The organism is Streptomyces narbonensis (assembly GCF_014649015.1).
In the GTDB taxonomy this organism is placed as follows: Bacteria; Actinomycetota; Actinomycetes; order Streptomycetales; family Streptomycetaceae; genus Streptomyces; species Streptomyces narbonensis.
Genome location: NZ_BMSF01000003.1, coordinates 452,941 through 542,521, shown reverse-complemented (window position 1 = coordinate 542,521; position 89,581 = coordinate 452,941). Strand labels below are relative to the sequence as shown.

Genomic DNA, 89,581 nt, shown 5'->3' with positions numbered 1-89,581 from the left:
GGCGAGCTCGGCTCCAAGTTCCTCGCGGACATCGCCGCGGTCCTGGAGCAGCCGAAGCGCCTCGTCACCTGGGCCTGACCTGACCGGGGGGCCGTCGGGGCCCTCGCCCGAGTCGTCTCAGGCGAGGACCTCGATCCTCCACTGCGGGTCGCGGTCGTCCGTCCGGACGAACACCCGCTTGGGGAGCTGCGAGCGGTCCTCGAAGAGGTCCCGCCCGAGCGCGAAGCCGTTCTGGTCGATGACGTAGACCCCGTCCCGGAGGTCGTCGAGGCCGGCGACCGTCCTGACGCCTTCCTCGGTGACCCGCTGGAGGCGCCAGACGGAGGCGGGGGAGTCGTCGGGCCGGACGGCGACGGGGGCGCGCTCGACGCCCTCCGCGACGACGGTCTCCTCCGTGCCCTTCACGGTGAGCCGGAACCCGCCGGCCTCGGGGCTCACCGCCCATTCCGCGTACTGCTCCGGCTGCGCGAGCAGGCCCACCATCCGTCCGTCCAGGACCCCGACCGGAGCCTCCTTCGCGTACAGCCTGACGACCTTCACGATGTCCGACATCGTGCCTCCTGTGCTGAGTGCGGCAGTTGCCCCGATCCTGCCCGCACGGACCTGGCGCGGGCCAGCGAACACGCAGGTGCGTACGAGCGATCCGCGGCCCGCGTACGGCCGTGGTCACCGGGCCGGACGCGCCGACGGGTGTACGGCTAGGGCATGACGATTCCCGTGAACCAGCTCACCGACCCCGCCGTGCGTGCCTTCGTCACGGCCCTCAACGCCAACGACGAGACCGCCTTCGCCGCAGCCCTGGCGCCCGGCGCGACCATGTCCGACGACGGCTCGGAGCGCGACCTGGGCCAGTGGACCGACAAGGAGATCTTCTCCTCGCGGGGGCACATGAACGTCGAGTCCGAGGCGGACGGCGGACGCGTCCTCGTCGCCCGCTACCGCAACGACACCTGGGGCGAGATGCGGACCAAGTGGCAGTTCACCGTCGAGGGAGGAAAGGTCGCCCGCTTCGAGACGGGCCAGGCGTAACCCCCGCCCCACCGTCGGCCGGGGCCCCCACCACGTGTCCAGGGCCTGTCCTGCGGATCAGGGTCGGACAGGCCCTAGCCCCGGCCGATGTACGGCATCGACGTCGCCATGACCGTCGCGAACTGCACGTTCGCCTCCAGCGGCAGTGCCGCCATGTGCACCACCGTCGCCGCCACGTCCGCCGCGTCCATGACCGGCTCCGCCGCCAGCTGTCCGTTGGCCTGGAGGATCCCGCTCTGCATGCGGGCCGTCATCTCGGTCGCCGCGTTGCCGATGTCGAGCTGACCGCAGGCGATCCGGTACGGGCGCCCGTCGAGCGACAGCGACTTCGTGAGGCCCGTCATGGCGTGCTTCGTCGCCGTGTACGCGATCGAGTGCGGGCGCGGCACGTGAGCGGAGATCGAACCGTTGTTGATGATGCGCCCGCCCTGCGGCTGCTGCTCCTTCATGGCCCGGAAGGCCGCCTGCGCGCAGAGGAACGCGCCCGTCAGGTTGACGTCGACGACCGCGCGCCAGGTCTCCGGGTCCAGGTCCTCGACGGGGACGCCGCCGCCGGCGAACGTACCGGCGTTGTTGAAGAGCAGGTCGACCCGGCCGTAGCGGTCGCTCACCGCCGAGAAGAGGGCCGCCACCTCGTCCGCCGAGGTGACGTCCGTGGGGACGACCAGAAAGTCCCCGGCCGGCGCTGCCGCCGCCGTCTCCTCCAGGGTGGCCGCCCGGCGGCCCGCCAGGGCCACCGACCAGCCGGCCGCCGCCAGGGCGAGGGCCACACTCCGGCCGATGCCCGAACCCGCTCCCGTCACCACTGCGATGCTCATGGGCGCGCAGCGTACGCGAGACGCGTGCCCTGTGAACTCATCCGTCCGACACGTGGATGCCCCGTCCTCCTACCGGGTCAGTGCGCGCCCCGCTCGGAGGGATAGCGAACGCCGACGCGCTCCCGTACGGCGTCGAGCGTCCGCATGACCGCGAGCGAGCCGTCCAGCGGCACGAGCGGCGACTCCGTCGCGCCCGCCCGCAGGCAGCGCATCACCTCGGCGGCCTCGTGCCGGAAGGAGTGCGGGTCGTCGCCCGCCAGGAACTCCTCCGGCTCCCGGCCGTCGCGGTGCAGCGTGAACCGCTCGGGGAAGAAGAAGCCGCGCGGCACCTCGATCCGGCCGAGCGTGCCGGTCACGGCCGCCGTCAGCGGGGTGTCCGCGACGAGCGAGCAGGACAGCAGCGCCGAGGCGCCCGAGTCCCAGCCCAGCAGCATCCCCGTGTTGAGGTCGACGCCCTCCGGCGAGATCAGCGCGTGTGCCTGGACGGAGTCCGGCTCGCCGAGCAGCAGCTGCGCGAACGACACCGGGTACACCCCGAGGTCGAGCAGCGCCCCGCCGCCCACCGCCGGGTCCCGCAGCCGGTGGTCGGCGGCGAAGGGGCCCGCGAGCCCGAAGTCCGCCTGGACGGTCCTGACCTCGCCGACCGCCCCGTCCCGCACGAGTTCCGCGAGCCGCCGGACGAGCGGGTTGCAGTACATCCACATGGCCTCCATCAGGAAGAGGCCGCGGTCCCGGGCGAGGGTGACCAATTCCTCCGCCTCGCGGGCGTTGAGCGTGAGAGCCTTCTCGCAGAGCACCGGCTTTCCCGCCTCCAGGGCGAGCCCGGCCGCCTCCCGGTGGGCGTGGTGCGGCGTCGCCACGTACACGACGTCGACGTCCTCGTCGGCGAAGAGCCCGGCCCATTCTCCGTACGCGCGCGGGATCCCGAAGCGGTCCGCGAAGGTCTTCGCGGACGCCTCCGTGCGGGACGCCACCGCCACGACCTCGGCGCCGTCGAGCGTCAGGAGGTCCGTCGTGAACCGCTCCGCTATGCCGCCCGTCGCCAGGATTCCCCAGCGCACCGTTCTGCTCATGTTTCCCCACCCGTCCCACAGAGGTCTCGACCATGCCGATCGAGCTGAGAGCATAAGCAAGGATTCAACGAAATGGAGCAGTCGATGCCGGAGAGCGGTCAGAAAACAACACAAGGGAACATATCCGAGAGCGCCTCGGTCGCCCCGGCAGGTCCCGTCACCGCCGCCCGGCGCGTGGGGCTGCTCGTCACCCTCGTCCTGGGCGGACTCACCGCCCTGCCCCCGCTCTCCATGGACATGTACCTCCCGGCGCTTCCGGAAGTCACCGGCGCCCTCCACGCACCGGCCGCCACCATCCAGCTCACGCTCACCGCCTGCCTCGCCGGCATGGCGCTCGGCCAGCTCGTCGTCGGCCCCATGAGCGACAAGTGGGGCCGCCGCCGGCCGCTCCTCGCCGGCATGGTCGTGTACGTCCTCGCCACCGCCGTCTGCGCCCTCGCGCCCACCGCCGAACTCCTCATCGGCTTCCGGCTGCTCCAGGGCCTCGCGGGCGCCGCCGGCATCGTCATCGCCCGCGCCGTCGTCCGCGACCTCTACGACGGCGTCGAGATGGCCCGCTTCTTCTCCACCCTGATGCTGATCTCCGGCGTCGCCCCGATCGTCGCGCCCCTCATCGGAGGCCAGATCCTGCGCGTCACCGACTGGCGGGGCGTCTTCCACGTCCTCACCGTGATCGGCATCCTGCTCACCCTCGTCGTCTGGCGCTTCCTCGGCGAGACCCTGCCCCCCGAGCGGCGCCACGAGGGCGGTGTCGGCCACGCCCTGCGCACCATGCGCGGACTCCTCGCCGACCGGGTCTTCGCCGGCTACATGCTGACCGGCGGCCTCGCCTTCGCGGCCCTCTTCGCCTACATCTCGGCCTCGCCGTACGTCGTCCAGGAGATCTACGGCGCCTCACCGCAGACCTTCAGCCTCCTCTTCGGCCTCAACTCGATCGGCCTCGTCGTCGTCGGCCAGATCAACGGCAAGCTCCTCGTCGGCCGCGTCAGCCTCGACAAGGTCCTCGGCTGGGGCATCGGCACCATCCTGCTCGCCTCCCTCGCCCTGGTCCTCATGACGACCGGCGTCTTCGGCGAGGTCGGACTCGTGCCCGTCGCCGCCGGACTGTTCGTCCTCATGTCCGCGATGGGCCTGGCCCTGCCGAACACCAACGCCCAGGCGCTGATGCGCACCCCGCACGCGGCCGGCTCCGCCTCCGCGCTCCTCGGCACCTCCTCCTTCCTCGTCGGCGCGATCGCCTCCCCGCTCGTCGGCATCGCGGGCGAGCACACGGCCGTCCCGATGGCCGTCGTCCAGCTCGCCTGCGCCGCCCTGTCCCTCACCTGCTTCCTGGGCCTGTGCCGCCCCTGGCGCGCTGCCGCCCCCACGTCCTAGCGCCGGTGTGGCACCGGGCCGGGCCCCATCCGCAATGTGACGATCAGCCCCATGTGCCACTACTGCGGATGCCGTGAGATCCCCCTGATCAAGGAGTTCATCGCCGAGCACGAGGCGATCACCGACCTCGCCGGGGACGCGGTCCGCGCGCTCGACGCGGGGGACCGGGAGGGCGCGCGGACCCTCGTGGAGCGGATGGCCGTGCTGCTCCTCGCCCACTGGTCGGGCGAGGAGCGCGGCCTCTTCGCCGTCATGCGCGAGAACGAGGAGTACACGGCCTACGTCGACGCCCTCGCCGCCGAGCACCGGGAGCTCGCCGCCTTCCTCGCCCGCCTCGATCTCGGCTCGGACGCCCAGCGGGCCGAGTTCGTCCGCGCCGTCGACGAACTCCACGACCACATCGCCAAGGAGGAGGACGGCCTCTTCCCGGCCTCCCTGACCGAACTCACCGGCGAGCAGTGGAACCGCTCCTTCGACGCCTGGCGGGCCGTCCACGCCCGCTGACCACCGGGCTGCCCCGGGCCCCCCGTGAGCGGTCGCCCCGCCGCCTAGACTGTCTCGGTGAACGTCTCCCCTCCCTCCGCCGAGTCCCTGCGCGCCGCCCTCGCCGGGCTCCTCGACGGGCTGCCGCCCACCCAGGCGGCCCGCGCCGTCGAGCGGCTGATCGCCAACTACCGGGGCACCACCCCGACGGACGCCCCCGTGCTGCGCGACCGCTCCGACGTCGCCGCGTACGCCGCGTACCGCATGCCGGCGACCTTCGAGGCGGTACGGGGCGTCCTCGACGCCCTACGGGAGGCGGCGCCCGACTGGGCGCCGGCCACGCACACCGACGTCGGCGGCGGCACCGGCGCGGCGAGCTGGGCCGTCGCCGAGGCCTGGGAGGAGGCGCCGCCCCGGACCACCGTCCTCGACTGGGCCGAACCCGCCCTCGCGCTCGGCCGCGAGCTGGCCGCCGGCGCCCTCGACGCCGAGTGGCGGCGCGAGCGGATCGGCACCGCGCTGCGGCTCGCGGACACGGACCTCGTCACCGTCTCGTACGTCCTCAAGGAGCTCACCGAGGCCGACCGCACGGCGCTCGTGACCGAGGCGGCGCGCGCCGCGCAGGCGGTCGTGGTCGTCGAACCCGGCACCCCCGACGGCTACGAGCGGATCATCGCCGCCCGCACGCTGCTGATCGACGCCGGATTCACCGTCGCCGCACCCTGCCCCCACAGCGGGGCCTGCCCCATCGCGCCCGGCACCGACTGGTGCCACTTCTCGGCCCGGGTGAGCCGCTCCTCGCTGCACCGCCAGGTGAAGGGCGGCTCCCTGCCGTACGAGGACGAGAAGTACAGCTACGTCGCCGCCACCCGCTTCCCGGTGACCCCCACACCCGCCCGCATCACCCGCAGGCCGCAGATCCGCAAGGGCCTGGTCCAGCTCGAACTCTGCGGCCCCGACGGGCTCGCCCGGGAGACGGTCACCAAGCGTCGCGGGCCCCTGTACAAGCAGGCCCGCGACGCCGACTGGGGCGACTCCTGGCCGCCGGAGCAGGACGCCTAGGGGGTGTCGTCACATTCCCTAGGGCCTGAGCTCCTGCGTGCAGCACTTCACGCTGCCGCCGCCCTTCAGGAGCTCGCTCAGGTCCATCCCGACGGGCTCGAAGCCACGCTGCCGCAGCGGCTCGAAGAGGCCCACCGCCGCCTGCGGCAGCAGCACGTGCTGACCGTCGCTCACCGCGTTGAGACCGAGCGCCGCCGCGTCCTCCTCCGTCGCGATCAGCGCGTCCGGGAAGAGCCGGGCCAGCACCGCGCGACTGCCCGGGGAGAAGGCGGCCGGGTAGTACATGACCTCGTCCCGGGCGTCGTCCAGGACGCACAGCGCCGTGTCCAGGTGGTAGTAGCGCGGGTCCACCAGCTCCAGACCGATCACCGGCCGGCCGAAGAACTCCTGCGCCTCCCCGTGGGCGAGCGGGCTGGAGCGGAAACCGCGCCCCGCCAGGATCCACGAGGCGGTGACGGCGAAGTCGCCCTCGCCCTCGTTCACATGCTCCGGAAGCCGGACCGCTTCCTCAGGCCAACCGTTCCTGCGGAACCAGGACAGGTGGGCGGCGGCCTCGTCGGACCGCTCGGCATGGGCGAACCTCGCGCCGAGGACCCGGCCGCCGACGACCGTGGCGCCGTTCGCCGCGAAGACCATGTCCGGCAGCGCCGGGTCGGGCGTCAGGAGCTCCACGGTGTGGCCGAGCGCGCGGTACCGGTCGCGCAGGTCCTCCCACTGGGCCAGGGCCAGCGGCAGGTCGACCGGTTTCGTGGGGTCCATCCAGGGATTGATCGAGTACGTCACCGAGAAGTGCGCGGGTGGGCACATCAGGTAACGGCGGGGCGAGGACGTGCGCGGAGTGGGGCGCAAAGAGGGCTCCTCACGAACGGGCGGACGGAAGAACCGAAGATCGGTGGACCCATGGTCCGCCCTCGGCGCGCCCCGCGCTGTGGACCGTTCGGGTGGTTCCTCGCACCACCCCCTCCGGCGCGCCCCGCGCCCCGTTTCCGCACCCCGCTTTCACACTCCGGTCACCCGGGGCGCAGGATGGTGGGACCATGGGCAGAGCCGAACGGGCGAGCATGAGCTGTGAGGGGATAGATGGGCGACGGTATCGGCCGCTACCGCGGCACGGAGAGCAAACTCGCACAGTGGCTGCGCAGGCGCCCGAAACGCACCGCGGCCGACGCGGAGAACGACCGCGAGAAGCTGCTCCTGGCCACCGCCGCCGCCGGGCTGCCCCTGGCCCCCGCCGCGTATCCCGTCGGCTACAGCTGTTCGTGTGAGCGGATCGGCTGTCCCACCCCCGCCCGGCACCCCGTCTCCTTCGCGTGGCAGACCCAGTCGACCACCGACCGCGCCCAGATCGAGCGCTGGGCGCGGAACGAGCCCGAGGCCAACTTCGTCACCGCCACCGGAATGGTCCACGACGTCCTCGACGTCCCGCTGGCCGCAGGCCGCGCCGCCCTGGAGCGTCTGCTCGCGGAGGGCGTCGAGGTGGGACCCGTCGCCGAGTCCGCCGACGTCGACCCGGTCGGCGGGCGCATGCTCTTCTTCACCGCCACCCGCGGCACCCCCGAGGACGAGGACGAGTGGTGGCCCTGTGAGCTCGACTGCCACCCGGAGACCATGGACGAGCATCCGGGGCTGCGCTGGCACTGCCGCGGCAGCTACGTCCTCGTACCGCCGGCCCGGCTGCCCGGGGACGAGGACGCCCACCCGGTCGTCGCCTGGGTCCGCGGCCCCGAGCACCCGCTGCCGGACCCGCTGAACCTCCTGGAGACCCTCACCGACGCCTGCGCGCGCCACGCGGCCGCTCGGGAGGCCGAGGGCGACGGGGAGCACACGGCCCACGAGATCGCCTGGCCGCTGACCCGCTGAGGCGGGCGGGGGACCAGGCCTCGCGCGTTCCTACGAGCCCACCGCGCCGACCACGCCCTGGAGCCGGCCCGCGATCGTGACCCCGTCCCGGTCCGTGCCCGCCGGCTTCACGAGGACCACCTGGTTCGACACCCACTCCTTGGTGACGGTGTTCTTCACCGTGCCGGTCAGCAGCGCCTTGACGTCCGGGCCGACCTTCGGCCGGTAGCCCTGCGCCGCCGTCTGCCGCTCGAAGTACCGGGTCGCGAAGAAGACGAACGCGCCGCCGTCCTTCGTCCGCAGCCCCAGCGGGGCGAAGTCCCCCTGGTCCGCGACGCGGTCGATGTACTGCGTGGCGAGCCCCGGCCGCTTCGCGCCCTTCTGCCGCTCCTCGCGCCACAGCGAGGTGTGCGGGCCCGCCGCGTACGGCCCCGGCTTCCCGTCCTGCAGACAGGCCACGTACTGCGCCCCGAGGTCCTCGGGCGCGACCGCGACGGCGTCGCTGTCCGCGGCGACCGGCACCGCGTACCCCTCCTCCTCGGCGAACTCGGGCACCACCTCCGGGCTGACGACCACCAGGTGCGCGACCTCCCACAGCTGCTCGGGCCCGTTGCGCACGAAGGCGAGGAGCCAGCGCTGGTCGGCGCGGCCCTGGTCGACGTCGCGGTTCGAGTCGGCATCCGCGACGAACCAGCGCGGCCAGCCCGCCTTGCGGGGCACGACGAACCGCGCGTCGGTCAGTTCGAGGGGCTGGTGGTTCGGGTTGCCGCCGGGGCTCGTGACCGCCCGCGAGCGTAGCCCCGCCTGGTTGATGGCCCCGAGCGGACCGGTCACGCGGCCCGCGTCCAGGGCGGGGTCGTGGGCCTTGTCGGCCCGGTTGTAGGCGGCGGTGAAGTCGGCGAGGGCCTGCGCGGCCTCGTCCTTCGTCACCGCCGGAAGCAGCGCCGTCTCGCCGTGGACCGTCACGCAGCCGCTCGCGGTCAGCGCCAGCACGGTCGCCGCGGCGGTGGCCGCCAGCGCCCTCACCGGTCGTGCCGCGAGACGCTCAGCCGTTCGTCTCGGCGCTCGCCTCAGCCTCAGCCTGCTCATCGATCGCCTTCTGCTTCTCCACCCGCACGGACGGACCCGACCCTATCGGGGCCAGGAACAGTGCGAGCGTCGGGACCAGATACAGCGCCCACACCGTGACCTGAAGGACCGTCGGGTCCGGCTGGAAGTTGAAGACGCCCTTGAGGAGCGTGCCGTACCAGCTGTCCGGAGGGATCGTCGCCGAGACGTCGAAGGCCTTGTCCGCGAGCCCGTCGAGGAAGCGCGCTTCCTGGAGGTCGTGCACGCCGTACGCGAGAACGCCCGCCGCCACGACGACCAGCATCCCGCCGGTCCAGGTGAAGAACTTCGCCAGGTTGATCCTCAGCGCGCCCCGGTAGAACAGCCAGCCCAGCAGTACCGCCGTGAGGAGGCCGAGGACGACCCCCGCCAGCGGCGCGTACGAGCCGTCCGACGACGCCCGTACCGAGGCCCACACGAAGAGCGCCGTCTCCAGGCCCTCGCGCCCCACCGCCAGGAACGCGGTCGCGACCAGCGCGCCCGTCCCCATCCGGAGCGCCGCGTCCAGCCTCCCGTGCAGCTCGGCCTTCAGGTGCCGGGCGGTGCGCCGCATCCAGAAGACCATCCAGGTCACCAGGACGACCGCGACGATCGACAGCGTGCCGCCGAGCAGCTCCTGCGCCTCGAAGGTCAGCTCCTGGGAGCCGAACTCCAGGCCCGCGCCGAAGGCCAGGGCCACCCCCACGGCCACGCCGATGCCGATCCAGATCGGCTTCAGCGCGTCCCGCCGGTCCGTCTTCACCAGATAGGCGATGAGGATGCAGACGACGAGGCTGGCTTCGAGGCCCTCGCGCAGGCCGATCAGATAGTTACCGAACACGTCGGTGCTCCTTCTCCGTCAGCTCCGTCAGGAGAACAGCGCCCGGCCCCACCAGTCGTCCCTGTCCCGGACGCCCGGCGGGACGGCGAACAGTGCCGAACCCACGTGCTGGATGTATTCGTTGAGGGCGTCGGCGCGGCCGAGCGAGGTCTGCACCGGGATGAAGCCGGTCCGGACGTCCTTCTGGTAGGCAAGGAAGAACAGGCCCGCGTCCAGCCGGCCGAGGCCGTCCGTGCCGTCCGTGAAGGAGTAGCCGCGCCGCAGGATCGTCGCCCCGCCGTTGGTGTCCGGGTGCGCGAGGCGGACGTGCGAGTCCGGCTTCATCGCCTTCAGGAACGGCTCGTCGTGCTCCTTGGCCTTGCCGACCGGGGCGCCCTCGCGCTTGTCGCGGCCGAAGATGTCCTCCTGCTCGCCCAGCGGGGTGCGGTCCCAGGTCTCGACGTTCATGCGGATGCGGCGGGCGACGAGGTACGAACCGCCGTCCATCCAGGCCGCGGAGCCCTCGGCGTCCTTGCCGGAGACCCACACGTGCTTCGCGAGCCGCTCGGTCTCGGTGCCCGCGATGTTGCGGGTGCCGTCCTTGAAGCCGAAGAGGTTGCGCGGGGTCTGGGCGTCCGGGGTCGTCGAGGACGTCTTGCCGAAGCCCAGCTGCGACCAGCGGACCGCGACCTTGCCGAAGCCGATCCGTGCGAGGTTCCGGATGGCGTGCACGGCGACCTGCGGGTCGTCCGCGCAGGCCTGCACGCACAGGTCGCCGCCGCTGCGCGCCGGATCCAGGTTGTCGCCCGGGAACTTGGGCAGCTCCACCAACGCCCCGGGCCGCTTGCCCTCCAGCCCGAAACGCCCGTCGAAGAGCGTGGGGCCGAAGCCGATCGTGAGGGTGAGACGGGAGGGCTTGAGGCCGAGGGCCTCGCCGGTGTCGTCCGGCGGCGCCTCCGGCAGCCCGCCGTACGCGCCCTCGCCGACCTCGGCGCCGGCCGTCATCCGCTCGGCGGCCCGCGTCCAGTCCTTGAGGAGCTGGACCAGCTCCGCGCGGTCCTTCGTCTTCACGTCGAAGGCGGCGAAGTGCAGCCGGTCCTGGACGGCGGTGGCGATGCCGGCCTGGTGCGGGCCGTGGAAGGGCACGGCCCCGCCGGTGTCGGCGACGGGCGCGGTGCCCCCGCCGTCCCGGGCCAGTGCCACGGCGCCGCCCGCCGCGGCGGCGCCGAGCGCGAGCCCGGCCCCGCCCCAGCCGATGACCGTACGGCGCGAGGGCGCGGCCCCCGCCGTCGACTGCTCCTGGGCCTGTTCCGACATGCTCCCCGTCCCCGCTCTCTCGACCGTGCGTTCCCGACCCTTACTTGACGACCGCGGCGGCGAGCTTCGAGAGCGGCTCGGCCAGCGCGTTGACGCCGTCCGAGAGCTCCTTGCGCTCGGGCTCGCCGACCTTCTCGTACGAGGTGAAGACGTAGCTCGTCTTGTCCGTGCGGTACTTGTCGAGCAGCGCGTTCAGCGCGGCGAACTGCTTGTCCAGCTCGGCGACCAGCTTCGGGTCGTTCTTCGTGGCGACCGGCTTGAGCAGGTCGAAGGACTTCTGCGCGCCCTCGACGTTCGCCTTGAAGTCGACGAGGTCGGTGTGGGAGTAGCGCTCCTCCTCGCCGGTGACCTTGCCGGTGGCGACCTCGTCCAGGAGCTCCTTGGCGCCGTTGGCCATCGAGGTCGGGGTGATCTCGGCCTTGCCGACCCGCTTCACCCAGTCCGCGAGGTCCTTCTCCAGGGTGTCCGCGAGCTGCTTCTCGGCGGCGCCGAGCTTCTTGTCCTTCCAGAGCGCCTTCTCCAGGCGGTGCCAGCCGGTCCAGTCCTTCGCCGGGTCCTGGCCCTCCTCCAGACCGTCCTCGCGGACGTCGACCTTGGGGTCGATGTCACCGAAGGACTCGGCGACGGGCTCGGTGCGCTCCCAGCCGATGCGGGACTCGGCGTAGGCCTTCTTCGCGGCCTCGATGTTCCCGGCGCGGACGGCGTCGGTGAAGACCTTCACCTTGGGGAGGGTCGCGTCGGCCTGCGCCTGGACGTACTGGCGGTAGGCGGCGACGGCGGCGTCCATCTCCGGGGAACGCTTGGCGCTCGCGGCGCCGGCGCCGGTGAGCTTGACCTCCTGGCGGATGCCGTCGCCGACCATGCCGGGCTTGCAGGCGATCGTGTAGTCGCCGGCCTTGATCTCGGCGGTGATGGTGGCCTTGGTGCCGGGGCCGATGTTCTCGCGCTCGGTGACGATCCGGTCGTCCGGGTGGAGGACGTAGACCTCGGTGACCTTGGAGCCGCGGTTCTCGACGGCGAGCGTCACGTGGCCGGCCGGGAACTCCTTCTTCGACACCTCGCAGGAGTCGTCCTTGGCGATCACGGTGACCGCGCCGTCCGCTCCCTTGGCGTCGCTCTTCTCGGCGCAGCCCGTGACGGCGGTCAGGGCTGCCGCGGTCGCGGCGGCGGTGACGACGGAGAGGCGGACGGCTCGCATGGGGACTCCAGGAAAGCGGGGGACAGGGGTGAGGCGGACCTAACTTAACCGAGGCTTACCTCAGTCATACCCGCCCGTTCCGTGATTCAGCTCTCAGCTCCGCGGGGCCGGACACGGGCGGGTCACAGGCTCTCCATGGGGTCCTCATGGCGGGGTCAAGGGCCGGTCAAGGAGGCCGAATTGTCCGGGTCGTGGAGGTGTGGCGACGCCGGATCCCGGTGCGGACCCGACCGCACCGGTACGACGAGGGGGACCCCGGTCCGCGGGTGCGGGAAGACCTCCACCGGCTGCCGGTAGACCCGGCTCAGCACCTCCGCGTCCAGCACCTCCGAGGGCGCCCCGGCCGCCTCGATCCGGCCGCCGTGCAGGACCGCTACCCGGTCCGCGTGGGCGGCGGCGAGCCCGAGGTCGTGCAGCACGACCACCACCGCGTCCCCGGCCGCCGCGCGCTCCCGGCAGACCCGGAGCACCAGTTCCTGGTGGCGCAGGTCGAGCGCCGCGGTCGGCTCGTCGAGCAACAGGAGCCCGGTCCGCTGGGCCAGGACCCGGGCCAGCGCGACCCGGGCCCGCTCACCGCCCGACAGCGCGGAGAACGGCCGCCCGGCGAAGGCCTCGACCTCGGTCGCCGCCATCGCGAGCGCGACGGCCGCCTCGTCCTCGTCCTCCCGCTCGGTACCGGCCCAGGGCGCCCGCCCCATCCGGACGACCTCGGCGACGGGGAAGGGGAAGGTGAGCGCGGCGGCCTGCGGCAGCACCGCCCGGCGCAGGGCGAGTTCACCCGCCGTCCAGCCGCCGGCGGGCCGCCCCCCGATCCGTACCTCCCCGGCGCCCGGGGCGAGATCGGCGGCGAGCGCGGCCAGCAGCGTCGACTTCCCGGCGCCGTTCGGCCCCACCAGGGCCAGCACCTCCCCGGCCCGCACCCCGATCCCGACGCCGTCGAGCACCGCCTGCCCGCCGAGCGCGACCCGCAGCCCGACCGCCTCGGCGACGAGCTCGCCGCGCGCGGCGGGGGAGGGGAGGGCGCGGGTGCGCCGGCCCGGGAGCAGTGCCTTCCAGCGTGCGGATCCCATGGAAGTCATGCCCAACCACCTTGCCTGCGACGGGTCCTGCGCAGCAGCCAGAAGAAGAACGGGCTGCCGAGGAGGGCGGTGAGGACGCCCAGGGGGAGTTCGGCCGGGGCCGCGACCGTGCGGGCCGCCAGATCGCCGGCCGCCAGGACGACCGCGCCGCCCAGCGCGCTGCCCGGCACCAGGAAGCGGTGCCCGGGGCCGTTCGCCATCCGCAGCAGGTGCGGGACGAGCAGCCCGACGAAAGTGATGATCCCGGCGACCGCCACCGCCGCCGCGGTGAGCAGTGCCACCACCAGGACCAGCGCGATCCGCAGCCGCTCCACGTCCACGCCCAGGTGCCGGGCGGGCCGTTCGCCGAGCGCGAGCAGGTCGAGCCGGCGGGAGTGGAAGGGGGCGACGGCCAGACCGAGGAGCGCGCAGGGCAGCACGGCGAGGACCTTGGGCCAGGTCGCCTGGGCGAGCGAGCCGAGCTGCCAGAAGGTGATCTGGGTGATCTGCGCGTTGTCGGCGAAGAAGAGGAAGAGGCCGATCAGCGCGCCCGCGAAGGCGTTCACCGCGATCCCGGTGAGGATCAGGGTCACGACCTCCGTCCGGCCCCCCGAGCGGGACATCGCGTACACGAGCAGCACGGTCGCCAGGCCGGCGACGAAGGCGCAGACGGTCACCGTCCAGTTCCCGAGGAAGGTGAGCCCGAGCGCGATGGCGCCGACCGCGCCGACGGCCGCACCGGCCGAGATGCCGATGACGCCCGGCTCCGCGAGCGGGTTGCCGAACACGCCCTGCATGAGGGCGCCCGCGCAGCCGAGCGAGGCGCCGACGAGGACGGCGAGGACGACCCGGGGGAGCCGGATGTTCCACAGGACGCTCTCGGCCGTGCGGTCCAGCGCGTGCCCGCCGAGCCCGGTCCGGTGCTGGACGGAGGCGAGGACGTCGCCGAGCGGGATCTCGTACGCGCCGATCCCGGCGGAGAGGAGGGAGAGGAGGAGCAGGGCGGCGAGGAGCGAGACGGTCAGGACGGTGGACCGCCCGCGGCGCCGGGCGGGAGGCCGCGCCGCCGGGGGTTCCGGCGTGGCGGGGGCCTCCACGAGCGCCGTCACTTCTGCTTCCCGTACAACTGGCCGACCAGGGACTTCAGGACCTGGTCGGTGCGCGGGCCGTAGTTGAGGAGGACGCCGTCGTCGACGGCGACGACCCGCTTGCCGGCGCCCGCCGGGGTCTGGGCGACGCCAGGGAGCTCCACCAGGCCCTCGACCCCGCCGACCGATTCGAGTCCCTTGCGCATGACGAGGATCGCGTCGGGCGCGGCCTGCGCGAGGGCCTCGCTGGTGAGCGGGGTGAAGTCCTTCGTCAGTCCGGACTCCTTGCCCGCGTCGACCGCTCCGGCCGCTTCGAGCAGGGAGCTCGCGCCGGACTCGGCGCCGCCCAGCAGATAGACGGCGGCGGAGCCGCGGACGTAGAGGAAGGCGACCCGGGGCTTCTCCTCGCGGGCCGGGATCCCCTTCCGTACGGCGTCGATGCGCTGCCGGGTGCGCTCCCTGAGCGTGGTGCCGGAGTCGCGTACGCCGAGGGCGGCGGCGACCGCGTCGATCCGGGTGCCGACGTCCGCGAGCTCCTTGGCGGGCTTCACCACGACCAGGGGGATGCCCGCGTCCCGGATCTGGGCGACGGCCTCGGCCGGGCCGGTGGTGGACTCGGCGAGGACGACGGTGGGGCGCAGCGAGAGCACGCTCTCGGCGGAGACGTCGTGGGCGCGGGTCACCACCGGGAGGTCCGCGGCCTGTTCGAAGGTGGCGGTGATGTCGCGGGCGACGACCTTCCCGCCGAGGCCGAGGGTGAAGACGATCTCGTTGAGGGAGCCGCTGAGCGGGACGATCCGGTCGGCCGAGGTGACGGTGACGGTACGCCCGTCCGCCGAAGGGACGGTGACGGGCAGTCGGGGCCCGGCCGGGTCGGCGAGCGGCTCGACCCGGTCGGGAGTCGTGGCGGTCCTGGCGGAGGCCGGGGCGCCCGGACCGCCGCTTCCGTGGCCGCTGCCGTCACCGCAGCCGGTCGCCGTGAGGGCGAGGGCGAGCACTGCTGTCAGCGCTCCCGCGAGGCGAGTTCTGCGCACCGGGCACCGTCCTGTCAGTCGATCTGTGGCGTTCTGCCACGTTCTGCCGTGCTCTCGGGCCGGAGAGGTTCCGGCCGAGGCTCGATGTAGCTTAGGTTAGCCTTACCTCACTTGCTAGCCCGCGATGCCCCCTGGAAGGGATCCCATGCCGCTGTCCAGACCCGCCCGCGCGCTCGCCGTGAGCCTCCTCACGGCCCTGCTCTCGGCCCTGATCCCGGCCTCAGCCGCCCACGCGGAGAGCCGCACGGTGCAGGGCGGCCGGCTCGACTGGGGCATCAGGTCCTCCTTCCAGAGCTACGTCACCGGGCCCATCGCGCAGGGCAGTTGGGGCCTCACCGGCGGCGCCGCGACGGTCGGCGGCAGCCAGTTCCGCTTCCACTCCGCGCAGGGCTCGTACGACCCCGCGACCGGCGCCTTCGAAGCCGCCTTCGCCGGCGGCGTCCGCTTCACGGGCCACCGGAGGGCGGACGGCACGAACGAACTCGACCTCACCGTCAGCCGCCCCCGGGTCGTCGTCCAGGGCGGCCGCGGCACCCTCTACGCCGACATGGCGAGCAAGGCCAAGGGCAGCGGACGCATGAGCGTCAGAGCGCAGGTGCCGCTGGCCGACCTGAACCTCGGCGGCATCGACATGCGCGGCGGCGGCAGCCCCGTCGCCCTCAGCGGCGTGCCCGCCACGCTCACCGCGCAGGGCGCCGCGGCCTTCGCCGGCTACTACCCGGCCGGCACCCAGCTCGACCCGGTCAGCCTCACGGTCGACGTCCGGTCCCCGAAGCCCACCGCGCAGAGCACCGCACAGACCCCCCGCCCGACGGCCGAAGCGACCGCCAGGCCCTCCACGAGCCCGACGCCCACGGCGAGTTCACCCGGCAGCGCGGCGAGCCCCGGCGCCCTGAGGACCGCCGCCGTCGACTGGGGCGTCCGCCGGACCTTCCGCGAGTACGTCACCGGGGCCATCGCCCAGGGGAAGTGGACCCTCGCCGGCGGCGCCCAGGACGGCGGCGCGCTCTTCCGCTTCCCGGACGGCAAGGGCACGTACGACGCGCGGAAGCAGACCCTGGACGCGGCCTTCGCGGGCAGCGTCCGCTTCACCGGCGCCCACCTCGACCTCACGCTCGCCAAGGTCACCGCGAAGGTGACCGGCGGCAAGGGCACGCTCAGCGCCGACGTCACCAGCGCCGGGACCACCACGAAGGCCGTGCCCCTCGTCACCTTCACCGCCCCCGACTTCGCCCCGAGGAACGGCCTCGCCGCCGTCACCGAGGCCCCCGCCACCCTCACCGAGGGCGGCGCCAGGGCCTTCGGCGGGATGTACCAGGCGGGGACCGCGATGGACCCCGTGTCGCTCGCCGTCACGTTCGACGCCACGGCGAAGCTGCCCGCGCTCCCGGACCTCGGCAGTGACGCGAAGCCCGAGCCGAGCGCCTCCGCGACCACCGTCGCCCCGTCGGCACCGGCCGCTCCGGCCTCCGCCACGGCCGCCACCGACTCCACCGGCACGTACGTCGCGATCGGCGCTGGTGTGTTCCTCGCCGCCGCGCTCGCGGTCCTCGTCGCCGTACGCCGTCGCCGTACCGGTACCCGCACGGACTGACCCCATGGGCTTACCCCTGCCGCGTACCGCCCTCTCTCCCGTACCGCCCCCACGCCCCGCCCCGCGCGCACCCCCTGCGCCGCCCCCGAGCACCAGCTAGGAGAACCCCGACATGGCCACCCCCCTGCGCCGATCCGTCACCCTGGCAGCCGCCGTCGCCACGGCCGCCGCCCTCGGCACGGGCGCCGTCGCCCTGGCCCTGCCCGCCTCGGCGGCCGACGCCCCGCCTCCGATGACACTGAGCGACGGCACCCTGGACTGGGGCATCAAGCAGTCCTTCCGCACGTACCTGGCGCAGCCCTTCGCGCACGGGAAGACCACACTCGAAGGCGGCGCCGAGCAGGCGGCGAACAACGGCGTCTTCACCTTCGTCGACGGCACCGGCACCTACGACACGTCCACGCACGCCACCGCCAACTCCTTCAAGGGCGGTGTCCGCTTCGAGGCCCACTCGGGCGCCCTCGACATCCGGATCTCCGACGTCCGGCTGACGACCAAGGGCTCGGCCGCGCCGACCGGCGAGATCCTCGCGGACGTCGTCACCAAGGAGAAGGACGGCAGCGTCAGCACCCGCGACGACATCGCCTTCGCGGCGCTCGACATGAGCCGCGTCCGGCCGGCCCAGGGCGCGGGCGGCGCCATGGTGTTCAAGGACATACCGGCGAAGCTCACGAAGGACGGCGCCGCCGCGTTCGGCGGCTTCTACAAGGAGGGCGACGAACTCGACGCCGCCACGCTCACCGTGAAGGCGGGCGCCCGGCCGACGACCACGCCCCCGACCACCGAGCCGACGACGCCGCCGCCGACCACCACGCCCCCGACGACCCCGCCCGTCACGCCGACGACGACGGCGCCGACGTCCCCCGCGCCCACCACCACGGCACCGACGTCCCCGGCCCCCACCACGACGGCCCCGACGCCCCCGGCCCCGACGACCACCGCCCCCACCACCGCCCCCACGACGCAGCCGCCGACCGACCCCGCCGCCGGCGTCGTCGACGGCCGGCTCACCTGGGGCGTCAAGCAGAGCTGGCAGCGGTACGTCGGCGAGATGTGCGGCGGCACCGTCACCGCCTCCGGCGGCGCCGTGAAGCGGGGCACCGCCTACGACTTCGGCTTCGTCAAGGCCGACCTGGACGCCGACGCCCGCAAGGCCGAGGCCGCCTTCTCCGGCAAGGTCGCCTTCGTCTGCGCCGCGCACGGCATCGAATGGACCGTCTCCGACCTGGAGGTCAGGGCGGAGGGCACCACCGGCACCCTCACCGCCGACGTCACCAGCGCCACCGGCGAGAAGAACGACGACGTCGCCCTGGTCGACCTGGACCTGTCCAAGGCCGACTGGACCGTGACCAAGGGGCTCGTCACCCTCGCCGACCTCCCGGCGAAGCTCACCGCGGCCGGCTCCGCCACGTTCAGCGCCCCGGGTGCCCGGGGCGGCTACCCCGCGGGCACCGAGATGGACCCGGTGACCGTGACCCTCGCCGCGGACAAGGACGCCGCACTGCCCGGGACTTCCGGCGGCTCCTCCACGACGGACGGCACCGGCACCACCGGCACCACCGGCGGCTCGGGTTCGGCCGGCGGTTCGTCCACCACGGGCGGCGCCGGGACCGTAGGAGGCGGGGGCACGGTAGGCGGCTCCGGTTCGGTCGGCGGCGGCTCCGGCGCCCTCGCGGCCACCGGCTCGGGCACCCCGACCGGCCTCCTCCTCGCCGCCTCCGGCCTGATCGCCGGCGCGGGCGCGGCCGTCGTCATCGCGGTCCGCCGCCGTGCCCTGGAGTCCTGAGCGGCACCCCCTCTACCGCCACCCCCCAACAGGCAGGGCCGCACCCGATGATCGGGTGCGGCCCTGCCGCCCGCTAGCGGGCGCCCCAGCCCAGATCGACGGGCTTGGAGGCGCCCAGGCCGTCGGGGCGGCCCGCGTAGAGCCGGGCCGTGCCGTCCTCCCGGACGGTGGTCGCCGCCGCTGCCTCTGCGGCAGCAGACCGACGAGCAGCAGCCCCGCCGCCGGCGCTCCCGTGACGTGACCGCCACGTCCCCACCTGGGCATGAGCAGCCCCCCTCCCTGGTGCTCCCCGACGGAACACACGCGGAGCGGCACACCAGCCCCGCTTCGGATGTTTCAATTCCGTCATGAACACGACCGCCACTGACATCGACGTCCTCCGGGTCTTCTGTGCGGGCGACGGCCGCCACGGCAACGCCCTCGGAGTCGTACGGGACCCCCGACACCACCCCGACGAGGCCTCCCGGCAGGCGCTCGCCAAGGAACTCGGCTTCAGCGAGACGGTGTTCGTGGACGACCCGGAGCGCGGGCACGTCGACATCTACACCCCCGGCGTGCGGCTGCCGTTCGCCGGATACCCGCTCGTCGGCGCCGCCTGGCTGCTCGACCTGGAGGTCATCTGCCCACCGGCGGGCGAGGTGTGGGTGCGCGGAGACGGGGAGTTCACCTGGATCGAGGCGCGCGCCGAGTGGGCGCCGCCGCGGACCCTGCGCCAGTACGGCTCCGCCGCCGAGGTGGACGCCCTGGAGATCCCCGAGCCCGGCGAGTGGATCTACGCCTGGGCCTGGCAGGAGGAGGCCGCGGGCCGGGTCAGGGCGCGCGGCTTCCCGGGGCGCGGCGACGGCATCGACGAGGACGAGGCGACGGGCGCGGCGGCGCTGCTCCTGACGGCCGAGCTGGGACGGGCCCTGAACATCACGCAGGGCCGGGGGTCGCAGCTGCTGACCGCCCCCGGCCCTGACGGCATCGTGGAGTTGGGCGGACGCGTCCGCCTGGAGAGGACCTTCACGATCTGAGGGTCCGTGCGCTCACGCGCTCAGCGGGAACTCGCCCCCCAGCTGGTGGAAGACCGCGCTGTTGAAGGCGAAGGCGCGCTTGCACTCGTCGACGATCCGCTGCTTCTCCAGGTCGTCGGCGTTCACCCCGTCGAGCAGCTCCCGGTAGGTCCGCTTGAAGGCGGCGGGGTTGCCGATCTCCTCGAAGACGTAGAACCGCACGCCGTCGCCCTTGCGCGTGAAGCCCCAGGTCCGCTCCGCCTTGTCGCGGATGATCTGGCCGCCCGACAGGTCGCCCAGGTAGCGCGTGTAGTGGTGGGCCACGTAACCCGCGGGCCAGTCACGCGCGCACTCCGCGACCCGCTCGGCGTACGCGACGGTGGCGGGCAGCGGGGAGACCCCGGCGCGCCAGTCGGCGCCCCGCAGGTGGGCGAGGTCCTGCTCCAGGGCGGCCGTGCGGAACAGCTCGGCCTGTATGAACGGCCCGGCGACCGGGTCCTCGCGCAGCGCCTCCGCTCCCTCCTCCAGAGCGCGGTACACGAACCACAGCTGCTCCGTGTAGCGGGCGTAGGCGTCGACGGCCAGGCGTCCGCCCAGGAGGTCGCCCATGAAGGACGACGTCTCCGCCTCCGTGTGCTGCTCGTGCGAGGCGGTACGGATGAGCGTGGAGAAGGGCGTGTCCAAGGCGTGCCTCCGAGACCGATGGGACGGGAACCAGTGACGATCCTGCCAAGTTAGGCTTACCTAAGTCAACTGGTTCCCGACGTCCTGTCGGTAAAGACGTACCCGTTCGAGGGGTCAGGGCAACGTCAGGATCTCGGCTCCGTCGTCGGTCACGACGAGCGTGTGCTCGAACTGCGCGGTCCGCTTGCGGTCCTTGGTCACCACGGTCCAGCCGTCGTCCCACATGTCGTAGTCGTGGGTGCCCAGCGTCAGCATCGGCTCGATCGTGAACGTCATGCCGGTCTTGATCTCGGTGGTGTGGTGGGGGGAGTCGTAGTGCGGGACGATCAGGCCGGAGTGGAACGACGAGTTGATGCCGTGCCCGGTGAAGTCGCGCACGACCCCGTAGCCGAAGCGCTTGGCGTACGACTCGATGACCCGCCCGATGATGTTGATCTGACGGCCCGGCCGGACGGCCTTGATGGCCCGGTTCAGGGACTCCCGGGTCCGCTCGACGAGCAGCCTCGACTCCTCGTCGACGTCGCCGCAGAGGTAGGTGGCGTTGTTGTCGCCGTGGACGCCGTTGATGTACGCCGTGACGTCCAGGTTCACGATGTCGCCGTCCCGCAGCACCGTGGAGTCCGGGATGCCGTGGCAGATGACCTCGTTGATCGAGGCGCACAGCGACTTCGGGAAGCCGCGGTAGCCGAGGGTCGAGGGATAGGCGCCGTGGTCGCACATGTACTCGTGCGCGACCCGGTCGAGCTCGTCGGTGGTGACACCCGGAGCGATGTGCTTGGCGGCCTCCTCCATCGCCTGCGCGGCGATGCGGCCGGCGATCCGCATCCGCTCGATGGTGTCGGAATCCTGCACCTCGGGCCCGCTGTACGGGGCCGGGGCGGGCTTCCCGACGTACTCGGGGCGGCGGATGGAGCCCGGGACGGAGCGGTGGGGGGAGAGCTCCCCCGGAACGAGAAGCGACTGGCCAGACATGTCAGCGAGTCTAACGACCGCGTCTGGGGCAGCATGGTCTCGGCGGAAGGAGCCGACGACGATGGCCCTGTTCAAGAAGCGCACCACGGGCAAACCGGGCGAGTGGTACTACTGCCTGGAGCACAAGAAGGTCGAGGAGGGGCCGGAGTGCCCCGCGAAGAACCGATTCGGCCCGTACGCCAGCCGTGAGGAGGCCTCCCACGCCATGGAGACCGCCCGCGAGCGGAACCTGGAATGGGAGACGGACCCGCGCTGGCACGAGGGCAAGAGCCCGGACGGGAACCCCGAGGCGTGACCCCAGGGGCCGGCCGGGACCGGTTCAGACCGTACCGGCCGACCCCTGGGGCTCGCCCCGGGGCTCCTCCTGCCGGGCGACGGCCTCCTGCTGGGCCTTGCGGCGCAGCGAGTCCTCGTCCGTCTCGGAGTCGTACGTGAGCAGCTTCGGCAGCGCGAGGCAGAGCAGCCCCACCGAGGCGACACAGGCCACGCCGCCCGACCAGACGGCCGCCCTGGTGCCGGTCCACCCGGCCATCACGCCCGCCCGGACCTGGCCCAGCTGCGGGCCGACGCTGTAGGACAGCACCTCGATGCCGGCGAGCCGCCCGCGCAGCTCCTCCGGGATCGTCTGGTTCCAGATCGTCGCCCGCCCGAGACCGCTCAGCATGTCGCCGGCGCCCGCGAAGGCCAGACAGAGCAGGACCAGCCAGATGTTCCCGAACCAGCCGGCCGCCGCGATCGCCAGTCCCCAGCCGGCCGCGCCCCCCACCACGAGCAGCCCGTGCCGCCGCACCTTCGACGTCCAGCCGCTGGTCAGCCCGAGCACGAGCGAACCGACCGAGCCCGCCGCGTACATCAGGCCGAGCGACCAGTCGGCGTCCAGCTCGTCCGCGAGGAACGGGAAGATCGTGTTCGGGAAGGCGAAGAACATCGCCGCGAGGTCGATCGCGTACGTGCCGAGCAGCACCGGCCGCGACCAGGCGTACCGCGCGCCCTCCGCGATGCCCCGCAGCGAGGGCTTCTCCGCGTCGTGCGCGGGCGGCGCGGGGGAGAGGCGGCGGCACATCAGCACCGAGGCGGCGAAGCCGGCGATCGTCACCGCGTACGCCGGGGCGTGACCCGCGAAGGCGACGACGAGCCCCGCGACCGACGGGCCCGCGATCGAGCCGATCTGCCAGCGCAGCGAGTTGAGGGCCGCGGCGGCGGTCTGGTGCTCGTGCGGCACGATCCGGGCGAGCAGCGAGTCGAGCGCGGGACGCTGGAGCCCGGCGAGGGCCGAGACACCGGCCGCGACCACGTACAGCGGCCACAGCATCGGCTCCGGCAGCAGCGAGTTGAGCAGCAGGAGCAGCGCGAGCACGCCGAGCCCCGCCTCCGTCCCCACGATCACCTTCCGCCGGTCCACGGCGTCGGCGAGCGCGCCGCCGTACAGCCCGAAGACGACCAGCGGCACCAGCTCGACCGCGCCCATCGCACCGACCGCGAGCGGCGAGTTCGTGAGCTCCTTGATCTGGAGCGGCAGGGCGATCATCGCCATCGCGCCGGCGAAGTAGGTCACGAGCCCCTGGCTCCACAGGAGCCGGAAGTCACGGGACGCACGCCAGGGCGCCAGATCGGGGAGGAGGGCGGAGAGCCTGGAAGAACGGGACACGAGGGGCCATGCTCCGGCCGGAAGGCGCCCGGGGCAACCGAATAACCGACCGGTCAGCGGGGATGCGGGCCCCTACCAGCGAGCCGGCGGCGGGGCCGTCAGGCGGTCCGCGAGATCCGAGAGGCGGTCCCGGAAGCGGCGGCTCCCGCGCGGTGACGGCAGGCTGTTCTCCCCGGCCGCCGCGCTCACCAGATGCTGCACCGTGTCCAGGTCCACCCCCGCCTCCTCCGCGACCGTGAGCGCCTCGTGGGCGAGCCCCCGCAGCTCCCTGTCGCCGCCGTCGAGCGAGAGCACCGTCGCCCCGGCCCGCCGGGCGTCGTGGACCCGCTGGAGCAGCCCCGCGTCCGGCCGCTCCGGCGCCACCATCAGGAGCGTCGCCCCGCGCCCCGCCGCCTCCAGCCGGCCGAGCCCGACCGCGAGATGTGCCGGAGCGTCCGGCCGCACCCGGTGCCGCACGAGCGTGGGCGCCAGCTCCGGAAGCCCCGACCAGGCCGCCTCGTCGACGAGGTGCGCGGCCAGGTGCCAGGGCTCGTACGCCTCCGTGCCCACGAGCAGCAGCCCGCCCCGGTGCGGCACGACCGAGGACCGGAGCGCCCCCGCGAAACGACGGGCCGCCCCCGGCCACTCCGTCCCGGCCAGCACTTCCCGCAGCAACGCGACCCGTACGGCATCCATGGGGTGGCATCCTGCCCCAGCGGCGCGAGGCGCGTGGCCGGTTGTGGTCGGTTCCACCCGTACGGGACGGGCCCCGGCGGCCCGACCGGTCGGTAATGTCGGGGCCATGACTTCCTCGACTGCCAGCACCGACTCCACCGGCTCCACCGCCGCGCCCAAGGCGGCCCCCAAGGACCCGTGGGACCTCCCCGACGTCTCCGGGCTCGTCGTCGGCGTCCTCGGCGGTACCGGCGAGCAGGGCCGCGGCCTCGCCTACCGGCTCGCCAAGGCCGGACAGAAGGTGATCCTCGGCTCCCGCGCCGCCGACCGCGCCCAGGCCGTCGCCGAGGAGCTCGGCCACGGCGTCGAGGGCGCCGACAACGCCGAGTGCGCCCGCCGCAGCGACATCGTGATCGTCGCGGTGCCGTGGGACGGGCACGCCAAGACCCTGGAGTCCCTGCGCGAGGAGCTCACGGGCAAGCTCGTCGTGGACTGCGTCAACCCGCTCGGCTTCGACAAGAAGGGCGCCTACGCCCTGAAGCCCGAGGAGGGCTCCGCCGCCGAGCAGGCCGCCGCGCTCCTCCCGGACTCCCGGGTGGCCGCCGCCTTCCACCACCTCTCGGCCGTGCTCCTCCAGGACGCGTCCATCGAGGAGATCGACACGGACGTGATGGTCCTCGGCGAGGAGCGCGCCGACGTCGAGCTCGTCCAGGCCCTCGCGGGCCGCATCCCGGGCATGCGCGGGGTCTTCGCCGGCCGTCTGCGCAACGCCCACCAGGTCGAGTCGCTCGTCGCGAACCTGATCTCGGTCAACCGCCGGTACAAGGCCCACGCGGGCCTCCGGGTCACCGACGTCTGAGCCCCGGCGGCGGCCCCTCGGGAGGGAGGGCCGCCGGGCATGGGGGACACTGGACGGGCACCAGCAGCCGTACCCGGACAGGAGCCGTCCCCCATGCCCCGCCTCGCCCTCTACGCCCTCGTGGTCTGCGCCCTGGCCGTCGCCGCGGCCGTCGTCTCCTTCGTCCAGGGCAGCTTCCTGGGCGTGATCTGGGTCCTCCTGGCGGGCCTCTCCTCCAACATGGCCTGGTACTACCTCCGCCGCGCGAAGGCGGAGAAGCAGGCCGCGGCCCAGGGCTAGGGCCTGTCCGGCGGATCATGGCCGGGGCCACGGGCCTGCCTTCGGACAAGGCCCGGTATCAGACCTGGCAGAACTCCGGCGTCTCCTGCCAGAACCGGTAGAGCTGCGAGCCGCAGTACCTGCTCTCCTCCGCCACCCCGAGGGCCCGCATCAGCGCGTCGATCGCGTCGAAGAAGGCGCCGTTGACCGCCGGCACGAACAGCAGCGCGATCACGATGAAGAAGCCGTACGGCGCGTACGGCTCGATCTGCCGCTTCAGCCTGTACGAGAGCCAGGGCTCCACGATCCCGTAGCCGTCGAGGCCCGGGACCGGCAGGAGGTTCAGGAGCGCGGCCGTGACCTGGAGGAACGCCAGGAACCCCAGCGCGTACTGGAAGCCCGACGGCACGCCGTCCAGCGCGTCCAGCCAGAACGGCGCCGTGCAGACCAGCGCGAACAGGACGTTCGCCAGGGGGCCCGCCGCCGAGATCAGGCTGTGCTTCCAGCGCCCCTTGACCCGGCCCTGCTCGATGAAGACCGCCCCGCCCGGCAGACCGATCCCGCCCATGATCACGAACAGCACCGGCAGGATGATGCTCAGCCAGGCGTGCGTGTACGCGAGCGGGTTCAGGGTCAGATAGCCCTTGGCTCCGACCGTGATGTCCCCGCCGTGCAGCGCGGTGCGGGCGTGCGCGTACTCGTGGAGACAGAGCGACACGACCCACGCCGAGGTCACGAAGAGGAACACCGCCAGACCGGGCGTGGCGGCGAAGTCCGTCCACACCGCCCAGCCCGTGACGGCCATGACGGCGAGGATCGCCAGGAAGACGGGGCTGATCCGCCGTTCGTGACGCCGAGTGGTGGCCGTGCTCATCGCGGGGACTCCCGAGTGCCGGAGGACTGATGTGCGGGAAACGTACCGGGTGACGGCCGGGTTCCGGACCGGGAGGTCGGGTCCAGGCCGACGGGGAGGGGCGCCGGGTCCGTGTCGGTGCCGTCCCGGGGTGTGGGGTCGGGTCCGTGTCGGTGCTGTCCCGGGGTGTGGGGTCGGGTCCGTGTCGGTGCTGTCCCGGGTGCGGGGTCGGTCTGTGTCGGTGCCGCGCCGGACGCCGGCCCCGGGTCCGTGCAGGTCTTCGCCCCGTGCGCCCTGGTACTCCGTCCGGTCCGTGCTGATCTCCGCCCCGCGCCGCCCTGGTACCGGGCTCGGCGGGCTTCTCGCGGAGAATGGGCGGGTGCGTTACTCCCTGCTCGGCCCGACCCTCGCCCGTACGCCCGACGGCGCCGACGTCACCGTCGGCGGTCCGCGCGTGCGCGCGCTGCTGACCGTCCTCGCCCTGCGGGCCGGGCGGACCGTGCCCGTGCCGGACCTCGTCGACGAGGTCTGGTACGGCGACGAGCCGCCCGCCGACGCCGTCGCCGCGCTCCAGGCCCTCGTCGGGCGGCTGCGCCGGGCCCTCGGCCGTACCGCCGTGATCTCGGCCGACGGCGGCTACCGGCTCGACGCCCGGCCCCAGGACGTCGACGCCCACCGCTTCGAACGGCTCGCCGCCGAGGGAGTGGCCGCCCTGTCGGACGGGGACGCCGTCCGGGCCGCCGCGCTCCTCGACGAGGCCCTCGGCCTCTGGCGCGGGCCCGCGCTCGCCGACCTGCCGGACCGGGAGGCGGAGGCCGCCCGTTGGGAGGCCCGCCGTCTCGACGCCCGCAGGGCCCGGCTCGGCGCCGCCCTGGACCTGGGCGAGGCCGCCGCGGTCCTCCCCGAAATGACCGCCCTCAGCGCCGCCCACCCGCTCGACGAACCCCTCCAGGCCCTCCGCATCCGGGCCCTGCGGGACACCGGCCGCGCGGCCGAGGCGCTCGCCGCGTACGAGTCGGTCCGCCGCGCGCTCGCCAACCGCCTCGGCACGGACCCCTCCCCGGCCCTGCGCGCCCTCCACGCCGAGCTGCTCGCCCCGGCCCTGCCGCCCGCTCGGCCGGCGGAGCCCGGGCCGGCCCTGCGCGGGAACCTCCGGGCCCGGCTCACCAGCTTCGTCGGGCGGGACGAGGACATCGCCGCGCTCCAGGAGTCCCTGCGGACGGCCCGGCTCGTCACCCTGCTCGGGCCCGGCGGCGCCGGAAAGACCCGACTCTCGCAGGAGGCCGCCGAGCGCGGGGCCGAGGCCTGGCCCGACGGCGTGTGGGTGGCCGAGCTCGCCGCCGTCACCGACCCGGAAGCCGTCCCCGAGGCCGTCCTCGCGGCCGTCGGCGCCCGGGAGACCGTGCTGCGCGGCGCGGGAGCCGAGGAGCTGCGCGGGGGGAGCGACCCGATCGCCCGGCTCGTCGAGCACGTCACCGGGCGGCGGATGCTGCTCCTCCTCGACAACTGCGAGCATCTCGTCGCGTCCGCCGCCGAGCTGGCCGAGGCCCTCCTCGCCCGCTGCCCCGGGCTGCGCGTCCTGGCGACGAGCCGGGAACCGCTGGGCGTGCCGGGGGAGGTGCTGCGTCCGCTGGGGCCGCTGCCGGCGGAGACGGCGCTGCGTCTCCTCGGGGACCGGGGCGCGGCGGCCCGCCCCGGGTTCCGGACGGACGAGGACCCGGAGGCCGCGGCCGAGATCGTCCGACGTCTGGACGGGCTGCCGCTGGCGATCGAACTGGCCGCGGCCCGGCTGCGGATGCTGACCCTGGGCCAGATCGCGGACCGGCTCGACGACCGCTTCCGGCTGCTCACCTCGGGCGCCCGGACCGTCCTGCCCCGCCAGCAGACCCTGCGCGCGGTCGTCGACTGGTCCTGGGACCTCCTCGACGCCGCCGAACGGGCCGTCCTGCGGCGCCTGTCGGTGTTCACCGGCGGCAGCGACCTGGAAGCGGCGGAGTCGGTCTGCGCCGACCCCGGCCCTGACGCCGACGCCCCCGCCGTCCTCGACGTGCTCGGCTCCCTCGTCGACAAGTCGCTCGTCGTCTCGGCCCCGGGCGACACCGGCATGCGCTACCGGCTCCTGGAGACGGTGGCCGAGTACGCCGCGGAGCGCCTCGACGAGGCGGGCGAGCGGGCCGTGACCGAGCGGCGCCACCTCACCTACTACCGCGAGCTCGCCCGCCGTACCGACCCCGAGCTCCGCGGCTCGGGGCAGGTCGCCGCCATCGCCCGGTTCGGGACCGAGTACGGCAACCTCCGCACCGCCCTGCGCCGGGCCGTCGCCGCCCGCGACGAGGACGAGGCGCTCGTCCTCGTCCACTCCCTGCTCTGGTACTGGCAGATGCGTGACCTGCGCACCGACGCCCTGCACTGGGCCCTGTCCGCCGCCGAGCTCGGGCCCGATCCGTTCACGCCGCCCGCCGCCCCGGTCGTCCCCCTGTACGAGCCGTGCACGGCCACGCCGCCGCCGCTCTCCGAGGAGCAGCGCTGGGAGGCCCGGCGCGGGGTGCGGCTCGTCGAGCTGCTCAGCATGGACCACGAGACCGGACGGTGGACCAGCCCGGAGGGCGTGCGGCGGCTCCGCGAGATGACCGCCGTGTACGAGCCGGGTCTGCCGCAGACCTGCCGCCTGCCCGGCTCCTTCGCGGTCTTCGCGGTCCTCATCATCGGAGAGGCCGGCCGGCTCCGCGAGATCCTGGACACCACCGTCGAGGCCTGCCGCCGCCACGGCTACGACTGGGAGCTCGCCAACGCCCTCCAGATGCGCGCCAACATGTACGCCAACCGGGCCGACTGGGCCGTCGAGGCGACCGGGGACGCAGACGAGAGCCTGGAGATCTTCGTCCGCCTCGGGGACGCATGGGGCGCGGCGGAGGCGCTCTCCTCCCGGGCCGAGGCCCGCGAGCGGCGCCTCGAATTCGAGGGCGCCGCCGAGGATTTCGCCGCCGCCATCGGCTACGCGGAGCGGATCGGCGCCCAGTCGCAGATGGCCCTGTTGCGCGCCCGGTACGCCGACATCCTCGTCGAGACCGGCCGGATCGAGGAGGGGGAGGCGATCCTGCGGGAGATCGTCGACGGCAGGCACGGCTGGGGTCATGAACCGATGTTCGGCGCCCGGCTCTTCCTCGCCCTGGCTCTCGGCCGCACGGGACGGATCGCCGAGGCCCGGGAGCATCTGCACGTGCTGCGGCGGGAGTTCCGCTCGGAGACCCTGTCGATCTTCGAGGGCTTCGCCCTCGGCAGCCTGGGCTGGCTGGACGCACTGGAGAAGCGGTACGGCTCGGCCTTCGCCTTCGCCGCGCAGGCGTACGAGCGCTCCCTCGACCCGCTGTCGATGATGATCGCGCCGCAGATGCCGGCGTACCACGTCGTCATGGCGGCCTGGGCGCTCGCCGGCGTCGGCGGCCCCTCGGCGCGGATCGCGGCCACGCTCCTCGGGGCCGGGGCGGGTCTCCTCCCGCCCGGTCACCTGGCGCCGCCGCTGGAGCGGGAGAACCTGGCCACGGCCACGGAGCTCGCGCGGTCCGCCCTCGGCGAGGACGCGTTCGCCGCGGCGTACGCCGAAGGCGACGGCCTCTCCTTGGAAGAGACCGCCGCCCTGCTCGGCAGCGCCGCCGACGCGATCAGTGAGCGCGCCGAGTCCTGACCCCCGTGGTCCTGACCCCTGTGGTCCTGGCCCCCGTCGTCCTGACCTCCGTGGTACTGACCCCCGTGGTCCTGCCCCCGTCGTTTCGACCGGAGTCCGGTCAGGTCTTCTTGCGGAACTTGGCCACCGCGAGCGGCGCCGTGACGACCGTGATCACCAGCGCCCAGCCGAGCGTCATCCACACCGAGTGGGCGACCGGACCGCCGTTGATCAGGTTGCGGGCGGCGTCGGCGAGGTTCGACAGCGGGTTGTAGTCGGTGAAGGTCTCCAGCCAGCCCGGCATCGAGGTCGTCGGGGCGAAGATCGAGGAGCCGAACTGGAGCGGCATCAGGACGAGCATGGCCATGCCCTGGACGGCCTGGGCCGTCTTGAGGCTGAGCCCGAGCAGGATGAAGATCCACATCAGCGAGGCTCCGAAGACCATCGACAGACCGATGGCGGCGAGGAGGTGGAGGAAGGAGGTGTGGATCTCCAGGCCGAGCAGGAAGCCCATGCCGAGCAGGATCGCGGTCGCGATCAGCATCCGGCCGACCTCGACGACGATCTTGGCGATCAGGACGGAGGACCGGGCGATCGGCATCGTCCGGAACCGGTCCATGACCCCCTTCTTGAAGTCGTCGTTGATGCCCACACCGACGGCCATGGCGATGTTCATGCCCATCATCGCCATCAGTCCCGGCGTCACGTAGTTGACGTAGATGTCGTTGTTGCCCTTGCCGGAGATCGCGCCGCCGAAGACGTACACGAACAGCAGGATGAAGATGATCGGCATCAGGACGGCGTCGAACATCGACTCCGGGTCCTGCTTGATCTGGAGGGCGTTGCGGCGGGCCAGCGCGCCGATGTGGCGGAGGTTGGCCCGGAGGCCGATGCGGCCCTCGGCGGTCGGCGCGGGACGAGCGGGCGCCGTCCTCGGCGCGCCGGCGGGGGACTTGGTGACAGTGGTCGTGCTCATGCGGCGGCGACCTCCTCGCTGATCGCGTCGGACTCGGCGGTCTTCTGGCCGGTGATCGCCAGGAACACCTCGTCCAGGCTGGGCAGATGGGTACCGATGTGCGCGATGCCGAAGCCGCGCGCGCCGAGCAGCGCCACAACGGCGGTCAGCTGCTGGTCGGTGAGGATCGGCACGTACAGCGCGCCCTCGTCGGGTACGACGCTCGATCCGGCGACGCCGTCCAGACCGGTCTCGCGGAGCGCGGCGGCCATGGCGGGCAGCTGGTCCGGGTCGACCGGGCGGACCTTCAGGGTCCGGCCGCCGACCTTCGCCTTGAGCTCGTCGACCCCGCCCTTGGCGATGACCTTGCCCTTGTCGACGACGGTCAGCTCGCTCGCGAGCTGCTCCGCCTCCTCCATGTACTGGGTGGTGAGGAGGACGGTGACGCCCTCGGAGACCATCCGGTGGACCTCGTCCCACACCTCGTTGCGGGTGCGCGGGTCGAGTCCGGTCGTCGGCTCGTCCAGGTAGAGGACGGAGGGCTGCCCGATCATCGAGGCGGCGAGGTCGAGCCGGCGGCGCATACCGCCCGAGTAGTTCATCGCGGGGCGCTTGGCCGCGTCGGTGAGCGAGAAGCGCTCCAGCATCTCGTCGGACCGGCGGCGCGCGTCGGCGCGGGAGAGGTCGAGCAGCCGCCCGATCATGTAGAGGTTCTCCCAGCCGGAGAGCTTCTCGTCGACCGAGGCGTACTGGCCGGTGAGGCCGATGGTGCGGCGCAGCTGGCGGGGGTGCTTCACCACGTCGTAGCCGGCGACGGTGGCGGTCCCGGCGTCCGGGACGAGGAGGGTGGACAGGCAGCGGACGAGGGTGGTCTTCCCGGCGCCGTTCGGCCCGAGGACCCCGAGGACGGTGCCCTCCCGGACGTCCAGGTCGACCCCGTCGAGGGCCTTGGTGGCGCCGAAGTGCTTCACGAGGCCCCGGACCTCGACGGCGTTGGTGTGTGATCGCGTCATGGCAGCCACTACACCAGCCGCCACCGACAATCCCCCGACAGACGACCGACAGCCCGCCGATGGGGGATGTCGGCGGGCTGTCGGTGTCGTGCCGCGGTGGTCAGGGCGTGCTCACCGGGGTCAGGGCGTGCTCACCGGGGTCAGGGCGTGCTCACCGGGGTCAGGGCGTGCTCACTGGAGTCAGGGCGTGCTCACCCAGGTCAGGTCGTGCTCACCCGGGCCGGGGCGTGCTCACCGGGGTCAGTGGAAGGTGTGCTCCTCGGCGGGGAACTCCCCGCCCGAGACGTCCTCCGCGAAGGCGCGCGCGGCGTCGCCGAGCGTCTCGCGGAGGTTGGCGTACTGCTTGGTGAAGCGCGGCACCTTGCCGCCGGTCAGGCCGGCCATGTCGGTCCAGACGAGGACCTGCGCGTCGGTGCCGGCGCCCGCGCCGATGCCGATGGTCGGGATGTGCAGCGAGCGGGTGACCTCGGCGGCCAGCTCGGCCGGTACGAGTTCGAGGACGACCGCGAAGGCGCCCGCGTCCTGCGCCGCCTTGGCGTCGCTGAGCAGCCGGTGGGCGGCCTCGTCGGTACGGCCCTGCACCCGGTAGCCCATGGTGTTGACGGACTGCGGCGTGAGGCCGAGGTGGGACATGACGGGGATGCCGGCCTGGACCAGCAGCTCGGTCTGGGCCAGGGAGCGCTCGCCGCCCTCCAGCTTGACCGCGTGGACCCCGGCGTCCTTGATCAGCCGGGTGGCGTTGCGCAGGGCCTGGACGGGCCCTTCCTGGTACGAGCCGAAGGGCAGGTCGCCGACGACGAGGGCGCGCTGCGTGCCCCGGACGACGGCGGCGGAGAGGAAGGTCATCTCGTCCATCGTGACCGGCACGGTGGTCTCGTAGCCGAGGTGACAGTTGCCCATCGAGTCGCCGACGAGGATCACGGGGATGCCGGCCTCGTCGAAGACGGAGGCGGTCATCGCGTCGTAGGCGGTGAGCATGGGCCACTTCTCGCCGCGGGCCTTGGCGGCGGCGATGTCGTGGACGGTGATGCGGCGTGTGCCCTTGCCGCCGTACAGCGCCTTGCTGCTGTCGGCGGACGGTTTCGGGGCAGCCTGAAGCGTCATGGGAAACGGCTCCTTCGTCATCTCGAGGCGCCCTGACGGCGTCCCCGGACCACATCCATGGTGGCACTTCGCCGGGCGGGCGGGGAAGTGGGCCGGAGTGTCGCTGTTCACACCAGCGCGAGGGGAGCCGCGTAAAGCCTCGGTCAGTTTTTTCGATACGAGACGGTCTCGTATCGAAATGGGTCTAGGGTGGTCGGCATGTCGCAGCCGTTCCCTGCCTCCGCCTCCACCTCCGCCCCAGCCCCGCCCCGGGTCCCCGAGGCCGTCCACCGCCGCCGCTGGGCCGTCCTCGCCGTCCTGATGCTCAGCCTGCTGATCGTCGTCCTCGACAACTCGATCCTGAACGTCGCGGTCAGGACGATCGCCGCCCCCGCGCCCACCGGCATCGGCGCCACCCAGAGCGAGCTGGAGTGGTCGATCAACTCCTACACGCTCGTCTTCGCCGGCCTCCTCTTCACCTCGGGCCTGCTCGGCGACCGCCTCGGCCGGAAGAAGGTGCTGCTCTTCGGCATCACCGTCTTCGGCATCGGCTCCGCCCTCGCAGCCTTCTCCGGCTCCCCGGGTGAGCTGATCGCCTACCGGGCCGTCATGGGCCTCGGCGCCGCGTTCGTCATGCCCGCGACCCTCGCCGTCCTCATGAACGTCTTCGAGCGCGACGAGCAGCCCAAGGCCATCGGCATCTGGGCCGGCAGCGTCGGCCTCGCCATCGCGATCGGCCCCATCACCGGCGGCGTCCTGCTCGAACACTTCTGGTGGGGATCGATCTTCCTCGTCAACGTCCCCGTCGTGCTCCTCGCCCTCGCCCTCATGATCTGGCTGGTCCCCGACTCCCGGGACCCGAAGCCGGGCCGCGTCGACATACCCGGCGTGCTGCTCTCCGTCCTCGGACTCGTCCTCCTCGTGTACGGGATCATCCGCGGCGGCGAACTGGCGAGCTTCACCGACGTCACCGTCCTCGCCCCGGTCCTCGGCGGCCTCGCGGTCCTCGTCGTCTTCGTCCTGCACGAGCGGCGCAGCGACCACCCGGCCATCGACATGGCGTACTTCCGGAAGCCGGCGTTCGCCGCGGCCGTCGCCGCCATCGCGCTCGTCTTCTTCGCGCTCATGGGCGTGACCTTCTTCTCCGCCTTCTACCTGCAGAGCGTCCGCGGCTTCAGCGCGCTGGAGTCCGGGCTGCTCATCCTGCCGCTCGCCGTCGCCCAGATGGTGTTCGCGCCCCGGGCGCGGCTCGTCGTGGACCGCTTCGGCGCGAAGGCCGTGTGCACCGCCGGCATGCTGCTCGTCGCCGCGGGCCTCGCCGCCTTCGCCCTCTTCGACGCCTCGACGCCGGTCTGGGCGATGGAGGTCGTCTTCTTCCTCCAGGGCGCCGGGATGGCGCACATCATGCCGCCGGTCACGGTCGCGGTCATGCAGGCGCTGCCCCGCGAGAAGGCGGGCTCCGGCTCGGCGATCAACAACACCTTCCGGCAGGTCGGCGGCGCGATGGGCGTGGCCGTCCTCGGCTCCCTGCTCTCCTCCACGTACCGCGGGGAGGTCGAGGGGCACCTCGGCGGCGTCCCGGCGGCCCTGCGCGATACGGCGGGCGAGTCCATCGAGGCCACACTCGCGGTCGCTTCGAAGCTCGGCCCGGCCGGCCGGAACCTCGTGGCCCCCGCGTACGACGCCTTCCTGGACGCCATGCACGTCACGGCGATCGCCTCCGCGGTGATCGCCCTGATCGGCGCGGCCGTGGTCGCCGCCTTCCTCCCGGGCCGTACGCCGCGGGGCGCGGAGCAGACCGCGAGCGCCGCTCCCGGCGCGGACGTCACGGCGGACGGTCCCGCTCCCGATGGCCCCGCCCGGCGGGCCTCCGTACCCGCGCCCGGCGCCGAGGCGGGAGAATCGGCCCGTCGGTAGGCCGACAGGCCGACAGGCCGACAGGCCGGTAGGCCGACTGGCCGGACGGCCGGCAGTCGGCCACGAGGAGAGGCGGAGCGTACGTGTCGCTGCAGGACGGCGGGATCCCGGAACCCCACGACGAGGCGGCCGGTCCCGCGCCCGCGGGCGGGCCCGCCCCGGCGCGGCGTGGCCGGCCCCGGAGCGAGGCCGCCGAGCAGGCGATCTTCGACGCGGCCATCGAGCTCCTGGAGGGCGGCACCCCGCTCGCCGAGCTGTCCATCGAGAAGCTCGCCCGCACCGCCGGCGTCGGCAAGGCCACCATCTACCGGCGCTGGCCCGGCAAGGAGGAGCTCTTCGTCGACCTGCTCCGCTCCGTGGAGCTCCCGGACCCGGTGCTGCCCGGCACCTCGGTCCGGGACGACTTCGTCACGCTCCTGGAGTCGATCCGGCAGCGGGGCCTCGCCAAGCGGACCTCCGCCCTCCTCCACAACGTGTTCTCGCAGATGCAGCTCTATCCGAAGCTGTGGGACGCGTACCACCACACGGTGATCGAGCCGCGCCGACGCCTCGGCCTGGACGCGGTGCGGCGCGGGATGGAGCGGGGGGAGATCCGCGACGACCTCGACGTCGAGCTCGTCGGCGACCTCTTCACCGGCCCCCTGCTCATCCGTACCGTCATCCGCCCCGGCGCCACCCTGGAGCCCGGACTCGCCGAGCGGATCGTCGACACGGTCCTCGAAGGCCTGCGCCCCCGCACCTGACTCGGACCGTCTCCGGACCGCACTCACCCCACGACCGGCCCCCACGCACTCGCGGCCCACACTCGCCCCACCACCGAACCCGCCCCCGACCCGCACCTGATCCGCACGAATGTGCGCGTTCTGTCACAGGCCCACCGCCTGCGTCACCTGCAGGAACCCGCCACGCGTCCGCACTCGTCCCTGGGGGAGTACGACGGACCCGGGATCGCCTAGTGTCGGCACCGGGTCACGCAAGACGGCAAGGCAGAGTTAAGGACAGTGCGATGGCGCGGGTGGACATGACGGAGACCGAGTACGGCGGCGGCGGGAACGGGCGCCCCGGTTCCGGATCCCGGTTCCGGGCCGCCCTCGACGGCCTGCGGCGCGACCGGGGCATCTGGCGCCGGGGCATCCTGATCGCCGCCGCGGCGGTGGCGCTGACCCTCCTCATGGTGTTCCACGCCGAGATCCCCAACACGATCGGCAACCTCGGCAGCCTGACCGAGACGTTCCTGCCGTGGCTGGGCCTCTTCGTCCCCGTGTTCCTCGTCCTCGCCCTGCTGCGCCGCTCCGCCACCGCCCTGATCGCCCTGCTCCTGCCGGCCGTGGTCTGGCTCAACCTCTTCGGCGGCCTCGTCGCCGACAAGTCCTCCGCCGGCGGCGACCTCACCGTCGCCACGCACAACGTGAACGCCGACAACCCGGACCCCGAGGGCACCGCCCGCGGGCTCGCCGCGTCCGGCGCCGACGTGCTGGCCCTGGAGGAGCTCAAGGGCGACATGGTCCCGACCTACGAGCGCGGCCTCGCGGAGACGTACCCGTACCACTCCGTCCAGGGCACGGTCGGCCTCTGGAGCAAGCTGCCCCTGCGCGCCGCGCAGCCCGTGGACATCCAGATGGGCTGGACCCGCGCCATGCGCGCCGACGTCGTGACCCCCAAGGGCGAGGTCGCGGTGTACGTCGCCCACCTGCCGTCCGTCCGGGTCAAGCTGAACGCCGGCTTCACCGCCAACCAGCGCGACAACAGCGCCAACGCCCTCGGCGAGGCCATCTCCCGCGACCGGCACGAGCGGATCGTCCTCCTCGGCGACCTCAACGGAACCATGAACGACCGCTCGCTCAACGCCGTCACCTCGCAGCTGCGCTCCACCCAGGGCGCGGCGGGCGACGGCTTCGGCTTCAGCTGGCCGGCCTCGTTCCCGATGGCCCGGATCGACCAGATCATGGTGAAGGGCGTCGAGCCCGTGTCGTCCTGGGCGCTGTCGGAGACGAAGAGCGACCACCTCCCGATCGCGGCCCGCGTGAAGCTCTGACGGCAGGGCGAAACCGTCCCTTCGTCCCCCGGAAGCCGCGGGGAAGAATCCACCTGAGAGTCTTTGTTCCGACGAAGAACTATCTTCGGGACATTCCGGAAAGGCTCTCCCCATGCCCCTGGCGCTGTTCGCGCTCGCCGTCTCCGCCTTCGGCATCGGCACGACCGAGTTCGTGATGATGGGCCTCCTGCCCAACGTCGCCGACGACTTCGGCACCTCGGTCCCCACCGCCGGGTACCTCGTCTCGGCGTACGCGATCGGCGTCGTCGTCGGCGCCCCGCTGCTCACCGCCCTCGGCTCCCGGATCCCGCGCAAGCGGATGCTGCTCCTGCTGATGGCGCTGTTCGTCGTCGGCAACCTCGCCTCCGCGCTCGCCCCCGGCTTCGGCTGGCTCGTCGCCGGCCGGGTCCTCGCAGGGCTCCCGCACGGGGCCTTCTTCGGCGTCGGCGCGGTCGTCGCCGCCCGGCTCGTGCGGGAGGACCGGCAGGCTCGGGCGGTGGCCACGATGTTCCTCGGTCTCACCGTCGCCAACATCCTCGGCGTACCGGCCGCGACGCTGCTCGGCCAGCAACTCGGCTGGCGGGCCACCTTCGTCGTCGTCACCGTCATCGGCCTGCTCGCCATGGCCGCGCTCGCCCGCCTCGTCCCGCACGTGCCCCTCGACGAGCGGCAGGGCCTCGGCCGCGAAGTGCGCGCCCTCGGCCGCCCGCAGGTCCTGCTCGGCCTGCTGACCGCCGTCTTCGGCTTCGCGGGCGTCTTCGCGGTCTACTCGTACCTCGCCTCGATGACCACGGAGGTGATGGGCTTCGGCGAGTCCACCGTCACCGTGGTCCTCGCGCTCTTCGGCCTCGGCATGACGGGCGGGGCGCTCGCCGCCGGCCCGCTGACGGACCGCGCGCTCCGCCCCACGCTCTACGGCTCCCTCGCAGCCCTCGTCCTCGCCCTGGTCGCCTTCCGCTTCACGATCCACGTGCCCTGGCTGGCGCTCGTCACGGTCGTGGTGCTCGGCGCGGTCGGCTTCATGACCACCACCCCGCTCCAGATGCTCGTGATGCGCAAGGCCAAGGACGCCCCGACGCTCGCCTCCGCCTCCAACCACTCCGCCTTCAACCTCGCCAACGCCGGCGGAGCCTGGGCGGGCGGCGCCGCCGTCGCCGCCGGCTGGGGCTGGACCTCCCCGACCCTCGTCGGCGCGGTCCTCACGGCCGTCGGCCTCGCGATCGCCGCGGTCGCGGGCCTGCTCGACCGCGCCGCTCCGGCGAAGGGAACCCGCGCGGATACGGCGAAGGGGGCCTCCCGCGTCGTGGCGGGAAGCCCCCAGGAGTCCACCGGCGCGGACCGGCCGGTTCCGGAGGTCAGGGGGACGGCGTCTCCCGCCAGCGGTTCGTGATCGGCAGGCGGCGGTCCTTGCCGAAGCCCTTCGCCGAGATCTTGGTGCCCGGCGGGTACTGGCGCCGCTTGTACTCCGCCGCGTCCACCATCCGCAGCGTCCGCGCGACGACCTCCTCGTCGAAGCCGGCCGCCACGATCTCGTCCTTGCCGCGGTCCGTGTCCACGTACAGCGCGAGGATCCCGTCGAGGACGTCGTAGTCCGGCAGCGAGTCCGTGTCGACCTGGCCGGGCCGCAGCTCGGCGCTGGGCGGCTTGGTGATCGAGCTCTCCGGGATCGGCGGGATCATGCCCCTCTCCTCGGCGGCCCGGTTGCGCCAGCGCGCGAGCCGGAAGACGGTCGACTTGTAGACGTCCTTGATGGGCCCGAAGGCCCCGACGGAGTCGCCGTACAGCGTCGAGTAGCCCACCGCCAGCTCGGACTTGTTGCCCGGCGCGAGGACGATGTGCCCCTCCTGGTTGGAGAGGGCCATCAGCGTCGTGCCGCGCAGCCGGGACTGCAGGTTCTCCTCGGCGAGACCGGTGAGGCCCAGCGAGCCCATGTACGCGTCGAACATCGGCTCGATCGACACCGTGCGGTAGTTGAGGCCGGTGCGGCGGGCCAGTTCGGCGGCGTCGCCGCGCGAGTGGTCGGAGGAGTACTTGGAGGGCATCGACACCCCGTAGACGTTCCCCGCGCCGACCGCGTCGCAGGCGATCGACGCGACGAGCGCCGAGTCGATGCCGCCGGAAAGGCCGATGAGGACCGAGCGGAAACCGTTCTTCGCGACGTACGCGCGCAGCCCCACGACCAGGGCCGAGTAGATCTCCTCGTCGTCTTCGAGCCGGTGCGCGTACCCGCCCGCGAGCTCCGCCTCGTAGGCGGGCAGCGGCTTCTCGGAGAGCACCACCCGGTCGATCCGCAAACCGTCGACCGCGCCGACGACGCCGTCCGGAGCGTCGGCCTCGGCCGCCGGCAGCTCCAGGTCCACGATCACACTGCCCTCGACGAACTGCGGGGCGCGCGCGACCACTTCGCCCTCCGCGTCCACGACGATCGAGTCGCCGTCGAAGACGAGCTCGTCCTGACCGCCCGTCGACGCCAGGTACGCGGTGACGCAGCCGGCCTCGCGGGCCCGCCTGCGGACCAGTTCGAGCCGCGTGTCGTCCTTGTCCCGCTCGTACGGCGAGGCGTTGACCGACAGGAGCAGCCCGGCCCGCGCCGCGCGCGCCGCCGGGACGCGGCCGCCCTCCTGCCAGAGGTCCTCGCAGATCGCGAGGGCCACGTCCACGCCGTGGACCCGGACGATCGGCAGCGTGTCGCCCTGGACGAAGTAGCGGTACTCGTCGAAGACGCCGTAGTTGGGCAGGTGGTGCTTGGCGAAGCGCAGCGCCACCTCGCCGCGGTACAGCACGGCGGCGGCGTTCTCCGGCGACCCGGCGGGCCTGCCCAGCCGCGGCTCGGCCTGCTCGGAGCGGTCGAGGTAGCCGACGACGACCGGCAGCTCGCCGAAGCCCTCGTCCGCGAGCCGCCGGGCGAGAGCGCGCAGGGCGTCCCGGGAGGCCTCGACGAAGGAGGGCCGCAGGGCCAGGTCCTCGACGGGGTAGCCGGTCAGCGCCATCTCGGGGAACGCGACGAGATGCGCACCCTGTCCGGCGGCGTGCCGGGTCCAGTGGACGATCGCCTCGGAGTTCCCGGCGAGGTCTCCGACGGTCGAGTCGATCTGATTCAGGGCGAGGCGTAGTTGAGGCACCCGGCCAGTGTAATCGTCACACCGACGCGATGTCCCGGAAAACTCCCCGGAGCAACCGAACGAACTCCCGGGCGCATGGCGCGTCCCCTCCGGGCGCAACCGCGCGTCCCCTCCGGGCGCATCGGCGCGTCCCCTCCGGGCGCAACCGCACGCCCCCCGGCGCAGCCGAACGAACCCCTCCTGCAACCGGTGCATCCGCACGCCCTCCGGCGCAGCCGAACGAACCCCAGGTCGCCCCCGCGCTCGACATGGGCCCCGCCCGGGCCCCGCTGATCATGGGCGCATGACGACCACTGACCCACCGGCGGATCCGGCACGCCCCGCCGGCGGCGGCGGGGCGTGCCGGATCGTCATCGGATTCGTCATCCCGGTCGCGCTCCTCAAGCACCGCAAACCGAGCCGGGTCCACCCCGACCACAGGGAACCTTCCGGCATGCCCTGACGTTCGAACGATCATGCCCGGAAAGGTGACGAAAGCCGCAGCGGCCCTCCTCGGCCTCGGCGCGCTCGCGTACACCTCCTGGGTCCTCGAAGTCCTCGTCCGGACCGGTCTCGACCCGGTCCGGACATACGTCTCCGAGCTCGCCGCCGCGGACCAGCCCCTCGGCGGCCTCTTCCGCGCCACCGACCTGGTCGCCGGCCTCCTCGTCCTCGCGGGCGCCCTGACCGGGCTCGCCGCGAGCGGGAGACGGGGGCGCTGGGCACTCGGCGGCTGGATCGCCCTCGCCGTCTTCGGCGCCGCCACCGCAGTCGACTCACGGCTCCCGCTCAGCTGCGCCCCCACCGCCGACCCGGAGTGCGCGGCGCGCGAGGACGCCGGCCTGGTGCCCGCCACCCATATGGCCCACGCCGTCAGTTCGAGCCTCGCCGTGACCGGTGCGATCGCCGCGATGATCGCCCTGACCGTGGCCGCCCGCCGCTACGGCCACTGGCGCCCCCTGGCCCGCCACGGCCCGGCCCTCGTCGTCCTGGAGCTCGCCGCCACGGCCTGGACCCTGGCGGCCGTCGCCGCCTTCGAGGCCGGGAAGGGCACGTGGGCGCTGGGCGCGGGACAGCGGCTCCAGGTCCTCCTGGTGGCCGTCTGGCTCGCCGTCCTCGCCGCCTCCCTCGTCCGGGGGCGGCCGCGATGACCTTCGTACGGATCGGGGGAGTCGCCCACCACGTGACCGTCGAGGGCACGGGGCCCGTGTGCGTCCTGAGCGCCGGGCTGGGCCTCAGCTGGTTCGACTGGGACCCGGTCGTCCCCCTGCTCGCCCCGCACCGCACGGTCGTCCGCTTCGACCGCCCCGGCCACGGCCTCTCCGCCCCCGCGGCCGCCCCGCCGACGGCGGCGGGCGAGGCGGACAGGATCGCGGCGCTCCTGGACGCGCTGGGCGCGGACCACCAGGACCCCGTCACCGTCGTCGGACACTCCCTCGCCGGCTTCCACGCGGAGGCCTTCGCGCGCCTCCACCCCGCCCGGACCGCGGGGCTCGTCCTCGTCGACTCCTCGGTCGAGGAACACCCCCGGCCCGCCCGTACGGACGCCGTCTCCCGCGCCCTCGGCCGGGCGCTCTGCGCCGCGGGGCTCCCGGCCGCGCTCGGCCCGGCCGTCCGCCGGGCTGCCGTGCGGAGCGACCCGGAGTCCAAGGCCCTGGTCCGCCGCGTCTACCGCACCTCACGCGTCCTGCGCGGCGCCCTCCACGAGAACGCCCACTACGGCGCGGTCGCCGCCGAACTCCTCGACCTCCGGGACCGCTTCCCCCTCCCGCCCGGCCTGCCCGTCACCGTCCTCGCCGCCCCCGACGGCTCCGCCCGCTGGGAGCGCCGCCAACGCGCGCTGGCCCGACGGCTCGGCGCCTCCTACGAGGCGGCCGTGCCGTCGGGCCATCTGGTCATGCTGGACCGCCCGGACGCGGTGGCCCGGGCGGTACTGAGCACGATCCGGTCCTGAGAGGGGGTCCGGCTCCCGCCGCGTCCGCCCGGATCGCGTCGGCCCGGGTCCGCCCGGCCAGGGTCCGCCCGGCTCGGGCCCGACCGCGTCCGCCCGGCTCGGGCCCGACCGGGTCAGGTCCCACCGGCTTCCGCCGTCTCCCGCCGGTTCAGGAAGCGGCGTACACGCTCGCGCAGAACGCCTTGATCTGTTCGTCCGACAGATGCTGGGCCAGATCGGCCTCGCTGATCATGCCGACGAGCTTCTTGCCCTCGATGACGGGGAGGCGCCGGATCTGGTGGCTCTGCATCTCCTCCAGGACCGCGCCCACGTCCGCGCCCGCCTCGACCCAGCGCGGGGTGCCCTTCGCCATCTCGCCGCAGGTGACCTTCGCCGGATCGTGGCCCATGGCCACACAGCCGATGACGATGTCACGGTCCGTGAGGATGCCGCAGAGCCGCTCGTTCTCGTCCGCGATGGGCAGCGCGCCCACGTTGAGGTCGCGCATCATCTGGGCCGCGCGGTCGAGCGTCTCGTGTGCCGGGATCCACTGGGCCCCGGGGTGCATGATGTCCTTCGCCGTGGTCATGAGCCGCGTACCTTTCGTCGAACGTCGTCGTACGAACGTCCCCGAGCCCACTCATTGTCGGCGCACGGCACGGCCCCCGCGACCGCAGCGGGTCACGGGGGCCGGACGGCCTGGGGCCGGGTGATCAGGCCCCGCGCTTCCGCAGCATGTCCGCCATCAGCAGGATCTCGGACTGCTGCGCCTCGACCATGCCCTGCGCGAGATCGCGCTCGACACCGGGGGCGCACTTGCCGACGCAGCCCTCGGCCATGTGGACCCCGCCCTTGTGATGCTCGGTCATGAGCTTCAGGTACAGGACCTCGGCCTCCCGGCCACTGGCCTTGCGCAGGGCGTCCAGCTGCGCGTTGGTCGCCATGCCGGGCATCAGCGCGCCGTCCGAGGGACCGCTGTCGCCGGATCCGCCCATGCCCATCCAGGCCATCGGCTCGACACCGGACTGGAGCTTGGGCAGCCCCCACAGGTCCAGCCAGCCGAGCATCATGCCCCGCTGGTTGGCCTGGGTGTTGGCGATGTCGTACGCGAGACGGCGCACCGACTCGTCCTCGGTCCGGTCCCGGACGATGAACGACATCTCTACGGCCTGCTGGTGGTGGACGGCCATGTCCCGGGCGAAGCCGGCGTCCGCGGAGTCGGTGGCGGGGGTACGCGGCGCCTCGTCGCGCTCGGCCGAGGCGACCGTGACGGCGCCCCCGGCGAAGAGCAGCGCGAGCGCGACGGCGGTGACCGCCGCCCACCGCGTCCGCGTGCCCCGGCGCCGCACGCCGGCCTCGAACTCGGCCTCCTCGCGGGCGAAGGAGTCCTCGCTCAGCCCGGTCACTGACCGACCCCGCCGGTGCAGGCGGCGCCCGGCTCGGGGGTCTGCGGGCCCTGGACGTACTTCGTGAAGAAGGCGTCGACGCGCGGGTCGGAGGCGCCGTCCACGGTGACCTGCTTGCCCCAGGCGGACAGCATGATCGCCCCGGACTGGTCGTCCACGGGGCTCATCAGCGTGTACTTGGTCTTGCCGACCTTCTCGGCCAGCTTCTCCACGTCGGCCTTGTCGGCCTTCTTGCTGTACGTCACCCAGACGGCGCCGTGCTCCAGCGAGTGCACGGCGTTCACGTCGCTGATCGCCTTGTCGTAGACCACGCCGTCGCAGTTCATCCAGACCGGGTGGTGGTCACCGCCGACCGGCGGCTTCATGTCGTACTTCACGGCGGTCTCGACGTGGTTGCGGCCGAGCTTCTTCGCGTCCCAGGTCTGCTCGGACTTGATGGGCGCCTTGGCGGCGGCCTCCTTCGCGTCCTGCTCGTCGGACTTCTTCATCAGCACGAAGGTGCCGAAGCCGACGAGACCCAGGACGACGACCCCGGAGACGCCGATGGTGATCAGACGGTTGCGGCGCTCACGGGACTGCTCGGCGCGGCGCATCTCCTCTATTCGGGCGCGGCGGTCGGCGTTGGCGGAGCGGTTGGCGGCCATGGTGATGTCGTCCTTCTTCAGGGATGGGGGGTTGAGTTCGGTGCGGGACAAGCGGGGGCGGGCGGGAGGCCCGCCGCCGCTATGTCCGGAGAACTTGAAGGACGTGCAGGTCCGGCGCGCGCGGCCGGATGCCGGAGTCGCCGGCCGGGCCCTCACCGGGGGGCGGGTCGAGGCGCGGGAGCCGGCCCTCCGCGTGGAGCGGGGGGTCGAGCGGGGGCGCGCTGAGCACCGCGGGGGAGAGGGAGGGGACGAGGGAGCAGCCGCCGCGGTCGTACGGGCAGATGTACTCGGCCACGACCGCCGACACCCGCGGGCCCTCGGCCTTCGGCGCCGCCGGGTGATGGGGATCCGTTCCGGGGCCGGGCCCCAGGCAGACGAAGAGCGCGGCGAGGAGCGTCGCCACGGCACTCACCAGTGCCATGGGACGCGCGTGTCGGAACAGGCGTACGAGCCGCGTGGCCCCCATGGGCGGAGATCGTAGTGGGCGCGGACCGTCTGTGGGCCGAACGGGGTACCACTCGCTGCCGCCGAACGCCCGAACGTCCGCCATGCCCGCCGTCCCGTTACCTGCGTCACACCCGAGCAGGCACTATGGGTGTGCAACGTGCGCGAAACCATGTGGTGGGATGCTCAGGTGCCCCCCGATGTATCGGAGGCGGTGGGAGCAGGCGGCCTGACCAGCAAGGATGGGTGTGGAAATGGACAAGCAGCAGGAATTTGTGCTCCGTACGCTGGAGGAGCGCGACATCCGCTTCGTGCGCCTGTGGTTCACCGATGTGCTGGGCTTCCTGAAGTCGGTGGCCGTGGCGCCGGCCGAGCTGGAGCAGGCCTTCGACGAGGGCATCGGCTTCGACGGCTCGGCGATCGAGGGCTTCGCCCGCGTATACGAGTCGGACATGATCGCCAAGCCGGACCCGGGCACCTTCCAGATCCTGCCGTGGCGCGCCGAGGCCCCGGGCACGGCGCGGATGTTCTGCGACATCCTCATGCCCGACGGCTCGCCGTCCTTCGCCGACCCGCGCTACGTCCTCAAGCGGGCCCTCGCGAAGACCTCCGACCTGGGCTTCACCTTCTACACCCACCCCGAGATCGAGTTCTTCCTCCTGAAGGACAAGCCGCTCGACGGCACCCGTCCGACCCCGGCCGACAACTCGGGCTACTTCGACCACACCCCGCAGAACGTCGGCATGGACTTCCGCCGCCAGGCGATCACGATGCTCGAATCGATGGGCATCTCGGTGGAGTTCTCCCACCACGAGGGCGCGCCGGGCCAGCAGGAGATCGACCTCCGCTACGCGGACGCCCTCTCCACGGCCGACAACATCATGACGTTCCGCCTCGTCATGAAGCAGGTCGCGCTCGAACAGGGCGTCCAGGCCACCTTCATGCCGAAGCCGTTCTCCGACTACCCGGGCTCGGGCATGCACACCCACCTGTCGCTCTTCGAGGGCGACCGGAACGCCTTCTACGAGTCGGGCGCGGAGTACCAGCTCTCCAAGGTGGGCCGCTCCTTCATCGCGGGCCTCCTGAAGCACGCGGGTGAGATCTCCGCGGTCACCAACCAGTGGGTCAACTCGTACAAGCGCATCTGGGGCGGCTCCTCCCGCACGGCCGGCTCGGGCGGCGAGGCCCCCTCGTACATCTGCTGGGGCCACAACAACCGCTCGGCCCTCATCCGCGTCCCCATGTACAAGCCGGGCAAGACGGGCTCGTCCCGCGTGGAGGTCCGCTCCATCGACTCGGGCGCCAACCCCTACCTGACGTACGCGGTCCTCCTCGCCGCCGGCCTCAAGGGCATCGAAGAGGGTTACGAACTCCCGGCCGGCGCCGACGACGACGTCTGGGCCCTCTCCGACGCGGAACGCCGAGCGATGGGCATCGAACCGCTCCCGCAGAACCTGGGCGAGGCGATCGCCCTGATGGAGAAGAGCGAACTGGTCGCGGAGACCCTCGGCGAGCACGTCTTCGACTTCTTCCTCCGCAACAAGAAGCAGGAGTGGGAGGAGTACCGGAGCGAGGTCACCGCCTTCGAACTCCGCAAGAACCTGCCGGTGCTGTAACCGCAGGTCAGGGCAGACAAAGCCCGGAACCACCACGCAGGGCCGACGGTCGTGAACCGTCGGCCCTGCGTCGTCTCACCCGCCCTGGGCCGTCTGCGGGAGGCCGCACCCGCAGCCTGTACGAAATGCGTTGCCGCGGGGGTGGGGAGCGGATCACACTGCCCCGGTGAAGATCAGTTCTGTCGCCACCGAGCGGCTTGTGTTGTTTCCGATGACCGTGGACGTCGCCGAGCGCGTCGTCGCCCGGGAGCCCGGGGACGGGGACCTGTGGGCCGAGGGATATCCCGGGGCCGGGGACGTCCGGGCCCTCACCGGGCTTCTGCGGGGGGTCGCCGAGCGCGGTGATCCGGGGGTGTTCCGGCACTACCAGATACGGCTCGACGGGGTCGCCGTCGGCGGGATCGGTTTCCACGGGCCGCCGGACGAGCTGGGGGTCGTGACCGTCGGGTACGGGCTCGTGCCCGGGGCGCGCGGGAAGGGGTACGCCTCCGAGGCCCTGCGCGCGCTCGTCGAGGTGGCCCGGCAGGGCGGTGCCTCCGGGGTGAAGGGGGACGCCGACCTCGGCAACCCCGCCTCCCACCGCGTGATGGAGGCCGCCGGGATGCCCTGCGTCGCGGAAAGCGACACGCTGCGCCACTTCTACCTCGGGTTCTAGGGGTGACTCCACCTAGGGTCTGACGGTGTGTCGGATCGTCGTCCCTCCCGTGTCTGGTACGCCGCCTACGGCGCCAACATGCATGCCGCGCGCCTCGGTTGCTACCTGACGGGCGGCCGGCCGCCCGGAGTCGCGCGGATGTATCCCGGGTGCCGGGATCCGCGCGGGCCCGCGGCCTCGGTGGGCGTCCTGCTGCCGGGGCGGGTGTACTTCGCGACCGAGTCACCCGTGTGGGGCGGCGGCCGGGCCTTCTACGACCCGGCGGCCGCCGGCACCGCCTGGGGCGTCGCGCACCTGCTGACCGCAGGGCAGTTCTCCGACATCGCCGCGCAGGAGATGTACCGGCAGCCCGGCACCGACCTCGACCTCACCGAGGTGCTCGCCACCGGGCGCTCCTCGCTCGGGCCGGGGCGGTACGAGACCCTCGTCCGCTGCGGGTTCCTCGACGACGCCGGGGGCGACCGGGACGGCGGACTGCCCGTACTCACCTTCACCGCGCCGCCGGGAGGCGGCAGCGGTGAACTGCGGGCGCCCTCCGCCGGATACCTCCGGCACCTCGCCGCCGGGCTCCACGCCACCGGGGCGTGGCGGCCCGGCGAGGTCGCCGCCTATCTCGCGGGCTGCCCCGGTGCCGCCGGGCACTGGACCCCGGCGGCCGTTGCAGGCCTCAGCGTTCCGACAGCTCCGACGGGGCCTCCTGGACGACCCAGCCGTTGCCGTCCGGGTCCTCGAAGTTCATGAACGAGTTCCAGGTCTCGCCCTTCCCCTCTTCCCAGCCGGTCGCGCCGACGTGCATCACCGGCGAGACGTCGACGCCCCGGTCGACCAGTTCCTTCCGCGCCGCCTCGATGTCCGTGACGCAGAGCTGGAGACCGTGCAGGGTGCCGGGGGCCGTCTCCTTCGCACCGGGCATCGCCGGCATTCCGCTCAGCAGGGCGATCGAGCAGCGCGAGCCCGGCGGCGTCGCCTGGATGATCCGCATCCCCGGCGCCACCTCGTCGTCCAGGTCGATCTTGAAGCCGCACTTGTCGCCGTAGAACTCCTTGGCCCGGTCCATGTCCGTCACGGGGACGGGGACGACTTCCAGGGTCCAGTTCACGCGAACTCCTCCGTACTCCTCAGAAACGCCAGCGGGTCTGGCCGAACGGATCGCCCTTGGCGAAGCCGAAGACCGTACGAGGCGCGACCGCGAACACCACGGCCGTACCACCGTCGCCCACGAACGCCCCCTCCCGCACGTCGAACCGCCAATCCGGGCCGTACTTCTCCACGTACGCCTGCGCGAGCGCCCGCAGCCGCTCCTCGTCCCTCACCGGCGCCGCCGCGCCCTCGACGACCAGGTCGAGGCCCTCGTCGAGGACACCGGAGCCGGTGGTGAGGACCACCGACGGGTTCTCCGCGAGGTTGCGGGCCTTGCGCTCGTCGGGGCCGGTGCAGAAGTGCAGCGCCCCCTCCGACCAGACCGCGATGAGCGGCGTGACGTGCGGGCGGCCGTCCGGGCGGACCGTCGTCAGCCAGAAGACCTCGGCCGCCGCGAGCCGGTCCGCCGCGTCGGACCAGGGCAGCGCGGTCGCCTTCGGGTCGCTGTAGCGAGGATCGAGCGAGGTGCGAGGGGTGGTTGACGTGTGCGGGTCCATGGCCGGCCGTCCTCTCTGTGTGGCCCCACGGCGGGTGCCACACAGAGGAGACCGGTCCGGCCGCCCGAACTCATCGGTCGGCGGGCGTCCAGTGCAGCCTGCCGTCCAGACCGATCGCCGCGACCCCGTCCGTGCCCGCGTCGGGCGCCCCGGAGAAGAGGAACCGCTCCAGCCGCCACGTCGGCCGCGTCGCGCCCCGGGCCAGCGGGGCCGTCGCCAGAACGCCCGTCCGGGAGCGGACCGCGAGCATGCCGTCGCCGCCCACCGAGGCACTTCCCCTGGATCCGCCCACCGAACCGCCGGTGGACCCGCCCATCGCCCCGCTGACCGGGCCGAAGCCCGCGACGCCGCCCGCCAGTTCCCGCATCGGGGACATCAGGCCCGGGCCCGAGAAGTCGGCGGTCCGCAGGTCGTTGGAGGCCGGCTTGCGGAACCAGAGCCGTACGCCCTCGCCGCCCGGCGCCGCGCTCGCGCTCAGCGCCAGCGTCGTCGGAGGCAGACCCGTGCGCACCGGACCCGCAGGCGGGCCGCCGGGGCTCAGCGCCGCCCAGGCCAGGACGGTGGTCGGGGTGCTCGCGAAGACATAGCCGCGGCCCGTCGCGTCGGTCGCCGCCACGGGGTCGCCGTGCACGTCGGCGCCGCCCAGCGTCCGCCACGGACCCCACAGGCCGTCCGTGCCCTGCTCACGCGACACGAGCCGGTGGGCGCTGTCCCGCAGGACCAGGGTCGCCCGGCCGTCGGGGCCCACGGTCACGGCGGGCGCGCTGATGTCGGAGGTGCCCTCGGCGTCGTCCCGCTCGGGTGTGCCGAGCGAGCGCCACGGGCCGAAGCCGCCGCCCGCCGCGGTCTGCTCGGCCGTCACCACCTCGCGCCGGTAGTCCCCCGGGAGGGCGCCGAGCGTCGTCCGGGTCCCGAAGACGGCCAGGCGGCCGTCGGGCAGCAGCGCGGAGGTGACGCCGCTGTCCAGTCCGCCGCCGGGCAGCAGCACCGGCCCCCGCCACGCCGCCGTGTCCGTCGCCTTCCGCCAGGTCGCGAGGCGCCCGTCGAGGACGGAGAAGGCGTGCAGCCCGCCGTCCCGGTCGCGCTGCACCCAGGAGGTGGAGGTGCCCCGGGCGTACCGGATGGTCTGCGCCCAGCCCCGCCCGGCGGGCCGCGCGGCCACCTTCAGGTCGCCGCAGCCCGCGAGCGTCCCGCAGTCGTTGACCCCGTCCATCCACGCGTACGTCTTCAGCGTCTTCAGCTTCGCGTGTGCCGTCTCGGGGTCGAGGGTGTGCGGCAGGACGCTGGTCGGGTAGCCGAGGTAGTTCTGCACGCCGACGCGCGGGTGCCCGGGGAGCTCCGCGTACCGGGCGAGCGCGGCCTGCACGAACCGCGCCCCGAACAGGTGGTCCTGATGGTCCTGGTAGCGGTCCGTGCCGGCGACCTTGCCGGAGGTCGGGTCCTGCATCCGTACGAAGGTGGGCCGGAAGCGCTCCAGGATCCCGGTCACCGTCGCGACGACCTGTTCCTTCGTGTACGAGAAGTCCGCCGCGACCGGCGTGCCGGAGGCGCGCTGCGAGGCGAGCGCGGATATCCGGCCGTGCCACAGACCGTTGAGGCTCTCGGGGCGGTCGCCGTTGGTCGCCCCGGCCTCGCGCAGCTGCAGCCACACCAGCTTCACGTGCGGCTTCGCCCGCAGGATGTCCAGTTCGGCCGTCGCCCCGCCGGCCGTGGGTATCGCCACCCGGTCCCAGAGGCTGGTGCGGCTGCCCGTGGCCATCTCGGCGTACGCGGCGCGGATGCCGTTCTGCCGCGCCTCGGCGTACCCCGCCTTGTCGGGCTGCGCCCCGGCGGCGTCGCGCGGACGCGCGTTGACGCCGTCCGACTCGCCGGAGGTCAGGTAGACGGAGGTCAGGGGGTTGCCGGAGTGGATGGACTGGGAGGTGTCCGGGTTCATGAAGAACAGGTCGTCGTCGGGGTGCGCCACGATCTGCACCACGGACGCGCCGTCGGCGCCGGCCGGCGCCTCGACCCCGCGCACCTTCACCGGGGTCTCCGCCGGCGCCCGCGAGGGCAGCGGAACCGACGCGGCCGCCGAGGAGTCCGGCGCGGTCGTGACCGACAGCAGACCGGCGAAGGTGCCGCCCACCAGGACGGTCGTCACGGCCGTCGTGAAGACCCTGCGGCGGGAGGTCCCGCGGCGGGAGAGGACGGCGGGACGGCGGGGGAGACGGACGGGCATCGGTGGCGGCGCGCTTTCACAGGAGGGCGGGCGGAGAGGACGGCCGGAAGGGTGGCCGGCGGGGACGGGCATACGTGCGGGTGCGCACGGACAACAAGACGGACTTTCAAGGAATACGGTTCATCGGGCCCGAATAGCGACCAATGTGCGAGATGTCACGTGTGATCCGCTTCGATCCGAAGGCCTGGGCGCCCGCGCCCCCCGATCCGGATAGGCTCGATCTCCCGGACCCGACCGTGGGAGACCCGGGTCGGGCGTGCTTGGAGGGAGCGGTCGGATGACGGTGCCGGGGCGCAGGAGCAGTACATTCTCTCGTCTGCTGCGACACGGATTCACCGATCCCTCGGGGGCCGAACGCCTCCTGGACGTCCCGGAGCTGGCCGCCCTCCGCGGCGACGCCGTCCTCCTCGACGCCCTCGGCGCCACCGCCGACCCCGACCTCGCCCTCCGCGGCCTGGTCCGGCTCGTCGAGGCCCAGCCCGAGACCGAGCGGCAGACCCTCACCTCCACCCTCCTCTCCGCCAAGCCCTTCCGGGACCGGCTCCTCGGGGTCCTCGGCGCATCCGAGGCGCTCGCCGACCACCTGGCCCGCCACCCCCGCGACTGGGAGTCCCTCGTCACCTACGAGGCGGCCGACCTGCACCCGGGCGTCGCCGAGTTCGAGCGGGGCCTCGCCGAGGCCACCGACGCCGTCTCCCTGCGGGTCGCCTACCGCCGCTGCCTGATCGCCATCGCGGCCCGGGACGTGTGCGGCACCACCGACGTCGCCCAGGCGGCCGCCGAGCTCGCCGACCTGGCGACGGCGACCCTGCGCGCCGCGCTCGCCATCGCCCGCACCGCCGCGCCCGCCGACGCCGCCCAGTGCCGGCTCGCCGTCATCGCGATGGGCAAGTGCGGCGGCCACGAGCTCAACTACGTCTCCGACGTGGACGTGATCTTCGTGGGGGAGCCCACCGAGGGCGCCGACGAGGCCAAGGCGATCCAGGCCGCGACCCGGCTCGCCTCCCACCTCATGCGGATCTGCTCCGAGACCACGGTCGAGGGCACCATCTGGCCGGTCGACGCCAACCTCCGCCCCGAAGGCCGCAACGGCCCCCTCGTCCGCACCCTCTCCTCCCACCTCGCCTACTACCAGCGCTGGGCGAAGACCTGGGAGTTCCAGGCCCTCCTGAAGGCGCGCGCGGTCGCCGGCGACCCGGACCTCGGCGCCCAGTACATCGACGCCGTCTCCCCGCTCGTCTGGCAGGCCGCCGAGCGCGAGAACTTCGTCCCCGACGTGCAGAAGATGCGCCGCCGGGTCGTCGACAACATCCCCGCCGCCCAGGTCGAGCGCGAGCTCAAGCTCGGCCCCGGCGGCCTGCGGGACGTCGAGTTCGCCGTCCAGCTCCTCCAGCTCGTGCACGGCCGCAGCGACGCCACGCTGCACAGCGGCAAGACCCTGGACGCGCTCGCCGCGCTCGCCTCCGGCGGCTACATCGGCCGGGCGGACTCGGCCCAGCTCGACGAGGCGTACCGCTTCCTGCGGGCCATGGAGCACCGCATCCAGCTCTACCGGCTGCGCCGCACCCACCTCGTCCCCGAGGACGAGGAGGACCTGCGCCGCCTCGGCCGCTCCCTGGGCCTGCGCACCGACCCGGTCGCCGAGCTCAACAAGGAGTGGAAGCGGCACGCGTCCGTCGTCCGCCGCCTCCACGAGAAGCTCTTCTACCGGCCGCTGCTCGACGCGGTCGCCCAGCTCGCCCCCGGCGAGATCCGGCTCAGCCCGAAGGCGGCCGGACAGCGCCTCGAAGCCCTCGGCTACCAGGACCCGGCCGCCGCCCTGCGCCACCTGGAGGCGCTCGCCTCAGGGGTGAGCCGCAAGGCCGCGATCCAGCGGACGCTGCTGCCCGTGCTGCTCGGCTGGTTCGCCGACTCGGCCGACCCGGACGCCGGCCTCCTCGGCTTCCGCAAGGTCTCGGACGCCCTCGGCAAGACCCCCTGGTACCTCCGACTCCTCCGCGACGAGGGCGCCGCCGCGGAGAACCTCGCCCGGGTGCTCTCCGCCGGCCGCCTCGCTCCCGACCTGCTGCTCCGCGCCCCCGAGGCGGTCGCCATCCTCGGCGACCCCGAGGGGCTGAAGCCGCGCGGCCGGGACCACCTGGAGCAGGAGGTCCTGGCGGCGGTCGGCCGCGCGGGCGACGCCGAGCAGGCCGTCGCGGCGGCCCGCGGGGTCCGCCGCCGGGAGCTGTTCCGCACGGCCGCGGCCGACCTCATCGGCTCGTACGGCACCGAGGACAACCCCCGCGAACCCGACCCCGGCGCCCTGGTCGACCGGGTGGGCGAGGCCGTCACCGACCTCAACGCGGCGACGATCGCCGGCGCCCTGCGGGCCGCCGTCCGCGCCGAGTGGGGCGACGAGCTGCCGACCCGCTTCGCGGTCATCGGCATGGGCCGCTTCGGCGGCCACGAGCTGGGATACGGCTCCGACGCCGACGTGCTGTTCGTGCACGAGCCGCGCGAGGGCGTCGACGACCAGGAGGCGGCCCGGGCCGCGAACCGCGTGGTCGCCGAGATGCGGAGGCTGCTCCAGCTCCCTACGGCCGACCCACCTCTGCTCATTGACGCGGACCTGCGGCCCGAGGGCAAGAGCGGCCCCCTGGTCCGCACCCTGAAGTCGTACGAGGCCTACTACCGCCGCTGGTCGCTCGTCTGGGAGAGCCAGGCCCTGCTGCGCGCCGAGCCCATGGCCGGCGACCAGGACCTGGCCGACCGGTTCATCGAGCTCGTCGACCCGCTGCGCTACCCCGCCGAGGGCCTCGGCGAGGACGCGGTCCGCGAGATCCGCCGCCTCAAGGCCCGGATGGAGTCCGAGCGGCTGCCGCGCGGCGCCGACCCGACGCTCCACGCCAAGCTGGGGCGCGGCGGTCTGAGCGACGTCGAGTGGACGGTCCAGCTGATCCAGATGCGGCACGGCTGGGCGGAACCGGGGCTGCGGACGCCCCGTACCCGCGAGGCGCTGCGGGCCGCGCACGCGGCGGGCCTGATCCCGACGGACGAGGCGCAGACCCTCGACGAGGCCTGGGTCCTCGCGACCCGCGTCCGCAACGCGGTGATGCTGGTCCGCGGCCGCCCTGGGGACACCTTCCCCTCGGACCCGCGCGAGCTCGCGGCGGTGGGCCGGTACCTGGGGTACGAATCCGGCCACGTCGGCGAGATGGTCGACGACTACCGACGCATCACGCGCCGCGCCCGGGCCATCGTCGAGGAGCTCTTCTACGGGGCCTGACCGGCAAGCCACCCCCAGGTCCTGCCGGGAGCCTCACTTCAGGTAGGGGGCGAGCAGGGTGCTCCACGCCTTCTGCATCTGCGCGTACTCGCCGGGGCAGCCGACGGCGCGGGACTCCGGCAGGAAGCCCTCGGGGTTGGCCTCGGTGAGGACCACGAAGTCGTAGGTCTGCGGGTCGGAGCCGTACAGCCAGCAGATGGCGTTGTAGTAACGCTGCGAGTCCAGGGCGTGCACGTCGGAGACCTTGTCGCTCAGGTCGCCCTGCTCGGAGAGTTCGGCGAGGGCGCCCCACGCCTCGATGTCGCTGATCGCGTACTCCCGGTGGAGCGAGTCCTCGGAGAGCAGCAGCGTGGCGAGCTGGTCGGCCGAGTCCTCCTCCCGGCCTGTGGCGGGAAGATCGTAGACCTGGATGAGGGCGTGCGCGAGCTCATGGAAGACCGCGCTGTTGGCGACGCCGATGACGTCCTCGTCGGTGGCCCGTGCCTGCTCGGCGGGGCTGCCCTCGGTGTTCCGCTCCGAGAAGATCCCGCGGAACAGAGCGGCGTACTCGTAGCAGAAGAGAATGGCCTGGGATTCCGGATCCCAGTAGGCGTTGGGAGGGTCGCAGCTCACCGCCACCAGGGGGATGTCCCGGGGCAGTCCGATCAGGGCGTTCGCGTGGGCGGCGGCGCTCTCAAGGACCTCGTTCTGCTGGAGGAACTGCTGCTCGGCCAAGCCCGCTTCGGTCTCGGCGGGCTCGTAGCTCACGACGAGCCCTCCGGGACCGGGTACGGCGGGCACGGCGGTCGCGCTGGTCGCACTGGTCGCGCCGAAGGTCAGGAGAGCGGCTGCGGCGAGGGCGGCGGCCCATCTGCGGTGGAAGCGCATTCTCTGCCTCCTGCCACTGGACCACCGCGCACGATGGCCACGTCGGGGGAGTCGGAGCGGCCCGGACCCCGAGGGCCGTACAACGTCAGGATAAGGCCGCCGACATACGCGGGCATGTGCGCGGGCGGCCTGATGGCCCTGGTGACCTCGCACGCGGCGGTCGCGGCGGGGGAGGAGACGGTCGCCGGCCGGATCGCCCCGGGCTTCCGGGCCGACCTCACGGCCTTCGTCGCGGACCCGGGCGGACGAGGTCGCAACGACAGCGATCCGGCTCACCGTCACCGGTGGCCGGATCGCGTACAGGCAGGACTGAGCGGCGGGACCCGCTACCTCCGGGAACCGACCGGGCGCTCCGCCGCCCCGTGGTCCGCGTCCTCCGTGCTCTCCGGCGGGCGCGGACCGCCCTGGGGCACGTTCGCGGCGGGTTCCACCAGCTTGGGCAGCCGGTGCGGCCGGGAGCCGTACCAGAAGTACGAGACGAGGAAGCCGAAGGCCAGGCAGATCACGCCGCCGACCGCGTCCAGCCAGAAGTGGTTGGCGGTCGCGACGATCACGACGAGCGTGACCGTCGGGTAGAGCAGGCCGAGGATCTTCGCCCAGGGCGCCTTCGCGAGGAGGAAGATCGTCACACCGCACCAGAGCGACCAGCCGATGTGCATCGACGGCATGGCCGCGTACTGGTTCGACACGTGCTTCAGGTTGCCCGAGGCCATCGAGCCCCAGGTCTCGTGGACGAGGACCGTGTCGATGAAGTTCTGGCCGGTCATGAGCCGCGGGGGCGCGAGCGGGTACAGGTAGTAACCGACCAGGGCCACACCGGTGGTGGCGAACAGGACCGTGCGGAACGCCGCGTAACGGCCCGGCTGCCATCGGTACAGCCACACGAGCACACCGATGGTCACGACGAAGTGCAGCGTCGCGTAGTAGTAGTTCATCGAGACGATCAGCCAGGTCACCGAGTTCACGGCGTGGTTGACGGCGTGCTCGAAGGCGAGGCCGAGGGACTCCTCGGCCCGCAGGATCCAGTCGGCGTTCTCGAGGGCCTGGGCCTTCTGCTCCGGCACCGCGTTGCGGATGAGCGAGTACGTCCAGTAACTCACCGCGATGAGCAGGATCTCGAACCAGATCGTGGGGCGCCGCGGCACACGGGCACGCAGGCGTGCGAACCTGCCGTCGGCCACGATGGGTGGCGACGGGGTCGTCCGGTCGTCCAAACTCTTCACGGTCGTTTCACCCATAGGCAGAGAGTTTGCCAGATCCCGCCCCCTCGACCGATCATCCCCCGGTCTGGTTCCGGTCGCACCCGGTCCCTCTCAGGAATGACCCCGGCCCTGAGGCGTGTCCGTCAGGAGGGGGACGGGGCCGAGGCGGTCGAACCGCGAACGACCAGCTCAGGCATGAAGACGAACTCGGAGTGCGGTGCCGGGGTGCCCCCGACCTCTTCGAGCAGCGCGCGGACCGCGGCCTGTCCCATCGCCTGCACGGGCTGGCGGATGGTGGTCAGCGGCGGATCCGTGAAGGCTATGAGGGGGGAGTCGTCGAAGCCGACGACGGAGACGTCCCGGGGGACGTCGAGCCCCTGCTGCCGGGCCGCCCGGATCGCGCCGAGCGCCATCATGTCGCTCGCGCACACGACCGCCGTGCAGCCGCGGGAGATCAGCGCCCCGGCCGCCGCCTGGCCGCCCTCCAGGGTGTAGAGGGAGTGCTGGATCAGCTCCTCGGACTCCTCGGGGGCGAGGCCGAGCCGCTCCTCCATGCCCTTCTGGAAGCCCTCGATCTTGCGCAGCACCGGGACGAACCGCTTGGGGCCGACGGCGAGCCCGATCCGGGTGTGGCCGAGCGCGGCCAGGTGCGTCACCGCGAGCCGCATCGCCGCCCGGTCGTCGGGCGACACGAAGGGCGCCTGGACCTTGGGGGAGAAGCCGTTGAGGAGGACGTACGGGACGCCCTTGCCGCGCAGCTGGTCGTAGCGCGTCATGTCGGCGGTGGTGTCGGCGTGCAGCCCGGAGACGAAGATGATGCCGGCGACACCGCGCTCCACCAGCATGTCGGTGAGCTCGTCCTCCGTGGACCCGCCGGGGGTCTGGGTGGCGAGGACCGGCGTGTACCCCTGCCGGGTCAGGGCCTGCCCGATGACCTGCGCGAGCGCGGGGAAGATCGGGTTGTCCAGCTCGGGGGTGATGAGGCCGACGAGCCCGGCGCTGCGCTGACGCAGTCGTACGGGCCGCTCGTAGCCGAGCACGTCCAGTGCGGCAAGCACGGATTCGCGGGTGGCGGTGGCCACACCGGGCTTGCCGTTGAGCACGCGGCTGACTGTGGCTTCACTGACCCCCGCCTGGGTTGCGATGTCGGCAAGCCGCGCGGTCATGAGGATGGACTGTACCGGTCACAGCGCGTATTGCCCACCGAACGCCCGTAGGAGCGGATTCGGCGAGCTTCCATGAGATTCCGCTCGATTTCGCAAGGTCTTGCAGAGCTTGCGAGGGGAGCCGTGTGGGGCGGCTGAGCACTCCTGAGGTCGTTCTGTCCGGAAGTGGCCCGCTCCGGGCACTGTCAACAGGCCCTTCGGACACCTTAGGGACACGCGGATGTAACGATCCCCGGGTCTTGCAGAAATTTCACGCAAGCTCTTTCGGCTCGTTTTCATCCCTGTTACGTTCCTGCCAACCCGGAGCGCCGCGAGGGAGCGGTCGCATGAGGAAGGTTCCAGCCCCTCGTCTCCCCGGGATCACTGAAGGAGTTCACATGCGGCGTGGCATAGCGGCCACCGCGCTGGTCGCAGCCCTGGGCGTGACCCTGGCGGCGTGCGGTAGTGACAGCGGTTCGAACGACGGCGGCTCGAAGAGCTCCGGCGAGCTTTCCGGCACCGTGACCTGGTGGGACACGTCCACGGTCGGCTCCGAGGACAAGGTCTTCAAGAAGGTCGCCGAGGACTTCAAGAAGAAGCACCCCAAGGTCACCGTCAAGTATGTGAACGTGCCCTTCGGTGAGGCGCAGAACAAGTTCAAGAACGCGGCCCAGTCCGGCTCCGGCGCGCCCGACGTCATCCGCTCCGAGGTCGCCTGGACCCCCGAGTTCGCGGACCTCGGCTACCTCGCCCCGCTGGACGGCACCCCGGCCCTCAAGAACTCCGAGGACTTCCTCAAGCAGGCCGCCGCCTCGACCCAGTACAAGGGCAAGACCTACGGCGTCCCGCAGGTCATCGACTCCATGGGCATCTTCTACAACAAGAAGATCTTCAAGGAGGCCGGCGTCGAGGTCCCCAAGACGATCGCCGAGCTGAAGACCGCCTCCGCCAAGATCAAGCAGAAGACCGGCAAGCCCGGCCTCTACCTGCGCGGCGACGACGCCTACTGGTTCCTCTCCTTCCTCTACGGCGAGGGCGGCGACCTCGTCGACGCCGAGAAGAAGACGGTCACCGTCGACAACGCGGCCGGCGTGAAGGGCTTCAAGGTCGTCAAGGACCTGGTCGACTCCGGCGCCGCCAAGACCGACGCCACCGACGGCTGGAACAACATGCAGACGGCCTTCAAGGACGGCAAGGTCGCCATGATGATCAACGGCCCGTGGGCCGTCGCCGACACCTACGCCGGCAAGGAGTTCAAGGACAAGACCAACCTGGGCATCGCCCCGGTCCCGGCCGGCTCCGCCGGCCAGGGCGCCCCGCAGGGTGGTCACAACCTCGCCGTCTACGCGGGCTCCAAGAACCTCGACGCGTCCTACGCCTTCGCCGAGTACATGACCTCGGTCGAGACCCAGGCCACCGTCGCCAAGGAGCTCAGCCTGCTCCCGACCCGTGAGTCCGTCTACATCAAGCCGGACGTCGCGACCAACGAGATGATCGGCTTCTTCAAGCCGGTCGTCGAGAAGGCCGTCGAGCGCCCCTGGATCCCGGAGACCGGCAGCCTCTTCGCGCCGCTCGTCACCGAGTACACCAAGGTCCTCACCGGCCAGACCTCCCCGGACGCGGGCGCCAAGGCGACGGGTGACGCCTACCGCAAGCTCCTGAAGGACTGGAAGTAGCAGGGAAACGCAGGAAAGACGCAGGAAGAGGAAGGAAGGCAGGCCGGCTGATGGCTGTGGACACCCCCAGCCAGTCGGTGGCGAAGGCCGCGGGCGACAGTGTCGCCCGCGGCCGGAGCCGCGGGACTGGTAAGCCGCGGGGCGCGGCGAAGCGCTCACTCTCCACCCACTGGTACGCCTGGGCGATGGTCGCCCCGGTGATCCTGGTGATCGCCGTGATCATCGGCTACCCCCTGATCCGCGGCATCTACCTGTCGCTGACGGACGCCAACGAGCGCAACGTCGCACGGTCGATCGGTGTCAACGAGATCCCGGCCACCTACGAGTTCGTCGGCCTGGACAACTACACCGAGGCGCTGACGGGCAACCAGTTCCTCGCCACCCTGGGCTGGACGCTGGTGTGGACGGTGTCGTGTGTCGCGCTGACCTTCGCCCTCGGTCTCGCGCTCGCCAACATCCTCAACCGCAAGATCGCCGGCCGCTCCGCGTACCGCCTGCTGCTGATCCTGCCCTGGGCCGTGCCCGGCTTCGTCTCCGTCTTCGCCTGGCGCTTCCTCTACAACCAGGACAACGGCCTGCTCAACAAGCTCCTCGCGGGCGGCGGCATCGACGCCGTCCCGTGGCTGAACGACCCGACCTGGGCCAAGTTCTCGGTCATCCTCGTCAACGTCTGGCTCGGCGTCCCGTTCATGATGGTCGCCCTCCTCGGTGGGCTCCAGTCCATCCCGGGCGAGATGTACGAGGCCGCCGAGATGGACGGTGCCAACGCATGGCAGCGTTTCCGGCACATCACCATGCCCGGGCTCCGCTCGGTGTCGACGACGGTGATCCTGCTCTCCACCATCTGGACCTTCAACATGTTCCCGGTGATCTTCCTGCTCACCCGGGGCGGTCCCGGCGAGGCCACCCAGATCCTCGTCACCCAGGCGTACAAGTTCTCCTTCGAGGTCAGCCCGCGGGACTTCGCCCAGTCGTCCACCTGGGGCGTCCTGATCCTGGTCCTCCTGATGCTCTTCGCCGCGGTCTACCGGCGAGTCCTCCGCAAGCAGGGAGAAGTCTGGTGACCACCACGACCCCCACCCACCGGGCCAACACCCCGGTCCGAGGCCGCCGCTCGCCCCTGGCATCGGTCGCCCTGCACCTCACGCTGATCGTGGCCTCCGTGATCGCCGTCTTCCCGGTGCTGTGGGTGCTCCTGACGTCCCTGAAGCCCGCCGAGTTCGCGATCACGACGGACTTCTTCAAGGAGACGACGCTCGAGAACTACACGAACCTCCTGAGGGACACCCCGTTCCTCACCTGGTTCGGCAACTCGCTGCTCGTCGCCGCGCTCACCACCGTCGTCGGCGTCTTCATCTCCGCCACCACGGGCTACGCGGTCAGCCGCTTCCGCTTCCCCGGCAAGCGCGGACTCATGTGGACCCTGCTCATCACGCAGATGTTCCCGGTCGCCGTCCTCATCGTGCCGATCTACAACATCATGTCGTCGATGGGCCTGCTCAACCAGCCGGCCGGCCTGGTCATCACGTACCTGACCATCGCCGTCCCGTTCTGCGCCTGGATGATGAAGGGCTTCTTCGACACCATCCCGCGCGAGATAGACGAGTCCGGCTACGTCGACGGACTCACCCCCTTCGGCACCTTCTGGCGGCTCATCCTGCCGCTCGCCAAGCCGGGCATCGCGGTGACCGCGTTCTACTCCTTCATCACCGCCTGGGGCGAGGTCGCCTACGCCTCCGCGTTCATGGTCGGCGACGAGAACCTCACGCTCGCCGGCGGACTCCAGAAGTTCGTCAACCAGTACGGCGCCCAGTGGGGCCCGATGGCCGCGGCCTCCGTGCTCATCGCCGTCCCCGCGGCCCTGGTGTTCCTCTTCGCCCAGCGGCACCTCGTCACCGGCATGTCCGCCGGCGCCGTCAAGGGCTAGGGCGTGCCCAGCCCGATCACCGCCTCTGTACGCCCCTCCTTACCTCACAGGGAAGACATGACCCAGCATCTCGCCACCCCGGCCGACGCCCCCACCACCGGCACGCACACGGGCTGGTGGAGAGAAGCGGTGATCTACCAGGTCTACCCGCGCAGCTTCGCCGACGGCAACGGCGACGGCATGGGCGACCTGGAGGGTGTCCGCAGCCGGCTGCCGTACCTCAGGGACCTCGGCGTCGACGCCGTCTGGCTCTCCCCGTTCTACGCGTCGCCGCAGGCCGACGCCGGGTACGACGTCGCCGACTACCGGGCCATCGACCCGATGTTCGGCTCCCTCCTCGACGCCGACGCCCTGATCCGCGAGGCCCACGACCTGGGGCTCCGGATCATCGTCGACCTCGTCCCGAACCACTCCTCGGACCAGCACGAGTGGTTCCAGCGGGCGCTGCGCGAGGGCCCCGAGTCGCCGCTGCGCGAGCGCTACCACTTCCGCCCCGGCAAGGGCGAGAGCGGCGAACTGCCGCCCAACGACTGGGAGTCCATCTTCGGCGGCCCCGCCTGGACCCGTACGGAGAACCCCGACGGCACCCCCGGCGAGTGGTACCTCCACCTCTTCGCCCCGGAGCAGCCCGACTTCAACTGGGAACACCCGGCCGTACGCGACGAGTTCCGCTCCATCCTGCGCTTCTGGCTCGACATGGGCGTCGACGGCTTCCGCGTCGACGTCGCCCACGGCCTCGTCAAGGCCTCCGGGCTGCCCGACATCGGCGCCCACGACCAGCTGAAGCTGCTCGGCAACGACGTCATGCCCTTCTTCGACCAGGACGGCGTCCACGAGATCTACCGCACCTGGCGGCAGATCCTCGCCGAGTACGACGGGGAGCGCATCCTCGTCGCCGAGGCCTGGACCCCGACCGTCGACCGCACCGCGAACTACGTGCGCCCCGACGAGATGCACCAGGCCTTCAACTTCCAGTACCTGGGCACCCACTGGGACGCGGCGGAGCTCCGCTCGGTCATCGACGCCTCGCTCGACGCGATGCGCCCGGTCGGCGCCCCCACCACCTGGGTGCTCTCCAACCACGACGTCACCCGGCACGCCACCCGCTTCGCCAACCCGGCGGGCCTCGGCACCCAGCTCCGCGAGGCCGGCGACCGCGAGCTCGGCCTGCGCCGGGCCCGCGCCGCGACCCTGCTGATGCTGGCGCTGCCCGGCTCGGCCTACGTCTACCAGGGCGAGGAGCTCGGCCTGCCGGACGTCACCGACCTGCCCGACGAGGTCCGCCAGGACCCGTCCTTCTGGCGGGCCAGCGGCCAGGACGGCTTCCGCGACGGCTGCCGCGTGCCGATCCCGTGGACCGCCGAGGGCTCCTCGTACGGCTTCGGCGACGGCGGCTCCTGGCTGCCGCAGCCCGCGACCTGGGGCGCGCTGAGCGTCGAGGCGCAGACCGGCGACCCCGGCTCCACCCTGGAGCTCTACCGCAGCGCGCTCGCCGTGCGCCGTGAGCGTCCCGAACTCGGTGCGGGCGAGGCCGTCGAGTGGCTGGAGGCACCCGAGGGTGTGCTCTCCTTCCGCCGCGACGGCTTCGTCTGCACCGCCAACACCACCGGCCGGGCCATCTCCGTCCCGCTGCCCGGCCGGTTCCTCCTTTCCAACGAGGAGATCCGCGTCGTCGCCGTCGACGACGAGGACACGGTGGAGATTCCCGCCGACACCACCGTCTGGTGGGCGGTGTGACGATCCCCCTGCCGCGGGGCGCCGGAAACGGCGGCCCGCGGCTCGCGGACATCGCGGCCCAGTCCGGCGTCAGCGAGGCCACCGTCAGCCGCGTCCTCAACGGCAAGGCGGGGGTGGCCGGAGCGACCCGGCACAAGGTGCTCGCCGCGCTCGACGTGCTCGGCTACGAGCGCCCCGTACGGCTCAAACGCCGCAGCGCGGGCCTCGTCGGGCTCGTCGTGCCCGAGCTGACCAACCCGATCTTCCCGGCGTTCGCACAGGTCGTCGAGCAGGTCCTCGCCGGCCACGGCTACACCCCGGTGCTCTGCACGCAGATGCCCGGCGGCGCCACCGAGGACGAGCTCGTCGACCAGCTCGTGGAGCGCGGGGTGGCCGGCATCGTCTTCCTCTCCGGGCTGCACGCGGACGCCTCCGCCGACCCCGCGCGGTACGCCCGGCTGAGCGACCGGGGCGTGCCGTACGTCCTCATCAACGGCTACAACGAGCACATCGACGCCAACTTCGTCTCCCCGGACGACCGGGCCGCCGCCCGCATCGCCGTGCGGCACCTGGTCGAGCTGGGCCACGAGCGGATCGGGCTCGCCATCGGCCCCACCCGGTACGTGCCCTCGCGCCGCAAGGCCGAGGGCTTCACCGCCGAGCTGTACGAGCTCCTCGGCATCGAGCGGGCCGAGGCCGAACGTTTCATCAGGCCCACGCTGTTCGGCGTCGAGGGCGGGCACGCCGCGGCCGACATCCTGCTCCGCGAGGGCTGCACCGGCATCGTCTGCGGCTCCGACCTGATGGCGCTCGGCGTCATCCGCGCGGTCCGCGCCAAGGGCCTCGACGTGCCCGGGGACGTCTCCGTCGTCGGCTTCGACGACTCGCCGCTCATCGCCTTCACGAGCCCGCCGCTGTCCACCGTGCGCCAGCCGGTGCAGGCGATGGCGACGGCGGCGGTCGGCGCGCTCCTGGAGGAGATCGAGGGAAACCCCGTGCAGCGCACGGAGTTCGTCTTCCAGCCGGAGCTGGTGGTCCGCGGCTCGACCGCGCAGCCGCCCGGCAGGGCGCCGCAAGTCCTTTCGTAACAACTTGCGTTGTGGGGTCCGCGGGGGCGTCCGGAGGGTTGACCGGGCGTCGGGGCACTCGTACGGTCACGGCTGAAAACAGTTGCTGACATTTTCAGCAACTTCTTGCGACAGTGAAGTCAGCAGGAGGAATCATGGCCAGAAAGACCGTGGCAGCTGCACTCGCCCTTGTGGCGGGAGCCGCTGTGGCCGTCACGGGCAACGCCCCGGCGCAGGCCGTCCCGCCCGGCGAGAAGGACGTCACCGCGGTGATGTTCGAGTGGAACTTCGCCTCGGTGGCCCGGGAGTGCACCGACCGCCTCGGCCCCGCCGGATACGGATACGTCCAGGTCTCCCCGCCCCAGGAGCACCTCCAGGGCGGCCAGTGGTGGACCTCGTACCAGCCGGTCAGCTACAAGATCGCCGGACGTCTCGGCGACCGTACCGCCTTCAAGAACATGATCGACACCTGCCACGCGGCCGGCGTCAAGGTCGTGGCCGACTCCGTCATCAACCACATGGCGAACGGCTCCGGCACGGGAACGGGCGGGACCTCGTTCTCCAAGTACGACTACCCGGGCCTCTACTCCGGCTCCGACATGGACGACTGCCGCGCCACGATCTCCAACTACCAGGATCGCGCCAACGTCCAGAACTGCGAGCTCGTGCAGCTGCCGGACCTCGACACGGGCGAGGACCACGTCCGCGGGAAGATAGCCGGCTACCTCAACGACCTGGCGTCGCTGGGCGTCGACGGCTTCCGGATCGACGCCGCCAAGCACATGCCGGCCGCCGACCTCGCGAACATCAAGTCCCGGCTGACGAACCCGAACGTCTTCTGGAAGCTGGAGGCCATCCACGGCGCCGGCGAGGCCGTCTCCCCGAGCGAGTACCTCGGCACCGGAGACGTCCAGGAGTTCCGCTACGCCCGCGACCTCAAGCGCGTCCTCCAGGGCGAGAAGCTCTCCTACCTGAAGAACTTCGGCGAGGCCTGGGGCCACATGCCCTCCGGCCAGTCCGGCGTCTTCGTCGACAACCACGACACCGAGCGCGGCGGCGACACCCTGTCCTACAAGGACGGCGCGAACTACACCCTCGCCTCCGTCTTCATGCTCGCCTGGCCCTACGGCTCCCCGGACGTCCACTCCGGCTACGAGTGGACCGACAAGGACGCCGGACCGCCCAACAACGGCCAGGTCAACGCCTGCTACACCGACGGCTGGAAGTGCCAGCACGCCTGGCGCGAGATCTCCTCCATGGTCGGCTTCCGCAACGCGGCCCGCGGCCAGTCCGTCACCGGCTGGTGGGACAACGGCAACAACGCCATCGCGTTCGGCCGCGGCACCAAGGCCTACGTGGCCATCAACCACGAGACCTCGGCGCTCACCCGCACCTTCCAGACCTCGCTGCCCGCCGGCTCCTACTGCGACGTCCAGTCGAACACCGCCGTGACGGTCAACGCCTCCGGCCAGTTCACGGCCACCGTCGCCGCCAACACGGCCGTGGCCCTGCACGTGAACGCCATGAACTGCGGCGGTACGACCCCGACCACGCCGCCCACCACGCCGCCCGCCACCTCGGGCGCCTCCTTCAACGTCACCGCCACCACCGCGGTCGGCCAGAACATCTACGTCACCGGCAACCGCGCCGAGCTCGGCAACTGGGCCCCGGCCTCCGCCCTCAAGCTCGACCCGGCCACGTACCCCGTCTGGAAGCTGACCGTCGGCCTGCCCGCCGGAACCTCCTTCGAGTACAAGTACATCCGCAAGGACGCCGCCGGAAACGTCACCTGGGAGTCCGGCGCCAACCGCACCGCGACCGTCCCCGCCTCGGGCCAGCTCGTCCTGAACGACACGTTCCGCAGCTGACCCCCCGCCTTCCGTAGGGCCGCCCCCCTCACCCGGGGCGGCCCTCCCACCCGTACCCCCGTCCCTCCTCCAGGGAGCACCTCCGTGACACCGAAGAGAACGGCGGTCGCGCTCGCCGCCGCCCTGTGCGCGGCCCTCGTGCCCGCCGTCCCCGCGGCCGCCGCGCCCCGGCCCCCCGCCCCGCCCTCCGACCGGACGCTCGCGGCCCAGCCCGCCCGTCAGGACCTCACCCGCGAGCAGTTCTACTTCGTCCTGCCGGACCGGTTCGCCAACGGCGACACCTCCAACGACCGCGGCGGCCTCACCGGCAGCCGCACCCGGACCGGCTTCGACCCGGCCGACAAGGGCTTCTACCAGGGCGGCGACCTCAAGGGCCTCACCCAGCGGCTCGACTACATCAAGGGCCTCGGGACCACCGCCATCTGGATGGCCCCGATCTTCAAGAACCGGCCCGTGCAGGGCGAGGGGAAGGACGCCTCCGCCGGCTACCACGGCTACTGGATCACCGACTTCACCCAGGTCGACCCGCACTTCGGGACCAACGAGGACCTGGAGAGGCTGATCGCCGCCGCCCACGCCAAGGGCATGAAGGTCTTCTTCGACGTCATCACCAACCACACCGCCGACACCGTCGACTACGCCGAGAAGAAGTACGGCTACCGACCCAAGGGCGCCTACCCGTACCTCGACAAGGACGGCCGCCCCTTCGACGACCGGGCCGCCATCGGCAAGGTGGACGCGGACTCGTTCCCGTACACCCCGGTCGAGAAGGCGAACACCAAGGTCCCGTCCTGGCTCAACGACCCCACGATGTACCACAACCGCGGCGACTCCACCTGGGCCGGCGAGTCCGCCGAGTACGGCGACTTCGTCGGACTCGACGACCTGTGGACCGAGCGCCCCGAGGTCGTCGAGGGCATGAAGAGGATCTACGAGAAGTGGGTCCGCGACTTCAAGATCGACGGCTTCCGCATCGACACCGTCAAACACGTCGACCTGGACTTCTGGACCGAGTGGGCCACCGCCCTCGACGCGTACGCGAAGAAGCGCGGTCGCGAGGACTTCTTCATGTTCGGCGAGGTCTACTCCGCCGACACCACCGTCACCTCCCCGTACGTCACCCGGGGCCGGCTCGACGCCACCCTCGACTTCCCCTTCCAGGACGCGGCCCGCGCCTTCGCTTCCCAGGGCGCCGGCGCCGACCGCCTCGCGAAGGTCTTCGCCGAGGACTACCGCTACACCACCGACAAGGCCAACGCCTACGAGCAGGTGACCTTCCTCGGCAACCACGACATGGGCCGCATCGGCACCTTCCTCAAGCAGGACAACCCCCACGCCTCCGACGCCGAACTCCTCCGCCGGGCCCGGCTCGCCAACGAGCTGATGTTCCTGTCCCGCGGCAACCCGGTGATCTACTCCGGCGACGAGCAGGGCTTCACCGGCGCCGGCGGCGACAAGGACGCCCGCCAGCCCCTCTTCGCCGCCCAGGCCGCCGACTACCTCGACGACGACCAGCTCGGCACCGACCGCACCCACGCCACCGACGCGTACGACACCAAGCACCCCGTCTACACGTCCGTCGCCGAACTCTCCCGCCTGACCAAGGCCCACCCGGCCCTCCGCGACGGCATCCAGCAGGAGCGGCTCGCCGAGGGCTCCGTCTACGCCTTCTCCCGTACGGACGCCAAGACGCGGACCGAGTACCTCGTCGCCACCAACAGCGCCACCACCGACAAGACCGTCACCGTCCCGGTCGAATCCGCGAACTTCCGTGCCCTGTACGGGGGTCAGGGCGCCGTCACCACGAAGGACGGCAAGGTCACCGTCACCGTCCCGGCGCTCTCCTCGCTCGTCCTCAGGGCCGACGCCCCGCTCCCGGCCCCGGCCGCGAAGCCCGTCGTCTCCCTGAAGGCCCCGGCCGCCGGCGCCACCGGCACCGTCGAGCTCACCGCCGACGTCACCGGCGGCGGCCTCAACCGCGTCGTCTTCGCCGCCCAGACCGGCAACGGCCCCTGGCAGGTCCTCGGCACCGCCGACCACGCCCCCTACAAGGTCACCCAGCACGTGACCGCCGCCGCCGGCACGGCACTGCGCTACAAGGCCGTCGCCGTCGACTCCGCCGGCCGCACCGCGAGCGCCACCGCCACCACCACCGCCGGACAGGTCCCCGCACCCGAGAAGCCGGTCGCCGTCGAGCGCACGTACGCCGTCGTCCACTACAAGCGCGAGGACGGGAACTACGCCGGCTGGCAGCTGAAGGCCGCCGGCCAGGAGGCCGCGTTCACCGGCCGTGACGCCCACGGCGCCTTCGCCTGGGTCAAGGTCCCCGAAGGCGCCTCCACCCTCGCCTACACCGTCGAGAAGGACGGCGCCGCCGACGGCCCGCAGCGGAGCATCACCCTCGGCCGCACCGGCGAGGTCTGGATCACGCAGGGCCAGGACGGCCAGTCCGACACGAACCCGGCCCCCGCCCCGCAGGACAAGACCAAGGCCGTCATCCACTACCAGCGGCCCGACGGGAACTACGACGGCTGGGGCCTCCACACCTGGACCGGCGCCGCCCAGCCCACCGACTGGTCCAAGCCCCTCATGCCGGTCCGCGTCGACGCGTACGGCGCCGTCTACGAGGTGCCGCTCACCGAGGGCGCGACCTCCCTCTCGTACATCCTCCACAAGGGCGACGAGAAGGACCTGCCCACCGACCAGTCCCTCGACCTCGCCACCTACGGCCACGAGATCTGGGCGCTCTCCGGACAGCAGAAGTACCTCCTCCCGACCGTCGGCGGCGCCCCGAACCTCGACCTCGGCAAGGCCGAGGCCCAGTGGATCGACCGGAACACCGTCGTCTGGAAGGTGAAGGCCACCGACGCCACCAGCCAGCAGCTGGTGTACGCGAAGAACGGCGGGCTCACCGTCACCGACGGGGCCCTCAGCGCCGAGGGCCAGTGGCTCCGGCTCAACCAGGCCGCCCTCACCGACGCCCAGAAGGCGAAGTACCCGCACCTCAAGGACTACCCGGCCTTCACCCTCGACGCGCGCGACGCCGACCGCGTCCGCGACTCGCTGCGCGGCCAGCTCATCGCCACCCAGCGCGCCGCCAACGGCGCCCTGCTCGCCGCCACCGGCGTCCAGACGGCCGGCGTCCTCGACGACCTGTACGCCCAGAAGGCCACCGGCGCCGCCCTCGGCCCCGTCTTCCGCCAGGGCCGCCCCACCCTCGCGCTCTGGGCCCCCACCGCACAGTCCGTCGCCCTCGAACTCGACGGCCGGACCGTGCCCATGCGGCGCGACGACACCTCCGGCGTCTGGTCCGTCACCGGCCCCAAGTCCTGGACCGGCAAGCCGTACCGCTACGTCGTGAAGGTCTGGGCGCCCACCGTCCAGAAGATCGTGGAGAACAAGGTCACCGACCCCTACTCCACCGCCCTCACCACCGACTCCGCCCGCAGCCTCGCCGTCGACCTCACCGACCCGAAGCTCGCCCCGGCCGGCTGGCGCGGCCTGAAGAAGCCGACCGCGGTACCGCTGCGCGACGCCCAGATCCAGGAGCTCCACATCCGCGACTTCTCGATCGCGGACCCCACGGCGAAGGCCGACCACCAGGGCACCTACCTGGCCTTCACCGACCCGGACAGCAAGGGCACCCGGCACCTCAAGGCGCTCGCCGCCTCCGGCACCTCCTACGTCCACCTGCTCCCGGCCTTCGACATCGGCACCATCCCCGAGAAGAAGTCCGGACAGACCGCACCCGCCTGCGACCTCACGGTCTACGCCCCCGACTCCGAGGAGCAGCAGGCCTGCGTCGCCGCCGCCGCGGCCAAGGACGCCTACAACTGGGGCTACGACCCGCTGCACTACACCGTCCCCGAGGGCTCCTACGCCACCGACCCCGAAGGCACCCGCCGCACGGTCGAGTTCCGGCAGATGGTCCAGGCCCTCAACGGCAACGGACTGCGCACGGTCATGGACGTCGTCTACAACCACACCGTCGCCGCCGGACAGTCCGACAAGTCCGTCCTCGACAAGATCGTGCCCGGCTACTACCAGCGGCTCCAGGCCGACGGCTCCGTCGCCACCTCCACCTGCTGCGCCAACACCGCGCCCGAGAACGCCATGATGGGCAAGCTCGTCGTCGACTCGGTCGTCACCTGGGCCAAGGACTACAAGGTCGACGGTTTCCGCTTCGACCTCATGGGCCACCACCCCAAGGCCAACATCCTGGCCGTCCGCAAGGCCCTCGACGAGCTGACCGTCGCCAAGGACGGCGTCGACGGAAAGTCGATCGTCCTCTACGGCGAGGGCTGGAACTTCGGCGAGATCGCCGACGACTCCCGTTTCGTCCAGGCCACCCAGAAGAACATGGCCGGCACGGGCATCGCGACCTTCTCCGACCGCGCCCGCGACGCCGTCCGCGGCGGCGGACCCTTCGACGAGGACCCGGGCGTCCAGGGCTTCGCCTCCGGCCTCTTCACCGACCCCAACTCCTCCACCGCCAACGGCACCCCGGAGCAGCAGAAGGCCCGGCTGCTCCACTACCAGGACCTGATCAAGGTCGGCCTGACCGGCAACCTCGCCTCTTACACCTTCACCGACACCTCGGGTCGCACGGTCAAGGGCTCCGAGGTCGACTACAACGGCGCCCCCGCCGGCTACGCGGCCGCCCCGGGCGACGCCCTCGCCTACGCCGACGCCCACGACAACGAGAGCCTGTACGACGCGCTGGCCTTCAAGCTCCCGGCGGGCACCTCCCCGGCCGACCGGGCCAGGGCACAGGTCCTCGCCATGGCGACCGCGACCCTCTCGCAGGGCCCGGCGCTCTCCCAGGCCGGCTCGGACCTGTTGCGCTCCAAGTCCCTGGACCGCAACTCCTACGACAGCGGCGACTGGTTCAACGCGATCCACTGGGACTGCCGCGACGGCAACGGCTTCGGCCGCGGCCTGCCCCCGGCCCCCGACAACAAGGCCAAGTGGGGCTACGGAAAGCCGCTCCTGGTCAACCAGGCCCTCACGGTCGGCTGCGAGCAGATCGACGGCGCCTCCGCCGCCTACCGCGACCTGCAGAAGATCCGTACCACCGAGCCGGTGTTCTCACTGGCCACCTCGGGCCAGGTGCAGGACGCCCTGACCTTCCCGCTCTCCGGCCGTGACGAGACCCCCGGCGTCATCACCATGCGCCTCGGCGACCTGGTCGTCGTCCTCAACGCGACCCCGCGGAGCACCGAGCAGAAGGTCGCCGACCTGGCGGGCAAGGGCTACGCCCTCCACCCCGTCCAGGCGAACGGCTCGGACGCCGTGGTGAAGTCCGCCTCCTACGAGGCCGGTTCGGGCACCTTCACGGTCCCGGCCCGGACGGTGGCGGTCTTCAAGACCGCGAGCTGATCGCGGGCAGAACCGGGCCCTGGTGTGACATCCCTGTCACGCCGGGGCCTTCGCCATGAGCGCGGCGTCACGCCAGGGACTTCTCCATCAGCGTCACCGTGTACCGGCGGCCGTCGGGACCGACCTTCTCCAGGAGCGGGGCGAGGGCCGTGTACCCGGCGCCCTCGTAGTACGTCCCCAGGCGCGGGTTGCGCGTCTCGCAGTCCAACCGGGCCAGCGTCCGGCCCGAGGCGGCGATCCGCTCCTCCGCGTGCGCGAGCAGCACCCGCCCGGCGCCTGCGGGCGCCGCCTCCCGGTCGGTCATCAGCCGGTGCACGTAACCCGCCACCGGCGGCTGCGGCCCCCAGACCTCCCTGTCCTCCCACCACAGCTCGTACGCGCCGACGACCCGGTCCCCGCTGGACGCCAGCCACACCTCGCCCCCGGCGATCCGCGCCCGGAAGTGCCCGGCGCTCTTCCCGCCCGGTTTCCACTGGTCGATCCCGTTCTGCACCATCCAGGCGGCCGCCCCGTCGAACAGCCCCACCAGAAGGTCCAGATCGCCGTCGTCCGCCTGCCGGAAGGTCACTTGTGTCGTCATGACGATCACCGTAATGGTGTGGCCAGACATCCGACATCCGTACCCTCTGGCCGGGAGTGACCCTCATGCCGCAGATCACCGTGGACTACTCCGCGCCCCTCGACCGGCGCGGCTTCGCGCTCGCCCTGCACCCGCTCGTCGTCGAGGCCGTGGACACCAAGCTGGACGCCTGTAAGACCCGCTTCCGGGAGGTCGAGGAGACCGTCGTCGGCGACGGCGCCACCGAGGACGTCATCGTGCACGTCGAGATCGCCCTGCTCTCCGGCCGCACGGACGACACCAAGGCGCGGCTCTCGCAGGCCGTCCTCGACCTGCTGCCGACGTACGTCAAGGCCACCGAGAACGTCCGGCTCTCCGTCGAGATCCGCGACCTCGAATCGTCCTACCGCAAGCGCTGATCGGGCACGGCGGGCGCCGTTCCGGCCGAGGGCACGAGCGCGACGAGCCGGGCCACCAGATCCCCGAAGGGACCGTCGGCCGGCTCGTCGGCGAGGAGACCGACCAGGATCCCCGCCATCTCCTCGTCGTACGCGGCCGACACCGCGGCCAGCGCCCCGAAGTCGTGCACCAGCTGCAACTCCAGCTCCGCGCGCGGGACCCGGCGGCCGTCCAGCCAGAGCAGGGCCGTCGACTCGGCGAGCGACACCCAGGAGCGGACGACCAGTTCGAGCCGGGCCGAGGGCTTCTCGACCTTCAGGTGGGCGAGGATCTGCTCGTACGCGGCCTGGCGCACCTCGTCGATCATCGCGTTCGTCGTGGAGGAACCCACCGCGGGGCCGCCCCGCATCAGTGCGGCGAAACCCGGTCCGTGATCGTCCACGAAGTCGAAGAAGCGGCCCATCACCCGCAGCAGGCGCGCCCCCAGCGGCCCCCGCGGCGGCTCCACGAACCGTGCCGCCAGCTCGTCGGCCGCCCGCCGCAGCGCCGCCTCGTAGAGGCTCTGCTTGCCGGGGAAGTAGTGGTAGACCAGCGGTCGCGAGATCCCCGCGGCCGCGGCGATCTCGTCGATGGACACCTCGTCGGGAGAGCGGTGGCTGAAGAGTTCGAGGGCCACCCCGATCAGCTGCTGCTTGCGCTCCTCGACGCCCATCCTGCGGCGTACCCCGGTCGTCATACGAACAGCCTAACGGGGTCCGTTACGCTCCTGGTCCATGAGCGCTTCCGACCAGGACACCAAGGCAGTCGAGGCCCCGGAGGCCCCCGAGGCCGCCGAGGCTCCTGAGCACGACGAGACCGCGGTCGAGGCCGCCGACGCGGACACCGAAGAGGCCGCCGAAGAGGCGGAAGACACCGAAGACACCGAAGCGGCCGACGACGCCGATGAGGCGGATGACGCCGACGACGCCCATGAGGCGGACGAAGCCCCCGCGATGGGCGGCCTCACCCCCAAGCAGGCGCGAAGGCTGCGCGTCGCCGCCGCCTCCGTCCTCCTCGTCGCCCTCGCCGTGGTCCTGGTGATCCGCCTCGCGAGCCGTACGTCCGTCCTCGTCGTCGGGGTGTACGGCCTCGCGATGATCCTCTGCGGCGTCGTCATCGAGCTCTCCCGCAACGGCCGTACGCGGCTTGCCACCTGGCTCCTGGTGAGCGGGCTGCTCGCCGCCCTCGCCTTCGACTGGCTGATCCTCCCGTAGGGCCTGTCGGGCAGGCCCCGGCGGGTCACAGGTCCAGGACGAGCCGCTTCCCCGTGCAGCGCGAGACGCAGATCAGCATCGAGCCGTTCCGCTCCGCGTCGGTGAGCAGCTCGTCCCGGTGGTCGACCTCCCCCTCCAGGACCGACTGCCGGCACGTGCCGCAGAAGCCCTGCCGGCAGGAGTACATGAGGCCGGGCACCTCCTCGCGGACCACTTCGAGCACCGTCCGGTCGGCCGCCACCGTCACCGTACGGCCGGAGCGGCGCAGCTCGACCTCGAAGGCGGTGCCGCCGGCCGGAGCGGCGGCGGAGAAGCGCTCCAGGCGCGGGGCCCGGCCCTCGGGCATCGCCGCGCCGACCGCGTCCATCAGGCCGTCGGGCCCGCAGCAGTAGACCGCCGTCTCGGCGGGGACGTGCGCGAGGAAGTCCAGGGCGGGGAAGCCGGTTTCGTCCTCGGCGACGACCGTGACGCTCCCCCAGCCTTCGGCCGGGGGGACCCCCATCTCGCTTCGCTCGCCCCCGAGCCGCTCGACCTCGTCGAGGTACGGCATCGTGGCCCGGCTCCGGCCGCAGTACAGGAGCCGCCAGTCCGCCCCGGCCGCCTCGGCGGCGCGCACCATCGGCAGGACCGGGGTGATGCCGATGCCGCCGGCGACGAAGACGTAGGCGGGGGCGCCGATCAGCGGGAAGCGGTTGCGGGGGCCGCGGATCTCGACCTCCGTGCCCTCGTGGAGCTGCTCGTGCACCTCGCGCGAACCGCCCCGGCCGTCCTCGATCAGCCGCGTCGCGACGGTGTACGCACCGGTGTCGGCCGGGTCGCCGCAGAGCGAGTACTGCCGCACGAGCCCGGACGGCAGGACGAGGTCGACATGGGCGCCCGGCTGCCACGCGGGCAATCCGGCACCTTCCAGGCGTAGTTCGACGACGCCCTCGGCGGGGGTGGCGCGCCCGGTCACGAGGACCCGGCGGGGGACCGTGCTGCCCCGGCCGTATCCGGACACGGGCACGTCGAGGGCGGGCAGCGGCCACAGCGGGGCCGTGGACATCCGGCTGCGGACGGCGTGGCGGACGAGCAGTGCGGCCCCGGCGGCCAGGGCGACGGTGGTGAACCGGGGCATCAGCGGCCTCCGTTGGCGCCGGGGGAGGAGGCGAGGTAGGCCAGCGCCTGCGCGGTGTCGCCCTCCTGGGAGGGGTGGTAGGCGCGGCTCATGTAGCGGGGTATGGAGCGCAGCATGGCCGGGGTGGAGGGCAGCACGCCCTGCCGGCCCTTGCGGTAGAACTGGCCGAAGGAGGCCTTGCCGTCGAGCAGGCTCGGGTCGTTCTCCATGAAGAAGCGGACGCCCCGCTGCCAGAGGAAGAGGAGCGCGCCCAGGCCGAGCGCCCAGGTGCGGGCGCGGCGCCGGTAGCCGCCGTCGAGGTGCATGAAGAGCTCGAAGGCGACCGAGCGGTGCTCGACCTCCTCCGCGCCGTGCCAGCGCAGCAGGTCGAGCATGGTGGGGTCGGCGCCGACCCGGTCGAGCTCCTCGGCGTTGAGGATCCAGTTGCCGAGGAAGGCCGTGTAGTGCTCGATGGCGGCGATCATCGCGACCCGCTCCATCAGCCACCAGCGGCGCGGCCGGCCCGGCGGCAGGGTCCGGTCCCCGAGCAGCTTCTCGAAGAACCAGTCGACCTGCGCGGTGTACGGGGTGGGGTCGAGGCCCAGCTTCTTCAGGTGGGGGAGGACGTCGTCGTGGGCCTGGGAGTGGACGGCCTCCTGGCCGATGAAGCCGATGACGTCCTCGCGCAGCCGGTCGTCGGTGATGTACGGCAGGGCCTGCTGGTAGACGTGCACGAACCACCGCTCGCCCGCCGGGAGCAGCAGGTGCAGCACATTGATCGTGTGCGTGGTGAAGGGGTCGCCGGGGACCCAGTGGAGCGGGGTTTCCTCCCAGTCGAAGGAGACCTTGCGGGCCTTGAGTTCGACGTGCTCCGACGCCACCGGGGCAGGCTGCGTATTAGACATGACGTCAATGTACTGAGGGGTAAGGCGCTGGAACAGGCCTGCGCGCCGCCTATTTGCCGGTACGGGCCCCGCCGGGACGCCGCTTGGCGTCAGCTCGCGTCCCGGTCGCTCACCGCAGCGAGGCCACCCGCGTGCCGTCGCGCAGGGTCCCGTCCAGGTCGGCCCGCGCCCCCGCCTTCGCCTTCACCGTCAGGACCGGGCCGTCCACGCGGCCCTTCACCCCGCCCGAGGTCTCCAGGGAGGCGAAGTCCGGACTGCCCGCCGCCAGGACGTACCAACCGCCGCCCGGCGCCTGCCACAGTACGCCCGCCAGGACCCGGGGATCCCGCACCCCGCACGCGGGCGAGCCCTCGGACCGGGCGGCGAGCGCCGCCGGCACCTTCGGTGACGGTACGAGGAACTGGGCGAGGACGCGGGCGCCGGTGCCGCGCCAGGTCTCCGCGCGCGTGCACACCCAGGCGGCGTGCCCGGCGCCCTCGGGCAGCTGCTGCCGCGCGAACCGCCAGGCATTCACGGACCGCACGCCGTGCGCCCGCACCGCCTGCAGCCGGCAGGCCGTCCGCGCCCACGCCTCCAGGGACTCCTTCTCCGTCACGTCCACCGGTGCGTCCGGCGGCCCCCACAGCAGCCGGGCGGGCGCCAGCTCGCCCAGGTCGGAGAGGAGCCGCGTGCCCGACCCGTCCCGCACCTGGAGGCCGTTCCACCGCTCGCACTCCTTCGCCTGCGCGGGGCTCGGCACGGGCTCGGTCACCCCCTGCGCGTCCCGGGCCAGCGGCCACGGCTCCTTCGCGGGCGCGAGCAGGTCCCGTACGGCCGTCTCCCGTACCCAGGGAGCCGTCAGATAGCGGACGTTGCCCGAGGCGCGGGAGACGACGAGGGCTGCCGAACCCACGGCGTCGGCCGCGTCCGTCCGCGCGAAGTCCAGCGCCGCGCCGCCCGCGCCCGCCACCGGCTCCGCGTACCGCACGGCCCGCAGCCCGTCGTGGAACAGCACCACCCGGGCGCCGTCCACCAGGCCCGCGAACAGCAGCTGCGGCGGCCCCATCGGAGGCCCGACGGGCGTCCCGGGCGTCGCCGACGACCGCACGGTGAGGCCCGGCCGCGCCCACACGGCGAGCGCCCGCCGCAGCAGCGCCCGGTCCGCGGTGAGACCGCCGCGCGCGGGCCAGACCGAGAAGTCCTGACGCGTGGACCCCGGCCAGGCGGTGGGCGGCACGCGCTTGACGGCACCGGGATCGAGGGCGGCCTCGGCGGCCGGGTTCCGGGCGTACGAGGGCGCGGCAGCACCGTTTCTGCCCCAGCCGTCCCCGGGCAGCCCGAGCAGGGTCCCGCAGACGACGAGCGCGGCGACGGCGACGAGCGCGGCCCGCCCGTGCTGCCGCCGCCGCAACAGGTCGGTCGGCCGGGCCTGCAGGGAACAGGGATCGAACTCGGCCGACTCCAGCAGAGCGGCCCCACTGACCCGCCCACCGCCCCGCCGCGCCTCCCCGACCCCAGCGAACGGCACACCACCCGCCGGCCCCGGGCTGCCGGAGCCGCCCCCGTACCGCCCACCGTCCCCGGCTCCGCCGGGTCCTCCGCCGCTCCCGGGTCCCCCGCCGCCGGCGGGGGCTCCGGCCGGCCCGCTGCCCGGTCCACCGTCGTAGGCGGCGCCCTCGCCGCTCCAGGCGCCGGCGAGGCGCCGGGGCTCACCCGTCCTGCCCCGTCCGCCCTGCTCTCCGACCCGCGCGGTGCGCCCGCCTTCGGTGGCGCGCCCGTCTTCGCCGGACTGCCGGGCTCCGTCGCCGGGGCGGCGGGTGCGCTCGCCGCCGGCCGGGGCACCGGCCCCCGGCACGGGCGCCTCGGCCGCGCGGCGGCCGCCCTCCGCGAGCCCGGCGGCTCCCGCGCGCCGGTCATCCTCCGCGAGCCGGTCGTCCTCCGCCGCGTCGACCGCGTCCGCCTCCGCCAGGGCCGCCGCCGGGTCGGTGACACCGGCGGCGGCCAGGACGCGCAGGACCTCCGGGTCGCCCTGGCGCTCCAGGCCGCGGAGCACGTACGCCGCGCGGCCCGGGCCCGAGAGGGCGGACAGGCGCTGGTCCAGGGCCAGTTCGTCCGCGCCGCCCACCCGGGGGAAGACCCGCAGCCCCCACACCTGCGGCAGCAGCGGAGGGAACTGGGCCCGGCGCGGCAGCGCGCGCCGCCGCAGCGGGAGCCCGGCGACCAGGGCCTGCCGCAGCACCTCGCCCCGTACGTACGCGTAGCCGGGATCCACCGCGTCCTCGGGGCGCCGCGGCCCCGGGACCTCGGGACCCGGCACCCGGCGGCGCGGCAGCGAACGCTGCACGAGCGCGTGCGCGGTCAGCACCCGGCGGTTGCGGCCGAGCGTCGGCGGCAGCACGAGATAGGCGATGCGCACGAGGCGCGGATAGTGCTCGACGAGCGCGGCCTCGGCCTGCTCGACGTCGACGGGGCCCACGGGCGAGGGGTCGAGATCCTGGGTGCTCACGTTCAGCAGAACGAGCGATTCTTCCGATGGTCACCCCGGCCAGGGGCCCGCCCCCGTGGGCCTCAGGCCGAATGGACCGTCAACCGCTCGCGGATCACCGCCGTCACCTCGTCCGGGACGCCGAGCCCCTCCCGTACGTACTTCTCCATCGAGCCGTGCCGGATCGCCACCTCGTCGAGACCCGCCTCCAGGTACTCCGGCAGGACCCCGATCAGGTCGAGCGCCAGCTGGGGATCCCCGCCCTGGGCCGTGAACCCCTCGATCATCGGCGCGAACGCCTGCCGCACCGCCGGATTGACCGCCAGGTACTCGTCCAGCACCGTCTCCTCGTCCGCCCCGAGCAGCGACAGGACGACCGTCGCCGCCCACCCCGTGCGGTCCTTGCCCGCCGAACAGTGGAAGAGCACGGGCCCGGCGCCGGGCGCGCCCAGCTCGGTCAGCAGGGCGCGGTACGCGAGGCGGGCGGCGTCGCCGGACACGAAGGTCCGGTAGGTGCGGCCGAAGGCCGCCCGCACCCGGCCCCCGCCGAGGTGCTCCTCGGCGAGCGCAGGGTCGGAGAGCAGCACCTTCAGCCGCGCGGCCGGCGGCAGCCCGCTGACGGCCAGCCGGTCGGCGAGCACGTCCGCGACGAGCAGCCGCGCGCCGGCCGGCAGGTGGTCGGGGCGCTCGCCGCGCTCGGTCTCGGTCCGCAGGTCGACGACCGTACGGATGCCGAGCTCCGCCACCACCTGCTCGGCCGGATCGAGCCGGTCGAGGTGCGCCGAGCGGAAGGCGAGACCCGACCGGACGGCGCGCCCGCCCCCGAGGGGCAGCCCCCCGAGGTCACGGAGGTTGGCGACGGAGACGGCGGGGATGGCGGGCATGGGCGTCGACTCCTCCGGTTCGTCCACTTTGCTGTCGACCGTAGTGGATCTACCGAAATGTGGCAGTTCGTCAGCGCCTCGCATCCCCGCCGGCGCCCCTTGTCCCGCGGGCGCTCCTCGACCTTGCGGGGGACGCTCGACCTTGCGGGCGCCTCTCGACCTCGCGGGGGGACGCTCGTCCCCGCAGGCGCTCTTGGTCCCGTCGGCGACCCTCGTCCCCGTCAGTGACTCTCGTTCCCGTCAGTGACCCTCGTCCCCGCCGACAGGCGCGTACTTCGCGAGGAACTCCGCCTCCCGCTCCGCGGAGAGCCCGACCTCCGGCCGGTCGGGGCGCTTCGGCGCGACCCCGCCGAGCGACTCCAGCCACGCCCAGGTGTCCGCGACCGTCTCCTCGACCGGCCGGCAGCGCAGGCCCGTCGCGACCGCCCGGGAGACGTCGGCCGTGTGCATCGCGTCGTACATCTCGCCCGGCGGCAGCCACACGGGCAGCTCCGACCAGGGTTCGAGACCGGCCGCGAGGACCGCCTCCGGCTCCGCCCACCGCAGCTCGGCGTCCGAGCCGGTCGCCTTCACACAGGCGTCGAGCAGCTCGCCCATGGTCGTGTGCCCGGGCGGCGAGACGAGGTTGTACGGCCCGGAGAGCCCGGCCGCCACCGCGTCGAGCGTCCACTCGGCGAGGTCGCGGGCATCGACGTACTGGATCGGGAGCGTGCTCGGCCCGGGGGCCAGGACCGTCCCGCCGCGCGCCACCCGGCCCAGCCACCAGGGGAGCCGGCCGATGTTCTCGTACGGGCCGATGATGAGGCCCGCCCGGACGTGCAGCGTCCGCTCCGCCCCGAAGGCGGCCGTCGCGGCGAGCTCGCCACCCATCTTGGCTTCCGCGTACGGCACGTCCCCGGCGTCCGGCGAACCCTCCACCAGCGGGCCGTCCTCTGTGAGCCCGGCGGCCGGCGGCCAGGAGTAGACGGAGCGGCTCGACACGTACGCGTACCGATCGACCCGGTCCGCGAGCAGCCGCGCCGCGTCCCGGACCGCCGAGGGCGCGGCCGACCAGGTGTCCACGACGGCGTCCCAGGAACCGGTCGCGAGAGCGGCGAGCCCTTCCGGACCGGTCGTGCGGTCACCGAGCAGGGACCTGACTCCGGCCGGGGGTGCGTGGCGGCCCCGGTGGAAGACCGTCACCTCCCAGCCCCGGCCGAGCGCCGCCTCGACGACCGCGCGACCCACGAACTCCGTACCACCGAGAATCAGCAATCTCATGATCGAAGCGTGCCCCGGAGGCGCGGCCGGGGCCAGAGGATTCCGCTCCCGGAGGATTCCGCCGGGGGAGGAACGAGACGGTGCGGGCGGGGGTGCGGCGGGGGAGGGGAGGGGGTCTGTTCGGCCTGATGGCGGGATGGCACCATTGCGGGCGATGACGGATGCCCGGTCGCCGCTGCGCGCCCTGCGAGCCGCACTTTTCGCGGCGGTGTGCGTGTCTTTGGCCGCTGTGGGGCATTCGTCCATGTCTGCGCACCAGCTTCCGGCACCCGGCCTGCTCGCCGCCTTCGCCGCGACGGCCGTCGTTGCGTGGGCCGCGGCCGGACGGCGGCGGGGCGCACCGACGATCGCGGGCGCGATGCTCTTCCTCCAGGGCGCGCTGCACCTGCTCTTCTCCATGACGGGCGCGCACCCGGCGGCGGGGGCCGTGGGCGACGCGAAGGCCACGACGCACGCGCATGCCATGACCGGCGGACACCCGTCCTTGGGCTCCATGCACCCCACGGGCGCCATGCAACCCATGGGCTCCGCGGGCGGACCCATGGGTTCCACGGATCCCGTGGAACCCATGGACCTCATGTCCATGAGCCCCATGGCCATGGACTCCGGCGCCGGCATGCTCGCCGTCCACCTCCTCGCCGCACTCCTCTGCGGCCTCTGGCTGGCCCACGGCGAAGCCGCGTTCTTCACGCTCGCCGAGGCCGCCCTGGCCTACGCGTTCACCCCGCTGCGCCTGCTGTTCGCGCGCGTGCGCGTCCCCGACGCCCCGCGCGGCCCGGTCCGCCGACCTCGCGGGAACGCCCACCGTCCCCACACCGTCGTCCTCGCGCACACCGTCTCCCGGCGCGGCCCGCCCCGGTTGTCCGTACCCCGCGCCACGGCCCTCGGAGCACACGTCTGACACCGGGGGTCTCCTCCCGTTGTCCACGTCGAATCCAAGGACGGACAGTCATGACCATCGACGATCCCGCGCGCCCGGAAACCACCGAGGCACCACCGTCGGAAGCCACCGAAGCCACCGAAGCCACCGAAGCCACCGAAGCCACCGGCGCCTCGGACGCCCCCGGCACCGCGGCGAACACCCCCCGCAAGGCCGGCACCTGGAGCGCCCTGCGCCCCCTCGTCCTGCGCCTCCACTTCTATGCCGGCGTCCTCGTCGCCCCGTTCCTCCTCGTGGCCGCCGCCAGCGGCCTGCTCTACGCGCTCTCCTTCCAGGCCGAGAAGGTGATCTACGCGCACGAGCTGGAGGTCCCCGTCGGCGACCGGACGCTGCCGCTCTCGCAGCAGGTGAACATCGCCCGCAAGGTCAACCCGAACGGCACCGTCACCGCCGTCTGGCCCGGTGCCGAACCGGACGCCAGCACCCGGGTCCTGATGGCCGACCCCGACGTCCCCGAGGGCACGTCGCTCGCCGTCTTCGTCGACCCCTACACCGGGGAGGTACGGGGACAACTGCCCAGCTTCGGCAGCTCCGGCGCCCTGCCGCTGCGGACCTGGATCGACGGGCTCCACGCCGACCTGCACCTCGGTGAACTCGGCCGCAACTACAGCGAGCTGGCCGCCAGCTGGCTGTGGGTGATAGCCCTCGGCGGTCTGCTGCTCTGGCTCGGCCGCCGCAGGAAGAACCGTCGCGCGCTCTTCGTCCCCGAGGGCGGCCCGAAGTCCCGCCGCCGCACGCTCTCCTGGCATGGCTCGGTCGGCCTCTGGGCTGTGACCGGCCTCGTCCTGCTCTCCGCGACGGGCCTGACCTGGTCGCGGTACGCGGGCGAGAACATCGGCGCCGTCCAGGACGGCCTCGGCGGCGCGACGCCCACCCTGACCGCGACCCTCGGCGGCGCGGCGGGCGGCGGCTCCGAGCACGAGGGCCACGGCGCCGGCCACGAGCAGACCGGCACCACCCCGCAGGGCCCGGACATCGGCGTCGACAAGGCGGTCGAGGCGGCCCGCGCGGCCGGCATCGACAGCCCGCGCATCTCGGTCGTCCTGCCCGCCGACGGCAAGGGCTACGTGGTCAAGGAGACCGACACGCAGTTCCCGCTCCAACTGGACTCGGCGGCCGTGAACCCGGCGGACGGCACGGTCCTCGACCGCCTCGCCTTCGCCGACTACCCGCTCCTCGCCAAGCTGACCCGCATCGGCATCGACGCGCACACCGGCGTGTTCCTGGGCCTGTTCAACCAGCTGGCCCTGGCCGCCCTCGCGCTCTCCCTGATCCTGCTGATCCTCTGGGGCTACCGCATGTGGTGGCAGCGCCGCCCGGGCCGCCCGGTGGCGCGCGGGGCCTGGCGCAAGGTCCCGGTGACGATGCTGCTGCCGCTCGCGGCGGTCACGGCGCTGGTCGGCTGGTTCGTCCCGCTGCTCGGCCTCAGCCTGCTGCTGTTCCTGGCGGTGGACCTCACCCTCGCCCTGGTGGCGAAGATAAAGGCGAGGTCCACCCGAACCGCCTGATCAGGGCGTGTACTTGTAGCCGACCCGCCGCACGGTCTGGATCGTGTGGCGGTGCTCGGCCCCCAGCTTCCGGCGCAGCCGGGCCACGTGCACGTCGACCGTACGGCCGTCGCCGACGTGTCCGTACCCCCACACCGTCGTGACCAACTGGTCGCGGGTGTGCACCCGGTGCGGGTGCGCCACGAGATGGGCGAGGAGCTCGAACTCCAGATAAGTCAGGTCGAGCTCCTCCCCGTCCACGGCGGCGATCCGCCGGACCCCGTCGATGGCCACCGGACCCTGCTCCTCCGGCGCGGCGGCCGGGGCGGGGACGGGGGCGGCCACGGGGACCTCCGGCTGCTGGCCGGCCGGGACGAGCACGAGGTACCCGACCATCGGCGGCCGCCCCGGCAGCGTCGGCAGCGCGTGCTGCGGCGCGGGCAGCAGGGTGGCGCCGGGCGGCAGGAGGTCCGCCACCTGGGAAAGCTGGGAGAGCGGCGAGAGCGAGGGGAGACCGGCGACCTCGTGGGGATCGACGGCCCGGAGCCGGGGCCGGCCGGGACGGGCGGCGGCGGGGAGGGGAGCGGTCTGGATGTGGGCCATGGAAGGTCAGCTCTTTCGCGCGGGGAAACGAACGGACAGGCGTGGTGCGTCAGTCGTCGTGCGCGTCGGCCGAAGGCCTGGGATCGGACCGTACCGATCGGGGCTTTAGAGGGCCGACGCGTTCCTCGCGCGGCAACAGACCCGGTCGAAGTCGTCGTGCTGCCGGGACGGCCAGAACGGCTCCAGGTCGTCACGACCCGTCGCGGTCTCGTTCTTCGTTGTGGCCATATCCCTATTGAACCAGAAGGGAATGCCCCCGACGAGCCTTTCGTCGGCCAAACCCCGTGTCATCCGTCCCACATGACGAAAAGAGGCGCCCACCGTGTGAAACGGTGGGCGCCTCTTCCGAGGTGCCTGCGCGTCGATCCGGGACGCGGATCGGACGGGCTGGGATCAGACCTGGCCGGCCTTCTCCAGGGCCTCGCAGCAGGTGTCCACCAGCAGGCGGGTCACCACGTACGGGTCCACGTTCGCGTTCGGGCGGCGGTCCTCGATGTAGCCCTTCTGGTCCTGCTCGACCTGCCACGGGATGCGGACCGAGGCGCCGCGGTCCGAGACGCCGTAGGAGTACTTGTCCCACGGGGCGGTCTCGTGCAGACCCGTCAGACGGTCGTCGATGCCGGCGCCGTAGTTCTTGACGTGGTCGAGCGGCTTCGAGCCCTCGCCGAGGGACTCGGCGGCGGTGATGATCGCGTCGTAGCCCTCACGCATCGCCTTGGTGGAGAAGTTGGTGTGCGCGCCCGCGCCGTTCCAGTCACCCTTCACCGGCTTCGGGTCCAGCGTCGCGGAGACCTTGAAGTCCTCCGCCGTGCGGTACAGCAGCCAGCGGGCGACCCACAGCTGGTCCGAGACCGTGAGCGGCGCCAGCGGGCCGACCTGGAACTCCCACTGGCCCGGCATGACCTCGGCGTTGATGCCGGAGATGCCCAGACCCGCGGTGAGGCAGTTCTCCAGGTGCGCCTCGACGATGTCACGGCCGAAGATCTCGTCGGCGCCGACACCGCAGTAGTAGCCGCCCTGCGGGGCCGGGAAGCCGCCGACCGGGAAGCCGAGCGGACGCTCGCCGTCGAAGAAGGTGTACTCCTGCTCGATGCCGAAGATCGGCTCCTGCGCGGCGTACTTGGTGGCGACCTCGGCGAGCGCGGCACGCGTGTTGGACTCGTGCGGCGTCATGTCCGTGTTGAGGACCTCGCACAGCACCAGGATGTCGTCGCCGCCGCGGATCGGGTCGGGGCAGACGAAGACCGGCTTGAGGACGCGGTCCGAGGCGTGGCCCTTGGCCTGGTTCGTGCTGGAACCGTCGAAGCCCCAGATCGGCAGCTCGTCGAGCGCGGCGCCACCGCTCACGATGATCTTCGTCTTGGAACGAAGCTTCGCGGTCGGCTCGGTGCCGTCGATCCAGATGTACTCAGCCTTGAAGGTCACGGGACTCATCCTTTGAGCGTGCTGCTGCGGGTGCGCGGCGGCTCGCGGCGCTGCGAGAAGCTGCGGTGTCGTGTTCGGTGTCCGGTCGCAGCTTCGCAACACGGGATTTCCCGACGGTTGCCCGTTTGTGAACCCCGTGTTACTCAGCCTTCCTCTTCTTCCCGCCTGCGCCGTGCGACGACCTGCGCGTCGAGCAGGCCGCCGAGCCCCGCCGCCTCGATCCGCCGCACGATCTCCGCGTACGAGGTGCCGAGCGCCTGCGCCGTCTTCTCCAGGTGCCAGTCGTGGCCCGCGAGCCGCTGCAGCAGGTGGCCCTTCCGGACCTGCTTGTCGGAGAGCCGGAAGGTCTTCAGATGGGCCGTCCGCCCCTTGTGGTCGGTGATCAGCTCGCCGATGTGCTGCTCCCGCCCGTCCCGCAGGAAGGGCGGCAGGAACCGGTACAGGTCGAAGCCCCCCATCCGGTACACCCGGTCGTAGGCGTACGAGGTCTCCAGGAGGTCGCGCGCCATCAGCCCGTCGTGCGCCTCCGCCCAGGCCCGCTCCTGCGCGCGCGCCGCCGCCCGCAGGTCCGCGAGCGTCCGGATGCCGCCGGCGCCGTCCCGGATCCGCGCCGTGAACTCCGGCACCGGCCCGCCGAAGTACGCGTACTGGTGGACCAGCTCGCCGTACAGGTCCTCGACGAGCGTCGGATGCAGCACGCGGTAGTCGTCCGGGTGCGGGACGACGAAGGCCGCGGCCAGGGCGTCGGCCACGTACAGGAGCATCCCGGACTGGCCCGGGTGGAGCTCGAAGATCCGCAGCGCCTCCGTGAGCCCGGGCACCGCCCAGCCCGCGTAAGCCGCCTCGGCGCGCGGCGACAGGCCCTGCTTGAGGGCCTTGCGGGACCAGTCGTCCCAGACCACGGACGGGCCGCCGAAGTGCAGCGCGAGATAGCCGTCGAGGGCGAGGTGGAGCGGCAGGAAACGCAGCCGCCGCTCGCCCTGCCGCCGCTTGGCCAGCCGGTGCAGCCGGCGCACGGGCACGCACGGGGGTGCTCCCTCGCCGCCGAGCAGGGTCCCGTAGGCGGCGGACTCGGCGCCCTTCTCCGCGCCCGCCCCCGCCCCCGGTCCCGTCCAGTCGGCGACGAAGCCGTGCGGGACGTACGAGGTGTAGGTCGTCCGGTCGCCGAGGTCCACGGTGGTGAGCCCCGAGCCCTCGTACAGCTCCCGGCGCAGCCGCAGCCCGGCCACCGGCTCGTCCCGCACCAGCGGCACGATCCGCACCCCGCCCCACACCTGCGCCGGCCGGAGGTCGAGCCCGGTCAGATCGATCCGCGTCATCCCCCGGCCTCCTTCAGGAACAGCTCCACGCGACGGTCCAGGTAGGCGCCCAGCTCCGCGAAGCCCGTCCGCCCCTCGGCGAACTGCGCGATCTCCACCAGGGCCGCCAGATCCTCCGCGTCCCGGATCCCCGCCGTCGGCACGCTCGGCGCCAGCCGGCGCACGTCGAAGCCCTCGGCGTCGTATACGGGGTTGAGGTGCACGACGCTCGTCCGGCGCTCGGCGTCGAGCCGCGTACGCCACACCCGCAGGACCTCTCCGGCGAGCCCCGGCGGTTGTGAAGACCGCGTGGGCGGTACGCTGCCGGGGTCGAAGCGCCGTGTCAGGGCGGAGTCGAAGCCGATCGCCTTCCGGCCCGAGGCCGCGCAGCCGTACGACGACCGGTGCCTGTCCTGGCAGTACGACGCCGGGACGGTGTCGATCTGGACGACGGCCGGACGGCTCAGGAACGTCCGCTTCACCTGCTCCCCAAAAGCGCTGAAGATGCTCTGCGAGTACCGCAAGGGCGAGTCCGACCTGGTCGAACGCGATGGCGTGTTCTACCTGGTTGCCGTCTGCGACATCCCCGAGGCCGAGCAGTACGAGCCCCTAGGGTTCATCGGCGTCGACCTCGGGATCGTGAACATCGCCACCACGTCCACCGGCTACCGGGCCGCCGGGCGCGGCCTGAACCGCTACCGGAAACGACAGCTCGCCCTGCGGGAGAAGCTCCAGGCCAAGGGCACCAAGTCCGCCAAGCGCCTGCTCAAGAAGCGGTCCCGCAAGGAAGCCCGGCACACCGCCCACGTCAACCACGTCGTCTCGAAGACCATCGTCACCACCGCTGAACGCACCGGCTCCGGTATCGCCCTCGAAGACCTCACAGGCATCCGAAGCCGGGTACGGCACCGCAAGGACCAGCGGACCTCTCTGCATTCGTGGGGCTTCCACCAGCTCGCCGCCTTCGTTGAGTACAAGGCCAGGCGGGTCGGGGTACCGCTGGTGTACGTCGATCCGGCCTACACCAGTCAGCAGTGCTCCGAGTGCGGCTACATCGACCGGAAGAACCGTGTCGATCAAGCGACGTTCGCGTGCCGGTCCTGCGGGGCCCTCATGCACGCGGATGACAACGCGTCCCACAACATCCGCCGTAAAGGCGAGACCGTGTGGACCGCGGGGCGTGAGTCACGCGCTCCTGCCATCCCATAGGGGTGTCTGGACGGAGGAGTCAACCCAACAGCCAGTTGGGCGCTACCTCCAAGCCCGGTCCTTCAGGGCCGGGTCAAGTTGACAGGCAGGTTCCGGAAGTCGCACCGAAGTCCCGCGGCCGGCGGGGGAAAGCTAGCACCGGGATGGGGGGGGCCTGCCAGCGGATTACGGGCGTGCCCGGACAGGTCACCTCGCCGCCCCTCGCTGTCAGAGGCACCCGGCAGACTGGGGCCATGGCGAAGTACCTGGGCGCGAAGCCCCGCATCGGACTCCTCGGCACCGGCCCCTGGGCCGGCCGTACGCACGCGCCCGCGCTCGCCGGGCATCCGGGCGTCGAGTTCAGCGGAGTGTGGGGCAGACGTGCGGAGGCCGCGGAGGAGCTCGCCGCCGCGTCCGGCACGCGCGCGTACGACGACGTGGACGCCCTCTTCGCGGCCAGCGACGCCGTGGCCTTCGCGCTCCCGCCGGACGTCCAGGCCCCCTTGGCGGTGCGGGCGGCGCGGGCCGGCTGTCACGTCCTGCTCGACAAGCCGGTGGCCACGACCGTGGCGGGGGCCAGGGAGGTGGCCGAGGCCGTCGAGGAGGCCGGGGTCGCCTCGGTGGTGTTCTGCACGCTGCGCTTCGCGGAGGAGACGGCCCGCTGGATCGAGGAGCGGCAGGCGGCGGGCGGCTGGCTCCTGGGCGAGGCGCACTGGCTGGGCTCGCTCTACGGGCCGGGCTCCGCCAGCGTGTACGCGGACTCCCCGTGGCGTCGGGAGAAGGGCGGGCTGTGGGACGTCGGCCCGCACGTCCTCTCGGTCTATCTGCCGGTCCTCGGCGACGTCACCGCGATCACGGCCGTGGCGGGCCCGGCGGACACCCACCACCTGGTCCTGCGCCACGGCTCGGGCGCGAGCAGCACGGCCACGCTGACCCTGAGCGCCCCGCCGGAAGCGGCGGAGGTGACGCTCTCGCTGCACGGCGCCGAGGGCCGGGCCGAACTGCCCCGCTGGGGAGGAGCGGTGGACGCCTTCGGCGCGGCCGTGGACGCCCTGCTCACGGCGGCCCGCACGGGCGAGCCGCACGCGTGCGACGCCCGCTTCGGCCTGCGGCTGACCGAGATCCTGACGGAGGCGGAGCGGCTCGCCGCTCAGAGCGCGGTGGACAGGGCCTGACACAGCGCCTCCAGCGCGGCCGGGTACAGCCGGTCCGGCGGTGTGGCGTAGCCGACGACGAGGCCGTCGGGGAGGGCCGGGCCCAGTGCCTCCGGGTGCCGGTAGTCGGCGAGGCCCTCCACGGCGACCCCGTGCCGGGCCGCGGCGGCGACGGCCGCCCGCTCCGTGCCCGGGGGCAGCTCCACGAGGGCGTGCAGCCCGGCGGAGAGACCGGTCACCCGCACCCGCGGCACGCGCTCCGCGAGCACCGAGGCCAGCCGGTCGCGGCGCACGCGGTGCTGCTGGCGCATCCGCCGGACGTGCCGGTCGTACGCGCCGGATTCGACGAACTCCGCGAGGGTGAGCTGCTCCGTCGCCGAGGTGTGGGGTTCGCGCACGCCCTTCGCTTCGAGGACGCCGTCCACGAGGGCCTCCGGCAGGCACATCCAGCCGATCCGCAGTGCGGGGGAGAGGCTCTTGCTGACGGAGCCGAGGAGGACGGTCCGGTCGGGGTCGAGGCTCTGGACGGCGCCGACCGGCCGCCGGTCGTAGCGGAACTCGCCGTCGTAGTCGTCCTCCACGACGAGCCCGCCGGAGCGGCGCGCCCACTCCAGGACGCCGGCCCGGCGCTCGGGGTGGAGCGGCCCGCCGGTGGGGAACTGGTGGGCGGGGGTGAGCAGGACGGTGCCCGCCTCCGGGGGGATCTCCGCGATGCGGGCCCCGTCCTCGTCGACGGCCAGGGGCAGCGTGTGGATGCCCGCCTCGCCCAGCAGCCCCTGGTGGTAGGGGAGTCCGTAGGCCTCGACGGCCCAGGGCCGGGGCGGCGCCTTGCGGGCAGCCGTCTGACGGGCGGGCTTCTCTCGAGCGTTCGTCGCCAGGGGCACGCGTGCGAGGAGCCGCAGGGCGTGCGCGGTGCCCGAGCAGACCACGATCCGGTCCGGGGTGGTCCGTACGCCCCGGACCCGTGCGAGGTACGCGGCGAGGGCCCGGCGCAGTTCGATCCGGCCGCGCGGGTCCCCGACGCCGAAGGCCTCGTGGGGTGCGGCGGTCAGCGCCCGCCGGGCGGCCGCCAGCCAGGCCGAGCGCGGGAAGGCGCCCGGGTCGGGCTTGCCCTGGACGAGGTCGTACGGGAGCGCCGCCGGGGCCACGGGCCGGGCCGGTCCGGGGGCGGGGGCGAGGACGCGCTCGGCCACCCGGGTCCCGGAACCCTGGCGGGAGGTCAGCCAGCCCTCGGCGACCAGCTCTGCATAGGCGTCGGCGACGGTGTTGCGGGCGATCCCGAGGTCGGCGGCGAGCGACCGGTAGGGCGGCAGCAGGGTCCCGGGCGCCAGCCGCCCGCCGCGCACGGCCTCGCGCAGGGCCTCGGTGAGCACGGCCCGCCGGCTGCCGCCGGCGCCGAGCTCCAGATGCAGGTCGACCCCGAGCCCGCCGGGCCTGCCGTCCACCGTCCCGTTCACCGCACGTCCTCCAGGCTCCCCTTCGCTCGTACGGCTCAACGTGACAGGGCGTCCCGCACGGCCTCCTCCGACCGGGCCACGACGGCCGTGCCGTCCTCCGCCGTGATGATCGGCCGCTGGATCAGCTTGGGGTGCCCGGCGAGCGCCTCGACCCACCGGTCCCGGTTCGCCTCGTCCCGGGGCCATTCCTTCACCCCGAGCTCCTTGGCGACGGCCTCCTGGGTCCGTGTGATGTCCCACGGTTCGAGCCCGAGCCGGTCGAGGACCTGTCGGATCTCCTCGGGCGAGGGCACGTCCTCCAGGTAGCGCCGGACGGTGTAGTCGGCGCCCTCCGCGTCGAGCAGGGTGAGGGCGCTGCGGCACTTGGAACAGGCGGGATTGATCCAGATCTCCATGCCCCACACGGTACCCCCCAGACCGCTCTCCACCACCCCCCAAACCCTGCCTGGCCAGGGGCGATTGTCAGTGGGGGCCTCTAAAATAGGGGGTGAAGGTGAGGGTCCCGGGGAGGGCCCGCACCCCATCGTTCGCCAGGAGGTAGCCCATGGCTCTGGCCGTGATCCGGACGCCGTCCCTCGAACCCTGGAAGCCGCTCCAGCGGAAGCCGCTTCCCGCGGGCCGCCCCCGCGAGTGGTACGTGACGCACAACCGCCGTCTGAAGGCCATGCGTCTCGCGATCGCCCTCCTCGACGCCGGCGTCTACGTCCCGTCGAAGGCCACGAACGCGACGATACGTACGACGGCCGCCGACATCGGCATCCACCCGCCGTCCGACACCACCTGCCGCATGGTCCGCGCCCTGATCCGCTACGGCCGCTGACCCCGGAGGGGCGCTGCCCGGGCCCGGGGCGGGCCGGGGCCGGGCAGCGCCGTCGTCGGATCCCGACGGCTACCAGGCCGCCGGCAGCCGCTCGGGGAGCCGCTTCATGAAGTTGGTGCGCCACACCAGCTGTTCGACCGGCACCGCGAGCCGCAGCTCCGGCAGCCGGTCGAGGAGCGTCTCCAGGGCGATCTCGGCGTGCCGCTTGCCGAGCGCCGTCGCCGGGCAGTAGTGCCGCCCGCCGCCGAAGGAGAGGTGATCGGCGGCGTTCTCCCGGTCCGGCCGGAAGGCCAGCGGGTCCGGGAAGCGCTCCGGATCGTGGTTCGCTGCCTCCACCAGCACCAGGACCAGCTCACCGGCCCGCACGTCGA

At 72.8% G+C, this 89,581-nt stretch carries 80 protein-coding genes and 2 pseudogenes (1 of these 82 cut by a window edge); 37 read left to right on the top strand and 45 right to left on the bottom strand.

Translation table 11 applies throughout. The annotated features are described in order from the left end of the window. Window positions 1-117: 117 nt before the first annotated feature. Complete coding sequence (locus IE124_RS08445; protein ID WP_189506387.1) at window positions 118-552, bottom strand: ricin-type beta-trefoil lectin domain protein; 435 nt, start codon at window positions 550-552, stop codon at window positions 118-120. Between the two features lie 153 nt (window positions 553-705). Here IE124_RS08445 and IE124_RS08440 point away from each other — a divergent pair, with 153 nt between their 5' ends. Then, window positions 706-1,029 (top strand): nuclear transport factor 2 family protein, encoded by a 324-nt coding sequence (locus IE124_RS08440; RefSeq protein ID WP_189506385.1) that lies wholly within the window; start codon window positions 706-708, stop codon window positions 1,027-1,029. Between the two features lie 74 nt (window positions 1,030-1,103). Here the strand turns inward: IE124_RS08440 and IE124_RS08435 are convergent, their stop codons facing one another. Further along, window positions 1,104-1,847 carry an SDR family oxidoreductase gene (locus tag IE124_RS08435; protein WP_189506382.1) on the bottom strand — a complete coding sequence of 248 codons (744 nt, stop codon included), beginning with the start codon at window positions 1,845-1,847 and terminating at the stop codon, window positions 1,104-1,106. Between the two features lie 77 nt (window positions 1,848-1,924). Further along, window positions 1,925-2,920: a Gfo/Idh/MocA family protein gene (locus IE124_RS08430; protein ID WP_189506380.1), complete on the bottom strand. Its 996-nt coding sequence runs from the start codon at window positions 2,918-2,920 to the stop codon at window positions 1,925-1,927. Between the two features lie 84 nt (window positions 2,921-3,004). Here IE124_RS08430 and IE124_RS08425 point away from each other — a divergent pair, with 84 nt between their 5' ends. From IE124_RS08425 to IE124_RS08415, 3 genes are read left to right on the top strand one after another with little or no spacing between them, the layout of a single operon-like run. Then, entirely contained in the window at window positions 3,005-4,294 is a 1,290-nt protein-coding gene (locus IE124_RS08425; RefSeq protein ID WP_189506449.1) for a multidrug effflux MFS transporter, read from the top strand. Window positions 4,295-4,330: 36 nt separating this feature from the next. Then, a complete protein-coding gene (locus tag IE124_RS08420) occupies window positions 4,331-4,798 on the top strand; it encodes a hemerythrin domain-containing protein (protein WP_229832267.1) in 468 nt (155 codons plus the stop codon). Between the two features lie 57 nt (window positions 4,799-4,855). Beyond that, window positions 4,856-5,839: a small ribosomal subunit Rsm22 family protein gene (locus IE124_RS08415; RefSeq protein WP_189506378.1), complete on the top strand. Its 984-nt coding sequence runs from the start codon at window positions 4,856-4,858 to the stop codon at window positions 5,837-5,839. Between the two features lie 18 nt (window positions 5,840-5,857). Here the strand turns inward: IE124_RS08415 and ddaH are convergent, their stop codons facing one another. Next, a complete protein-coding gene (ddaH, locus tag IE124_RS08410) occupies window positions 5,858-6,688 on the bottom strand; it encodes a dimethylargininase (RefSeq protein ID WP_368858277.1) in 831 nt (276 codons plus the stop codon). Between the two features lie 231 nt (window positions 6,689-6,919). On the opposite strand from ddaH, the gene IE124_RS08405 reads away from it, so the two are divergent. Beyond that, entirely contained in the window at window positions 6,920-7,699 is a 780-nt protein-coding gene (locus IE124_RS08405) for a bifunctional DNA primase/polymerase (protein ID WP_189506377.1), read from the top strand. A 30-nt stretch (window positions 7,700-7,729) separates the two neighbouring features. Here IE124_RS08405 and IE124_RS08400 read toward each other — a convergent pair whose 3' ends face one another. From IE124_RS08400 to IE124_RS08370, 7 genes are all read right to left on the bottom strand, one after another. After that, entirely contained in the window at window positions 7,730-8,767 is a 1,038-nt protein-coding gene (locus IE124_RS08400; RefSeq protein ID WP_189506376.1) for an SCO2278 family lipoprotein, read from the bottom strand. After that, window positions 8,724-9,605 (bottom strand): iron uptake transporter permease EfeU, encoded by an 882-nt coding sequence (efeU, locus tag IE124_RS08395; protein WP_189506373.1) that lies wholly within the window; start codon window positions 9,603-9,605, stop codon window positions 8,724-8,726. Before efeU ends, IE124_RS08400 begins: the two co-directional genes overlap by 44 nt. 27 nt (window positions 9,606-9,632) lie before the next feature. Further along, a complete protein-coding gene (gene efeB / locus IE124_RS08390) occupies window positions 9,633-10,901 on the bottom strand; it encodes an iron uptake transporter deferrochelatase/peroxidase subunit (RefSeq protein ID WP_189506371.1) in 1,269 nt (422 codons plus the stop codon). A gap of 40 nt (window positions 10,902-10,941) precedes the next feature. After that, window positions 10,942-12,099: an iron uptake system protein EfeO gene (efeO, locus tag IE124_RS08385; protein ID WP_189506369.1), complete on the bottom strand. Its 1,158-nt coding sequence runs from the start codon at window positions 12,097-12,099 to the stop codon at window positions 10,942-10,944. Window positions 12,100-12,254: 155 nt separating this feature from the next. Further along, a complete protein-coding gene (locus tag IE124_RS08380; RefSeq protein ID WP_229832265.1) occupies window positions 12,255-13,178 on the bottom strand; it encodes a heme ABC transporter ATP-binding protein in 924 nt (307 codons plus the stop codon). Then, the gene (locus IE124_RS08375; protein WP_189506367.1) at window positions 13,175-14,266 is read right to left on the bottom strand and encodes a FecCD family ABC transporter permease; all 1,092 of its coding nucleotides are present in this window, start codon (window positions 14,264-14,266) and stop codon (window positions 13,175-13,177) included. The genes IE124_RS08380 and IE124_RS08375 overlap by 4 nt, the downstream gene beginning before the upstream one ends. Then, window positions 14,263-15,279, bottom strand: a complete 1,017-nt coding sequence (locus IE124_RS08370) for a heme/hemin ABC transporter substrate-binding protein (RefSeq protein WP_229832263.1) — start codon at window positions 15,277-15,279, stop codon at window positions 14,263-14,265. Before IE124_RS08370 ends, IE124_RS08375 begins: the two co-directional genes overlap by 4 nt. Window positions 15,280-15,424: 145 nt before the next feature. Between IE124_RS08370 and IE124_RS08365 the strand changes: the two genes are divergently transcribed. From IE124_RS08365 to IE124_RS08355, 3 genes are all read left to right on the top strand, one after another. Further along, window positions 15,425-16,873, top strand: coding sequence for an HtaA domain-containing protein (locus IE124_RS08365; RefSeq protein WP_189506364.1), 1,449 nt, complete (start codon window positions 15,425-15,427; stop codon window positions 16,871-16,873). A 112-nt stretch (window positions 16,874-16,985) separates the two neighbouring features. Further along, window positions 16,986-18,659 carry an HtaA domain-containing protein gene (locus IE124_RS08360; protein WP_189506362.1) on the top strand — a complete coding sequence of 558 codons (1,674 nt, stop codon included), beginning with the start codon at window positions 16,986-16,988 and terminating at the stop codon, window positions 18,657-18,659. Between the two features lie 347 nt (window positions 18,660-19,006). Then, window positions 19,007-19,675, top strand: coding sequence for a PhzF family phenazine biosynthesis protein (locus IE124_RS08355; protein ID WP_189506360.1), 669 nt, complete (start codon window positions 19,007-19,009; stop codon window positions 19,673-19,675). 12 nt (window positions 19,676-19,687) lie between these two features. Here IE124_RS08355 and IE124_RS08350 read toward each other — a convergent pair whose 3' ends face one another. Next, complete coding sequence (locus IE124_RS08350) at window positions 19,688-20,338, bottom strand: biliverdin-producing heme oxygenase (protein ID WP_189506358.1); 651 nt, start codon at window positions 20,336-20,338, stop codon at window positions 19,688-19,690. Window positions 20,339-20,452: 114 nt separating this feature from the next. After that, window positions 20,453-21,310 (bottom strand): type I methionyl aminopeptidase, encoded by an 858-nt coding sequence (gene map, locus IE124_RS08345; protein ID WP_189506356.1) that lies wholly within the window; start codon window positions 21,308-21,310, stop codon window positions 20,453-20,455. 61 nt (window positions 21,311-21,371) lie between these two features. On the opposite strand from map, the gene IE124_RS08340 reads away from it, so the two are divergent. Then, window positions 21,372-21,605: a hypothetical protein gene (locus IE124_RS08340; RefSeq protein ID WP_189506354.1), complete on the top strand. Its 234-nt coding sequence runs from the start codon at window positions 21,372-21,374 to the stop codon at window positions 21,603-21,605. A gap of 24 nt (window positions 21,606-21,629) precedes the next feature. Here the strand turns inward: IE124_RS08340 and IE124_RS08335 are convergent, their stop codons facing one another. Together IE124_RS08335 and IE124_RS08330 are read right to left on the bottom strand one after the other, a co-directional pair. Further along, window positions 21,630-22,958, bottom strand: coding sequence for an MFS transporter (locus tag IE124_RS08335; protein WP_189506352.1), 1,329 nt, complete (start codon window positions 22,956-22,958; stop codon window positions 21,630-21,632). Window positions 22,959-23,030: 72 nt separating this feature from the next. Continuing rightward, entirely contained in the window at window positions 23,031-23,633 is a 603-nt protein-coding gene (locus IE124_RS08330; protein WP_189506350.1) for a hypothetical protein, read from the bottom strand. Between the two features lie 106 nt (window positions 23,634-23,739). Between IE124_RS08330 and npdG the strand changes: the two genes are divergently transcribed. Together npdG and IE124_RS08320 are read left to right on the top strand one after the other, a co-directional pair. Beyond that, on the top strand, window positions 23,740-24,471 hold the full coding sequence (gene npdG / locus IE124_RS08325; RefSeq protein ID WP_189506347.1) for an NADPH-dependent F420 reductase: 732 nt from the start codon (window positions 23,740-23,742) through the stop codon (window positions 24,469-24,471). 39 nt (window positions 24,472-24,510) lie between these two features. Further along, entirely contained in the window at window positions 24,511-24,750 is a 240-nt protein-coding gene (locus tag IE124_RS08320) for a hypothetical protein (protein WP_189506345.1), read from the top strand. Window positions 24,751-24,808: 58 nt separating this feature from the next. Here the strand turns inward: IE124_RS08320 and IE124_RS08315 are convergent, their stop codons facing one another. Beyond that, window positions 24,809-25,603, bottom strand: a complete 795-nt coding sequence (locus tag IE124_RS08315) for a site-2 protease family protein (protein WP_189506343.1) — start codon at window positions 25,601-25,603, stop codon at window positions 24,809-24,811. A 358-nt stretch (window positions 25,604-25,961) separates the two neighbouring features. Here IE124_RS08315 and IE124_RS08310 point away from each other — a divergent pair, with 358 nt between their 5' ends. Then, a complete protein-coding gene (locus IE124_RS08310) occupies window positions 25,962-29,267 on the top strand; it encodes an AfsR/SARP family transcriptional regulator (protein WP_189506339.1) in 3,306 nt (1,101 codons plus the stop codon). A gap of 100 nt (window positions 29,268-29,367) precedes the next feature. On the opposite strand, the gene IE124_RS08305 is transcribed toward IE124_RS08310, so the two are convergent. From IE124_RS08305 to panB, 3 genes are all read right to left on the bottom strand, one after another. Beyond that, on the bottom strand, window positions 29,368-30,222 hold the full coding sequence (locus IE124_RS08305) for an ABC transporter permease (protein ID WP_189506337.1): 855 nt from the start codon (window positions 30,220-30,222) through the stop codon (window positions 29,368-29,370). Beyond that, complete coding sequence (locus IE124_RS08300; RefSeq protein WP_189506334.1) at window positions 30,219-31,214, bottom strand: ATP-binding cassette domain-containing protein; 996 nt, start codon at window positions 31,212-31,214, stop codon at window positions 30,219-30,221. Before IE124_RS08300 ends, IE124_RS08305 begins: the two co-directional genes overlap by 4 nt. Before the next feature lie 240 nt (window positions 31,215-31,454). After that, complete coding sequence (panB, locus tag IE124_RS08295) at window positions 31,455-32,318, bottom strand: 3-methyl-2-oxobutanoate hydroxymethyltransferase (protein ID WP_189506331.1); 864 nt, start codon at window positions 32,316-32,318, stop codon at window positions 31,455-31,457. 198 nt (window positions 32,319-32,516) lie between these two features. Between panB and IE124_RS08290 the strand changes: the two genes are divergently transcribed. The 4 genes from IE124_RS08290 (at window position 32,517) to IE124_RS08275 (ending at window position 37,639) form a co-directional block, all read left to right on the top strand. Next, a complete protein-coding gene (locus tag IE124_RS08290; RefSeq protein WP_189506329.1) occupies window positions 32,517-34,214 on the top strand; it encodes a DHA2 family efflux MFS transporter permease subunit in 1,698 nt (565 codons plus the stop codon). Between the two features lie 83 nt (window positions 34,215-34,297). Next, on the top strand, window positions 34,298-34,957 hold the full coding sequence (locus IE124_RS08285; protein WP_189506327.1) for a TetR/AcrR family transcriptional regulator: 660 nt from the start codon (window positions 34,298-34,300) through the stop codon (window positions 34,955-34,957). A gap of 263 nt (window positions 34,958-35,220) precedes the next feature. Beyond that, window positions 35,221-36,249 carry an endonuclease/exonuclease/phosphatase family protein gene (locus IE124_RS08280; RefSeq protein ID WP_189506325.1) on the top strand — a complete coding sequence of 343 codons (1,029 nt, stop codon included), beginning with the start codon at window positions 35,221-35,223 and terminating at the stop codon, window positions 36,247-36,249. 112 nt (window positions 36,250-36,361) lie between these two features. After that, window positions 36,362-37,639 (top strand): MFS transporter, encoded by a 1,278-nt coding sequence (locus IE124_RS08275; RefSeq protein ID WP_189506323.1) that lies wholly within the window; start codon window positions 36,362-36,364, stop codon window positions 37,637-37,639. Here the strand turns inward: IE124_RS08275 and IE124_RS08270 are convergent. After that, window positions 37,605-39,371 carry an NAD+ synthase gene (locus IE124_RS08270; RefSeq protein ID WP_189506321.1) on the bottom strand — a complete coding sequence of 589 codons (1,767 nt, stop codon included), beginning with the start codon at window positions 39,369-39,371 and terminating at the stop codon, window positions 37,605-37,607. The two genes, IE124_RS08275 and IE124_RS08270, sit on opposite strands and share 35 nt — an antisense overlap. Window positions 39,372-39,654: 283 nt before the next feature. On the opposite strand from IE124_RS08270, the gene IE124_RS08265 reads away from it, so the two are divergent. Genes IE124_RS08265 through IE124_RS08255 form a run of 3 tightly spaced genes read left to right on the top strand, consistent with a single transcriptional unit; the run spans window position 39,655 to window position 41,304 of the window. Then, window positions 39,655-39,813 carry a hypothetical protein gene (locus tag IE124_RS08265; RefSeq protein ID WP_189506319.1) on the top strand — a complete coding sequence of 53 codons (159 nt, stop codon included), beginning with the start codon at window positions 39,655-39,657 and terminating at the stop codon, window positions 39,811-39,813. 13 nt (window positions 39,814-39,826) lie between these two features. After that, window positions 39,827-40,501 (top strand): DUF998 domain-containing protein, encoded by a 675-nt coding sequence (locus IE124_RS08260; RefSeq protein ID WP_189506317.1) that lies wholly within the window; start codon window positions 39,827-39,829, stop codon window positions 40,499-40,501. Further along, window positions 40,498-41,304, top strand: a complete 807-nt coding sequence (locus IE124_RS08255; RefSeq protein WP_189506315.1) for an alpha/beta fold hydrolase — start codon at window positions 40,498-40,500, stop codon at window positions 41,302-41,304. The genes IE124_RS08260 and IE124_RS08255 overlap by 4 nt, the downstream gene beginning before the upstream one ends. Window positions 41,305-41,452: 148 nt before the next feature. On the opposite strand, the gene IE124_RS08250 is transcribed toward IE124_RS08255, so the two are convergent. From IE124_RS08250 to IE124_RS08235, 4 genes are all read right to left on the bottom strand, one after another. Beyond that, a complete protein-coding gene (locus IE124_RS08250) occupies window positions 41,453-41,872 on the bottom strand; it encodes a CBS domain-containing protein (protein WP_189506313.1) in 420 nt (139 codons plus the stop codon). Window positions 41,873-41,996: 124 nt separating this feature from the next. Then, window positions 41,997-42,632 (bottom strand): DUF305 domain-containing protein, encoded by a 636-nt coding sequence (locus IE124_RS08245; RefSeq protein ID WP_189506439.1) that lies wholly within the window; start codon window positions 42,630-42,632, stop codon window positions 41,997-41,999. A 53-nt stretch (window positions 42,633-42,685) separates the two neighbouring features. After that, window positions 42,686-43,333 (bottom strand): thioredoxin-like domain-containing protein, encoded by a 648-nt coding sequence (locus IE124_RS08240; RefSeq protein WP_189506436.1) that lies wholly within the window; start codon window positions 43,331-43,333, stop codon window positions 42,686-42,688. Between the two features lie 79 nt (window positions 43,334-43,412). Continuing rightward, on the bottom strand, window positions 43,413-43,754 hold the full coding sequence (locus tag IE124_RS08235; protein WP_229832261.1) for a hypothetical protein: 342 nt from the start codon (window positions 43,752-43,754) through the stop codon (window positions 43,413-43,415). A gap of 277 nt (window positions 43,755-44,031) precedes the next feature. On the opposite strand from IE124_RS08235, the gene glnA2 reads away from it, so the two are divergent. The 3 genes from glnA2 (at window position 44,032) to IE124_RS08220 (ending at window position 46,789) form a co-directional block, all read left to right on the top strand. Further along, window positions 44,032-45,393 (top strand): gamma-glutamylpolyamine synthetase GlnA2, encoded by a 1,362-nt coding sequence (gene glnA2 / locus IE124_RS08230; protein ID WP_015033133.1) that lies wholly within the window; start codon window positions 44,032-44,034, stop codon window positions 45,391-45,393. A gap of 166 nt (window positions 45,394-45,559) precedes the next feature. Continuing rightward, window positions 45,560-46,048 (top strand): GNAT family N-acetyltransferase, encoded by a 489-nt coding sequence (locus IE124_RS08225; protein WP_229832259.1) that lies wholly within the window; start codon window positions 45,560-45,562, stop codon window positions 46,046-46,048. A 78-nt stretch (window positions 46,049-46,126) separates the two neighbouring features. Beyond that, window positions 46,127-46,789 carry a histone deacetylase gene (locus IE124_RS08220; protein WP_229832284.1) on the top strand — a complete coding sequence of 221 codons (663 nt, stop codon included), beginning with the start codon at window positions 46,127-46,129 and terminating at the stop codon, window positions 46,787-46,789. Here IE124_RS08220 and IE124_RS08215 read toward each other — a convergent pair. The 3 genes from IE124_RS08215 to IE124_RS08205 form a co-directional block, all read right to left on the bottom strand. Then, entirely contained in the window at window positions 46,716-47,147 is a 432-nt protein-coding gene (locus IE124_RS08215; RefSeq protein ID WP_189506308.1) for a VOC family protein, read from the bottom strand. The genes IE124_RS08220 and IE124_RS08215 overlap by 74 nt on opposite strands. Before the next feature lie 19 nt (window positions 47,148-47,166). Further along, complete coding sequence (locus IE124_RS08210) at window positions 47,167-47,685, bottom strand: pyridoxamine 5'-phosphate oxidase family protein (protein ID WP_189506307.1); 519 nt, start codon at window positions 47,683-47,685, stop codon at window positions 47,167-47,169. A 70-nt stretch (window positions 47,686-47,755) separates the two neighbouring features. Further along, window positions 47,756-49,906 (bottom strand): PIG-L family deacetylase, encoded by a 2,151-nt coding sequence (locus IE124_RS08205; RefSeq protein WP_189506306.1) that lies wholly within the window; start codon window positions 49,904-49,906, stop codon window positions 47,756-47,758. A gap of 277 nt (window positions 49,907-50,183) precedes the next feature. On the opposite strand from IE124_RS08205, the gene IE124_RS08200 reads away from it, so the two are divergent. After that, on the top strand, window positions 50,184-53,171 hold the full coding sequence (locus IE124_RS08200) for a bifunctional [glutamine synthetase] adenylyltransferase/[glutamine synthetase]-adenylyl-L-tyrosine phosphorylase (protein ID WP_189506305.1): 2,988 nt from the start codon (window positions 50,184-50,186) through the stop codon (window positions 53,169-53,171). 33 nt (window positions 53,172-53,204) lie between these two features. On the opposite strand, the gene IE124_RS08195 is transcribed toward IE124_RS08200, so the two are convergent. The 3 genes from IE124_RS08195 to IE124_RS08185 all read right to left on the bottom strand — a co-directional run bounded on the left by IE124_RS08195 (window position 53,205) and on the right by IE124_RS08185 (window position 56,406). Then, on the bottom strand, window positions 53,205-54,038 hold the full coding sequence (locus IE124_RS08195; RefSeq protein WP_189506303.1) for a DUF4344 domain-containing metallopeptidase: 834 nt from the start codon (window positions 54,036-54,038) through the stop codon (window positions 53,205-53,207). A 326-nt stretch (window positions 54,039-54,364) separates the two neighbouring features. Beyond that, a complete protein-coding gene (locus IE124_RS08190; RefSeq protein ID WP_189506301.1) occupies window positions 54,365-55,276 on the bottom strand; it encodes a phosphatase PAP2 family protein in 912 nt (303 codons plus the stop codon). Between the two features lie 107 nt (window positions 55,277-55,383). Beyond that, the gene (locus tag IE124_RS08185) at window positions 55,384-56,406 is read right to left on the bottom strand and encodes a LacI family DNA-binding transcriptional regulator (RefSeq protein ID WP_189506299.1); all 1,023 of its coding nucleotides are present in this window, start codon (window positions 56,404-56,406) and stop codon (window positions 55,384-55,386) included. 377 nt (window positions 56,407-56,783) lie between these two features. On the opposite strand from IE124_RS08185, the gene IE124_RS08180 reads away from it, so the two are divergent. The 7 genes from IE124_RS08180 to pulA all read left to right on the top strand — a co-directional run bounded on the left by IE124_RS08180 (window position 56,784) and on the right by pulA (window position 70,018). Then, the gene (locus IE124_RS08180; protein ID WP_189506297.1) at window positions 56,784-58,061 is read left to right on the top strand and encodes an extracellular solute-binding protein; all 1,278 of its coding nucleotides are present in this window, start codon (window positions 56,784-56,786) and stop codon (window positions 58,059-58,061) included. A gap of 50 nt (window positions 58,062-58,111) precedes the next feature. Then, window positions 58,112-59,125: a carbohydrate ABC transporter permease gene (locus tag IE124_RS08175; protein ID WP_189506296.1), complete on the top strand. Its 1,014-nt coding sequence runs from the start codon at window positions 58,112-58,114 to the stop codon at window positions 59,123-59,125. Next, window positions 59,119-59,988, top strand: a complete 870-nt coding sequence (locus IE124_RS08170) for a sugar ABC transporter permease (RefSeq protein ID WP_189506434.1) — start codon at window positions 59,119-59,121, stop codon at window positions 59,986-59,988. The genes IE124_RS08175 and IE124_RS08170 overlap by 7 nt, the downstream gene beginning before the upstream one ends. 57 nt (window positions 59,989-60,045) lie before the next feature. After that, a complete protein-coding gene (locus IE124_RS08165; protein ID WP_189506294.1) occupies window positions 60,046-61,725 on the top strand; it encodes a glycoside hydrolase family 13 protein in 1,680 nt (559 codons plus the stop codon). Further along, the gene (locus IE124_RS08160) at window positions 61,713-62,792 is read left to right on the top strand and encodes a LacI family DNA-binding transcriptional regulator (protein ID WP_189506292.1); all 1,080 of its coding nucleotides are present in this window, start codon (window positions 61,713-61,715) and stop codon (window positions 62,790-62,792) included. The genes IE124_RS08165 and IE124_RS08160 overlap by 13 nt, the downstream gene beginning before the upstream one ends. 134 nt (window positions 62,793-62,926) lie before the next feature. After that, the gene (locus tag IE124_RS08155) at window positions 62,927-64,639 is read left to right on the top strand and encodes a carbohydrate-binding module family 20 domain-containing protein (RefSeq protein WP_189506290.1); all 1,713 of its coding nucleotides are present in this window, start codon (window positions 62,927-62,929) and stop codon (window positions 64,637-64,639) included. An 84-nt stretch (window positions 64,640-64,723) separates the two neighbouring features. Then, the gene (gene pulA / locus IE124_RS08150) at window positions 64,724-70,018 is read left to right on the top strand and encodes a pullulanase-type alpha-1,6-glucosidase (RefSeq protein ID WP_189506288.1); all 5,295 of its coding nucleotides are present in this window, start codon (window positions 64,724-64,726) and stop codon (window positions 70,016-70,018) included. 67 nt (window positions 70,019-70,085) lie between these two features. On the opposite strand, the gene IE124_RS08145 is transcribed toward pulA, so the two are convergent. Continuing rightward, window positions 70,086-70,598: a GNAT family N-acetyltransferase gene (locus IE124_RS08145; protein ID WP_229832257.1), complete on the bottom strand. Its 513-nt coding sequence runs from the start codon at window positions 70,596-70,598 to the stop codon at window positions 70,086-70,088. A gap of 65 nt (window positions 70,599-70,663) precedes the next feature. Here IE124_RS08145 and IE124_RS08140 point away from each other — a divergent pair, with 65 nt between their 5' ends. Next, a complete protein-coding gene (locus IE124_RS08140; protein WP_189506284.1) occupies window positions 70,664-70,996 on the top strand; it encodes a 5-carboxymethyl-2-hydroxymuconate Delta-isomerase in 333 nt (110 codons plus the stop codon). On the opposite strand, the gene IE124_RS08135 is transcribed toward IE124_RS08140, so the two are convergent. Further along, a complete protein-coding gene (locus IE124_RS08135) occupies window positions 70,981-71,712 on the bottom strand; it encodes a TetR/AcrR family transcriptional regulator (protein WP_189506282.1) in 732 nt (243 codons plus the stop codon). The genes IE124_RS08140 and IE124_RS08135 overlap by 16 nt on opposite strands. A gap of 37 nt (window positions 71,713-71,749) precedes the next feature. Between IE124_RS08135 and IE124_RS08130 the strand changes: the two genes are divergently transcribed. Continuing rightward, complete coding sequence (locus IE124_RS08130; protein WP_189506280.1) at window positions 71,750-72,229, top strand: hypothetical protein; 480 nt, start codon at window positions 71,750-71,752, stop codon at window positions 72,227-72,229. A 25-nt stretch (window positions 72,230-72,254) separates the two neighbouring features. Here the strand turns inward: IE124_RS08130 and IE124_RS08125 are convergent, their stop codons facing one another. The 5 genes from IE124_RS08125 to IE124_RS08105 form a co-directional block, all read right to left on the bottom strand. Further along, window positions 72,255-73,346: a PDR/VanB family oxidoreductase gene (locus IE124_RS08125; protein WP_189506278.1), complete on the bottom strand. Its 1,092-nt coding sequence runs from the start codon at window positions 73,344-73,346 to the stop codon at window positions 72,255-72,257. Beyond that, window positions 73,346-74,230, bottom strand: a complete 885-nt coding sequence (locus tag IE124_RS08120; protein ID WP_189506276.1) for a metal-dependent hydrolase — start codon at window positions 74,228-74,230, stop codon at window positions 73,346-73,348. The genes IE124_RS08125 and IE124_RS08120 overlap by 1 nt, the downstream gene beginning before the upstream one ends. Before the next feature lie 109 nt (window positions 74,231-74,339). Next, window positions 74,340-76,715 carry a hypothetical protein gene (locus IE124_RS08115; protein WP_189506274.1) on the bottom strand — a complete coding sequence of 792 codons (2,376 nt, stop codon included), beginning with the start codon at window positions 76,713-76,715 and terminating at the stop codon, window positions 74,340-74,342. 62 nt (window positions 76,716-76,777) lie between these two features. Continuing rightward, entirely contained in the window at window positions 76,778-77,578 is an 801-nt protein-coding gene (locus IE124_RS08110; RefSeq protein ID WP_189506272.1) for a tyrosine-protein phosphatase, read from the bottom strand. A 240-nt stretch (window positions 77,579-77,818) separates the two neighbouring features. Continuing rightward, window positions 77,819-78,838 carry an NAD-dependent epimerase/dehydratase family protein gene (locus IE124_RS08105; RefSeq protein WP_189506269.1) on the bottom strand — a complete coding sequence of 340 codons (1,020 nt, stop codon included), beginning with the start codon at window positions 78,836-78,838 and terminating at the stop codon, window positions 77,819-77,821. 244 nt (window positions 78,839-79,082) lie between these two features. Between IE124_RS08105 and IE124_RS08100 the strand changes: the two genes are divergently transcribed. Both IE124_RS08100 and IE124_RS08095 read left to right on the top strand, forming a co-directional pair. Then, window positions 79,083-79,739, top strand: coding sequence for a hypothetical protein (locus IE124_RS08100; RefSeq protein WP_229832255.1), 657 nt, complete (start codon window positions 79,083-79,085; stop codon window positions 79,737-79,739). Window positions 79,740-79,789: 50 nt separating this feature from the next. Continuing rightward, the gene (locus tag IE124_RS08095; protein ID WP_189506265.1) at window positions 79,790-81,286 is read left to right on the top strand and encodes a PepSY-associated TM helix domain-containing protein; all 1,497 of its coding nucleotides are present in this window, start codon (window positions 79,790-79,792) and stop codon (window positions 81,284-81,286) included. Here IE124_RS08095 and IE124_RS08090 read toward each other — a convergent pair whose 3' ends face one another. The 5 genes and pseudogenes from IE124_RS08090 to IE124_RS08075 all read right to left on the bottom strand — a co-directional run. After that, the gene (locus IE124_RS08090) at window positions 81,287-81,868 is read right to left on the bottom strand and encodes a winged helix-turn-helix domain-containing protein (protein ID WP_189506263.1); all 582 of its coding nucleotides are present in this window, start codon (window positions 81,866-81,868) and stop codon (window positions 81,287-81,289) included. A 105-nt stretch (window positions 81,869-81,973) separates the two neighbouring features. Beyond that, complete coding sequence (locus tag IE124_RS35315; protein WP_099054277.1) at window positions 81,974-82,096, bottom strand: hypothetical protein; 123 nt, start codon at window positions 82,094-82,096, stop codon at window positions 81,974-81,976. A 165-nt stretch (window positions 82,097-82,261) separates the two neighbouring features. Beyond that, the gene (glnII, locus tag IE124_RS08085; protein ID WP_189506261.1) at window positions 82,262-83,293 is read right to left on the bottom strand and encodes a glutamine synthetase; all 1,032 of its coding nucleotides are present in this window, start codon (window positions 83,291-83,293) and stop codon (window positions 82,262-82,264) included. 143 nt (window positions 83,294-83,436) lie between these two features. Beyond that, on the bottom strand, window positions 83,437-84,612 hold the full coding sequence (locus IE124_RS08080) for an ARPP-2 domain-containing protein (RefSeq protein WP_189506259.1): 1,176 nt from the start codon (window positions 84,610-84,612) through the stop codon (window positions 83,437-83,439). Next, window positions 84,609-84,887 (bottom strand): annotated as a pseudogene (locus tag IE124_RS08075) (hypothetical protein); the annotation flags it as partial. The pseudogene IE124_RS08075 and the gene IE124_RS08080, both read right to left, overlap by 4 nt. Before the next feature lie 28 nt (window positions 84,888-84,915). Between IE124_RS08075 and IE124_RS08070 the strand changes: the two are divergent. Both IE124_RS08070 and IE124_RS08065 read left to right on the top strand, forming a co-directional pair. Continuing rightward, window positions 84,916-85,800 (top strand): annotated as a pseudogene (locus tag IE124_RS08070) (RNA-guided endonuclease InsQ/TnpB family protein); the annotation flags it as partial. Between the two features lie 233 nt (window positions 85,801-86,033). Further along, the gene (locus tag IE124_RS08065) at window positions 86,034-86,954 is read left to right on the top strand and encodes a Gfo/Idh/MocA family protein (RefSeq protein WP_189506257.1); all 921 of its coding nucleotides are present in this window, start codon (window positions 86,034-86,036) and stop codon (window positions 86,952-86,954) included. Here the strand turns inward: IE124_RS08065 and pdxR are convergent. Continuing rightward, window positions 86,930-88,390, bottom strand: a complete 1,461-nt coding sequence (gene pdxR, locus IE124_RS08060; protein WP_189506255.1) for a MocR-like pyridoxine biosynthesis transcription factor PdxR — start codon at window positions 88,388-88,390, stop codon at window positions 86,930-86,932. The genes IE124_RS08065 and pdxR overlap by 25 nt on opposite strands. A gap of 35 nt (window positions 88,391-88,425) precedes the next feature. Continuing rightward, complete coding sequence (locus IE124_RS08055; protein ID WP_189506253.1) at window positions 88,426-88,785, bottom strand: ArsC/Spx/MgsR family protein; 360 nt, start codon at window positions 88,783-88,785, stop codon at window positions 88,426-88,428. A gap of 149 nt (window positions 88,786-88,934) precedes the next feature. On the opposite strand from IE124_RS08055, the gene IE124_RS08050 reads away from it, so the two are divergent. Beyond that, window positions 88,935-89,210, top strand: coding sequence for a hypothetical protein (locus IE124_RS08050; protein ID WP_024758496.1), 276 nt, complete (start codon window positions 88,935-88,937; stop codon window positions 89,208-89,210). 69 nt (window positions 89,211-89,279) lie between these two features. Here IE124_RS08050 and IE124_RS08045 read toward each other — a convergent pair whose 3' ends face one another. Then, a protein-coding gene (locus IE124_RS08045; RefSeq protein WP_229832254.1) for a cytochrome P450 crosses the window boundary here: on the bottom strand, window positions 89,280-89,581 show its 3' portion. It continues 895 nt past the right edge of the window; 302 of the gene's 1,197 nt are visible here — the last part of the coding sequence; its start codon lies beyond the right edge, outside the window; it ends in the stop codon at window positions 89,280-89,282.

Bases quoted from the DNA above. Each gene is read 5' to 3' on its own strand.
- IE124_RS08210 (WP_189506307.1), bottom strand. From the start codon at position 47,685: ATGGACCCGCACACGTCAACCACCCCTCGCACCTCGCTCGATCCTCGC.
- IE124_RS08065 (WP_189506257.1), top strand. From the start codon at position 86,034: ATGGCGAAGTACCTGGGCGCGAAGCCCCGCATCGGACTCCTCGGCACC.
- IE124_RS08105 (WP_189506269.1), bottom strand. From the start codon at position 78,838: ATGAGATTGCTGATTCTCGGTGGTACGGAGTTCGTGGGTCGCGCGGTC.
- IE124_RS08360 (WP_189506362.1), top strand. From the start codon at position 16,986: ATGGCCACCCCCCTGCGCCGATCCGTCACCCTGGCAGCCGCCGTCGCC.
- IE124_RS08430 (WP_189506380.1), bottom strand. From the start codon at position 2,920: ATGAGCAGAACGGTGCGCTGGGGAATCCTGGCGACGGGCGGCATAGCG.
- IE124_RS08380 (WP_229832265.1), bottom strand. From the start codon at position 13,178: ATGACTTCCATGGGATCCGCACGCTGGAAGGCACTGCTCCCGGGCCGG.
- IE124_RS08175 (WP_189506296.1), top strand. From the start codon at position 58,112: ATGGCTGTGGACACCCCCAGCCAGTCGGTGGCGAAGGCCGCGGGCGAC.
- IE124_RS08260 (WP_189506317.1), top strand. From the start codon at position 39,827: ATGCCCGGAAAGGTGACGAAAGCCGCAGCGGCCCTCCTCGGCCTCGGC.
- IE124_RS08165 (WP_189506294.1), top strand. From the start codon at position 60,046: ATGACCCAGCATCTCGCCACCCCGGCCGACGCCCCCACCACCGGCACG.
- IE124_RS08130 (WP_189506280.1), top strand. From the start codon at position 71,750: ATGAGCGCTTCCGACCAGGACACCAAGGCAGTCGAGGCCCCGGAGGCC.
- IE124_RS08340 (WP_189506354.1), top strand. From the start codon at position 21,372: ATGGCCCTGTTCAAGAAGCGCACCACGGGCAAACCGGGCGAGTGGTAC.
- IE124_RS08205 (WP_189506306.1), bottom strand. From the start codon at position 49,906: ATGCCCGTCCGTCTCCCCCGCCGTCCCGCCGTCCTCTCCCGCCGCGGG.
- IE124_RS08220 (WP_229832284.1), top strand. From the start codon at position 46,127: ATGCATGCCGCGCGCCTCGGTTGCTACCTGACGGGCGGCCGGCCGCCC.
- IE124_RS08090 (WP_189506263.1), bottom strand. From the start codon at position 81,868: ATGGCCCACATCCAGACCGCTCCCCTCCCCGCCGCCGCCCGTCCCGGC.
- efeO (WP_189506369.1), bottom strand. From the start codon at position 12,099: ATGCGAGCCGTCCGCCTCTCCGTCGTCACCGCCGCCGCGACCGCGGCA.
- IE124_RS08275 (WP_189506323.1), top strand. From the start codon at position 36,362: ATGCCCCTGGCGCTGTTCGCGCTCGCCGTCTCCGCCTTCGGCATCGGC.
- IE124_RS08235 (WP_229832261.1), bottom strand. From the start codon at position 43,754: ATGGCACTGGTGAGTGCCGTGGCGACGCTCCTCGCCGCGCTCTTCGTC.
- IE124_RS08355 (WP_189506360.1), top strand. From the start codon at position 19,007: ATGAACACGACCGCCACTGACATCGACGTCCTCCGGGTCTTCTGTGCG.
- IE124_RS08080 (WP_189506259.1), bottom strand. From the start codon at position 84,612: ATGACGCGGATCGATCTGACCGGGCTCGACCTCCGGCCGGCGCAGGTG.
- IE124_RS08265 (WP_189506319.1), top strand. From the start codon at position 39,655: ATGACGACCACTGACCCACCGGCGGATCCGGCACGCCCCGCCGGCGGC.
- IE124_RS08050 (WP_024758496.1), top strand. From the start codon at position 88,935: ATGGCTCTGGCCGTGATCCGGACGCCGTCCCTCGAACCCTGGAAGCCG.
- IE124_RS08110 (WP_189506272.1), bottom strand. From the start codon at position 77,578: ATGCCCGCCATCCCCGCCGTCTCCGTCGCCAACCTCCGTGACCTCGGG.
- IE124_RS08315 (WP_189506343.1), bottom strand. From the start codon at position 25,603: ATGAGCACGGCCACCACTCGGCGTCACGAACGGCGGATCAGCCCCGTC.
- map (WP_189506356.1), bottom strand. From the start codon at position 21,310: ATGTCTGGCCAGTCGCTTCTCGTTCCGGGGGAGCTCTCCCCCCACCGC.
- IE124_RS08400 (WP_189506376.1), bottom strand. From the start codon at position 8,767: ATGAGCAGGCTGAGGCTGAGGCGAGCGCCGAGACGAACGGCTGAGCGT.
- IE124_RS08445 (WP_189506387.1), bottom strand. From the start codon at position 552: ATGTCGGACATCGTGAAGGTCGTCAGGCTGTACGCGAAGGAGGCTCCG.
- IE124_RS35315 (WP_099054277.1), bottom strand. From the start codon at position 82,096: ATGGCCACAACGAAGAACGAGACCGCGACGGGTCGTGACGACCTGGAG.
- IE124_RS08125 (WP_189506278.1), bottom strand. From the start codon at position 73,346: ATGCCCCGGTTCACCACCGTCGCCCTGGCCGCCGGGGCCGCACTGCTC.
- IE124_RS08320 (WP_189506345.1), top strand. From the start codon at position 24,511: ATGGGGGACACTGGACGGGCACCAGCAGCCGTACCCGGACAGGAGCCG.
- IE124_RS08405 (WP_189506377.1), top strand. From the start codon at position 6,920: ATGGGCGACGGTATCGGCCGCTACCGCGGCACGGAGAGCAAACTCGCA.
- IE124_RS08300 (WP_189506334.1), bottom strand. From the start codon at position 31,214: ATGACGCGATCACACACCAACGCCGTCGAGGTCCGGGGCCTCGTGAAG.
- panB (WP_189506331.1), bottom strand. From the start codon at position 32,318: ATGACGCTTCAGGCTGCCCCGAAACCGTCCGCCGACAGCAGCAAGGCG.
- IE124_RS08190 (WP_189506301.1), bottom strand. From the start codon at position 55,276: ATGGGTGAAACGACCGTGAAGAGTTTGGACGACCGGACGACCCCGTCG.
- glnA2 (WP_015033133.1), top strand. From the start codon at position 44,032: ATGGACAAGCAGCAGGAATTTGTGCTCCGTACGCTGGAGGAGCGCGAC.
- IE124_RS08365 (WP_189506364.1), top strand. From the start codon at position 15,425: ATGCCGCTGTCCAGACCCGCCCGCGCGCTCGCCGTGAGCCTCCTCACG.
- IE124_RS08120 (WP_189506276.1), bottom strand. From the start codon at position 74,230: ATGTCTAATACGCAGCCTGCCCCGGTGGCGTCGGAGCACGTCGAACTC.
- IE124_RS08155 (WP_189506290.1), top strand. From the start codon at position 62,927: ATGGCCAGAAAGACCGTGGCAGCTGCACTCGCCCTTGTGGCGGGAGCC.
- IE124_RS08250 (WP_189506313.1), bottom strand. From the start codon at position 41,872: ATGACCACGGCGAAGGACATCATGCACCCCGGGGCCCAGTGGATCCCG.
- npdG (WP_189506347.1), top strand. From the start codon at position 23,740: ATGACTTCCTCGACTGCCAGCACCGACTCCACCGGCTCCACCGCCGCG.
- efeB (WP_189506371.1), bottom strand. From the start codon at position 10,901: ATGTCGGAACAGGCCCAGGAGCAGTCGACGGCGGGGGCCGCGCCCTCG.
- IE124_RS08425 (WP_189506449.1), top strand. From the start codon at position 3,005: ATGCCGGAGAGCGGTCAGAAAACAACACAAGGGAACATATCCGAGAGC.
- IE124_RS08330 (WP_189506350.1), bottom strand. From the start codon at position 23,633: ATGGATGCCGTACGGGTCGCGTTGCTGCGGGAAGTGCTGGCCGGGACG.
- IE124_RS08145 (WP_229832257.1), bottom strand. From the start codon at position 70,598: ATGACGACACAAGTGACCTTCCGGCAGGCGGACGACGGCGATCTGGAC.
- IE124_RS08180 (WP_189506297.1), top strand. From the start codon at position 56,784: ATGCGGCGTGGCATAGCGGCCACCGCGCTGGTCGCAGCCCTGGGCGTG.
- IE124_RS08200 (WP_189506305.1), top strand. From the start codon at position 50,184: ATGACGGTGCCGGGGCGCAGGAGCAGTACATTCTCTCGTCTGCTGCGA.
- IE124_RS08140 (WP_189506284.1), top strand. From the start codon at position 70,664: ATGCCGCAGATCACCGTGGACTACTCCGCGCCCCTCGACCGGCGCGGC.
- IE124_RS08435 (WP_189506382.1), bottom strand. From the start codon at position 1,847: ATGAGCATCGCAGTGGTGACGGGAGCGGGTTCGGGCATCGGCCGGAGT.
- IE124_RS08290 (WP_189506329.1), top strand. From the start codon at position 32,517: ATGTCGCAGCCGTTCCCTGCCTCCGCCTCCACCTCCGCCCCAGCCCCG.
- IE124_RS08195 (WP_189506303.1), bottom strand. From the start codon at position 54,038: ATGCGCTTCCACCGCAGATGGGCCGCCGCCCTCGCCGCAGCCGCTCTC.
- IE124_RS08100 (WP_229832255.1), top strand. From the start codon at position 79,083: ATGTCTGCGCACCAGCTTCCGGCACCCGGCCTGCTCGCCGCCTTCGCC.
- IE124_RS08440 (WP_189506385.1), top strand. From the start codon at position 706: ATGACGATTCCCGTGAACCAGCTCACCGACCCCGCCGTGCGTGCCTTC.
- IE124_RS08095 (WP_189506265.1), top strand. From the start codon at position 79,790: ATGACCATCGACGATCCCGCGCGCCCGGAAACCACCGAGGCACCACCG.
- IE124_RS08255 (WP_189506315.1), top strand. From the start codon at position 40,498: ATGACCTTCGTACGGATCGGGGGAGTCGCCCACCACGTGACCGTCGAG.
- IE124_RS08280 (WP_189506325.1), top strand. From the start codon at position 35,221: ATGGCGCGGGTGGACATGACGGAGACCGAGTACGGCGGCGGCGGGAAC.
- IE124_RS08305 (WP_189506337.1), bottom strand. From the start codon at position 30,222: ATGAGCACGACCACTGTCACCAAGTCCCCCGCCGGCGCGCCGAGGACG.
- IE124_RS08135 (WP_189506282.1), bottom strand. From the start codon at position 71,712: ATGACGACCGGGGTACGCCGCAGGATGGGCGTCGAGGAGCGCAAGCAG.
- IE124_RS08055 (WP_189506253.1), bottom strand. From the start codon at position 88,785: ATGGAGATCTGGATCAATCCCGCCTGTTCCAAGTGCCGCAGCGCCCTC.
- IE124_RS08185 (WP_189506299.1), bottom strand. From the start codon at position 56,406: ATGACCGCGCGGCTTGCCGACATCGCAACCCAGGCGGGGGTCAGTGAA.
- IE124_RS08240 (WP_189506436.1), bottom strand. From the start codon at position 43,333: ATGGCCGCCAACCGCTCCGCCAACGCCGACCGCCGCGCCCGAATAGAG.